This is a genomic window from Pseudomonas sp. D8002 (genome assembly GCF_013385695.1).
Taxonomy (GTDB): domain Bacteria; phylum Pseudomonadota; class Gammaproteobacteria; order Pseudomonadales; family Pseudomonadaceae; genus Aquipseudomonas.
This window is the reverse complement of record NZ_JACAPM010000013.1, coordinates 56,413-147,734: the sequence shown is the minus strand read 5'-3', so window position 1 is coordinate 147,734 and position 91,322 is coordinate 56,413. Positions and strand designations below refer to the sequence as shown.

At 61.5% G+C, this 91,322-nt stretch carries 82 protein-coding genes; 41 read left to right on the top strand and 41 right to left on the bottom strand.

Going from position 1 to position 91,322, the window contains the following annotated elements:
* Window positions 1-29 precede the first annotated feature (29 nt).
* From HX807_RS07925 to HX807_RS07910, 4 genes are all read right to left on the bottom strand, one after another.
* Complete coding sequence (locus HX807_RS07925) at window positions 30-1,640, bottom strand: argininosuccinate lyase (RefSeq protein ID WP_003207353.1); 1,611 nt, start codon at window positions 1,638-1,640, stop codon at window positions 30-32.
* Between the two features lie 20 nt (window positions 1,641-1,660).
* Window positions 1,661-2,908 carry an OprD family porin gene (locus HX807_RS07920; RefSeq protein ID WP_177049682.1) on the bottom strand — a complete coding sequence of 416 codons (1,248 nt, stop codon included), beginning with the start codon at window positions 2,906-2,908 and terminating at the stop codon, window positions 1,661-1,663.
* Between the two features lie 297 nt (window positions 2,909-3,205).
* The gene (locus HX807_RS07915; protein ID WP_003207356.1) at window positions 3,206-3,682 is read right to left on the bottom strand and encodes a copper chaperone PCu(A)C; all 477 of its coding nucleotides are present in this window, start codon (window positions 3,680-3,682) and stop codon (window positions 3,206-3,208) included.
* Window positions 3,682-4,287, bottom strand: coding sequence for an SCO family protein (locus tag HX807_RS07910; protein ID WP_003207358.1), 606 nt, complete (start codon window positions 4,285-4,287; stop codon window positions 3,682-3,684). Before HX807_RS07910 ends, HX807_RS07915 begins: the two co-directional genes overlap by 1 nt.
* 265 nt (window positions 4,288-4,552) lie before the next feature.
* Here HX807_RS07910 and HX807_RS07905 point away from each other — a divergent pair, with 265 nt between their 5' ends.
* The 3 genes from HX807_RS07905 to HX807_RS07895 all read left to right on the top strand — a co-directional run bounded on the left by HX807_RS07905 (window position 4,553) and on the right by HX807_RS07895 (window position 6,200).
* The gene (locus HX807_RS07905; protein ID WP_102606272.1) at window positions 4,553-4,936 is read left to right on the top strand and encodes a DUF2946 domain-containing protein; all 384 of its coding nucleotides are present in this window, start codon (window positions 4,553-4,555) and stop codon (window positions 4,934-4,936) included.
* A gap of 62 nt (window positions 4,937-4,998) precedes the next feature.
* Entirely contained in the window at window positions 4,999-5,553 is a 555-nt protein-coding gene (locus HX807_RS07900) for a putative natural product biosynthesis protein (RefSeq protein ID WP_177049680.1), read from the top strand.
* Between the two features lie 146 nt (window positions 5,554-5,699).
* On the top strand, window positions 5,700-6,200 hold the full coding sequence (locus HX807_RS07895) for a DUF2165 family protein (RefSeq protein ID WP_134326390.1): 501 nt from the start codon (window positions 5,700-5,702) through the stop codon (window positions 6,198-6,200).
* A 117-nt stretch (window positions 6,201-6,317) separates the two neighbouring features.
* Here the strand turns inward: HX807_RS07895 and HX807_RS07890 are convergent, their stop codons facing one another.
* Complete coding sequence (locus HX807_RS07890) at window positions 6,318-6,974, bottom strand: metalloregulator ArsR/SmtB family transcription factor (RefSeq protein WP_134326391.1); 657 nt, start codon at window positions 6,972-6,974, stop codon at window positions 6,318-6,320.
* 181 nt (window positions 6,975-7,155) lie between these two features.
* Between HX807_RS07890 and HX807_RS07885 the strand changes: the two genes are divergently transcribed.
* A complete protein-coding gene (locus HX807_RS07885) occupies window positions 7,156-8,214 on the top strand; it encodes a YhcG family protein (RefSeq protein WP_134326392.1) in 1,059 nt (352 codons plus the stop codon).
* A gap of 78 nt (window positions 8,215-8,292) precedes the next feature.
* Entirely contained in the window at window positions 8,293-9,492 is a 1,200-nt protein-coding gene (locus tag HX807_RS07880; protein WP_177049678.1) for a lysozyme inhibitor LprI family protein, read from the top strand.
* A 4-nt stretch (window positions 9,493-9,496) separates the two neighbouring features.
* Here the strand turns inward: HX807_RS07880 and HX807_RS07875 are convergent, their stop codons facing one another.
* From HX807_RS07875 to HX807_RS07865, 3 genes are all read right to left on the bottom strand, one after another.
* Entirely contained in the window at window positions 9,497-9,817 is a 321-nt protein-coding gene (locus HX807_RS07875; protein ID WP_102606266.1) for a hypothetical protein, read from the bottom strand.
* A gap of 347 nt (window positions 9,818-10,164) precedes the next feature.
* Window positions 10,165-10,641: a hemerythrin domain-containing protein gene (locus tag HX807_RS07870; protein WP_008435010.1), complete on the bottom strand. Its 477-nt coding sequence runs from the start codon at window positions 10,639-10,641 to the stop codon at window positions 10,165-10,167.
* Between the two features lie 190 nt (window positions 10,642-10,831).
* Complete coding sequence (locus tag HX807_RS07865; protein WP_102368860.1) at window positions 10,832-11,389, bottom strand: ATP-dependent Clp protease proteolytic subunit; 558 nt, start codon at window positions 11,387-11,389, stop codon at window positions 10,832-10,834.
* Between the two features lie 156 nt (window positions 11,390-11,545).
* Between HX807_RS07865 and HX807_RS07860 the strand changes: the two genes are divergently transcribed.
* Window positions 11,546-11,767 (top strand): PLD nuclease N-terminal domain-containing protein, encoded by a 222-nt coding sequence (locus HX807_RS07860; protein WP_003207401.1) that lies wholly within the window; start codon window positions 11,546-11,548, stop codon window positions 11,765-11,767.
* Window positions 11,768-11,821: 54 nt separating this feature from the next.
* Here the strand turns inward: HX807_RS07860 and HX807_RS07855 are convergent, their stop codons facing one another.
* Window positions 11,822-12,382 (bottom strand): type 1 glutamine amidotransferase domain-containing protein, encoded by a 561-nt coding sequence (locus HX807_RS07855; RefSeq protein ID WP_003207402.1) that lies wholly within the window; start codon window positions 12,380-12,382, stop codon window positions 11,822-11,824.
* Between the two features lie 29 nt (window positions 12,383-12,411).
* Window positions 12,412-12,915: a DUF4142 domain-containing protein gene (locus HX807_RS07850; protein ID WP_134326394.1), complete on the bottom strand. Its 504-nt coding sequence runs from the start codon at window positions 12,913-12,915 to the stop codon at window positions 12,412-12,414.
* 197 nt (window positions 12,916-13,112) lie between these two features.
* Between HX807_RS07850 and HX807_RS07845 the strand changes: the two genes are divergently transcribed.
* From HX807_RS07845 to HX807_RS07835, 3 genes are read left to right on the top strand one after another with little or no spacing between them, the layout of a single operon-like run.
* On the top strand, window positions 13,113-13,337 hold the full coding sequence (locus HX807_RS07845; RefSeq protein ID WP_134326395.1) for a hypothetical protein: 225 nt from the start codon (window positions 13,113-13,115) through the stop codon (window positions 13,335-13,337).
* Window positions 13,338-13,352: 15 nt separating this feature from the next.
* A complete protein-coding gene (locus HX807_RS07840) occupies window positions 13,353-13,784 on the top strand; it encodes a hypothetical protein (protein ID WP_003207407.1) in 432 nt (143 codons plus the stop codon).
* Complete coding sequence (locus HX807_RS07835) at window positions 13,784-14,542, top strand: DUF72 domain-containing protein (protein WP_134326396.1); 759 nt, start codon at window positions 13,784-13,786, stop codon at window positions 14,540-14,542. Before HX807_RS07840 ends, HX807_RS07835 begins: the two co-directional genes overlap by 1 nt.
* Here the strand turns inward: HX807_RS07835 and HX807_RS07830 are convergent.
* The 3 genes from HX807_RS07830 to HX807_RS07820 form a co-directional block, all read right to left on the bottom strand.
* Window positions 14,500-15,288 (bottom strand): DeoR/GlpR family DNA-binding transcription regulator, encoded by a 789-nt coding sequence (locus HX807_RS07830; protein ID WP_102368864.1) that lies wholly within the window; start codon window positions 15,286-15,288, stop codon window positions 14,500-14,502. The two genes, HX807_RS07835 and HX807_RS07830, sit on opposite strands and share 43 nt — an antisense overlap.
* Window positions 15,289-15,687: 399 nt before the next feature.
* Complete coding sequence (locus tag HX807_RS07825; RefSeq protein WP_003207412.1) at window positions 15,688-16,629, bottom strand: alpha/beta hydrolase; 942 nt, start codon at window positions 16,627-16,629, stop codon at window positions 15,688-15,690.
* A 98-nt stretch (window positions 16,630-16,727) separates the two neighbouring features.
* Entirely contained in the window at window positions 16,728-17,615 is an 888-nt protein-coding gene (locus HX807_RS07820; RefSeq protein WP_177049676.1) for a LysR family transcriptional regulator, read from the bottom strand.
* 131 nt (window positions 17,616-17,746) lie between these two features.
* Between HX807_RS07820 and HX807_RS07815 the strand changes: the two genes are divergently transcribed.
* Window positions 17,747-18,592 carry an SDR family NAD(P)-dependent oxidoreductase gene (locus HX807_RS07815; RefSeq protein WP_177049674.1) on the top strand — a complete coding sequence of 282 codons (846 nt, stop codon included), beginning with the start codon at window positions 17,747-17,749 and terminating at the stop codon, window positions 18,590-18,592.
* A gap of 3 nt (window positions 18,593-18,595) precedes the next feature.
* On the opposite strand, the gene HX807_RS07810 is transcribed toward HX807_RS07815, so the two are convergent.
* Window positions 18,596-19,351 (bottom strand): DeoR/GlpR family DNA-binding transcription regulator, encoded by a 756-nt coding sequence (locus tag HX807_RS07810; RefSeq protein ID WP_134326399.1) that lies wholly within the window; start codon window positions 19,349-19,351, stop codon window positions 18,596-18,598.
* Window positions 19,352-19,433: 82 nt separating this feature from the next.
* Between HX807_RS07810 and nudK the strand changes: the two genes are divergently transcribed.
* Window positions 19,434-20,021: a GDP-mannose pyrophosphatase NudK gene (nudK, locus tag HX807_RS07805; RefSeq protein ID WP_087692406.1), complete on the top strand. Its 588-nt coding sequence runs from the start codon at window positions 19,434-19,436 to the stop codon at window positions 20,019-20,021.
* A complete protein-coding gene (locus HX807_RS07800) occupies window positions 20,021-21,223 on the top strand; it encodes a lipase family protein (RefSeq protein ID WP_177021979.1) in 1,203 nt (400 codons plus the stop codon). Before nudK ends, HX807_RS07800 begins: the two co-directional genes overlap by 1 nt.
* Before the next feature lie 357 nt (window positions 21,224-21,580).
* Here the strand turns inward: HX807_RS07800 and HX807_RS07795 are convergent, their stop codons facing one another.
* A complete protein-coding gene (locus HX807_RS07795; RefSeq protein WP_008435232.1) occupies window positions 21,581-22,021 on the bottom strand; it encodes a hotdog fold domain-containing protein in 441 nt (146 codons plus the stop codon).
* 145 nt (window positions 22,022-22,166) lie between these two features.
* On the opposite strand from HX807_RS07795, the gene HX807_RS07790 reads away from it, so the two are divergent.
* Window positions 22,167-22,784 (top strand): TetR/AcrR family transcriptional regulator, encoded by a 618-nt coding sequence (locus tag HX807_RS07790; protein WP_032899370.1) that lies wholly within the window; start codon window positions 22,167-22,169, stop codon window positions 22,782-22,784.
* Window positions 22,785-22,797: 13 nt separating this feature from the next.
* Here HX807_RS07790 and HX807_RS07785 read toward each other — a convergent pair whose 3' ends face one another.
* Window positions 22,798-23,247, bottom strand: coding sequence for an Rrf2 family transcriptional regulator (locus tag HX807_RS07785; protein WP_008435227.1), 450 nt, complete (start codon window positions 23,245-23,247; stop codon window positions 22,798-22,800).
* A gap of 144 nt (window positions 23,248-23,391) precedes the next feature.
* Between HX807_RS07785 and HX807_RS07780 the strand changes: the two genes are divergently transcribed.
* The gene (locus HX807_RS07780; protein WP_134326402.1) at window positions 23,392-24,279 is read left to right on the top strand and encodes an NAD(P)/FAD-dependent oxidoreductase; all 888 of its coding nucleotides are present in this window, start codon (window positions 23,392-23,394) and stop codon (window positions 24,277-24,279) included.
* A 2-nt stretch (window positions 24,280-24,281) separates the two neighbouring features.
* On the opposite strand, the gene gudD is transcribed toward HX807_RS07780, so the two are convergent.
* Window positions 24,282-25,631 (bottom strand): glucarate dehydratase, encoded by a 1,350-nt coding sequence (gene gudD / locus HX807_RS07775; protein ID WP_177049672.1) that lies wholly within the window; start codon window positions 25,629-25,631, stop codon window positions 24,282-24,284.
* 10 nt (window positions 25,632-25,641) lie between these two features.
* Window positions 25,642-26,991, bottom strand: coding sequence for an MFS transporter (locus HX807_RS07770; protein WP_134326404.1), 1,350 nt, complete (start codon window positions 26,989-26,991; stop codon window positions 25,642-25,644).
* 287 nt (window positions 26,992-27,278) lie between these two features.
* On the opposite strand from HX807_RS07770, the gene HX807_RS07765 reads away from it, so the two are divergent.
* Window positions 27,279-27,989 carry a FadR/GntR family transcriptional regulator gene (locus HX807_RS07765; protein ID WP_008435219.1) on the top strand — a complete coding sequence of 237 codons (711 nt, stop codon included), beginning with the start codon at window positions 27,279-27,281 and terminating at the stop codon, window positions 27,987-27,989.
* A gap of 6 nt (window positions 27,990-27,995) precedes the next feature.
* Here HX807_RS07765 and HX807_RS07760 read toward each other — a convergent pair whose 3' ends face one another.
* Complete coding sequence (locus HX807_RS07760) at window positions 27,996-28,838, bottom strand: alpha/beta fold hydrolase (RefSeq protein WP_134326405.1); 843 nt, start codon at window positions 28,836-28,838, stop codon at window positions 27,996-27,998.
* A 288-nt stretch (window positions 28,839-29,126) separates the two neighbouring features.
* Here HX807_RS07760 and HX807_RS07755 point away from each other — a divergent pair, with 288 nt between their 5' ends.
* Window positions 29,127-29,714 (top strand): LysE family translocator, encoded by a 588-nt coding sequence (locus tag HX807_RS07755; protein WP_102605655.1) that lies wholly within the window; start codon window positions 29,127-29,129, stop codon window positions 29,712-29,714.
* A 1-nt stretch (window position 29,715) separates the two neighbouring features.
* Here HX807_RS07755 and HX807_RS07750 read toward each other — a convergent pair whose 3' ends face one another.
* The 6 genes from HX807_RS07750 to HX807_RS07725 form a co-directional block, all read right to left on the bottom strand.
* On the bottom strand, window positions 29,716-30,540 hold the full coding sequence (locus HX807_RS07750; protein ID WP_102605656.1) for an AraC family transcriptional regulator: 825 nt from the start codon (window positions 30,538-30,540) through the stop codon (window positions 29,716-29,718).
* 63 nt (window positions 30,541-30,603) lie between these two features.
* Window positions 30,604-30,765 (bottom strand): hypothetical protein, encoded by a 162-nt coding sequence (locus HX807_RS07745; protein WP_166742159.1) that lies wholly within the window; start codon window positions 30,763-30,765, stop codon window positions 30,604-30,606.
* 155 nt (window positions 30,766-30,920) lie between these two features.
* Entirely contained in the window at window positions 30,921-33,389 is a 2,469-nt protein-coding gene (locus HX807_RS07740; protein WP_166742160.1) for a TonB-dependent receptor, read from the bottom strand.
* Between the two features lie 96 nt (window positions 33,390-33,485).
* Complete coding sequence (locus HX807_RS07735) at window positions 33,486-34,445, bottom strand: FecR domain-containing protein (RefSeq protein ID WP_177049670.1); 960 nt, start codon at window positions 34,443-34,445, stop codon at window positions 33,486-33,488.
* Window positions 34,442-34,972 carry a sigma-70 family RNA polymerase sigma factor gene (locus HX807_RS07730; protein ID WP_134326409.1) on the bottom strand — a complete coding sequence of 177 codons (531 nt, stop codon included), beginning with the start codon at window positions 34,970-34,972 and terminating at the stop codon, window positions 34,442-34,444. Before HX807_RS07730 ends, HX807_RS07735 begins: the two co-directional genes overlap by 4 nt.
* Window positions 34,973-35,068: 96 nt before the next feature.
* Window positions 35,069-35,980, bottom strand: coding sequence for a LysR family transcriptional regulator (locus HX807_RS07725; RefSeq protein WP_134326410.1), 912 nt, complete (start codon window positions 35,978-35,980; stop codon window positions 35,069-35,071).
* Window positions 35,981-36,090: 110 nt separating this feature from the next.
* On the opposite strand from HX807_RS07725, the gene HX807_RS07720 reads away from it, so the two are divergent.
* Window positions 36,091-36,936 (top strand): oxidoreductase, encoded by an 846-nt coding sequence (locus HX807_RS07720; protein ID WP_134326411.1) that lies wholly within the window; start codon window positions 36,091-36,093, stop codon window positions 36,934-36,936.
* 71 nt (window positions 36,937-37,007) lie between these two features.
* Here HX807_RS07720 and HX807_RS07715 read toward each other — a convergent pair whose 3' ends face one another.
* The 7 genes from HX807_RS07715 to gloB form a co-directional block, all read right to left on the bottom strand.
* On the bottom strand, window positions 37,008-38,612 hold the full coding sequence (locus tag HX807_RS07715) for an ABC transporter ATP-binding protein (protein WP_134326412.1): 1,605 nt from the start codon (window positions 38,610-38,612) through the stop codon (window positions 37,008-37,010).
* 1 nt (window position 38,613) lies between these two features.
* Window positions 38,614-39,633, bottom strand: a complete 1,020-nt coding sequence (locus HX807_RS07710) for an ABC transporter permease (RefSeq protein WP_008435209.1) — start codon at window positions 39,631-39,633, stop codon at window positions 38,614-38,616.
* Between the two features lies 1 nt (window position 39,634).
* Complete coding sequence (locus tag HX807_RS07705; protein WP_008435207.1) at window positions 39,635-40,708, bottom strand: microcin C ABC transporter permease YejB; 1,074 nt, start codon at window positions 40,706-40,708, stop codon at window positions 39,635-39,637.
* Between the two features lies 1 nt (window position 40,709).
* The gene (locus tag HX807_RS07700) at window positions 40,710-42,548 is read right to left on the bottom strand and encodes an extracellular solute-binding protein (RefSeq protein WP_134326414.1); all 1,839 of its coding nucleotides are present in this window, start codon (window positions 42,546-42,548) and stop codon (window positions 40,710-40,712) included.
* Window positions 42,545-44,374: an extracellular solute-binding protein gene (locus tag HX807_RS07695; protein WP_008435204.1), complete on the bottom strand. Its 1,830-nt coding sequence runs from the start codon at window positions 44,372-44,374 to the stop codon at window positions 42,545-42,547. The genes HX807_RS07700 and HX807_RS07695 overlap by 4 nt, the downstream gene beginning before the upstream one ends.
* Before the next feature lie 168 nt (window positions 44,375-44,542).
* Window positions 44,543-45,955, bottom strand: coding sequence for a lytic transglycosylase domain-containing protein (locus HX807_RS07690; RefSeq protein ID WP_177049668.1), 1,413 nt, complete (start codon window positions 45,953-45,955; stop codon window positions 44,543-44,545).
* Window positions 45,956-46,053: 98 nt separating this feature from the next.
* Window positions 46,054-46,821, bottom strand: a complete 768-nt coding sequence (gloB, locus tag HX807_RS07685; protein ID WP_134326415.1) for a hydroxyacylglutathione hydrolase — start codon at window positions 46,819-46,821, stop codon at window positions 46,054-46,056.
* A 65-nt stretch (window positions 46,822-46,886) separates the two neighbouring features.
* Here gloB and HX807_RS07680 point away from each other — a divergent pair, with 65 nt between their 5' ends.
* From HX807_RS07680 to dnaQ, 3 genes are all read left to right on the top strand, one after another.
* Window positions 46,887-47,645 (top strand): class I SAM-dependent methyltransferase, encoded by a 759-nt coding sequence (locus tag HX807_RS07680; protein ID WP_008435200.1) that lies wholly within the window; start codon window positions 46,887-46,889, stop codon window positions 47,643-47,645.
* 101 nt (window positions 47,646-47,746) lie between these two features.
* Window positions 47,747-48,199, top strand: coding sequence for a ribonuclease HI (rnhA, locus tag HX807_RS07675; protein ID WP_003207474.1), 453 nt, complete (start codon window positions 47,747-47,749; stop codon window positions 48,197-48,199).
* A gap of 70 nt (window positions 48,200-48,269) precedes the next feature.
* Complete coding sequence (gene dnaQ / locus HX807_RS07670; protein WP_162835175.1) at window positions 48,270-49,010, top strand: DNA polymerase III subunit epsilon; 741 nt, start codon at window positions 48,270-48,272, stop codon at window positions 49,008-49,010.
* 3 nt (window positions 49,011-49,013) lie between these two features.
* On the opposite strand, the gene HX807_RS07665 is transcribed toward dnaQ, so the two are convergent.
* Complete coding sequence (locus tag HX807_RS07665; protein WP_003207477.1) at window positions 49,014-49,874, bottom strand: LysR substrate-binding domain-containing protein; 861 nt, start codon at window positions 49,872-49,874, stop codon at window positions 49,014-49,016.
* A gap of 239 nt (window positions 49,875-50,113) precedes the next feature.
* Between HX807_RS07665 and HX807_RS07660 the strand changes: the two genes are divergently transcribed.
* The 17 genes from HX807_RS07660 to HX807_RS07580 all read left to right on the top strand — a co-directional run bounded on the left by HX807_RS07660 (window position 50,114) and on the right by HX807_RS07580 (window position 73,756).
* Window positions 50,114-50,950, top strand: a complete 837-nt coding sequence (locus HX807_RS07660) for a transporter substrate-binding domain-containing protein (protein WP_134326417.1) — start codon at window positions 50,114-50,116, stop codon at window positions 50,948-50,950.
* A 3-nt stretch (window positions 50,951-50,953) separates the two neighbouring features.
* Window positions 50,954-51,760 (top strand): transporter substrate-binding domain-containing protein, encoded by an 807-nt coding sequence (locus HX807_RS07655; protein WP_102605662.1) that lies wholly within the window; start codon window positions 50,954-50,956, stop codon window positions 51,758-51,760.
* Entirely contained in the window at window positions 51,753-53,174 is a 1,422-nt protein-coding gene (locus HX807_RS07650) for an FAD-binding oxidoreductase (protein ID WP_134326418.1), read from the top strand. The genes HX807_RS07655 and HX807_RS07650 overlap by 8 nt, the downstream gene beginning before the upstream one ends.
* The gene (locus tag HX807_RS07645) at window positions 53,171-54,382 is read left to right on the top strand and encodes an aminotransferase class I/II-fold pyridoxal phosphate-dependent enzyme (RefSeq protein ID WP_134326419.1); all 1,212 of its coding nucleotides are present in this window, start codon (window positions 53,171-53,173) and stop codon (window positions 54,380-54,382) included. Before HX807_RS07650 ends, HX807_RS07645 begins: the two co-directional genes overlap by 4 nt.
* Window positions 54,379-55,113, top strand: a complete 735-nt coding sequence (locus tag HX807_RS07640; RefSeq protein ID WP_134326420.1) for an amino acid ABC transporter permease — start codon at window positions 54,379-54,381, stop codon at window positions 55,111-55,113. Before HX807_RS07645 ends, HX807_RS07640 begins: the two co-directional genes overlap by 4 nt.
* Window positions 55,103-55,795: an amino acid ABC transporter permease gene (locus tag HX807_RS07635; RefSeq protein WP_003207487.1), complete on the top strand. Its 693-nt coding sequence runs from the start codon at window positions 55,103-55,105 to the stop codon at window positions 55,793-55,795. The genes HX807_RS07640 and HX807_RS07635 overlap by 11 nt, the downstream gene beginning before the upstream one ends.
* On the top strand, window positions 55,782-56,606 hold the full coding sequence (locus HX807_RS07630; protein ID WP_003207489.1) for an amino acid ABC transporter ATP-binding protein: 825 nt from the start codon (window positions 55,782-55,784) through the stop codon (window positions 56,604-56,606). The genes HX807_RS07635 and HX807_RS07630 overlap by 14 nt, the downstream gene beginning before the upstream one ends.
* Window positions 56,607-56,622: 16 nt before the next feature.
* Window positions 56,623-57,219: a cysteine dioxygenase gene (locus HX807_RS07625; protein ID WP_134326421.1), complete on the top strand. Its 597-nt coding sequence runs from the start codon at window positions 56,623-56,625 to the stop codon at window positions 57,217-57,219.
* Window positions 57,220-57,354: 135 nt separating this feature from the next.
* Window positions 57,355-58,002, top strand: a complete 648-nt coding sequence (locus tag HX807_RS07620) for a glutathione S-transferase family protein (protein WP_177049666.1) — start codon at window positions 57,355-57,357, stop codon at window positions 58,000-58,002.
* A 25-nt stretch (window positions 58,003-58,027) separates the two neighbouring features.
* Complete coding sequence (gene metC / locus HX807_RS07615; protein WP_134326423.1) at window positions 58,028-60,742, top strand: cystathionine beta-lyase; 2,715 nt, start codon at window positions 58,028-58,030, stop codon at window positions 60,740-60,742.
* 108 nt (window positions 60,743-60,850) lie between these two features.
* On the top strand, window positions 60,851-61,351 hold the full coding sequence (gene tpx / locus HX807_RS07610; RefSeq protein ID WP_134326424.1) for a thiol peroxidase: 501 nt from the start codon (window positions 60,851-60,853) through the stop codon (window positions 61,349-61,351).
* Window positions 61,352-61,581: 230 nt separating this feature from the next.
* The gene (locus HX807_RS07605) at window positions 61,582-62,892 is read left to right on the top strand and encodes an MdtA/MuxA family multidrug efflux RND transporter periplasmic adaptor subunit (protein WP_003207498.1); all 1,311 of its coding nucleotides are present in this window, start codon (window positions 61,582-61,584) and stop codon (window positions 62,890-62,892) included.
* Window positions 62,889-65,990, top strand: a complete 3,102-nt coding sequence (locus tag HX807_RS07600; protein WP_087692387.1) for an MdtB/MuxB family multidrug efflux RND transporter permease subunit — start codon at window positions 62,889-62,891, stop codon at window positions 65,988-65,990. The genes HX807_RS07605 and HX807_RS07600 overlap by 4 nt, the downstream gene beginning before the upstream one ends.
* The gene (locus tag HX807_RS07595) at window positions 65,987-69,094 is read left to right on the top strand and encodes an efflux RND transporter permease subunit (RefSeq protein WP_003207502.1); all 3,108 of its coding nucleotides are present in this window, start codon (window positions 65,987-65,989) and stop codon (window positions 69,092-69,094) included. Before HX807_RS07600 ends, HX807_RS07595 begins: the two co-directional genes overlap by 4 nt.
* Window positions 69,091-70,569 (top strand): efflux transporter outer membrane subunit, encoded by a 1,479-nt coding sequence (locus HX807_RS07590; RefSeq protein WP_003207503.1) that lies wholly within the window; start codon window positions 69,091-69,093, stop codon window positions 70,567-70,569. Before HX807_RS07595 ends, HX807_RS07590 begins: the two co-directional genes overlap by 4 nt.
* Window positions 70,570-70,843: 274 nt before the next feature.
* Window positions 70,844-72,937 carry a bifunctional diguanylate cyclase/phosphodiesterase gene (locus HX807_RS07585; RefSeq protein ID WP_003207505.1) on the top strand — a complete coding sequence of 698 codons (2,094 nt, stop codon included), beginning with the start codon at window positions 70,844-70,846 and terminating at the stop codon, window positions 72,935-72,937.
* A 72-nt stretch (window positions 72,938-73,009) separates the two neighbouring features.
* Window positions 73,010-73,756: an SDR family oxidoreductase gene (locus HX807_RS07580; RefSeq protein ID WP_008435175.1), complete on the top strand. Its 747-nt coding sequence runs from the start codon at window positions 73,010-73,012 to the stop codon at window positions 73,754-73,756.
* A gap of 49 nt (window positions 73,757-73,805) precedes the next feature.
* Here the strand turns inward: HX807_RS07580 and HX807_RS07575 are convergent, their stop codons facing one another.
* From HX807_RS07575 to HX807_RS07560, 4 genes are all read right to left on the bottom strand, one after another.
* On the bottom strand, window positions 73,806-74,264 hold the full coding sequence (locus HX807_RS07575; protein ID WP_256349378.1) for a hypothetical protein: 459 nt from the start codon (window positions 74,262-74,264) through the stop codon (window positions 73,806-73,808).
* A gap of 101 nt (window positions 74,265-74,365) precedes the next feature.
* Entirely contained in the window at window positions 74,366-75,775 is a 1,410-nt protein-coding gene (gene mapR, locus HX807_RS07570; RefSeq protein WP_003207510.1) for a GntR family transcriptional regulator MpaR, read from the bottom strand.
* 170 nt (window positions 75,776-75,945) lie between these two features.
* Complete coding sequence (gene ccoG / locus HX807_RS07565; RefSeq protein ID WP_177049664.1) at window positions 75,946-77,361, bottom strand: cytochrome c oxidase accessory protein CcoG; 1,416 nt, start codon at window positions 77,359-77,361, stop codon at window positions 75,946-75,948.
* A gap of 184 nt (window positions 77,362-77,545) precedes the next feature.
* Window positions 77,546-77,785: a DUF3203 family protein gene (locus HX807_RS07560; RefSeq protein WP_003207514.1), complete on the bottom strand. Its 240-nt coding sequence runs from the start codon at window positions 77,783-77,785 to the stop codon at window positions 77,546-77,548.
* Window positions 77,786-77,905: 120 nt separating this feature from the next.
* On the opposite strand from HX807_RS07560, the gene HX807_RS07555 reads away from it, so the two are divergent.
* Window positions 77,906-78,400 (top strand): MgtC/SapB family protein, encoded by a 495-nt coding sequence (locus tag HX807_RS07555; RefSeq protein ID WP_087692384.1) that lies wholly within the window; start codon window positions 77,906-77,908, stop codon window positions 78,398-78,400.
* A gap of 86 nt (window positions 78,401-78,486) precedes the next feature.
* On the opposite strand, the gene HX807_RS07550 is transcribed toward HX807_RS07555, so the two are convergent.
* Window positions 78,487-79,323, bottom strand: coding sequence for a hypothetical protein (locus HX807_RS07550; RefSeq protein ID WP_177049662.1), 837 nt, complete (start codon window positions 79,321-79,323; stop codon window positions 78,487-78,489).
* A 195-nt stretch (window positions 79,324-79,518) separates the two neighbouring features.
* Window positions 79,519-79,677: a hypothetical protein gene (locus HX807_RS07545; RefSeq protein ID WP_166742161.1), complete on the bottom strand. Its 159-nt coding sequence runs from the start codon at window positions 79,675-79,677 to the stop codon at window positions 79,519-79,521.
* A 205-nt stretch (window positions 79,678-79,882) separates the two neighbouring features.
* Here HX807_RS07545 and HX807_RS07540 point away from each other — a divergent pair, with 205 nt between their 5' ends.
* The 3 genes from HX807_RS07540 to glgB all read left to right on the top strand — a co-directional run bounded on the left by HX807_RS07540 (window position 79,883) and on the right by glgB (window position 87,632).
* A complete protein-coding gene (locus HX807_RS07540; protein WP_008435162.1) occupies window positions 79,883-81,880 on the top strand; it encodes an alpha-1,4-glucan--maltose-1-phosphate maltosyltransferase in 1,998 nt (665 codons plus the stop codon).
* A 173-nt stretch (window positions 81,881-82,053) separates the two neighbouring features.
* A complete protein-coding gene (gene treS / locus HX807_RS07535; protein WP_177049659.1) occupies window positions 82,054-85,401 on the top strand; it encodes a maltose alpha-D-glucosyltransferase in 3,348 nt (1,115 codons plus the stop codon).
* Window positions 85,398-87,632, top strand: a complete 2,235-nt coding sequence (glgB, locus tag HX807_RS07530; RefSeq protein ID WP_008435158.1) for a 1,4-alpha-glucan branching protein GlgB — start codon at window positions 85,398-85,400, stop codon at window positions 87,630-87,632. The genes treS and glgB overlap by 4 nt, the downstream gene beginning before the upstream one ends.
* Before the next feature lie 129 nt (window positions 87,633-87,761).
* On the opposite strand, the gene HX807_RS07525 is transcribed toward glgB, so the two are convergent.
* Window positions 87,762-90,347 carry an autotransporter outer membrane beta-barrel domain-containing protein gene (locus HX807_RS07525; RefSeq protein WP_177049657.1) on the bottom strand — a complete coding sequence of 862 codons (2,586 nt, stop codon included), beginning with the start codon at window positions 90,345-90,347 and terminating at the stop codon, window positions 87,762-87,764.
* Between the two features lie 95 nt (window positions 90,348-90,442).
* A complete protein-coding gene (locus tag HX807_RS07520) occupies window positions 90,443-91,204 on the bottom strand; it encodes a PIG-L deacetylase family protein (protein ID WP_003207524.1) in 762 nt (253 codons plus the stop codon).
* Window positions 91,205-91,322: the final 118 nt, after the last annotated feature.

The following is a 91,322-nucleotide window of genomic DNA, read 5'->3' as shown; positions in this document are numbered from 1 at the left end:
CAAGCCCGCTCCCACATTCAGATCGCATTTCAGCCCTTGGCGTTGAGCAACTTGTCGAAGGCCTTGTCCAGGTTGCCTTCAGCACCTTTCAGCTTCTCACGACGCTCCTTCAACCAACTCTGGTCCGCGTCGAGATTCTTGCGCGCTTCCACCAGCATCCGCTTGACCTCTTCCGGCTGCGGCCCACCCGTACCCTTGCGAGTCTTGACCATCGTGGTCGGCGACAGTGCAGCACGGAAACCGGCCTCATCCAGCGGCAACGTATTCGGCGTCCATTTGTATTTGTCCGCGGCCTGCGTGTACAGCTTCTGCGCGTCCGCATACGCGAAGGTCTTCGGCGTGGTGCCATTGCTGCGCGCCTCGGTGACGATCAACGAGGCGAAGCTGTGGCCAATGCGGAACGGCACCTTGAACTGACGCTCCAGGGTGTCGGCCAACTCCATGGACGTGGTCCATTCCGACTCCAGCTCATCCAGCGCTCGCTGCGGGTTGATCTGCAGCGCATCCAGCACGGCATCCATGCTTTTGAACATGTCATCGGTGGACTGGAACAGCCCCAATGAATCGAACGCAAACTTGTAGTCGGTCATGCCGGTGGTGACGTTATGCGCGCGCAAGGTCACGGTTTGCGCCAGGCCCACCACGTCGGAGGCCGATTCCCGAGTGCGCATCAACAACCCCGGGTTGCGTTTTTGCGGCATCGCACTGCTGGTGTAGGTGGACTCTTCGTCCAGCAGCAACCAGGGGCGGATCTGATGGTACTGGGTATGGATATCGCCAATCATCGCGCCGATGCGGATCGCCGAAGACGCCGCGAGGTTGGCCGCCTCGATCGGGATGTCGTAGGTCGACACCTGGCTCGAATCCAGGGAGTTTTCCCGCACGCCGTCGAACCCCAGCAACTCGGCCAGGCGTTCGCGGTTCAGCGGGTAAGCGGAGTTCGCCAGTACCGCGGTGCCCATCGGGCTCAGGTTGAGGCGGGTGTAGAGTTCACGGATGCGTTGGCCGTCGCGATCAAATGCGGCTTCGAACGCCAGCAGGTAGTGCGCATAGCTGATGGGCATGGCCTGCACGCCGTTGGTGTAGGCGGGCACCAGGGTGTCGATGTTCTTGTCGGCGATGTTCAGGATACGTTGGCGGGTGGCGTTCAGTGCCTCGCTGTAGGCCAACACCTGGGAGCGCAGTTTGGCCAGGCGGTAGGTGGCGAGCATGTCCTGGCGGCTGCGGCCGGAGTGGATCAGCGACGCTTCCGGACCGATCTTGTCGGTCATGATTTTTTCCAGTTGCAGCACGTCTTCCGGGCGCTTGCCATCGGGCTGGTCGGCCTGGTCGATGGCAAAGCGCACGCCGCCGGCGATCTTGTGGCCCATGTCCGGCTTGACGATGCCTTCTTCGGTGAGCATCACGATCGAGGCTTTGTTGATGCGGTTCAACCAGGCGAACTGGGTTTGGGTCGGGTCGCCCTTGGCCTTGTGGGCGCTTTGCGAGGAGCCCGGCGTGGCGCCGACTTTGGCCGCCTGGGCGGCGCATTCTTCGGTGGTTTTGCAGGGCAACGCGCCGGTGTCGGCGGCGTAGGCGCCGTAACTGCTGAACAGGGCAAAGGCGACGGCCAGGTGGATCAGGCTTTTTCTGCTATTCATGTGCAACGCTCCGGGAAAAATCACAGCAAGGGCAAGGTGTAGCTGACGATAAAGCGGTTCTGGTCGATATCGCTGCCGCTGCCATTGCTGCGATACGTGCCATTGCGCCATTTCACTTCAAGGTTCTTCAGGGCACCGCTCTGGAACACGTAGCCGATATCGGTGTTGCGCTCCCACTCGGTACCTTCCAGGGTTCGGGTACGCACGAAGTTGTCACCCTTGAGGTAGCGGGTCATGAAGGTCAGGCCGGGGATGCCGAGGGCGGCGAAGTCATAGTCGTAGCGGGCCTGCCAGGACTTTTCCTCGGGGTTGGCGAAGTCCGGCGAGATCATCACGTAGTTGACGAGGTAGGAGTCGGTACCGTCCAGGTGGGGGAAGCCGGTGGTGCCTTTCATGCGCTGGTAGGCGGCGCCGAACGAGTGGCCGTGGAGGCTGTAGGTGAACTTGGCACCGAAGGCCTGGTTGTCGATGTTGCTGTTGCCTTCCTTGCTGGAGTCGGCGTAACGCAGGTCGGTCTTGAACGACTGCGCGTCACCCAGTGGCAGGGTATGGACCAGGTTGAAGATGTGTTGCTTGTAGTTGTTCTCGAGGTTGGCGTAGTGGTAGCCGGTGACCAGGGTTTTGGTCCAACTGTAGCTGGCACTGGCGAAGTCGAATTTATCGCTGGGCACGGCACCCTTGATGCCTTTGCCGTCGACTTCGATGTCTGCATGGCCGCTGTCGTTACGCAGGGTGTTGCTGGTCAGGCGCCCGGCATCGAAGGTCAGGCCGGCGATGTCCTGGCTGGTCAATTGAGTGCCGCGAAAGGTCTGGGGCAGCAGCCGGCCATCGTTGGGCAGTACGGTCGGCAGCTTGGGGATCAGCGTGCCGAATTTGAGCACGCTTTTGGAGATCCGCGCCTTGGCGGTGGCGCCCATTCGACTGTAGCTGTCCGGTGCGCCATCCTCGCCCACGGGAAGCAGGCCGGTGTTTTGGCGGTCGGGGCTTGAGTCCAGTTTCAAACCCTGCAGGCCAATGGCATCGAGGCCAAAGCCCACCAGGCCTTCGGTGTAACCCGACTGGTAATTGAGGATCAGCCCTTGGGCCCACTCATCGCGTTTGGAATGGCTCGCGTTGGGCTGGCGGTAATCGCTGTTGAAGTAGAAGTTGCGAAATTCGAGGTCGGCCTTGCTGTCTTTGAAAAAGTCAGCTTCGGCAAAGGTTGGGAAGGCGAGGGTCAAACCGAGGGTGGCCGAAGTCAAGCCCAGGGTAATGGGGGATTTGTTCATTGTTATTCCCGTTGTCTGCTGCTTATTTTTAGAATTATCTGGCCGGACGGCGACAGGGAGACGCGTCCGGCTTGCGCAGGCTAACGAGTTGTATTGCAGATTGAAAATATATAGAAAGTGTTGATGCGAGACGAAAAAAGTATGAAGCGGATGCCCGATTTTTCAGACACTGAAGGGCCAATGTGGGAGCGGGCTTGCTCGCGAAAGCGGTGGATCAGTCAATACATCCGGTGACTGTCACACCGCATTCGCGAGCAAGCCCGCTCCCACACAAGCCCCAACATTTTGATCTGCGCTTTAGTGCATCTTGCTGTGATCCATGGTTTCCGTCGCATTCAACGCACGGGCTTGGGCCTTCACTTCGATCGACTGCTTTTCACCCTTGGCATTTTCCACGGTGACGGTCAGCGGCACCTGGTCGCCTTCCTTGATCTGGGCGGTGAGGTCGATCAGCATCACGTGATAGCCATCCGGGTCGAGCTTGACCGCCTTGCCCGCGGGCAATGGCACCGAATCCACCGGGCCCATGCGCATCACGTCGTCCTTCATGGTCATCTCATGGATCTGCACGGTCTTGGCGACCGGCGACGCCACGCTGAGCAGTTTGCTGTCGCTGTCGGCGGTAACGGTCATGAACGCGCCGCTGGACGGCTGGCCCGGTACCGAGGCGCGTACCCAGGCGTCGGTGACCACTGCCTGTGCACTGGCGTGGGCGGCGAGGCCCAGCAGGGAGAGACCGAGGGCGAAGCGCTTGAGGTGTTGAACGGCAGTCATTAGCAGACCTCCATGACGGTGAGCAGGTCTTCTGCGCACTCTTTGGCGTTAAGCGAGGCAGACAAGCCCAGGCGCAGGGTGCCCCGGGTGTCGAACACAAAGCTGGTGGCGGTGTGGGAGAGGGTGTAGCTGTCGCCGGCGGGGATCTTTTCATAAAAGATCCCGAATTCCTTGGCGGCCACGGCGATTTCTTCCGGGGTGCCGTACAGCGCCTGGAAGCTGGGGTCGAAGGCCTTGACGTAGGCGTCGAGTATCTTGGGCGTGTCGCGTTCCGGATCCAGGGTGATAAACACCACCTGCATGATCTTGCCGTCGCGGCCCATCAGTTTTTTCGCCTGGGCCATGCGCGCCAGGGTGGTCGGGCACACGGCCGGGCACTGGGTGAAGCCGAAGAACACCACCGGCATCAAGCCACGGAAAGAGCTCAAGGTGACGGTCTCGCCGTCGGTGTTCTTGAGCTTGAAGGTACGGCCCATGATCTTGTCGCTCAGATCCTTGCCGTACTTGAAGTTCAGTTTCGGGCTGTTGTCACAGCCGGCCAGCAGGCCCAGGCCCAGCAATCCCATGCCGGAGAGGACTTTGCGGCGGGTGAATAACGTACTCATCAACTGTGCATCCTGTGAAGCGCCTGGGTACCACGAAGCGTTAAATCAGGCGAGGAGAGCGTGGCATTCTAACAACCCGGGCCTCTGGGCGTAATCTGCGACGTTCTGTCACAGGCCCTGCCGGGCAAGACCAAATGTGGGAGCTGTCGAGCTTGAGCGAGGCTGCGAAGGGATCGGCTCGGTATTCCTGCAAGACCGTGGCGCCTGCATCGCAGCCTCGCTAAAGCTCGACAGCTCCTACAGGGGGAATGGTAAAGTCGCCGCCATGAAACTCTCCCGCCCGGACCGTTCACTCATTGCCTGGACCCTGTATTTTTGCGTCCTGTTCAATGTGTTCGTCTGCGGTTTGGGCCATGGGCAGATGATGGGGCTTGAGCTCAATGGCCTGGGCGGTCAGTTCTGTTCAAGCCTGGGCACCAAGGCGCCGGCCTCGGATACCGGCCTGGGCAATCCGACGGCCAGCAGCTGGTCGAACTTCTTCGCCTGCCCGGTGTGCTCCGCCGTGACCCTGGGCATCGTCTTCCTGTTTTGCCTGGCCTGGCTGTTGGGCCTGGGGCAAAAGCCGCGCCCGGCCCATGAGCGGCGCAACAAGGCCCCTCCACGGTATTCCTGGCCTTCGGCCAACCCTCGCGCTTCCCCTGCATTCTGACGTGTGCCCCGGGCTTCCTGATACCAGGAGGCGTTCTATCGTCACGAGTGTGAGTGCGTTCCATGAGCTCTATCCTGCCTTCCGGCGCTGCCCGTCTGGTCAGCAAGGCGTCGCGCCGTCCGTCTCGCAGCGACGTGTTGCTACCGTCTGTCGAATACCCGAGTAACGCCCGCTGTTTCGTCCACCTGGATGCACGGTTGCTGCCGTACTGGCACACCTTGTTCGACATCTGCCCCGGTTTGCTCAAGCTCGACCCGCCGGAGGGCTTAAACCTGTTTCGCAGCTTCATGACCTGGGCTTACCGCAACCGTCCCTCCCTGGACTGGACCTACCATGTAAACGTGTGCCGTTGGCTGCTCGGTTCGGTGTATCGCACGCAGATCGATGAAGAGCCCATCGAAGCATTCATGACGGCGGCGGCAGCCCGTTGGGTCGGCGATGACACCAGCCAGGCCCGGGGCCTGGTCCTGGCCTGGCAAGGTTCATCCCTGCAAGTGGTGGACTGGAAGCAGGGCAGCGGCGTACCGCTGCAGAACTTGCCGCCGCTGCCCGGAGATTTCGCCTGGTGCGCGCTGGATAGCCAGGGAAGGTTCAGCGGGTGGTTGCCGGTGCCTTGAGGTTCCGCTCGATCCACTGGGCAACAACGGTTACCGGATCTAAAAGTTTGCCTTGTGTAAGTTAAAGCGCTCACCGTATTATCCAAGTGTATTCTTGGTTATATGCCAAGAGCCTGATTTGCCCTACAGCAGACAAGGAGGTTTGGATGAGCGTCGAGCTATGGTTGCCGGGAGGTACCGCAGGGCTGTTCCTTATCACTCAGGCCCTGGGTTTGAGTGTCTGGCTGACCCTCGCCGTGGTCAACAATTTGCAGGCCTTTCGCAGCTCGGTCGGTGCGGTGGGCGCGACCATGGCCATGGCGCCACTGCACCAGGCTCCGGCCATCGACATACTCCTGTTAAGGCGCGCTGTGCGTTCCCACCACCTGCATCAATTGGCACTGCTGATTGTGTTGGCGCTGCAGGTGATCGCGGCAGTGGCGGCATGGACCGGCAGCTACCAGTTGGTCCTCGGTGATGGCCTCTCGGCCGCGCGGCCATGGCTCAATCTCGCCCTCAGCGGCTTCTCGGCTTTCGTTTTCGCGATGCTGCTGGGTGGCTTGTGGTTTGGCTACTGGATTCGCCAGGAGGGCTTGCAACTGACGCACTTGGTGCTGGCGATCTGGGCGCTGTTGGCGTTCGCTCTGTTCAACCTGCAATGGGCCTGACTTCGGCCTGAGGCTGCGATGGACTGCGCAGCAATGGTGAGTCCTGAACCGTTGGTGTATCCGGGACACTGCGGCGCTGGAATTACGGTTGCTGCGCAGCCCATCGCAGCCTCTTTCTTACGGGTGGCGGGGCTGGATGCTGTAGGCGCAGCGTCGATCCCCAGAGATCAAATGCTCGCAGCGTTCCACCACATTCTCATCGCCCAGCGCAGCCTGGAAAATCTGCAACTCCGAGCGGCAGAAACCCTGGCATTTGCGGGCGGCCACGCAGATCGGGCAGTGGTTTTCCACCAGTAGCCAGCCTTCGTCCAGCGGCTCCATCTGCGCCATGTACCCGGCGCGCTCACGAATCTGCACCAGGATCGCGACTTTCTCCTGCAAGCTCGATGCGGCGGAGCAGGCCTGGATGTATTCGTGCTTGGCGGTCGCCTCCATGCTGGCGATGACTTTTTCCACGCCTTCACTGCCAAAAATCACTTCGATGGACTCGATCAGGTGCAAGGTCAGCACGCTATGGGAATCCGGGAATTTACTCTGTGCGGTCTCGGTCAGGGTCCACTTCAAGGATGGCCGGCCGGCACCCGAGATGGGGGCTGATACGCCGACGATCAACTCCGCGACCTGCAACTTCTGGATTTGCTGGCGGGCGGCTTCGGAGGTGATGTCCAGCAGCGCAGCCAGGTCCGTGGTTTTCAGTGGGCCACGGGTCTTGAGCAGGAACAGGATGCGGTCCCCGGTGGATGCCTGGCTGTCGTCGGTGGGTGTGGCGTTCATAGATCGGGAATAACCATGGAAGTGACTGGGCCATTTGACCACAGCACGCACGTTGGGGCACCCCTTGATCCGCGTGAAGGTACGGTTCCCGTTGATTTGTATCGAAAGCGTTCTGCTGGCCCATTCCGGATTGTCCCCTCGCTACCATCGACCGCCTGCCGAACCCATGAGGGAAAAAGGAATGCGTGAGACCCCCGAAAGCCTGACCACACCACCCGAGGGATACAGCGACTGGCTGACCGACCTCAAGGGGCGAATCCACTCCGCCCAGCAACGCGCCACCCTGGCGGTAAACCGCGAGCTGGTGTTGCTGTACTGGCAAATCGGCCAGGATATTCTGACCCGGCAAGCGCGGCAGGGCTGGGGGAGCAAGGTGATTGAGCGGCTGGCGCAGGATTTGCGTTCGGCGTTTCCGGAAATGAAGGGTTTCTCGCCGCGTAACCTGAAGTACATGCGCGCATTTGCGGAGGCGTGGCCGGACTCCGAATTTGTGCAACAGGCTGCTGCACAATTGCCCTGGGGCCATAACCTGGTGTTGCTGGACAGGCTGCCCGGGCCCGAAACCCGTCGCTGGTACATTGCCCAGGCCATCGAGCACAACTGGTCGCGCAACATCCTGGTGATGCAAATCGAGGGTCGCCTGCTGGAGCGCAGCGGCAATGCGGTCAGCAACTTTGACGGGCTGCTACCCAAGGCGCAATCCGACCTGGCTCGCGAATCGCTTAAGGATCCTTACCGTTTCGACTTCCTCGGCCTGACCCTTGACGCGCAGGAACGTGAAATCGAAAACGCCCTGGTCAAACATGTCACCGATTTTCTGCTGGAGCTGGGCGCCGGTTTTGCCTTCGTGGGTCGGCAGGTGTTGCTGGACGTGGGAGGCGAGGAGTTTTTCGTCGACCTGCTGTTTTATCACCTCAAGCTGAGGTGCTACGTGGTCATCGAACTCAAGGCCGGCAAATTCAAACCCGACCATCTGGGGCAGCTGGGCTTTTACCTCGCGGCGGTAGATGCCCAGCTCAAGCACCCACAGGACAGCCCCACCATCGGCCTGCTGCTGTGCAAGAGCAAGAACGAAGTAGTGGCCGAATACGCCCTGCGTGACAGTTCGCGCCCCATTGGTGTTGCCGAGTATCAACTGGTGGAATCTCTGCCTGCAGAGCTGCAAACCAGCTTGCCGAGCATCGAACAGATTGAGCGAGAGCTGGCAAGTGATCCCCCTTCCATGGCGAGTGCTTCGTAGGACAGTGCCGACAGACTGGACATTGGCAATCGCGTCGGCACAATAAGCGCCTTGAAAGGAACTCACCCTAGGAAAGCCATGGCCCGCCGTATTCATTCTGCCTATCCAATGTTGTTGCTCACTGGCGTGCTGATGGGCGCGGGGATGCCTGCCAGTGGCGCGTCCTTTGATTGTAAAAAGGCCTCCACCACGGTGGAAAAGGCTATTTGCGCCAGCCCTGAATTAAGCGAACTCGACACTACGCTGGGCCTGTACTACAGCCAGGCAATGGCCAAACTGGCACCCGACCAGCGCGACGAATTGCGCCGTGGCCAGCGCACGTGGTTGCAGACTCGCAACGCGTGTGCCGGTACCCCGGAACAATTGCCCGGCTGCCTGCAATCCCAACTGAGCCAGAGAGTGGTCGAGGTGGGAACCATCACCCACAAAGAAACCGCAGCCCTTGACGCAATCATTGCCAGTATTCCGTACCATCCGGCCCAGGCAGTTGAAGGGCTTCGGCGCTACCCGATGAACGATCTGGCCGCCGCCTGGCTGGTCTACCTGCAGCGTTTTGAACCTGACAGTGGCGTGACGGAGAATGAGGCCGAGGAGAATCGCAAGCAGGTTCTCATAGCACTCAAGGAAGACAGTTTTCCCTGGTCGATCTGGCAGGACCTGCAGAATGATCCTGCTGTCAGCCGTGACCGGGTGATGTTGACCTTGCTGCGCATGATGATCGAGCGCCAACAGTATGAGATGTACGCCGACCAACGCCCGTATGTGCACTGTTTCGTTTTCAGCCGGCAGGGTGAGGTCGCGTATGAGTCGTTCGGGTCGTTGTACGGCTCCACCCGCGACAGCTTTGCGCCGATTTGTGCCCCTCAGGGTGATCTGTTTGCACAGCCGGCCTGGAAGCGGCTGGACGATTCGTTTACCGAGCCTTTGTCCACTGCATCGCAGAACGAAGGCACCATCCGCTTTGCCAGCTACGCCGACTGGAACACGCTTTCCCTCAAGGCCACCGCGTCGCCTCGGCTGCTTCTCCAGCCAGGCGCCGCAGGCAAGACCCAGGATCCTGAATTAACGCTGCGCAACTGGGGCGCTGATAAACAATGGCCCGCCAAGCAACGCCAGCAGGCGCTGGCGGCCATTGAACCGGCGCGCCAAGTCACGAGCGAATGGTTGCAGCGCGAGCGGGGCTTCTCTGCTGTTGATGCCCGGCAAGCGTCCCGGGAAATCGTTCGGCAGTGGTTGAACTTGCGCCTGGACTTTATCGGTGGCCCAAGCGAGCTCTAATTTCTCAACTTCCCGATGCAGGAACGGTTTTCTTGCCGCTCTTGTTGGCGGGATGCTGGGTCGAGGTGCCTTTGTGGCGGATGCTCTTCACGCTTTTTGACGGCGCGGGTGCTTTGGTTTCAGCGCCCTTGTTGCCGCTGCTATCGGCCCCTGAAGGGCTGCTGGGATAGGTGCCGGGTGGCAGCGCCGAACCGGGTGGGCTGTTGCCGCTCAAGGCGGGTGCCTCGGGGGCGGTGTTGTCGCCGAAGGCTGCGTAGGCGGGGGCATACAGAACGAGCGTCAAGCTGGCGGCGAGTACGATCCTTTGGGAAATGCTGGTCTTCATGACTCAATCCCTCTTGGCGATTGGGACCGAAGCCCGGACCACATCCGGGCTTCGGCGACGCCTCAATCAAGACTTCTTGGAGCCTGGGGCGTGGCCATGAGCCCCGCCTTTTTTGCCCGCTTCAGAAGCCTTTGCGCGGTCATTGGCGACATTGCCGCCTGAACCCTGGCCGCCGCTTTTACGCGTGGTTTCTTGCTGATCCTTGTGACCAGCGCCTGAGGTGGTTTTTCCACTGTTAGCCATTTTCAAAACCCTCAATGATGAGCGAATCAATGGTGTTGCCTAATTGGGAATCCGCCAGCCAAATCAAAGTTTGAAAAAGTTTCCAGCCATGCGACGAATGGACATCACGCCGCCATTGGCTTGGCCCCAGGCGCCTTCTTGTGCGCGGCTTTCATCGCTTCCATCTCTGCTCCAAGCTCTTCGAGCAATGCCTTGCCCAGCAGCTTCCTGGCCTGCGGGAACATCTCGCTTTCTTCTTCCTCGATGTGGTGTTCCAACAGTTCCTTGACCACTTTGACTCGCCCGGAAAACTCGGTCGTGGAGGGTGAGGTCTGCTTCAGGTCTGGCAGTACGAGGGAGTCGACGGTGCGGTGTTCTTCCTTGGCTTCGTGGTACATGATTTCCTGATCCTTGCCCCCAGCCTTGCGAAAAGCCGGATAGAGGATTTCTTCCTCAAGGCGGGTGTGAAGGCTGATTTCCATTTCCAGTTTCGCCAGTAGCTCGGTGCGCTTTTTGACGCCGCGTTCAGTAGACTCACTCAGCTGGTTCAGGATGGCTTTGACGCGTTCGTGGTCGGCCTTGAGAAGATCAATGGCATTCATGGGTGACACCTCACGGGTAGCGAAAGGGCGGGTCGAATTGCCCGCCTGTGCAGACCTCTACAGCATGAGTTGTACCAAGTTGAACAAAATATTTATCTGCTTATAAAATAATAGGTTATGTGCGATAAAAAGCGGCTCTGGTCGTGCAGGTTGCACGGTCGAGTGGTGGCTTGCATGCATTAAACAATGCCTAGCCGCCGCTGACTTTCCAGTGCTTGATGTCGTCGGCAAACACGATCTGCTCGACCTCATGGGCAATCCCGTAAGCCAGTGACTCGTGAGCGGCGATGACTTTTTCCTCGGCCGAGAGGCACTTGAAAATATCCAGGTGGGTTTCGGCGCTGGCGGTTTCCAGTTCGTAGATTTTCACGTAGCGCGCCAGGTCGTTGTCCAGGCTCGACAGGTATTCCCGCAGGCGCTGGTGGTCTACCGAGTTCTGGTTGAAGTACCAGTTCATCGGATGGATCAGGAAGCGCGAGTGTGGCGTGGTGATCCGGCGGTTTGCCGCCAGGAACATGATGATGCCCATGGACTCGATATTGCCCGCATTGATCGCACACAACGGCACCGGCAGGGACTTGAGGAAGGTGTAGAGGGTAAAACCGAAATTGGTGCTGCCGCCGGTGGTCGACAGGTTCAACAGCAACGAACTGGCGCCTTGCTCGATGGCGTCCAGGCAGCAATCACGAAAGCGCTCGGTGGTGCCCTGATCGATCTGGCAGTGAAAGTGGATGATGTGCTCGGTCATCCCGGGCCTCCGAGGGGTAAAAGGTAGTGTCCATTTGAGTCTAGAAGGTTACGGCCCGTGTGCCGCAACCGTTGGGCGAGAGCCATCCGTTGCAATTTTAATGAACCCTCGGGCGCGTTGCTTGACCTAACGCATACGACCTCAGGAGGATGAATCATGCAAATCGAATATGTCTGGATTGGCTTGGCGGTGATTCTGGTGCTGCTGGAACTGTGGGCGATCAACAGCGTTCTGCGCAGTGGCAGTGGCTGGGAGACCAAGGGTTTATGGCTGGTGGTACTGATCTTCATGCCGCTGTTGGGGCTGATCCTCTGGGCGCTGTTTGGACCCAAGGGTGTGAACCGGGCGACACATGCCACTGAGCATGGCAAAGGCTAAGACAGAATCGAAAAAAAACAGGCGCCCGAGGGCGCCTGTTTGCATTGGCGGGCGTCAGGCCGCCAGTGTCTTGGCAATGGCCTCGTTGAACGCCGGCAAATCGTCGGGCGTGCGCGAGGTTATCAGGGTCCAGCCATTGGCCGGGCATTCCTTCACCTGCGTATCCACCCAGTTTGCTGCGCCGGCATTGACCAGGTCAGTGCGCACGCTTTTGTAGGAGGTGAGGGTCTTGCCGCCGATCACGCCGGCATCAATCAGGGCCCAAGGGCCATGGCAGATGGCGGCTACGGTTTTCCCGGCCTTGACGAAGTCGTTGATCAGCCGCAGTGCATCGGCGTCCTGGCGCAAGGTGTCGGCATTGACGGTGCCCCCGGGGATGACCAGTGCATCGAAGTCACTGCCGTGCAGGTCCGAGAGCTTGGCGTCGGACTCTACCGTCCTGTCTTTCTCGGTGTCCTTGAGAAAGGTCTGGGTGCTGCCACCTTTGCTGGAACCGTGGGTCACCGTGGCGCCGAAACCACGCAGGGCTTCCAGCGGCTTGAGCAACTCGTCGCGCTCGATACCGGTGTTGGAGGTGATGATCAGAATCTTCTTGCCGTGCAGTTGCGAACTCATGGTCGAGTGTCTCCTGAGTGGGTCAATGATTAATTGGCGTGCTGGGACTGCAACTCCTTGGCCATCTTCAGATGGGTTTCGAGAGTCGGCAGGGTCTTCTCGGCAAAAGCCTTCAGTTCGGCGTTATCCGAGGAGTCGGCTTCTTTTTTGAACAGGGCCACGGTGTCTTCGTGGGCCTTTACCTGGTTGTCGGCGTAAGCCTTGTCAAAGGACTCTTCACGGATTTCCAGGATCATTTTCTTGGCCTTGTCGGTGAGGCTGGCATCGTCGGGCACCTTGATGTCGAGCTTCGTCGCCAGGGCCGTCAGCTCCTGGTTGGCCTTGGTGTGGTCGGTGATCATGTGCTGGGCAAACGCCTTGATATCAGCGGCACCGCTCTTTTCCAGCGCCAGTTTGCCGGCTTCTACTTCGGTGATGCCGCCCTGGGCTGCGGCGTCAACGAAGTCATTGGAAGTGGCGGCCATGGCCACACCCATCGAGCCTGCGGCCAGCGCGAAGGTCAGTCCCATTTGTTTCATCAGCAAGTGCTTCATGATGCTTCTCCTGAAGAGTGGCGCGATGCCGTTACCTGACTGTTGAGCGGGTGCCTGAGCAAAAGGTTTAAATTAATTTGCGCTTATTTCTCCGGGCCGCAGCCCACGCAATTTCCTTGAACTATCAAAAAATCATGGGCTCTGCTGCATAACGGCTCCGCGCTGGAGCCTGATCTTTTAACAGCAGGAGAATCACCATGGGCACTGAAAAAACCACTGACAGAACCCCCAATGCAATCAGCTCCGAACAGGCGCAGAAAGGTCGCCAGCTTGACGAGAAGGACAGTTCCTTGCAGCGCCCAAACCCCAAGACTGAAACCGTTGATAAGGTGATCACGCCGACGTCCATCAAGGACACACAACGGCAAACCGACCAGATCAACGAGCAAGCCGCCAAGGCCGAGCGCAAGCTGGGTCAGTGAAGAACGGAGGCAGTCATGGGGCGATCCATCAGCGCCGGGGAACTGGGTATTGAGCTCAAGCCCGGTGATGACAACGCACTGTTCAAGTGGTTTGTCGCCAGCTTCCTGATGGGCAAGCGCATTCAGGCGCAGATCGCGGCGCAGGCCTATCAGGTGATTGTGGTGAAGCATGGCCGGGACACCCCGCGCAAACTGCAACACTGCACCTCTCGCGAACTGGTGGCCATGCTCGGTGAGGCGCATTACGTGCGTTACGACGAAAGCACCGCGCAACGCCTGCTCGACCTCAGCAGCAAGTTGAATGCGGAGTACGCGGGCAGGATCAGCCATATCCACGATGCCAGTGCCGACCGTGGGGAGTTTGAAAAACGCTTGAATGCGTTCGAGGGCGTCGGGCCGAAGACGGTGGAGATTTTCATGAGGGATGCGGCGTCGGTGTTGTTTTGATGCCGATTTTTCTCGGTTGTGCCGGTTGGAGCCTGCCTCGTGAGCAATGGCCAAGATTTCCCCGGCAGGGCACTCATCTGCAACGTTATGCCGCGTGCTTGAATGCGGTTGAAATCAACAGCTCCTTCTACCGTCCCCATCGCCCGCAGACCTACGCACGATGGGCGCAGTCAGTGCCGTCGGGCTTTGGTTTTTCGGTCAAGCTGCCACGGCACATCACCCATGAATTACGTCTGCGGGACTGCGATACGGCATTGGATGAGTTCCTTGCACAGTGCCTGCAATTGGGCGACCGCCTGGGCTGCCTGCTGGTGCAATTGCCGCCTTCTTTAAGCTACGACCCGATCATTGCCGGCGGCTTTTTCACAGCCTTGCGTCAACGCTTCGCTGGCCCTGTGGTGCTTGAGCCGCGGCACGCCAGCTGGGTGCAGGCCGACAGGCTTTTGCAGGATTACCAGATAGGACGGGTCGCCGCCGACCCGCCGGTGATCGCTGATGGGGATGCACCGAAAGGTTGGCAAGGCGTGCGTTATTGGCGCCTGCATGGTTCGCCGCGTATCTATCACAGCGCTTACGAAACCGAGCGTTTGTGCGCGCTGGCCGAGGTATTGAGAGCCTCCCTGGAGGAGGGCATTCCGACCTGGTGTATTTTCGATAATACGGCCAGCGGTCATGCGCTGGTCGATGCGCTTGCCCTTCAAGCGATGCTTGCCCCTCAGGCATCCACTTGCATCACCTCCAGCCCCAGGCATTCATAAGCCTCGACGCTGCCCGGCGGCACGTGCCACTCGGTAATCAGGGTATGAATGCGGCTGCACGGTGCCACTACGAATGGCTCCACGGCGCCCAGCTTGTCGGCCAGGGTGACTGCCACCACGTGGGAGGCGCTGTCGAGCATAGCCTGTTTCACCGCCACTTCCTCGAAGTGCAACGAGCTGATACCGACCTGTGGATGCAGTGCGCACACACCCGTGAACAGCAGGTCGGCCTTGATGCCCTGGATCAGCCGCAATGCTTCATGCCCGCTGGCGGCCATGGTCACCGGGTTGAGTTGGCCACCGGCAAGGATCACCGTCACATTGGGATGTTCGGACAACGCGATGGCAATCATCGGTGAGTGCGTGACGGCGGTCAGCTTGATGGAATGCGGTAGTGACTGGGCGATTTGCAGGGTGGTGGTACCGGAGTCGAACAGCACGATCTGGCCGTCCTCCACGCGATCGGCGGCGAGTTGCGCCAGGTGGCGTTTGGTCGCGGTGGTTTCGCCAAACCGGGTGAAGAAATCCTTGCCGGTGTCCTTGGGCCGTGGCAGCGCACCTCCATGCACGCGTTGCAGCAGACCGGCGGAGGCGAGTTCGCCAAGGTCGCGGCGAATGGTGTCCTGGGAAACGGCGAAATGCTCCACCAACTCCGAGGCAGTGACTTTACCGTCGCGCTCCAGCAGCAACAGGATTTTCTGTTTGCGCAGGGAGGGCAGGTCGATGGCAGCATGGCTGTTATGCATGTTTTTGCTCGTTGATGCGTGTTTATGCGAGATTAATCAGCATTAGGCGCAAACGCAATGGGTTGGGGTGTCGGTGATGCCCTGCCGAGTGAGCTGAGCACCATGGAAAAACCACACCCGGTCCGGTACCAAATCCCATGGTTTCGATTCGCGAGGTGATGCAGGAGATTTTGCTGCCGCCAAGCTTTCCAACAGGGCATTACTGAGCAAAAAAATCGTAAAAAAGTAAAAAGAGTTGTCCACGAAAACCGTGGGTATCTCTGTGGATAACTTCGCTTGAGCCCGGCGGGTATGGCGATTTAACCTGCGGTTAATATTTGATCAGTCACTGTTTATGGCCAGTATGGGCAGGCTTTGCGCCTTGACAGGCACCGGCGAAACCGGTGCCGAAATGCAGATTTACGAGTCGTTTGGGCGCCCGGTGGAGGGCCCGGCAACCTGAGTGGCGCGCTTCGATTGCATCAGGCTGTCCAACGCCTGGCGATAACTGCTGCCGGCCAGTCGCATGCTGTCGTTATGAGTGGCACCGGGTACCAGCAACAGGTGTTTCGGCTGTTGGGCGGCGTCAAACAGTTGCTGGCTGAAGCGCGGTGGCACGAAGGCATCGGCGAGCCCGTGAACCACCAGCAGCGGCATGTGGATATCAGCGATCTTGTCAATGGAATCGAACTTCTGCGACAGCAGCCAGCGCACCGGCAATGACGTATTGGCTACTGCTGTGGCCACATCTGCCAGGGAGGTAAAGGTGGACTCGATGACCAGTCCGCGCACTGGCGGCGGCACCTGATTGTTCGCTGCCTGCTTGCCCAGTTCCACCGCGAGGTCGATGGCCACCGCGCCACCCAGGGAGTGCCCGTAGATGAGGCGCTTGGCAGGATCGGGTTGCAGCACCTGGAAGCGTTCCCAGGCAATGCGCGCGTCTTCGTACACGCTGGTTTCCGACGGCAGGTCGCCTCGACTCTGGCCGAAGCCGCGGTAGTCGATGGCCAGTACGGAAAAGCCCAGGGCCCGCAGCTGTTCGATGCGAAACAGTTGGCCAGTGAGATTCCAGCGCACGCCGTGCAGGTAGAGAATTGCCGGCGCGTCCTTCTGTGCCGCTGGCCACCACCAGCCATGAATATTCTGCCCTGCCTTGAAACTCGCGGGTTTCAGGTCGAATTCCTGCACATCACGCGGCAACCCGCTGTACCAGCTGGCAGTGCCTGGCTCCACGCGAAACAGCAACTCGCGTTCCTTGTGTTGCAGCACGGCGCAACCCACGGGCAGGCCGATGATCAGGGCGGCCATGCACAGCAGGGGAAACCAGCGCAGGCCGAGACGGGACAGAAAACGTGAAGACATGAAGGTTCCAGGACACAGGCGAAGCACGGGTTTTAACAGATGCCCTGGCCGCGCAGGAAATATTCAGACGGTCGTCACCGGACATTGCTTGCAAAGTATTACATCGCCTCATCCAGCAGAGAAAAGAAGTGACCGGCCAAGGGGGAAGAATGGCTGGTGTTCCAGTTGAGGTAGAGCCCGATGCTGGAGGACGCGGCGGTGAGGGGCACAAACGCCACCTTGTCACGGGGCATCGAACGGGCAATGGACTGCGGCACCAGCGCCACACCAAACCCGCACGCCACCAGGCCAATCAGGGTGGGTAATTGATCGGCTTCCTGGACCACCCTTGGAGAGAAGCCCGCAGCCTCGCATAAAGCGATCAACTGGTGGTGATAGCCACTGCCCAATGCCTGGGGCGTGAACACAAAATCGGCGCCGGCAAAGTCCTTCAGCTCGATAGCGGCGTCATCCGCATTCGGATGGTCTGCGGGCAGCGCCAGCAGGATCGGTTCATCCAGCAGCAGCCGGGATTCGATGTTATCTGCCTGGCCTGGCAGGTAGCGCAAAAAAGCGATATCGGTATCACCACTCAACAAGGCCTTGGCCTGGTTGGCAGAGGGCATTTCCTTGATCACCAACTGAACCCTGGGGAACGCCAGGCGAAACTGCCTGAGGGTATCCAGCAACCACGGATAGCCGGTGATCGACACCGAGGTGATGGTGAGCGTGCCGGCGGTTCCCTGGGACACCTGCCGGGCTTGCTCAATGCCTTGCTGCAATTGCCCGAGGACGGTGTAGGCCGTCTGAAGAAACGCCGCCCCGGCTGGCAGCAGCTTCACGCCACGACGGTCACGCTGCAGCAGGGCAAACCCCAACTTTGCCTCCAGGCGATTGATCGCCTGGCTCAACGCTGGCTGCGCCATATGCAGGCGCTCCGCAGCCTGGTGAAAGTGCAGCGCTTCGGCAACGGCAACGAACTGGCGCAACAGGCGGGTTTCGATCATCTGGGCTGTTCCTTCAGGTAGATGGCGGTGTGGGGCTTGATACGACGCAGGTATCAATATCGCTGTTTTTCAGTATTAAACAGGACGGCCACGGGTTGTTAGGGTGGAGTGCCTATCAGGAGAACGCGACGATGGACTTTACAGGTAAAACCGCAATCGTGACCGGTGCCGCCCGTGGCTTGGGGTTCAGCTATGCGCGCGAGTTGGCGCGACTCGGCGCGCAGGTGGTAATCAGTGATATCGGTGCCGACACCCTCGGCGATGGGGCTGATCCCCAGGTGGTACAGGCGGCCGCGCTGGCGCTGCAGGGTGAAGGCCTGCGGGTGGTTGGCCACGCGGGTGACCTGTCCGGCGAAGCGGGGTGTCGAGCGCTGATCGAGTGCGCCATCACGCATTTCGGGCAGCTCGATATCCTGATCCACAATGCTGGCTGGGTCGGCTATCAGCCCATCGAGGCCGCCGACGAGGCTTTCATCCGACGGGCCATGGACGTCAATGTCTATGCACCGATCTGGCTGTGCAAACACGCGTGGCAGCACCTCACGCGATCTGCCGCACCCCGCATTGTGCTGACCACCTCCGACCGTGCGATGTACACGCGCTACGTCCAGCCCGGCCTGGCGGCCTACAGCGCGGGGAAGATGGCGCAACTGCGGATCATGAATGCCTTGAGCGGGGAAGGGGCGGAGGCCGGGATCCTGGTCAATGCCATCTCACCCGTGGCCAAGACCCGCATGTGGGGCGTGACCGGCGAGCCGCACAACCTCAAGCCGGAATGGGTCACGCCTGGGGTGATCTTCCTGGCTTCGGCTGCGTGCCAGGACAGCGGCTATATCCTGCGTGCCAGCAACGGCCAGTTCACCGCCACGCGGTTCGCTGAAAATCCGGGGGTCGAGTATCCGGTTGACCTGGCGCGGGTCAACGCCTCGGACGCTGCGCAAGTCGCCGCGTCATGGCAAGCCATCAAGGACTGTTGACGGTCACGCCAGGTAAAGCGTCAGGCCCTGAGCTTCGTAGGGTTGCAGCAGGGCACGCGGCGTACTGGCCAATGCGACGATCGCGCTGACGTGTGTAAGCTCCACCACCTGGTAGGGCGACGCGGTGTTGAGCTTTTCCGAGGTGGCCAGCACGATGGTTTCTGCGGCCGCGTGACACAACGCGCGCTTGACCACTGCCTCTTCATAATCGCCGGTAGACAGGCCGGCATTCGGGTGCACGCTGCACACCCCCATGAAATACAGGTCGGCATTGACCCGGCCGATAGCCTCCAGCGTGGCCGCCCCCACCCCCACCAGTGAGTGGCGAAACAGCCGCCCGCCGAGCATGATCACTTCAATCTGCGGATGATCCACCAGGGCCATGGCAATCGACGGGCTGTGGGTGACCACGGTGGCATTCAGGTCCGCCGGCAAGTGATGGGCCAGTTGCAGGCACGTAGTACCGCCATCGATAAACACCACTTGGCCGGGCTGCACAAGTTGTGCAGCCGTCCGGCCAATGGCGATTTTTTCCTCGGGTACCAAGTGTTCCCGTACCGAAAAATCAGCCATCGCGGGGGATGCCGGCAAGGCGCCGCCGTGCACCCGCAGCAGCAAACCTTCCTTGGCCATTTCCCGCAGGTCACGCCGAATCGTGTCCTCGGAAACCTCCAGTGCCTGGCTCAACTCCTTGGCAATCAGCCGGCCGTCGCGGCGCAGCGTATCCAGCAGGTGTTGTTTACGTTGTTGGGTCAGCATCGGAAGCTTCCTGCACGTTTTTTCTTGACTGTGCACGATTTTGCACGACATGCTGAATAACACAAGACAAAAAGGTCCTGCCATGGAAAACAGTCCCGTCCGCATCCACGCCGAAGAACTGCTCTCGGATAATTGGTATGTGCTGAAAAAGTACACCTTTGACCTGCGCCGCCGCGACGGCAGTTGGCAGTCCCAGACCCGGGAGATCTATGACCGGGGCAATGGCGCGACGATCCTGCTGTACAACCGCGAGCGGCGCACGGTGTTGCTGATTCGCCAGTTCCGCATGCCTACCTACGTTAACGGCTACCACGGTTACCTGATCGAGTCTGCCGCCGGCCTGCTGGACAACGCCAGCCCCGAGGAACGCATTCGCCTGGAGGCGGAAGAAGAGACGGGCTACCGTGTGGGCCATGTAGAAAAGATCTATTCGGCCTTCATGAGCCCGGGCTCGGTGACCGAGCGCATTCACTTTTTCATCGGCGAATATCAGCCTGGCGACCGAGTCAGTGATGGCGGCGGGCTGGAGGATGAAGGTGAGGATATCGAAGTGCTGGAGTTGGGATTCGAGGAGGCCCTGGCCATGGTGGACAGTGCCGAGATCGTCGACGGCAAGACCATCATGTTGTTGCAGTACCTTGAATTGCGGATGTTGAAAGAGGGCTGGTGATGTCGCGTCGGTTATCGCTTGCGCTGGCGGTATTGCTGGCGGGATGCAGTGGTGTGAGCGCTGCGCAAACACCCGTCGGTGATGGTGGTGTTCCCGCGTTCTATACCTGGGCGGACAAGGTGCCCGCGTCACCCGGGCGGATGCTGCGCAGCGAGCCGTTGACCGAACAGCAAAGCCTGGCCGAGGCGGGGCAGAATATTCGCATCCTGTACACGTCCACCGACGGTCTCGATACCCATAAACGGATTGTCGTTTCCGGTGCGCTGTTCCTGCCCAAGGGCACACCGCCGCCGGGTGGCTGGCCGCTGATGGCGTGGGCCCACGGCACGGTGGGGAGTGCCGATATCTGCGCGCCGTCGTTCGCCGGTCGCAGCCCTCGGGATACGCGCTATCTCAATTATTGGCTGGCTCAGGGCTACGCGATTGTCGCTACCGATTACCAGGGGCTTGGGACGCCTGGCCTGCATCCGTATGGGCTGACCAGTCCGCTGGCCTATGGGGTGCTCGACAGCATTCGCGCGGTAGGGGCGGGTGGTTTCGAACTCTCCAAACGTGTGGTGGTGTTCGGGCAGTCACAGGGTGGCCGTGCTGCGTTTGCTACGGCGGTCTATGCGAAAGACTATGCGCCCGAGTTGGATATCGTGGGGGTGGTGGCGACCGGTACGCCTTACGCGGCCACCCATAAAACGGGAGACAGTGCCGAGTTGGAAAAGGCCCGCAGTTCGGTGGTGCCGACCTTTGCCTATAACTTGCTGCGGCTGAGTACTGTCACGTTGTTTGATCCTGGGTTTGTGGCTGCGGATTACTTGAGCGAGCGTGCAGTGCCTGCGTTTGAGAGCAGCCGGCGGGATTGTTTGCATGCCATTGAGCAGCGGGTGATGGCTGATGGGCTCAGCTTCAATGACAGTTTCAAGCGGTCGCCGAAAGAGGCGCTCGACAAGGTTTATCGTGAGTCGGCGTATCCGACGTTGAAGACGGATATTCCGGTTTTTGTCGGTACGGGGGGGCGGGATCAGGATGTGTTTGTGCCTGGGCAAAAGGCGCTGGTCAGGGATGCGTGCAAGGTCGGGGACCGGATTGAATGGCATTTTTATCCTGAGCTGGATCACTCCGCTACGGTCAATGGTTCGCTCGTGGACTCGACGCCGTTTGTGCGTAAGGCGTTTGCGGGGGAGGTGATTGGTGGGAATTGTGGGGGGTAGCTTTTTGGAGGGGGTATATCCGTTATTTGGGTAACGGCGACTTATGGTTTCGCTCTTACAGCGAGTCACTTTGGAAAAGCCGGAATGCCGGCCCAGCCCAAAGTAAGTAAAGGGAGCTGCCTCCGCCGCTTTATGTGGGAGCGGGCTTGCTCGCGAAAAACCTGAGAGCGCCACGTTGAATCAGGATACCCACGTCATCGTTAACGACCTTCGCGAGCAAGCCCGCTCCCACATTTGGACCGTGTCCGCCTTTGATTTTGCGGTTGCTTCACCCCACTCAAGCCGGCTTGTAGGCCGCTGTGAGAGCGCAACCCAATAGCGGCCATAACCGCAGCAACGGATATGCCCCCAACCCCATCACCCCAATTTCACATTCATGATAATCCGCGCGGTAAACACCAATTTCCCCTCCGCATCCAGCATCTCCACCGGCACCACCTTGTCACCCGCCGTTTGCCAGTCGATACCTTCGCCATTGGCCGTCGCCGTCACGCTGCTCTTGGCCTTGGCCAGATACTCCACCGTCATCCCCTTGGGAATCCACCGCGCACCCGCCGGCACGGAAACGTCCGTCATGGTACCCGCCGCCAACTCCGCAGCGTTGCACATGGCAATGGCATGCACCGTGCCCAGGTGGTTGGTGATGGCCTTGCTGAACGGCACTTCCACCGAGGCAAACCCCGGACGCAACTGGGTCATCAACGGATTGATGGTGCTGAAGTAGGGCGCCATCTGGCACGCCAGTTTGCTGAACGCTTCGGGGCCAACGCTGTTGAACATGCTCAGGGCCTGACTCATGGTGCTGCCTCGCTGATTAAATGAATTTTACGGAATATTGTTCCGTTACAGAATAATGTTCTGTAGCGGAACAGTATTCTGCCCATGGGAAATCTGTCAAGCTGCCCGGGCTTGTTCTTCTTCACTGACCGAGTTCCTGTTCAGCATGCAAACCCCGGATCTGCTTCAGCGTTGCTTCCCTGGCCGAAGGGCCGAATTGAAGCGCGATATTTTCAAGGCAGCCCTGGACCTGTTCAACGAGCAGGGCCTTGAAGCCACCACCATCGAGATGATCCGCGCGCGCTGCGATACCAGCGTCGGCGCCATTTATCATCACTTCGGCAACAAGGAAGGCCTGGTCGCCGCGCTGTTTTTTACCGCGCTGGAGGATCAGGCCGAATTGCGTGGGCGCTACCTTGAATCGGCCAAAACAGCGAAGGAGGGGGTGTACGCACTGGTCCACAGCTATGTCGATTGGGTGGACAGCGAACCGCAGTGGGCGCGCTTCCAGTACCACGCGCATTTCGCGGTGACCAAGGGCCCGTTCGCCGCTGAACTGGAAAGCCGCAACCAGGCGCGCAACGCGTTGCTGAAGGAATGGATGGTGCTGCCTGGACGGGGTGATCAGCTCAGCCAGGTGCCCGCCGAACTCTTGCCATCACTGATCATCGGCCAGGCCGACAGCTACTGCCGTGCCTGGCTGGCCGGGCGCTCGGCCAGCAGCCCTCGGGTGTACCGGGAAACCCTGGCCGAGGCAGCGTGGCGCTCGGTAGGCGGCGCTTAGGGCGTCGCGTGCATCACGCACAGGGTGCGGGCGTTATCGCCACCCGATAGCGCTCGTCAAAATCATCCGCCAACTGTGCCAGCGTCACCTCTCCCAAACGCTGCAGCAGCAACGCCTGGGCATCGTCAAACGCCTGGTTCAGCGCCGCATTGACGGCCTGTTCCACCAGGCATTGCGGATGATCGGTGGACAGGCCGACGGCAAAGATCGACGACGTGCCAAGGGCATTGTGGATGTCCAGCAGGGTGATTTCACTCAGCGGCTTGCCCAGCATCCAGCCGCCCTGATGGCCTTTTTCCGAACGCACATAACCTTTCTCCTTGAGCAGGCCCAGGGTGCGGCGTACCACCACCGCGTTGGTACCAAGCATCTGCGCGATGGTCTCCGAGGTGGCGCGTTCCTCGTGGCGGCCCATGTGGATCAGCACATGGAGCATGCGCGAAAGCCGGGTGTCGTTTCTCATCTGCAAGCCTCTGGATTTCCTGCCCGAAAGTATCGTTCGTAACGATTGGAGTTGCGAGACGCTTGACGAGGTATTTTTATGTAACTTATGGTGTGTCGTGAGTGCCCGGCAACCGATGCAAGGGCCACCAGAGAGGTCATCTTCATGGTTTACGACGTTATTATCGTCGGCGGCAGCTACGCTGGAATGTCCGCCGGGCTGCAACTGGCGCGGGCTCGGCGCAAGGTGCTGGTGATTGACGCCGGGCAGCGGCGCAACCGGTTTGCGGCCACTTCCCACGGTTTCCTCAGCCAGGATGGCCAGCCGCCGGAGCTGATCGCTGCCGAAGGGCGAGGGCAGTTGATGGAATATCCGACGGTGACCTGGGTGCAGGACACCGCCGTTGAAGCGATTCGAAACCAGGATGGCTTCGTGGTGCAAACCCGTTGCAACGGTGAGTTCAACGCTAAACGCTTGATTCTCGCTGCCGGCGTGGTGGATGAGTTACCCGAGGTCGAGGGGTTGAAGGAGCGCTGGGGCAAGCATGTGTTCCATTGCCCGTATTGCCACGGCTATGAACTGGATCAAGGCCGCATCGGCGTGCTGGCGACGTCGCCACTGGCCATGCATCACGCGATGCTGCTGCCGGACTGGGGCACCACCACGCTCTTTACCAACGGCGCATTTGTGCCGGATGCCGAGCAGCAGGCGCAACTGGATCGGCGCGGGGTCAGCGTCGAAAGCTCGGCGGTGCGGCGGATTGTCGGTGAGCGGGCGGATGTGGAATTGGCAGACGGGCGGATGATCGCGCTGGACGGTATTTTCACCCTGTCCCGTACGCGCATGGCCAGCCCATTGGCCGAGCAGTTGGGCTGTGAGTTTGTCGAAGGGCCGACCGGGCCCTACCTGCTGACCAACGAGACGCGCCAGACCACCGTGCCCGGTGTGTTTGCCTGCGGCGATGCCAACCTGGCCGGCGGCTCGGTGGCGCTGGCGGTCGGCGAGGGTGTGCGCGCCGGGGTGGGCGCGCACTTTTCGATGATCTTCAACTGAGGTCAGCGCACCAGGCACGGCCGCTTGTTATCGAACGTCCAGCCCGGAATCATGAACTGCATCGCCACGCTGTCATTGCGCGCACCCAGGCCCATGCCTTTGTACAGTTCATGGGCGTGGGCCACGGCGTCCATGTCGATGTCCACGCCCAGGCCCGGTTTGGCCGGCACCTTGATGTGGCCGTCGACAATCTTCAGCGGAGCCTTGGTCAACCGCTGGCCGTCCTGCCAGATCCAGTGGGTGTCGATGGCCGTGATTTCCCCCGGCGCGGCGGCGGCCACCTGAGTGAACATCGCCAGGGAAATGTCGAAGTGATTATTGGAGTGCGAGCCCCAGGTCAGGCCCCATTCGTGGCACATCTGCGCCACGCGCACCGAGCCCTGCATGGTCCAGAAGTGCGGGTCGGCCAGGGGAATATCCACGGACTGCAACTGGATCGCATGCCCCATTTCCCGCCAGTCGGTGGCGATCATGTTGGTGGCGGTGGGCAGCCCGGTGGCACGGCGGAATTCGGCCATGACTTCGCGCCCGGAGTAACCGTTTTCCGCGCCGCAAGGGTCTTCAGCATAGGCCAGCACATGATGCTGGTCGCGGCACAGGGCGATGGCTTCTTTCAGTGACCAGGCGCCGTTGGGGTCCAGGGTGATGCGCGCATCGGGGAAGCGTTCGGCCAGTGCAGTCACCGCCTCGATTTCGTCGCCGCCGCGCAGTACGCCGCCTTTGAGCTTGAAGTCATTGAAGCCGTATTGCGCCTTGGCCGCCTCTGCCAGACGCACGATGGCTTCGGGCGTCATGGCCTTTTCATGACGCAGGCGGAACCAGTCTTCGGCATCGCCTTCGCTGCGATAGGCCAGGTCGGTTTGCTGGCGATCACCGATGTAGAACAGGTAGCCGAGCATCTTCACCGCGTCGCGCTGCTGGCCTTCGCCGAGAAGGGCCGCCACCGGGACTTCGAGGAATTGGCCGAGCAAATCCAGGAGTGCCGCTTCCATCGCCGTGACGGCATGGATGGTGATGCGCAGGTCAAACGTCTGCAAACCCCGGCCCGCCGAATCCCGCGCGGCGAAGGTCTGGCGCATGGCATTGAGAATGCTCTGGTACTGGCCGATGGGCTTGCCGATCACCAGGCTGCGGGCGTCTTCCAGGGTCTCGCGGATGCGTTCGCCGCCGGGTACCTCACCGACGCCGGTACTGCCGGCGCTGTCGGTAAGGATCACGATGTTGCGCGTGAAAAACGGCCCGTGGGCACCGCTGAGGTTGAGCAGCATGCTGTCGTGACCGGCCACCGGGATGACTTGCAGGCCGGTCACGACCGGGGCGCTGTTGGCGTGGTGCTGGTGTTCTGTGTTCATCGTGTAGTCCTTATTTGCTCAAGACGGGTGCGGGTTGCAGCACGCTGCTGGTGGTCGGGCCGGGCAGTGTCCTGGCGAAAAACACCAGGATGGCCGCAAGGATCGAAGTGCCCGCCAGGCCATACAAACCGCCCTGGATCGAGCCGGTGGTCTGTTCCAGGAAACCAAAGGTGGTGGGCGCGACAAACCCGCCGAGGTTGCCGATGGAGTTGATCAATGCGATCACCGCTGCGGCGATGCGTGCATCCAGGTAACCCTGGGGAATCGGCCAGAACAGCGAGGACGCCGACTTGAAGCCGATCGCCGCGAAGCAGATGGCGATAAAGGCAAAGATCGGCCCGCCGGTAGTGGAGAGGAACATGCCCACGGCGGCGATCAACAGTGCCGCAGCGACCCAGGCTTGCTGGAACTTGAATCTGCCCGCCAGTGCCGCGAAGGCGTACATCGCGATGATCGAGATCAACCACGGGATGGAGTTGTAGAAACCCACCTGGATGTCGCTCAGGTCGCCCATCTTTTTAATGATGCTCGGCAACCAGAAAGTGGCGGCATAGATCGTCAGTTGGATGCAGAAATACAGGGCGCAGAACAGCATGATCTGACGGTCCTTGAGCAGCTTGCCCAGGGTCGGCTTGACCGTGGTGGCGGCGTCACGCTCGCGCTGTTCGCGGTCGATCTCGCCCACCAGCGCATCCTTTTCTTCAAGGCTGAGCCACTTGGCGTCGTGGGGCTTGGAGTCCAGCCAGAACCACACGAAAAAGCACAGCAGCACCGACGCCATGCCTTCGATGATGTACATCCACTGCCAGCCATGCAGGCCCAGCCCGGTGATTTGCAGCAGCACGCCGGACAAGGGGCCGGAGATCAGCGAGGCGAGGGCCGAGCCGCTGAGGAAGATTGCAATCGCCTTGCCGCGTTCGACGCCGGGCAGCCAGCGGGTGAAGTAGTAGATCACCCCGGGAAAGAAGCCGGCTTCGGCCACGCCCAGCAGAAAGCGCAGGATGTAGAAGTGGGTTTCGTTCTGGATGAAGGCCATCAATGTGGCGGTGATGCCCCAGGTGAACATGATGCGGGTCAGCCAGATGCGCGCGCCGACTTTTTGCAGGAGCATGTTGGACGGCACTTCGAACAGCGCGTAGCCGATGAAAAACAACCCGGCGCCGAAGCCGTAGGCGGCCGCACCAATGCCCAGGTCGTGCTCCATATGGGTACGCACAAAGCCGATGTTGACGCGGTCGATGTAGTTGACGATGAACATGATCACGAACAGTGGGAGCACATGGCTCTTCACCTTCTTGATCGCGCGGGCCAGGACCGGGTCGGTGGCAGGCGCAGCTGTCGCAGGGCTGGAAGGGGTCACGGGTCAAACTCCCACTGATTATTGTTGTGCGGGGACGTATTTGGGTTGTCAGAGATGTCTGACAACTTGATAGACATCATACAACTGCAATTTCAGAGATGGCAACCCTCTGTAGGAGCGAGCTTGCTCGCGAAAATCGTCAACGATTACGAGGTTTGGTGCAATGTTTGCGCTGCGACGGGTTTTTTCGCGAGCAGGCTCGCTCCTACAGGTATTTGTTTGTTGTCATACAAGTAAGGGCTTGCAAGAATGCTAGTATTGCCAGGCGCCCCTGAACGGAATTCCTGATGCAAAACCCCAGCTCGGCACCTCATCGCAAGCGCTCCCCGGGCCTTGCCCACGACATCGTCACCGCGTTGACCCAGCAGATTCTCCTGGGACAGATGGCGCCGGGTGAGAAGCTGCCATCCGAGTCCGCTATCGTGGGCGAGTACGGCGTCAGTCGCACGGTGGTGCGCGAAGCGCTTTCCAAATTGCAGGCCGCCGGGCTGGTGGAAACCCGCCACGGTGTCGGCACCTTTGTGCTGGAGCGCGACGAGCGCCACGGCCTGCACCTGACCCACGACACCGCGGCCAGCGTGCGCGGCATTCTTGAACTGCGCATGGGCCTGGAAACCCAGGCAGCCGCCCTGGCAGCCTTGCGCCGTACCGATGAACAACTGCAGCAGATGCGCCAGGCACTGGATGATTACCAGGATTCACTGGCCAATAACGACAGTGCCGTTGAGCCTGACGTGCGCTTCCATCGCCTGATCGCCCAGGCCACCGGCAACACCTATTTCACCGACGTGATTTATCACCTGGGCCACTCGGTAATCCCACGCACCCGGATCAATGCCGAGGAACGCGGCGACGCGGACCTGATGGAGCTGGGGCGCCTGGCGAACCTTGAGCACGAGGCGATCCTGAAAGCCATCCGCCGCCAGGACCCGGACGCGGCCCGGGCCGCCATGCTGTTGCACTTGAGCAACAGCCTGGAGCGGATGACAGGAGAGTAGGCGGGGCTATTTGCTGTCCAGGAAGTCCAGCAGCGCGGCATTGAACAGCGTCGGGTCCTGCAGGAATGCGAAGTGGCTGGTGTTCGGCAGAATCAGCAGGCCCGCTCCCGGAATGGTCGCCGCGATGTATTCGGTGTGTTCTCGCTTGATCGCCTCATCGTGGTCGCCGTCGACAATCAGGATCGGAGTCTTGATGGACGCCAGTTGCGCGTCGGTCCAGTTGGGTTGGCTGGCCCACATATGGCTGATCTGCTCGACGAAGGCGTCGTACTCTTTTGGCGTCGGCGAGTGCCTGGCGTACTCCTGGCCGGCGCGCTCGATGAAGGCGGCGAAGGTCGGGTTTTTCTCTACGCCATCCTTGACCCCGGAGGTCTGGGTGTTGGCGGCAAAGGCAAACACCTTGCCAATACGGTCGGGATGGCGCAGGGCAAGATCGATACCGATGATTGCGCCGTCGCTCCAGCCGACGATATCGGCGCGGGGGATTTTCAGGCTGTCGAGTACGGCGACCACGTCATCGGCCATCAAGTCGTAACCGAAGGGGTTCTCGTCCCGGGAACTGCGCCCGTGGCCACGGCTGTCGAGGCTGATGACCGTGTGTTTGGCGGCCAGCGCCTTGACCTGGTTGCCCCAGTAATCGGAATTGGACAGGCCACCGTGCAGCAGGATCACCGGCGAACCATGCCCGGTCTTGGTGTAGTAGACCTTGATGCCATTGACGGCGGCATAGCCGGTCTTGGCCCCCGCAATCGGCGCCGGGGTGGGCGGAAGGGTTTCCCAGCGTTCCGCGGCCTGAACCCCGGAGAGGGACAGCAACAGGCAGGCAGCTGCCAATAAGCGACGTGACATGGCGATTCCTTTTTTGTGAGCAGGTTGAGGTCATCCGGCCAGATGTGCGCTCGACTCTAGCACCGTGTCTGCCTTGGGAAACACGCATTTTTTCCTATCAAAAACGCCCTTTGGAAAGAGAAAAATACAGTTATATCAATGGAATAAATTTGTCTTTTGCAGCGGGTGAGCTAAAGGTTTCAACTGGTGGTTTTTTCGGTCATTCCCGGCAGGGGCATTTTCTTCAATACCGTGATCCGTCTTCCCCTTAAGGTTCAGTCCGTACCCGCACAACAAAAAGGAACTGCAATGAGCTTGATCATTTCCATGGCCGCCTTCGCCCTGGCCACGTCCATCACCCCGGGACCGGTGAATGTGGTGGCCCTCAGTTCAGGCGCGCGCTTTGGGTTTGCCGCCAGCCAGAAGCATGTGGCCGGGGCCGCGTTGGGATTCACCTTGCTGCTGGTGCTGATTGGCCTGGGGCTGCATGAGGTGCTGGTGCGCTGGCCGCTGCTGACGCAGTTTATTCAATGGGGCGGGGTGGCCTTCCTGTTGTACATGGCCTGGAAACTGGCCGTGGACAATGGGCGCCTGGACGCTGAAGGCACGGCCACGGCGCCCTCGATGCTCTACGGCGCGATCATGCAGTGGCTCAACCCCAAGGCCTGGCTGGCGTGTGTGGCAGGCATGGGGCTGTTTGTCGCCGATGGCGATGCGCAGCAAGTCTGGCTGTTTGCGACGATCTACCTGGTGATTTGCTACTTGTCGGTGGCGTGCTGGGCGTACGCCGGGACGTTCCTGCGCCGCTACCTGAGCAATCCCCAGGGCATGCGCCTGTTCAATCGCTCGATGGCCGCCTTGTTGGTGGCCAGCGTGGGGTATCTGCTGCTGGCCTGAGTCAGCCGCGATATTGCCCGGGCGTTGCCGCCAGGTGCTGTTTGAACGTGCGCTGGAAATGCGCCTGATCAGAAAAGCCGGCCGCCAGTGCGACGTCGGCGATCAACTGGCCGCTGCGCAACTGGGTGCGGGCAAACTGAATACGGCGATTGACCAGAAACGCGTGGGGCGTCATGCCGTAATACTGCTTGAACGCACGAATCAGGTACGACGGCGACAGTTCAGCCGCCTGGCAAATGTCTTCGAGCTTCAGGGCCTCGGTGCAATGCTCGCGAATATAGTCGGCGGCGCGTTCCAGTTTGTGATTGACCTCACGCACCGGGGTTGTCGAAGGATTGAGGCGCTGCTGCACCTCGGTGAAAAAACTCACCACCGCACTCTGCTTGTGCAGGTGTTCGGCGTGCTTGTCCACCAGCACCTCATACAGCTCGTTCAGCCCGCTGTACAGCGCGATATCCGTGGTGTGGGTGGCGGTGAACGGTCGAAAGTCCTGGTCCTTGCTGAAACCCAGCTGGTGCTGCAGGTCGGTCAGCCAGGCCGTATCGATATACAGCATGTGATAGGACCAGGGCAGATCATCAATGGGGTTGCAGGCGTGGACATCCCCGGGGTTCATCAAGACCACGGTGCCGGCGCTGATCTTGAAGGTCGATGCCCCATGGATGTACAGGCTCTGCCCGGACGTGATCGCACCGATGGAAAAGTGCTCGTGGGCGTGGCGGGTGTAGCAGACCTTCCGCCCGTCGGCGATGGTGCGAGCCTCAATGAACGGCAGGCGTTCGTCGCGCCAGAAGGACGGGGCAGTCGGTTCGAGGGGCGATCGCATCACTACAAGTCTCACCGGGAAACAATGCAGTGAATGATTACACAGAAACCGGCCTGCAACGTTTCATTTCATGGTTTCGGGTTCCATTCTGCGCAGGAAACCGATCCGCGGATCTACGCCGTTGATGGTGTCTGCCAGGGAAAGGGGTTGCTTCGCCGCCGCTCGCGCCTCATCGGCGCCTGTCAGCAAGTTCAGCAAGTGCGAGAGAAAGGGCAGATCTTCCATGTCAGTCCGGCTCCGTGCGGGTCGCCCACGTTTTATGGGCAACCGGAGTCCTCATCCTCGGATGGCCCCGGAAGGAACAACATACGTACCTTCCTGACGGGAGGTAGCCCGAGTCGACTGCCGTTGCAAGCGCTACGGCAGTCTGGCGTTTGGGCTCAAAAATCCCAGCGGGTCGCCAATTGCAGGCTGCGCGGCTCGCCGTAGAAGCCGGTACCGAAGTTGCCCAGGCCGGTGTAGTACTTTTTGTCGAACAGGTTTTTCACGTTCAACGTGGTGCTCAGGTGCTCGTTGAAGCGGTAGCGCGCCATGACGTCCACCAGGAAGTAGCTGTCCTGGATAATGCGTGAGTTTTGTCCGAAATTCACCGAGTCGTTGGGATCGGGCTGGAACACATTGCCGAAGAACTCGCTCTGCCAATTCACGCCGCCACCCACGGTCAGGTTCTCCAGGGCGCCGGGCAGGCGATAGCTGTTGAACAACCGCACCACTTGCTGGGGCGTGGTGGTTTGCAGCACGGAGCCGTAGACGTAATCGCCGTTGGCGTCACGGCTGTGCTGGTAGGTGTAGCCCGCCGATACGTTCCAGCCGTCCAGCACTTCACCGGCCAGTTCGACTTCAAAGCCCTTGGTGGTGGCGCCGGCAATCGGGCGATACACCGAGTCGGTCTCAAACCCGGAAACGTACTGCGCAACGTTGTCCTGTTCGATGCGGAATGCGGCGAAGCTGGCGTTCAGGCGGCCGTCGAAGAAAGCGGCCTTGAGCCCGGCTTCGTAGGTGTCGCCTTCAATCGGATCGAGCAACTTGCGGTCGGCGTCCTTGCTGTTTTGCGGTTTGTAGATCTTGGTGTAGCTGGTGTACACCGACCAGATGTCATTCAGGTCGTAGACGATACCGGCATAGGGCGTGACGACGCCGGTCTGGCGGTAGGTGAAACGGTTGTCGGCCTTGGTCGGGTCGTAGAAGTCGGTGTTGTCGGTGCCGCTGAAGTTGCTGACGCGGGTGCCAAGGATCACCGACAGGTCATCGGTGGGTTTCAAGCGCGTGGCCAGGTACGCGCCGGTCTGGCGTTGCACGATGTCGTTCTGGCCGCTGCGGGGAATGTCAGGCTTCGGGTATTCGCCGCGCCAGTCGTAAATGCTGCCGCCCACGGGCGGGTAGATCGAGCCGTACACCGGCACGTCCTGTTTCGAGCGGGTGGCCATGAAGCCCATGATCAATTCATGCTCGCGCCCGAACAGGCTGAAGGGGCCATTGAGGTTGATGTCCAGGGTGTTTTGCACCTGGTCACCCTTGTATTTGCCCATGAACATGTACATCCCGTTGCCCGTGACCGGGTCCGGGTTGCCGCCGCTGGCGGAGGCGAGCAGGGTGTCGTGTTGGCTGCGCTTGCGGTCGAGGCTGACTTTCAGCGACCAGTCGTTCGCGAGCTTTTGTTGCACCGAGGCAAACAGGGTCTGGTTCTGGAAGTCGCGGCGGCTCCAGTCGGCGGCCGGGTTGAAGGACCGCGAGAAGTCGGTGCGTGAACCGTTGCTGAAGTACATCGGGAAGCCGGTCCAGCTGGCGCCACGGGAGCGGGTGTCCTGCTGGTCGACGCCGAAGGTCAGCAGGGTGTCCGGCGTCAGGTCGGCTTCGAGGATGCCGTAGGCGATATCCTTGGTGTTCTGGTAGTGGTCCAGGTACGACTGGCGATCCTGATACACGCCGACGAAGCGCCCGCGCACGTTGCCGGAGTCGGTCAAAGGCCCGGAAATATCGCCTTCGGTGCGGTAGTTGTCCCACGAGCCGAAGGTCTGGGTGACCGAGGCCTTGAAGTCCCGGGTGGGCTTTTTGCGAATCAGGTTGACCGTGGCCGAAGGATCGCCGGAGCCGGACATCAGGCCGGCTGAGCCCTTGATGATTTCCAGGCGGTCATACACCGCCATGTCGGTGCTGGTGGTGCCGTAGTCATACACGCCGTCGTAGGTGGAGTTGACCCCGTCGTACTGGAAGTTGGTGATCGGCAGGCCGCGGCTGGAAAACTCCCAGCGTTCGCTGTCGTAATTCTGCACGCTCACGCCCGGTGCACGGCGCAGGGTGTCGGCGATGCTGGTGGAGCCTTGGTCGTCCATTTGTTGGCGGGTGATCACTGTTACCGACTGCGGCGTCTCGCGCATCGACAACGCCAGGCCGGTGGCCGAGGCCATGGCGCCGGTAGTGTACGAGTGCGTGTCTTCGGTGGTGGCGCCCAGGCCTTCGCCGGAGATGGTGGTGGCGCCCAGTTCCAGGGCGCCGGTGTTGGCCGGGACCAACTCCAGCACGTAGCCGTTGTTGCCCTGGGGCACGGCCTGCAAGCCGCTGCCTTGCAACAGCCGTTGCAAACCGCTGGCTGGGGTGTAGCTGCCGTTGAGGCCGGGGCTGGTTTTGCCGCTGGCCAGGCTGTTGTGGCCGGCGAAAAAGATCCCGGACTGCTCGGCGAAGCTGTTCAGCACGTTGACCAACGAACCCGCGGCGATGGTGTAGTGGCGGGCCGTTTCCTGAGTCGACGGCGACTCGGCGGCTTGCGCGTCGAGCGCGCCCAGGCACAGCAAGGTAGCGGTAACGGCCAGCGCCAGCGGGCGCAAAGTGAAGCGAGCGGGTTGCGACATGAACATTCCCTTTGGATCAAATCGATCGGCGAATTGAAAGCATCTGCAGGGTTTACCGAACGAGTTTTGGAAAAGGGAACTGACGGCTGAAAGTTTTTATGCGCCTGGGTGTTTGGGCCTGACCGTGACCCACCAGGGCATGAGCGTGTCGACCTGAATCGGCAGCGCGGCCTGTAGCAGGCGCAGTGCGTGGTCGCTGTCTTTGAGGGGGAACGAACCCATTACCGGCAATTGCGCCACGGCTGGATCACAGCCCAGGTGGCCGGGGCGAAAACGATTGAGTTCGGCGACCAGTTGGCCAAGCGGCAGGTTGTCGGCCAGCAGTACGCCACGGCTCCAGGCCTCACGGGTGGCGGATGCGGGTGAATGGAGATTGAACCCATCGCGGGTGAAGGCCACTTGTTGCCCGGCCTCGATGATTCGTTGTTGCTGGCTGGCGGCGGTGCGCACTTCGACCCGACCTTCAAACACATTGAGCACGGTGCTGTCGCCGTCCTGCAACACGCTGAAGCGGGTGCCCAGGGCGCGCAGGCGGCCCTGTTGGGTCTCCACCAGGAACGGGCGGTTCGGGTCCTTGGCGGTCTCGATCAGCACTTCGCCGAAGCGCAGGAGCAGCAAGCGCTGGACCCGGTCAAAACGTACATCCAGGGCGCTCAAGGCGTTCAACCACAGGCGACTGCCATCGTCCAGCAGCGCTTCGCGGGTTTCACCGCCGGCGGTTGCGTAATCCGCACTCCAGCCTCCCACCAACCGGGGCAGGGCGGTGTTGCGCCAGGTGCCCCAGGCCAGCGTTGAACCGGCACACAGCACCAGCAGGGTCTTGAGCGTCTGGCGCCGAGAGCTGCGCAACGCACGGCTGGCGCTGTTGGATTGCTCGGCCAACGGCGCAAAGCGTTGGCTGACCCGCTCTACATAACCCCAGGCGGCCTGGTGTTCCGGACTTTGCCCGAGCCATGCCTGCCAGTGCTGGGCAGCCTCTGGCTGATCCTGCAGGCGTACGTACCATTGGGCCGCTTGCTCAAGGCTGGCATGGCTGAGCTTTCCGGGGCTGTTCACTCCACGAGCATCCCGTCCAGTTCGGCTTCCAGCACCGCACAATGCAGCAGCGCCTGGGCCAGGTATTTTTTCACCATCCGTTCGCCTACCCCGAGCTGTTCGCCGATCTGCTTGTAGGGCGTACCGTGCAACTGCGCCAGCAGGAACGCTTCGCGCACCTTGTGGGGCAGCCGCGCGAGCATGGCGTCCACTTCGTACAGGGTTTCGACAATGATTGCCCGCTGCTCCGGCGACGGTTGCAGGGCTTGCGGCCGGTCCGCGAGGCTTTGCAGCCACGCTTGTTCCAGTTGGCGCCGACGCCAGTGATCAATGCACAACCCCCGGGCGATGGTGGCCAGGTAGGAGCGCTCCCGCGTCTCATCGGCGCCGGCCGGCGGGCGCTTGAGTACCCGGATGAAGGTGTCATGGGCCAGGTCCGCCGCATCCCAGCGATTGCTCAGGCGCCGGCGCAGCAGCCCCAGCAGCCAGGAATGGTGATTGCCGTAGAGGTCGCTGAACGAGGTGGACGGGGTCGACACAGTATCCATGTGGCGCAGAAGCCTTGGCGTAAATAAGAATTGGTCGCGATTAAACCAAAGGGCCGGGCACTGCGCAAATGATATTGGTTTGCTTTTGCGGCGCTGTCAGCGCCCACGCTTTTCGGCAATCCATGCGGTGGCCAGGTCGATAAAGGCCCGCAGTTTCGGTTGGCTCTGGGTTCGGGCGGGGAAATACAGGTACAGCCCGCTGCTTGGCGGTACGAAAGATTGCAGCACGGGCTCCAGTGCGCCTGAAGCCAGGTCCTCCATGACCTCGAAATCACTCACGTACGCCAGGCCCTGGCCGGCCCGCGCGGCGGCGATCATCAGGTTGCGGTCATTGACGATCAACCCGCCTTGAACGCCGACCGTAAATTCCCGGCCCGCCCGCTCGAATTCCCAGCGGTGTGCCATGCCCGAGGTCAGGAAGCGATAACCGATGGTTTGATGGGTCGTGAGCGCTTCCGGCGTTGTCGGCTTGCCGGCCTTGGCAAAGTAGGCGGGAGAGCCCACCACCGACCAGTTCAGGTCCGGGGTCAGGCGCACGGCAACCATGTCTTTGTCGATGGATTCCCCCAGGCGAATACCGGCGTCGAAGCCCTCGGTCACCAGGTCCACCGTGGCATCGTCGAGGGAAATATCCAGCACCACATCGGGGAAGGCCTCGCGAAAACGCGGGATCAACGGCTCGATCAGCAACTTGCCCGACAACCTTGGCACCGTCAGCCGCAGGGTGCCCATGGGCCGGTCGCGGTAGCCACTGAGGGCCGCCAGCGCTTCGTCAATCTCCCCGGCGGCGGGGCGCAGGCGGCTGTAAAGCGTCATGCCGGCCTCGGTCAGCGCCACCCGGCGCGTGGTGCGCTGGAACAGCACCACACCCGTGCGCTTCTCCAGGGTCTTCACCGCATGGCTGACCGCCGTCGGTGTTACGCCGAGGCGTGCAGCGGCCTGGGTGAAGCTCTTCAGTTCGGCCACGGCGAGAAATTCGGTCAAGCCATTGAAGGGATCAAGGTTCATCAGTCAGCCATTATGAAATTCTGTTTCAGAGTGCTTGTAGCACGAGACGGTTTTTCAGGCTAATGCCTCAGCGTACTTTGGCTTCACATTCACTCCATCAGGTACGGATCATGACAACGGCACATTCCTTCAAGCGTGTTTGGCTGGTAACCGGGGCTTCCCGGGGCATCGGCGCGAAAATCGTCGCGGCAGCACTGGCCCACGGTGATGCGGTGGTGGCCACGGCCCGCAACGCCCATACCGTCACCCAACGCTTCGGCGAGCAACCCGGGCTGCTGGCGGTGCAGCTGGACGTGACCGACGAATCCCAGGCTGCCGACGTTGCCCGTGCCGCCATTGAGCACTTCGGGCGCATTGATGTGTTGGTCAACAATGCCGGTTTTGGCCTGCTGGGCGCGGTGGAGGAGGCGTCTGCCGATGAGGTTCGCCGCTTGTATGAAACCAACGTGTTCGGGCTGCTCAATGTCACTCGCGGTGTATTGCCGTTCATGCGCCAGGCGCGCAGCGGGCATGTGATCAATATTTCGTCGGTGGGCGGCTTCCGTTCGGGTGCGGGATTCGGCACGTACTGCTCGACCAAGTTTGCCGTTGAAGGGTTGAGCGAGGCGCTGCACGCAGAGCTGGCACCCTTGGGCGTCAAGGTGACGGTGGTGGAGCCGGGTTATTTCCGCACCGACTTCCTGGATGGCAACTCCCTGGTGGAGTCGCCCCTGATCATCGACGACTACGCCGCCACGTCCGGCGAGGTGCGCAAGCTGGCCAAGGTCTACAACCAGCAGCAACCGGGTAACCCGGAGCTGCTGGCAGTGGCCATGATCAAGCTGGTGGACGCGCCGCATCCGCCGATGCGCCTGGCCCTGGGCACCGACACGTTGCAGGCGATTGAGGACAAGCTGGCCTACGTCAAGGAAGAGACCGACACCTGGCGTGAATTGTCGGCCTCAACCGATTTCTGACACCCAATGGCGTAGCAGCTGTCGAGCCGCCGCTTCGCTGGGGCTCGACAGCTGCTACGGTGGTTCTACTGCTAGGGGCCGGGCACCAAAAACGCCGCCTCCAGCAGCTGCCGGGTGTAGGCATGCTGGGGGTTGGCGAAGATCGCGGGTGCATCTCCCTGTTCAACCGCCTGCCCGTGTTTTACCACCATCAGTTGGTGACTCAAGGCCTTGACCACCGCCAGGTCGTGGCTGATGAACAGGTAGGTCAGGTTGTACTTGGCCTGCAGGTTGCGCAGCAGTTCCACCACCTGGCGCTGCACGGTACGGTCGAGGGCCGAGGTCGGTTCATCCAGCAAAATCAGCCGGGGCTTGAGCACCAAAGCGCGGGCAATAGCGATGCGCTGGCGTTGGCCGCCGGAAAATTCGTGGGGGTAGCGATTGCGGGTTTCCGGGTCCAGGCCCACTTCCTTCAGCGCGGCGATAATCGCCGCTTCCTGCTCGGCGGCAGTGCCCATCTTGTGGATACGCAGGCCTTCGCCGACGATCTCGCTCACGCACATGCGCGGGCTCAGGCTGCCGAACGGATCCTGGAACACCACCTGCATTTCCCGGCGCAGCGGGCGCACTTGTTGCTGGCTGAGCTTGTCCATCTGATGGCCTTCGAAGCGAATGCCACCCTTGCTCGCAATCAGCCGCAAAATTGCCAGGCCCAGGGTGGATTTGCCCGAGCCGCTTTCACCGACGATGCCCAACGTCTGGCCCTGGGGCAGGCTGAAGTTGATGCCATCCACCGCCTTGACGTAATCGACGGTATTGCGCAGGAAGCCTTTCTTGATCGGGAACCAGACCTTCAGGTCATCGACTTCCAGCAACGGTGGGCCGACTTCATTGGTGGCGGGACCGCCGCTGGGTTCCGCTGCCAGCAGCTCCTGGGTGTATGAATGTCGGGGAGACTGGAACAGGGTTTCGCACTCGGCCTGTTCGACGATGCAGCCTTTTTGCATCACACATACCCGGTGGGCAATGCGCCTGACCAGGTTCAGGTCGTGGCTGATCAACAGCAAGGCCATGCCCAGGCGCGCCTGCAATTCCTTGAGCAGCTCCAGGATCTTCAGCTGCACGGTGACGTCGAGTGCCGTGGTCGGTTCGTCGGCGATCAGCAGTTCCGGCTCATTGGCCAGGGCCATGGCGATCATCACCCGCTGGCGCTGGCCGCCGGACAGCTCATGGGGCAGCGCCTTGAGGCGTTTGTGGGGCTCGGGGATGCCCACCAGTTCCAGCAACTCCAGGGTGCGTTTGGTGGCCACCTTGCCGGTAAGCCCCTTGTGCAGGCCGAGCACTTCGTTGATCTGCTTCTCGATGGAGTGCAGCGGGTTCAACGAGGTCATCGGCTCCTGGAAAATCATCGCAATCCGGTTGCCGCGGATATGCCGGATGGTCTTTTCCTTCAGGGTCAGCAAATCGTGGTTGGCGTACTGGATCGTGCCCGACGGGTGACGTGCCAGCGGGTAGGGCAGCAGGCGCAATATCGAGTGCGCCGTGACCGACTTGCCCGAGCCGCTTTCGCCCACCAGTGCCAGGGTTTCGCCGCGCTTGATATCGAAGCTGACGTTGTTCACCACCCGCTGGTGGCTGTTGCCTACGACGAACTCGACGGAGAGGTCGCGGACTTCGATCAGATTGTCCTGATTCATCTCATTTCCTCGGGTCGAAGGCATCGCGAGCGGACTCGCCGATAAACACCAGCAGACTCAACATGATCGCCAGTACGGCAAACGCACTCATGCCCAGCCACGGCGCCTGCAGGTTGGATTTGCCCTGGGCCACCAGTTCACCCAGGGACGGCGAGCCGGCCGGCAGGCCAAAACCCAGGAAGTCCAGCGCGGTGAGGGTGCCGATCGCCCCGGTCAGGATGAACGGCATGAAGGTCATGGTGGAGACCATGGCGTTGGGCAGGATATGGCGGAACATGATCGCGCCGTTCTGCATCCCCAGCGCCCGCGCCGCCCGCACATATTCCAGGTTACGCCCGCGCAGGAACTCGGCGCGCACCACGTCAACCAGGCTCATCCAGGAAAACAGCAGCATGATCCCCAGCAGCCACCAGAAGTTGGGTTGCACGAAGCTGGCGAGGATGATCAACAGGTACAGCACCGGCAAGCCGGACCAGATTTCCAGGAAACGCTGGCCGGCCAGGTCGACCCAACCACCGTAGAAGCCCTGCAACGCGCCGGCGATCACGCCGATGATCGAGCTGAGCACGGTGAGCGTCAGGGCAAACAGCACGGAAATCCTGAAGCCGTAGATCACCCGCGCCAGCACATCGCGGCCCTGGTCATCGGTGCCCAGCAGGTTGTCCCGTGACGGCGGGGCGGGGGCCGGAACTTTCAGGTCGTAGTTGATGCTCTGGTAGCTGTACGGAATCGGCGCCCACAACGTCCACGCGTCCTTGGCCTTGAGCAGCTCTTGGATATACGGGCTCTTGTAGTTGGCTTCCAGCGGGAATTCGCCGCCGAAGGTGGTCTCGGGGTAGCGCTTGAGCGCCGGGAAATACCAGTCGCCGTCGTAGTGCACCGCCAGCGGCTTGTCGTTGGCGATCAGCTCGGCGCCCAGGCTCAGGCCGAACAGGATCAAAAACAGCCACAGCGACCACCAGCCACGCTTGTTGGCCTTGAAACGCTCGAACCGGCGACGATTGAGGGGGGATAGATTCATCTCAATGCTCCCGGCTGGCGAAGTCGATGCGCGGATCGACCAGGGTGTAGGTGAGGTCGCCGATCAGCTTCACCACCAATCCCAGCAGGGTGAAGATAAACAGGGTGCCGAACACCACCGGGTAGTCGCGGTTGATCGCCGCTTCAAAGCTCATCAGGCCCAGGCCGTCGAGGGAGAAGATCACTTCCACCAGCAACGAGCCGGTGAAGAAGATGCCGATAAAGGCCGACGGGAAGCCGGCAATCACCAGCAGCATCGCGTTGCGAAACACATGGCCGTACAGCACGCGGTGGTTGGTCAGGCCCTTGGCCTTGGCGGTGACCACGTACTGCTTGTTGATCTCGTCGAGGAAGCTGTTTTTGGTCAGCAGCGTCATGGTGGCGAAGTTGCCGATCACCAGGGCGGTCACCGGCAGGGCAAGGTGCCAGAAGTAATCGAGGACCTTGCCGCCCCAGCTCAACTCATCAAAGTTGTTGGACGTGAGCCCGCGTAACGGAAACCAGTCGAAGTAACTGCCGCCGGCGAACACCACGATCAGCAGGATCGCAAACAGGAACGCCGGGATCGCGTAGCCGACGATAATCGCCGAGCTGGTCCACACGTCGAAGTGGCTGCCGTGCCGCGTAGCCTTGGCGATCCCCAGGGGGATCGACACCAGGTACATGATCAGGGTGCTCCACAACCCGAGGGAGATGGACACCGGCATCTTTTCCTTGATCAGGTCGATGACCTTCGCATCGCGAAAGAAGCTGTCGCCAAAATCCAGCCGGGCGTAGTTCTTGACCATGATCCACAAGCGTTCCGGCGCCGACTTGTCAAAGCCGTACATCTTCTCGATTTCCTTCACCAGCGCCGGGTCCAGGCCCTGGGCGCCGCGGTAGCTGGAACCGGCCACCGAGACTTCGGCACCGCCCCCGGCAATCCGGCTGGTGGCGCCTTCAAAGCCTTCGAGCTTGGCGATCATCTGCTCCACCGGGCCACCCGGGGCGGCCTGGATGATCACAAAGTTGATCAGCAAAATGCCGAACAGGGTCGGGATGATCAGCAGCAGTCGACGAAAAATATAGGCCAGCATCTCAGTCGCCCCCGCTCGCCGGATCGGCGCTCTGGTTGGTGTCCACGGTTATCGCAGGTTTCACGTCGGGTTTGCTCCACCAGGTGGCGGTGCCGACGTCATACCGTGGCGAGACCTTCGGATGGCCGAGGTGGTCCCAATACGCCACGCGGAAGGTCTTGATGTGCCAGTTGGGGATCACGTAGTAGCCGAACTGCAGCACGCGGTCCAGGGCCTTGGCGTGGGCCACCAGGCTCTTGCGCGAGTCGGAGTCGATGAGTTCTTCCACCAACTGGTCGATGGCCGGGTCTTTCAGGCCGATGTAGTTGCGGCTGCCGGGCTTGTCGGCGCTGGATGACTTCCAGTACTCGCGCTGCTCGTTACCGGGCGATGAGGATTGCGGGAAGCTGCCCACCACCATGTCGAAGTCCCGGGAACGGATGCGGTTGATGTACTGCGAGATGTCGACCCGGCGAATCACCAGGTCGATCCCCAGGTCTGCCAGGTTACGCTTGAACGGCAACAGGATGCGTTCGAACTCGGTCTGTGCCAGCAGGAACTCGATGGTCACTGGCTTGCCGGTGGTGTCGACCATCTTGTCGTCGACGATCTTCCAGCCGGCCTCTTGCAGCAGTTGATAGGCCTCGCGCTGCTGGGTGCGGATCATGCCGCTGGCGTCGGTCTTCGATGGCTCGAAGGCTTCGGTAAACACCTGGGGCGGGATCTTGTCCCGCAGCGGTTCAAGAATCGCCAGCTCATCCGGGCCGGGCAGGCCGGTGGCGGCCATCTCGGAGTTTTCGAAATAACTGCGGCTGCGGGTGTAGGCGCCGTTGAACAGTTGCTTGTTGCTCCATTCAAAGTCCAGCAACAGGCTGATGGCCTTGCGCACTCGCACGTCCTGGAACATCGGCTTGCGGGTGTTGAACACGAAGCCCTGCATGCCGGTGGGGTTGCCGTTGGGAATTTCTTCCTTGATCAGGCGGCCCTGGGTGACGGCGGGGGTGTTGTAGGCATTGGCCCAGTTTTTCGCGCTGATTTCCAGCCAGTAATCGAACTGCCCGGCCTTGAGGGCTTCGAGGGCCACGGTGTTGTCGCGGTAGTAATCGGTGACCCGGTTATCGAAGTTGTAGAAGCCCTTGTTGATCGGCAGGTCCTTGGCCCAGTAGTCCTTGACCCGCTCGTAGCGGATCGAACGCCCGGCCTTGACCTCGGCCACCTTGTACGGGCCGCTGCCCAGCGGAATCTCCAGGTTGCCCTTGGAGAAGTCGCGGCCCTCCCAGTAATGCTTGGGCAACACTGTCAGTTGCCCAAGGATCAGCGGCAGTTCGCGGTTGTTGGTGCGCTTGAACTTGAACAGCACCCGCAGCGGGTCTTCGGCGATCACTTCGTCGACATCGGCGTAGTAGGTCTTGAAGATCGGCGAGCCGTCCTTCATCAGCGTCTGGAAGCTGAACACCACGTCTTCGGCACGGATCGGGTGGCCGTCGTGGAAGCGCGCTTCGGGGCGAATGTAGAAGCGCACCCAGCTGTTGTCCGGGGCCTTTTCGATCTTGCCGGCCACCAGCCCGTATTCGGTGATGGGTTCGTCCAGGCTTTGCTGGGCGAGGGTGTCGTAGATCAGGCCGATATCATCTGCCGGCACGCCCTTGCTGATGAATGGGTTGAGGCTGTCGAAGCTGCCCATGCTGGATACGCGGAAGGTACCACCCTTGGGGGCATCCGGATTTACGTAGTCGACGTGTTTGAAATCGGCGGGGTACTTGGGCGGTTCGTTGTAGAGGGTCAGGGCATGTTGCGGGGCCGCATTGGCCGCGGCGCAAAACAGCAGGCTGCCAAGGATCGCAGTACGCAAAGGTATCATTGGGCTTTCTCCGAAGCTTTCAGCCACCATGCGCTCAGGCCCAGGCTGTAGGGCGGCGTGGTGACGAAGGCGAACCGGTTGCGGTACGCCAGGCGATGATAGTTGAGGTACCAGTTGGGAATACTGTAGTGCTGCCACAGCAGGACGCGGTCCAGCGCCCGGCCGGCGGCCAACTGTTCTTCACGGGTTTGCGCCGCCAGCAGTTGGTCCAGCAGGTGGTCGACCACCGGGTTGGCGATGCCTGCGTAATTCTTGCTGCCCTTGATCCCCGCCTGGCTGGAGTGGAAATACTGCCACTGCTCAAGGCCGGGGCTGAGGGTCTGGTTGAGGGTCATCAGAATCATGTCGAAGTCGAACTGATCGAGGCGTTGTTTGTACTGTGCGCGGTCTACCGTGCGCAAGCGGGCATCGACGCCGATGCTTGTCAGATTCTCGACATAGGGCTGCAGGATGCGCTCCAGGTTCGGGTTCACCAGCAGAATCTCCAGCCTCAGCGGCTGCCCGTCACTGTTGAGCAAGCGTTGCCCGGACAGCTTCCAGCCGGCGTCCGCCAACAATGCGAGGGCGCGGCGCATCGTGTCGCGAGGAATGCCGCGACCGTCGGTCTGGGGCAGGCTGAAGGGCTGGGTAAACAGGTTGGCCGGCAGTTGGTCGCGATAGGGCGACAGCATCAGCCACTCATGACCGGTCGGCACGCCGGTGGCGGAGAATTCGCTGTTGGGGTAATAGCTGAGGCTGCGTTTATAGGCGCCGCTGAACAGGGTGCGGTTGGTCCACTCGAAATCGAACATCAGCCCCAAGGCTTCGCGGACCTTGGCCTGGCTGAAGGCCGGGCGCCGGCTGTTCATGAACAGTCCCTGGCTCTGGGTCGGTATCTGGTGGGCGATCTGCGCCTTGATCACATCGCCGCGGTTGACCGCCGGGAAGTTGTAGCCGTTGGCCCAGTTCTTCGCCTGGTGCTCGATATAGATATCGAACTCGCCGGCCTTGAACGCTTCGAAGGCCACGTCGCTGTCGCGGTAGAACTCCACCTCGACCTTGTCGTAGTTATACAAACCACGGTTGACCGCCAGGTCCTTGCCCCAGTAATCCTTGACCCGCTCGAACACCAGTTGTCGCCCGGGGCTGACCTTGCTGATGCGGTAAGGCCCACTGCCCAGCGGCGGCTCGAAGGTGGTGGCCTTGAAATCGCGGTTTTTCCAGTAATGCTGGGGCAATACCGGTAGCTCGCCCAGGCGCAGGATCAGCAACGGGTTGCCGGCGCGCTTGAACACAAAACGAATGCGATGCCGGTTAAGAATGTCGACCCGGGCCACTTCCTGCAGGTTGGTGCGGTACTGCGGGTGGCCTTCGGTCAGCAGCGTGCGATAGGAAAACGCCACGTCGTAGGCGGTGATCGGCTTGCCATCGTGAAACCGCGCTTCAGGGCGCAGGTTGAACACCACCCAGCTGCGGTCCTCGCTGTATTCCACCGATTGGGCAATCAGGCCGTAGCTGGAGGTGGGTTCATCGCCGGAAGGGGCATATTGGCCGGTGCCGACCATCAACGGCTCATTGAGCTCGTTGACGCCATATTGCAGGAAATTGGCGGTGGAAACCGGGCTGGAACCCTTGAAGGTGTACGGGTTGAGGGTGTCGAACGTGCCAAACGCCATGACCCGCAAGGTGCCGCCCTTGGGCGCTGCGGGGTTTACCCAGTCGAAGTGGGTGAATTTGGCCGGGTACTTGAGCGTGCCGAACTGCGCATAACCGTGGCTCTCGGTAATGGTCGCGTTCGCGGAAAAGCTCAAGGCCAGACTTATTAGTAGAAGGAGGGGACGCTTCAAGTCAGGGATCCGATCCAGGCGGCTTGGGCTTTATGAACCGTACAGTAACAGCTTGTTCCGATTGGAAAAAGGCTGGCGCCGTAGGAGGGAGGCTACAGGCTTGGGTGGGGGTTGGCAGGGTGAAGAACAAAGGGGGAGCTGTTGCCAGTTCCCCCTCGTGTTTGCTGCTTAGCGCGGCCCGGAAACCACCAGCATCTGCCCAGGTTTCAGCGCCTGGCCAGTGCGTGGGTTCCAGCGCTTGAGATGTTGCATCTCGACGTTGAAGCGCTTGGCGACGATGTACAGCGAATCGCCTTTCTTGACCTTGTACTGCACCGGCTTCTTGCTGTCGGCCTTGGCCACCAGCTTGCGGGTGTCCTGCATCACCAGGGTCTGGCCGACCTTGAGCGCCTGCCCATTGAGCTTGTTCCAGCGCTGCAGGTCATGTACATCGACCTTGTTGGCCTTGGCGATCAGCGTCAGGTTGTCGCCGCTGCGCACCTTGTAGTTGCGGGTGCGACCGGCAATGGCCTTGTGCTCAACGTCGTCGAACACCGGCTTTTTCGGGCGCATGCTCAGCAATTCTTCGGGCTTCATCGCCGAAAGGCTGCTGGCCAGCAACTGCGCCTTGGACGTCGGCACCAGCAAATGCTGCGGGCCGTCCAGGGTGGTGCGCTGTTTCAAGGCCGGGTTGAGCTGGAACAGTTCGTCTTCGTCGATCTCGGCCAGCGCGGCGACCCGTGACAGGTCCATGCTGGTCTTGATTTCTACCACTTCGAAGTACGGCGTGTTGGCGATCGGGTTCAGGTTGACGCCATACGCCTCGGGGGCCAGCACTACCTGGGACAGCGCCAGGAACTTGGGCACGTAGTCCTTGGTTTCCTGGGGCAGTGGCAGGTTCCAGTAGTCCGTCGGCAAACCGAGCTTCTCGTTACGCTCGATGGCCCGGCTGACCGTGCCCTCACCGGCGTTGTAAGCCGCCAGGGCCAGCAACCAGTCGCCGTTGAACATGTCATGCAGGCGAGTCAGGTAGTCGAGGGCGGCGGTGGTGGAGGCGGTGATGTCGCGGCGGCCGTCGTAGGCGCGGGTCTGACGCAGGTTGAAATAGCGCCCGGTGGCGGGAACGAACTGCCACAGGCCGACCGCATCGCTGCGGGAATAGGCCATTGGGTTGTAGGCACTTTCAATCACTGGCAGCAGCGCCAGCTCCAGCGGCATGTTGCGTTCTTCAAGGCGTTCGACGATGTAATGAATGTAGAGGCTGCCGCGTTCGCCGGCGTTCTCGAGGAAGGAAGGGTTGCTGGCAAACCACAATCGTTGCTGTTCAATGCGCGGGTTGACGCCTAACCCGTCCTGCAATTGAAAGCCCCGGCGCATGCGTTCCCAGACATCCTGGGGCACTTCCGGGCTTGGCTTCTCTGATAGCCAAAGGGGTTTATGCTTGATCTTGGCGGTAAGGTTTGGCTTGGGTTGCACGGTGGATTGTGCGGCAAAATGGGTCGATTGGCAGCCCGCCAGAGTAGCGGACACAGCCACCGCCACGGCTTGAGCCAGGCGGGTCAATGCGTCTGAATGGTTGGTTTTACGAATAGATGACGACATTGGCTGGAAGTAAGTTCCGGGCAAAAATGTCGGGCGATTCTAGAAAGCGCGTGGGTTGCGGTCAACCATTCAGAAATTACGTACTAAATTCCGCGCGCTTAGAACGTATCTTTCCACGACCTCAAGCTAGCAAACACCTCACTCCCGGACCGGTTATCGCGGCCATTCCGTTCGTCCGCTTTTTCTTTAACGGATGTTTCAGAGGTCCGCAGAAAAGGGTTGGTGCGTTTTTCCAGGGCCAAAGTCGAAGGCAATGTTATCTGGCCGTTCGCCCGCAGTTGCCGCACGTTCTCCACCCGTTCGGCGATATCCGCGTTATGCGGTTCCACGGCCTGGGCGAATTTCAGGTTACTTTGTGTGTATTCGTGGGTGCAGTACACCAGCGTGTTGGCCGGCAAGGCCGCCAGGCGCTCCAGTGAGGTGTGCATTTGCTGCGGGGTGCCTTCGAACAGGCGGCCACAACCGGCGGCGAAGAGGGTGTCGCCACAGAACAGCACGCCCTCGTGATAAAAGGCGATGTGCCCCAGGGTATGGCCGGGTACGGCAAACACCTCGAAGTCCCAACCCAGCACGTTGATGCGGTCGTTATCCTGGAGTGCCACGTCCCGCGCCGGGATCTTTTCATTTGCCGGGCCGTAGACCGTGGCGCCTGAAACACTTTTAAGTTGCTCGACGCCGCCGACATGATCATGGTGATGGTGAGTCACCAGGATGTCGCTGAGGGTCCACTCGGGATGCTGCTGGAGCCAGGCCAGCACGGGCGCGGCATCACCGGGATCGACCACCGCGCAGCGCTTGTTCGGCTGATCCTGTAACAACCAGATGTAGTTATCGGTGAAGGCGGGCAGGGCACTGATCTGTATCATTCTTTGATTCGCCAAGCTGAACACATTGGTGCATCTTAGAGCTTCTTGGCGCGTTGGAGAATGCAATGACTGATAAAGCGTTCGCCCAGGCCGATCCCGAGTGGCTGGCACTGATCGGTGCCGCCCGTGAATGGCTGTCCGGGCCTGTCGGGCAATTTTTACTGGATGAAGAACGGCGCATGCTCGAAGACGAGCTGGGTCGGTTCTTTGGTGGTTACCTGGTGCATTACGGGCCGTCGGCACAAACCCCGCCGTCGGCACCCCAGGTGCAACGCAATGTGCGCCTGGGGGCGCCGCTGCCGGGGGTTGAAATCGTCTGCGAGGAGCAGGCCTGGCCGTTGAGCGAGCATGCGGCCGATGTGGTGGTGATGCAGCATGGCCTGGATTTCTGCCTGTCGCCCCACGGTTTGCTGCGCGAAGCGGCCAGCAGCGTGCGCCCTGGTGGCCATTTGCTGATCATTGGCATCAACCCCTGGAGCAGTTGGGGCTTGCGCCATGTGTTCGCCCATGACGGGCTGCGCCAGGCGCGCTGCATCTCGCCGTCGCGAGTCGGCGACTGGTTGAACCTGCTGGGCTTTGCGCTGGAGAAACGCCGCTTCGGGTGCTATCGTCCGCCGCTTGCGTCTGCCAAGTGGCAAGGCCGGCTGGCCGGCTGGGAACGCAGGGCCGGTGCCTGGCAATTGTCCGGCGGGGGTTTCTACCTGTTGGTGGCGCGCAAGATCGTCGTTGGCCTGCGCCCGGTGCGCCAGGTGCGTCGCGAGCCGATGGGCAAGCTGGTGCCGATGCCGATGGCCAAGGTCAATCGCAAGCAGAGCGAACAGTAAACATACCTTTTTGATTTCAGGTCGAGCCTCTCGACCTCGGGCACTTGTCGGTCGATTATCGGCAACCCGCTTTGATGGATCCCGCTTTAATGGACAGTGAAATGACCGATACCGTAGAACTCTTCACCGATGGCGCCTGCAAGGGTAACCCCGGCCCCGGCGGATGGGGCGCCTTGCTGGTGTGCAAGGGCGTGGAGAAGGAACTGTGGGGCGGCGAAGCCAACACCACCAACAACCGTATGGAACTGATGGGCGCGATCCGTGGCCTGGAAGAGCTCAAGCGCCGTTGCGACGTATTGCTGGTGACCGACTCCCAGTACGTGATGAAGGGCATCAACGAGTGGATGGTCAACTGGAAGAAGCGCGGCTGGAAGACTGCGGCCAAGGAGCCGGTGAAAAACGCCGACCTGTGGCAATTGCTCGATGAGCAATGCAATCGCCACAACATTACCTGGAAATGGGTGCGCGGGCACATCGGCCATCCCGGCAACGAGCGGGCCGACCAACTGGCCAACCGCGGTGTGGATGAAGTGCGCGGCTACAAACAGAGCTGATGCCGGCTGACGTGTTAAGATCCCGCCCCTTGAAATGTACCAAACCGTTGAGAGCTGAACCCTGATGGCCATCCGATCTGTTGTACTCGATACCGAAACCACCGGCATGCCGGTGACCGACGGCCACCGGATCATTGAAATCGGCTGTGTCGAACTGATGGGCCGCCGCCTCACCGGCCGGCACTTCCACGTCTACCTGCAACCGGATCGGGAAAGTGACGAAGGCGCCATCGGCGTCCACGGCATCACCAACGAATTCCTGGTGGGCAAGCCACGGTTTGCCGAAGTGGCGGATGAGTTCTTTGAGTTCATCAACGGCGCGCAACTGATCATCCATAACGCGGCGTTCGACGTTGGCTTCATCAACAACGAATTCGCGCTGATGGGGCAGACCGACCGGGCTGATATTACCCGGCACTGCTCGATCCTCGACACCTTGATGATGGCGCGTGAGCGTCACCCGGGCCAGCGCAACAGCCTCGATGCGTTGTGCAAACGCTATGGCGTCGACAACTCCGGCCGTGAACTCCACGGCGCGTTGCTCGACTCCGAGATTCTCGCTGACGTCTACCTGACCATGACCGGTGGCCAGACCAGCCTGTCCCTGGCCGGTAATGCCTCGGACGGCAATGGTTCGGCGGAAGGCTCGGGCAATCGTCCTTCGGAAATCCGCCGCCTGCCAGCGGATCGCCAGCCCACTACGATTATTCGCGCCAGCGAGCAGGACATGGCCGAACACGCGGCGCGCCTTGAGGCGATCGCCAAGTCTGCTGGCGCACCCGCGCTGTGGACCCAATTGACCCAGCAATAACCTTTAGCCCAGCGCCAGCCCCTGGCTGGCCCTGATCAGGTCATATGCCTTGCGCGCAATCGGGTTCGCCGTGTTCGGACGGATCCACAGGTAGTACGTGACCTCCGGCATCCTCGGCAATCCATCGTTTTCCCCCAATACCCGCATATCCGGCCCTAGCATCTCCATGCTCCGTGGGGTCACGCCGAGCCCTGCGCGGGTTGCCGCCTTGATACCGATCAGGTTCGATGCCAGGTACGCCTGGCGCCACGGGATATTCGCCCGTTCCAGCGCCTCAAGGGCGTAGCGCCGATAAATGCTCGGCTCATCCACCAGAATCAATGGCAGCGGCTCGCTTGGCGAGTGAATGTATTGCGCCGAACAAATCCACCACACCGGCGAGGTGCGCAGCGCAAAGCCTTCGAGGTTGGCATCGGCGCGGGTGGAAATCACCATGTCGACCTTGCCCCGGTGCAGGTCATCCATCAGGAACGGGCTGCGCCCGACGTCGATCTCCAGGCGCAGGCGCGGTGCCGAGCGGGCGATGTGGCTGAGGATCGGCGGCAGGATGGTGTCGGCGATGTCGTGGGGCGAGCCGATACGCAGTACGCCGCTGAGGCTGCTTTCCCGCAGGGAATTGAGTGCATCGTCATTCAGCGAGAGCATCTGCCGCGCATGCCGCAACAGTTGCATCCCGGGTTCTGTCAGTTGTTTTTGCCGGCCACGTTTTTCAAACAGGCTGACGCCCACTTGTTGTTCCAGACGCTGCATATGCTGGGTGACGGAAGATTGTGTGCGTGCCAGGTGAGTGCCGGCTTCGGCAAAGCTGTGGTGGTCGACCACGGCGATAAAGGTGCGGAGCAGTTCAAGATCGAGGGTCGACATGGCCATTCCAGGGCGTTTTTATATCAAGGGTGCGAAGATAAACATTACAGATGTTTATGTTTTGTCGCGCCGGGTTTTTACGAGGGCTAATGAATTCGAGTATATGGCCAAAAGTAAGCGCGTCCATATACGGGAAGTTATAACGATATTAGATATTTGAATTTCCGTTAGCCCGGCACTCTCCCTAGCATGCCCCCACATCAGGTCGGGGTACGCCGATCGCTAATGAGGGGAGTTCCATGGGGTTTGTGCGCGCGGCGGTAAAACGAAGGTTGCCTGTGGTCCTGGGCGCGTTGATCGCCCTGGGCGGCAGCGCAGTGGCTCAGGCCGATGCGACCCTGGACAAGATCCAGCAGCGCCATGTGCTGGTGGTCGGCGTGCTGCTGTCTGGCGGGCCGTTTGGCGGCATCGACCCCACCACCCAGAAGCCCAGGGGCTTGAACGTCGACCTGGCCAACGAGCTGGGCCGTCAGTTGGGCGCCGAGGTGCAGCTGGTGCCGGTATTGCCGGCCAACCGTGTGCAGTTCCTGCAACAGGGCAAGGTCGACCTGCTGATCGCCAATATGGAATGGACCGCCGAGCGTGGCGAGATCCTCGGGTTCGTGCCGACGCCGTTCTACAAGATCGGCGGCACTGCTGCCGTACTCAAGGACAGCAAGATCACCCGCTGGGAAGATCTCAAGGACCAGCCGGTGTGCACCTCCCAGGGCAGCAGCTACATCAAGCCGCTGACCGAACTGGGCGCGCAGATCAAGGCCTTCAAGAGCTCTTCGGAATCCCTGCTGGCCCTGCGCGGCAACAACTGCGTCGCCGCGGTGCATGACTCCACCCTGGTCAACCCGCTGATCAACGACAGCGCCGAATGGAAGGATTACCGCACCCTCAGTCCCGAGCTGAACCCGGCGCCATCGGTAATCTGGACCCGCCGTGGCGAGAGCGACACCCAGGCCAAACTCGACCCGATCGTCAAGGACCTGCACCGCAGCGGCTGGCTGATCGAAGCCCAGACCCGCAACCACATCACCCCGGCGTCCCCGGCGCTGGTGGAGTTGCAAAAACAGTTCAAGGGCGCCTGACACATGACATTGAGAACCCTGACCGCCTTGGGCCTGGCACTGTGCGCCAGCCTGGTCCACGCCGACGCCACCCTCGACAAGATCCAGCAACGCCACGCCATCAGCGTCGGCGTGATCCTCAGCGGTCCGCCGTTTGGCACCATCGACCCCAAGACCGGCGAACACCTGGGCTACAACGTCGAACTGGCCAAGGGCCTGGGCCAGGCGCTGGGTGTGGAGACCAGGACCGTTTCGGTACTGGCGCCCAACCGCGTGCAGTTCCTGCAACAGGGCAAGGTCGACGTGCTGATCGCCAACATGCAGTACACCGACGAACGCGCCGAGATTCTCGACTACGTGCCCACGCCCTATGAAGAGGTCGGCGGCGCGGCGTTGATCCGCAAAGGCGCCGGCATCACCCAGTGGGCCGACCTCAAGGGCAAGCCGGTGTGCGTGTCCCAGGGCAGCAACTTCATCAAGCCGTTGCAGGAAACCTACGGCGCGCAGATCAAGGCGTTCCGCAGCCAGTCCGAATCTTTGCTGTCGTTGCGCGGCAATGGCTGTGTGGCGGCGGTGCACGTCAGCCCGACCATGCACGCGCTGCTCGGCGATGCCGAATGGTCCGGCTACGAGATCCCGTTGCCGGGGGATTTGATCCCGTCCAAATCCGTGATCTGGATCCGCAAAGGCGAACACGACACCCAGGCCAGGCTCGACGCCATCGTGCGCGACTGGCATCGCAGCGGCTGGTTGATCGCCCTCGGCGAACGTACCGGCATGGCTCCGTCCCAAGCCCTGCGTGATCTGCACGAGCAGTACAGCCATGAGTGAAGCGCTATTCGCCACCCTGCAACAACTGCTCGGCGCCGCCCATGTGCAGCGCAGCGAAGACGCCGCCCAGTACCTGACCGACAAACAGGGCCGCTACACCGGCCAGGTGATCGCCGTGGTGCACCCGGCCAACACCGAGGAAGTGGCCGCCGTGGTGCGTGCGTGTGTCGCCCTGGAAGCGCCCATCGTGGTCCAGGGCGGCAACACCGGCCTGATGGCGGGTGCCACACCGGATGCCAGCGGCCGCGCGGTATTGTTGCTGCTCGACCGCATGAACCGGGTGCGTGTGATCGATACCGACAACGACACCCTGACCGTCGAAGCCGGCTGCATCCTGCAAAACATCCAGGACGTGGCCCGTGAAGCCGATCGCCTGTTTCCATTGAGTCTGGGCGCCGAAGGCAGTTGCACCATCGGCGGCAACCTTGGCACCAATGCAGGCGGCACCGCCGTGCTGCGTTATGGCAACACCCGCGAGTTGACCCTGGGCCTGGAAGTGGTGACCGCCGAAGGCGAAATCTGGAATGGCCTGCGAGGGTTGCGCAAGGACAACACCGGCTACGACCTGCGGGATTTGTACGTGGGCAGCGAAGGTACCCTCGGGATTATCACCGCCGCGACCCTGAAGCTGTTCCCGCTGCCCAAGGCCCAGGCGACAGCGCTGCTGGCGTTTGACGAGTTGGCCCAGGCGGTGGCGTTCCTGTCCCATGCCCGCGCCGGTTTTGGTGCAAACCTCACTGCATTCGAATTGCTCAGCGCCGATTGCCTGGCGTTGTTGCGCGAGCAATTTCCCGAGGGCCCGCAACCATTTCTCAACGCCAGTCAACCCTGGTTTGCCTTGCTGGAGCTGTCGGATAACCACGGTGAAACCCACGCCCGCGAAGCCTTCGAAACGGTCCTCGGTGAAGCCTTCGAACAGGCACTGCTGGCCGACGCACTGATCGCCGAAAGCCTGGCGCAAAGCGAAGCGCTATGGCTGCTGCGGGAGAACATGAGCGAAGCGCAGAAGCGTGCCGGACGCAATATGAAGCACGATATCTCGGTGCCCATTTCGCAAATCGTCGCCTTCGTCGCCCATACCGATGCGCTGTTGCAGACGCATTTCCCCGGTGTTCGCAACTTCACGTTCGGGCACCTGGGGGACGGCAACCTGCATTACAACGTGGCCCATCCGCTGGATTCAACGGTTGACGAGCACATGCGCAACTACGCCGAATTGAGCTTGCTGGTACACGACAGCGCCCATGCCCACGGCGGCTCCATCAGCGCCGAACACGGGATTGGCCAGCGCAAGGTCGGCCTGCTGGGCCGCTACAAAAGCCCGGTGGAACTGGACCTGATGCGCCGCATCAAGCGGGCCCTCGACCCGAAAAACCTGCTCAATCCCGGCAAAGTCATTGAGGTGCAGCCATGACCGTTCGCTTGTCCAAGCGGGTGCAGCGCGTGTCGCTGTCGGCCAATGCGGCGGCCAAATCCCGCGCCACGGAACTGCGTGACGCCGGCCGCGACATTCTGGACCTGACCACCGGCGAGCCGGATTTCGATACCCCGGAGCACATCAAGCAAGCCGCCTGCGCAGCCATTGCTGCGGGCGCCACCAAGTACACGCCGACACCCGGGGTAAAAGCCTTGCGCATGGCCGTGCAGCGAAAACTGGCCGAAGAAAACCACCTGGACTATTCGCTGCCGAATATCGTGATCGCCAACGGCGCGAAACAGATCATCTTCAACGCCTTCGCCGCAACCCTCGACGACGGCGATCAAGTGCTGGTGCCGACGCCTTACTGGCCGTCGTTCCCCGACAGCGTGCGCTTCAACGGTGGCGAGCCGGTGTTTATCGAGTGCGGGCTGGAGCAGGGCTGCAAACTGCTGCCCGCCCAGCTGGAGCAACACATCAATCAACGCACCCGCTGGCTGATCCTTAACGGCCCGGGCAACCCGAGCGGTGCGGTGTATAGCGAGGCTGAACTGCATGCGCTGGCCGAGGTGCTGCGTCGCCATCCCCAGGTGCTGGTGCTGCTGGATGAACTCTACGAACACATCCGCTTCGACGGGCGCCCGGCCCAGAGCCTGCTGAACGTTGCGCCGGATTTGCAGGACCGTTGCCTGCTGGTGGGCGGCGTGTCCAAGACCTACGCCATGACGGGCTGGCGCATCGGTTTCGGCGCCGGGCCGCAGGCCTTGACCCATGCAATGGCGGTTGTTCAGTCGCAATCCACCTCCGGTGCTTCCTCCGTGGGCCAGGCTGCTGCATTGGCGGCATTCACCGGCGGACTGGGCTTTTTGGCCGAGCAGGTAGCGGCCTATCAGCTGCGCCGGGACCTGTTGATGATGGCCCTCGGCACCGTCGTGGGCCTGGAAGTACTCGAACCCCAGGGCGGCTTTTTCGTGTTCGTGCGTTGCGCCGGTTTGCTTGGCCGCTATCGCCCGGACGGTCAGTGCCTGAACGATGACGGCGATGTCGTCGCGTACTTGCTGGAGGAGGGCGTCGCCGGAGTAGCGGGCAGTGCCTACGGCCTGTCGCCGTGGTTTCGCCTGTCCATCGCCACGGCGACCGACAGCGTGGCCGAGGCCGGCCGCCGTATCGCTGTCGCCTGCGGCAAGCTGCGGGGCGTCGAATGAGTCATTGGCTGGAGCTTTTTGTGCACTGGGCCGCCGGTATCGGCCTCAACTACAGCTTCCTGCTGGATGCCTATCAGCGCGGCACCCTGGAGCAGGGCGCGTTGACCACCGTGCTGTTGTGCCTGTTCACCGTCGTTGGCAGCCTGCTGGCCGGGATCAGCCTGGCAACGCTGCTGACTTCCGGCAACCCGTGGCTGGCCAAACCGGCGCGGGTGTTTATCGAAGTCACCCGCAACACGCCGACCCTGGTGCAGCTGTACTGCGCATTCCTGGTGTTGAACATGCTGCTGACCCAGGCCGTCGGCGCGGCCAACCCGCTGACGCCGTTTGCCTGGGTGGTGATCGTGATTTCGCTGCACAAGGGCGCGTTCCACGCCGAAGCCCTGCGCGCCGGCATCGAAGCGGTGCCCGCCGTGACCCTGGAAGCCGCCAGCTCCCTGGCGTTCAGCAGTCGGCAATTGCTGTGGAATGTGCAGTTGCCGTTGGCCCTGCGCTTCGCGCTGCCGTCGCTGATCAACAACCTGATCGACCTGGTGAAAATGACCGCCGTGGCCTCGGCCATCGCCGTGGGCGACATCACTTACGCCTCGATCATGATCTGGACCCAGAGCGATAACGTGCTGGAGCTGATGATTCTGATCCTGAGCTTTTTCGGCTTGCTGAGTTTTACCGTCAATTGTGTGGGGCGCTGGCTGGAAGCGCGCCTGAGGATGCCCGGCTATGGCCATTGATTCATTCCCGGTGCTGTCGGCGTTGCTGCAATGGTCGCCGGCGCTGGTGACTGGTTTCGGCCAGAACATCCTGATCAGCCTGGTGGCGATTGGTCTTGGTTCGCTGCTGGGCCTGATGGTGGGCGCGTTGGCCCTGTCACCCCTTCGCCTGCTTCGGTTGCCCGCGCGGATCTGGGTGCAGGTTTTCCGCAATGCACCGTGGCTGGTGCTGATCTATTTCACCACCTACGTGTTCCCGTTCGAGATCCATATCGGCAGCAGCTACGTGTCGTTCCCGGACTGGGTCAAGGTGACGATTGGCCTGGCATTGCCGGCCAGCGCCAACGTGGCGGAGATCTTTCGCGGCGCCATCGGCTCGATCCCCAGCACCCAGTGGGAGGCGGCGCGCTCACTGGCATTTACCCGCGGCCAGATATTCAGCTCGATCATTCTGCCCCAGTGCTTCAAGCGCATGTTGCCGCCGTGGATGAACCTCTACGCGGTGGTCACCATGGGCACTGCCCTGGCGTCGCTGGTGGGCGTGCACGACGTGATCGACACCGCACAGATCGCCAGCAACACCGTGAACATGACCGGCTTTACCGTGGTGATCTACCTGAGTTTGCTGGTGCTGTTCTTTGCCTACTGCTACCCGATTTCCCGTTTGACCCAACGCCTGGAGCGCCGTTATGCCTTCTATTGAACCCCTGGTCAGCCTGCGGGATTTGCAGCTGTCGTTCGGTGACAACCGGGTGCTCAAGGGCATCGACCTCGATGTGCATCGCGGCCAGGCGGTGTCGATCATCGGCCCGTCGGGCTCGGGCAAGTCGACCATCCTGCGTTGCATCACCGGCCTGTTGCAGCCCCAGCGCGGCACCATTCGCGTGGGCGAAACCCGGGTCGATACGCTGACCCAGGAAGCGCAGCGTATCGAGTTGCGCAAGCGTGTGGGTTTTGTGTTCCAGCAATACAACCTGTTCCCGCATTTGTCCGTGCTGGAAAACCTGGTGATCGCCCCGCGCAAAGTGCTCGGTCGCAACCGTGCCGATGCCGAGAAAGATGCCCGGGCGCTGTTGGCCAAAGTGCGCATGGAGCACAAGGCCGATGCCTATCCGGGCCAATTGTCCGGCGGCCAACAGCAGCGGGTGGCGATTGCCCGGGCGTTGGCGATGCGCCCCGAGCTGATCCTGTTCGATGAAGTGACCTCGGCCCTGGACCCGGAAACCGTCGGTGAAGTACTGACGGTGATTCGCGAGCTGACCGAAGAAGGCATGACCTGCGTGCTGGTGACCCACGAAATGCGCTTTGCCGAAGAGATCAGCGACATCGTCTATTTCACCGAAAACGGCGTGATCGTCGAGCACGGCAGCGCCGAGCAGATCTTCCAGCGCCCCACCAGTGAACGGACCCAGGAATTCCTGCGCCATGCCTTGGGCGATCCCGGCCGTCGGCCGCCGATCGCCAACGATCCGTACCTGTTGACCAACCTGAGCCGCTACACCCTGTCCGTCTAACAAGAGGAACCTCGTCATGAGTACCGCAAACCGTGCCGCCGTTATCGAAGACTTCCTGCAGCAGATCCGCGTCATCAACCAGCGTGGCGTAGACCGCGCGGCCCTGGTGGAAATCGTCGGGCTGCTGGAAACCCTGGCCGAGCGCCGGGACCTGTTCAACTTCAGCGAATTCCCCGCGCCGGTGCCGGGCCAGGGCAGTACCGCGTTCCGCTATCGCCTGAACGACGACGGCGACACGCCCACCCTGTACCTGAACTCGTTGCTGCCGGGCAAAAGCACCCTCCCGCACAACCACGAAACCTGGGCGATCATCAGTGCCGTTGAAGGCCAGGAAATCAACTACGTGTATGGCCGCAACGATGAAGGGCGTGAGGAAGGCTTCACCACCCTGACCCTTGAGAAAGAAGTCGTCGTGCAGCCGGGCACCTCTATCTCGTTCCTCGGTGAAGACCTGCACGGGATTCGCGTTGAGGGTGAGCAGCCGACCTTGCATTTCCACCTGTACGGCTTGCCGCTGGAATCCCTCAATGGCCGTTACGGCGTTGAAGCAGACGGCCGGATCCTCAACTACAACGCATCGCAGATGGCGCCTTCAATCCGGGCCTATTCCTGAGCACAACACACATCAAATGTGGGAGCGGGCTTGCTCGCGAATGGGGTGTGTCAGCCAATGAATGCGTTTCTGGCCCACCGCATTCGCGAGCAAGCCCGCTCCCACAATTGGATCCGCGTTCATCCAGGGTTTTTTATGATTGATCTGTATTACTGGCCTACGGGCAACGGCCTGAAAGTCGGCATCCTGCTGGAAGAGCTGGAGGCGGAGTACCGCCTGATTCCGGTCAACATCCGCGAAGGCGCGCAGAAGCAGGAAAGCTTCCAGCGCATCAGTGCGAATGGGCGGATTCCGGCGATTGTCGACCACCGCCTTGAAGCACCCCTGAGCCTGTTCGAGTCCGGGGCGATCCTGAACTACCTGGCGGACAAGGCCGGGCGCTTCCTGCCGCCCGCCGGCAGCGCCGAGCGCCAGAAGGTCCAGGAGTGGCTGTTCTGGCAGGTAGGGCATATCACCCCGTACCTGAGCCAGTTGCAGCTGTTCAAGGAGAAGGCCCCGGAACCGATTCCCTTTGCCCTGGACCTGCTGAACGCCGAAGCCACGCGCCTGTATCGGGTGCTGGAGCAGCGCCTGGCCGAGGTGCCGTATGTGGCGGGCGAATATTCGGTGGCCGACATGGCGATCTTCCCGTGGATCCAGCCCCTGCGCCAAGGCCAGGACCTGGCGGACTACCCGAACATCCAGGCCTGGCGTCTGCGCATCAAGGCGCGCCCGGCAGTCCAGCGGGCCTATGCCAAGGGCCGTGAAGTGGCCGCCGGCGAGCGTTCGCTGGCCTTGCAGTAACCCATCTATTTTTTGCGGGACTTCCATGAGCCAGACCATCACACCCGGGCAATTGCAACAATGGCTGTTTGACGGCCAGGAAATCGCCCTGTTCGACGTACGCGAGCACGGCCAATACGGCGAGGCCCACCTGTTTCACGGGGTGAACCTGCCCTATAGCCGCCTGGAACTGGAGGTGCAGCGCCTGGCACCGAATCCCCGGGTGCGCCTGGTGATCTACGACCAGGACGGCGGCGATGTGGCTGCGCGCACGGCACTGCGTTTGCAAGCGCTGGGCTACCGCCATGTGCATGTACTGGAAGGTGGTGCGAACGCTTGGCAGGCGGCGGGTCTGCAGTTGTTCGCCGGGGTGCATGTGCCGTCGAAAGCCTTTGGCGAATTGGTGGAAGAGGCCAGCCACACACCCCACGTCACCGCGCAGCAACTGGCGGACTGGCAGGCCACGGGCGAGCCGCTGGTGGTGCTGGACGGTCGGCCGTTCGATGAATACCGCAAGATGACCATTCCCGGTTCGATCTGCTGCCCCAATGGTGAGCTGGGCTACCGCGTGCACGACCTGGTGCCGGATGAAACCACGCCGATCGTGGTCAATTGCGCCGGGCGTACCCGCAGCATTATCGGTGCCCAGACGTTGATCAATCTGGGTGTGAAGAACCCGGTTTATGCATTGGAAAACGGTACCCAGGGTTGGTACCTGGCGAATTTCAAACTGGAGCATGGCAGTACCCGGCGTTATGCCGATCAGGTCTCGACGGATCTGGCCCGACAGCGCGCGGCTGCCCGGCAATTGGCGGAGCGGGCAGGGGTAGTCAGTGTCAAGGCGGAGCAGGTTCGCCAATGGGCAACGGACCCGGCCCGTAGCCTGTTCCTGTGCGATGTGCGTACCGCTGAAGAATTTGCCGCCGGCAGTTTGCCGGGGGCGCAACACACGCCGGGCGGGCAATTGATCCAGTCCACCGACCTGTACATCGGCGTGCGTCAGGCACGGGTGGTGCTGCTGGACAGTGATGGTGTGCGTGCGCCGATTGTCGCCAGTTGGCTGCGGCAGTTGGGACATGAGGCGTATGTGCTGGAGGGTGGCGTCCACAGTGGATTGGCGCTGGAGGTCAAGGAGGCCGTGCCCTTTGACGCGCTGCCGCTGATCTCGGTGCAGGCGCTGGCCGAGGCGCTGAAGGACGACACCGTGGACCTGGTGGACCTGCGCCCGAGCATGATCCATCGCAAGGGCCGGATTGTCGGTTCGCGCTGGTCGATTCGTTCGCGGTTGACCGCTGGTGGGCGTCCACTGGTGCTGCTGGCTGATGATCCGGCACTGGCCGCTTTTGCTGCGTTGGGCTTGGGCGGCGATGTGCGTTTGCTCGACGGCGGCTATGCCGCGTGGGTTGCGGCCGGTTTGCCGGTGATCGAGGATGCGCAAACGCCTCCGGACAACCAGTGCATCGACTTCCTGTTCTTCACCCACGACCGCCACAGCGGCAACAAGGACGCTGCCCGCCAATATCTCGCCTGGGAAATTGGCCTGTTGGCACAGATGAGCGAAGCGGAAATCGCCAGTCTCAAGCCGTTGTTGCCCGCGTCACGGGTGCGTACCCGGCTGATTCACGCGGCGCGTACCGAAGGCGGCAATGGTGGTCGGGCGGTGAACGTACCGATCACCCGCCTGAGCACCGTGCTGTTCGACAACCTGGCCCAGATGCGTGACGCCCGCTCCCGACGCGACAGTGAGCGGGTCCTGAGTTACGGCGCACGCGGCAATCCCACTGCTTTTGCCCTTGAAGACCTGGTCACCGAACTTGAGGGTGGCTATCGCACACGGCTGTATGGCACCGGGCTCGCCGCCGCGGCGCAGACGTTCCTGGCCTACCTGCGGCCCGGCGACCATGTGTTGATCACCGACGCCGTCTATTCGCCGGTGCGCAAACTGGCCCGGGAGTTCCTCCAGCCATTCGGCATCGAAGTCAGCTATTTCGCCCCGGACGGCAGCGGCCTGGAAGCGCAACTGCAGGCCAACACCAAAATGGTCTACGCCGAAGTGCCGGGTTCGCTGCTGTATGAGCTGTGTGACCTGCCCGCGCTAGCCGCACTGTGCAAGCCGCGGGGCATTCTGTTGGCGGTGGACAACACCTGGGGCTCGGCGTACCTGTACCGCCCGCTGGCGCTGGGTGCCGACATCTCGATCATGGCCTTGACCAAGTACCTTGGCGGCCACAGTGACGTGATGATGGGCAGCGTCTGCACCACCGAAGCGGCATGGCCGGCCCTGGCGAAAATGAGCGATACCTTTGGCAATGCGGTGAGTGCCGACGATGCCTACCTGATCCTGCGTGGCGCACGCACCCTGGCCTCTCGGCTGGACGTGCACGAGCGCCAGGCGTTGAAGATTGCCCAGTGGTTGCAGGCGCAGCCGCAGGTCAAGCGGGTGTTTCATCCGGCACTGGCGGAGCATCCTGGCCACGCGCTGTGGAAGCGTGACTTCAGCGGGAGCAACGGTTTGCTGTCCTTCGAACTCGACCGCGCGGATGCCGGCTACGTCGAACGGTTTATCGACGGCCTGCAGCTGTTTGGCCTGGGCGCATCCTGGGGCGGCTTTGAAAGCCTGGTGACCCTGGCCGATACACAGGATCGCCAGAGCGCCGCCGACCGTGGATTGAACCCGGTGGTGCGCCTGCATGTGGGGCTGGAGGATGTGGAGGCGTTGATCGAGGATCTGCAGCGCGGGTTCGTGGCGGCGGGGCGTTGAGCCTCGCACCATGACAATTTGCGTCCGCCCATAGGTGCCAATCGAACTTTGTGTTTAACTTCGGCACCTGAAATTCGTTTCACTACCACCACTAGAAGGATTCCGTTCATGGCTCAAGTTACCCTCCGAGGCAACCCTGTCCAGGTCGAAGGCGATTTGCCGAAAGTCGGCGCCAAGGCGCCAGACTTCACCCTGACTGCCGGCGACCTGTCTGACGCGACCCTGGCGACTTTCGCCGGCAAGCGCAAAGTGCTGAACATTTTCCCAAGCGTTGATACCCCGACCTGCGCCACTTCGGTTCGCAAGTTCAACGCTCAGGTCAACGACGTGAACAACACCGTAGTGTTGTGCATCTCCACCGACCTGCCATTTGCCCAGGCGCGTTTCTGCGGTGCCGAAGGCCTGGAAAACGTGAAGAACCTGTCGGACTTCCGTGAGGCAGCCTTTGCTGTCGACTACGGTGTAGCGCTTGCTGATGGCCCGCTCCGCGGCCTGACCGCCCGTGCCGTCGTGGTACTGGACGAGAACGACAACGTACTGCACAGCGAACTGGTCAGCGAAATTGGCCAAGAGCCGAACTACGAGGCAGCCCTGGCTGTTTTGAAGTAACTGTTACTACGCATTACTGTCGTTTTGCAGTAACACGCGTGATGCAGTATTACGGCCTGGCCTAGTCCAGGCCGTTTTTATTTGTGCTTCAGAGGCTTAGCCAGATAGCGAATGGACTAAGCACAGAAGTTAAAAGTTGTAATCCAAGGTAAATAGCCGGTAAAGGCGCTTTTCTTAACGCGCCCCAGTGCTTATCTTTCAGCCTCCCGAAGAAGAAGCTCTCGCACCCAATGGTTGATCACTCCATGCAATCCACCCCTCGTCACTCCCGCCGCTGGCTGTTCGGCCTCCTTGTGCTGCTGGTCATTGCCGGCCTGTGCTGGAAGTTCTGGCCTGGCACCAGCCACAAGGACAGCGCCGAGAAGAAGCCCGCCGGGCATGCCGGCAAGTCGGGGATGATGCGCCCGGGCTTTGGGGGTTCTACCGGCCCGGTGCCGGTGCGTGTGGCGCCGGCGGTGCTGGGCGAATTCCCGGTGTACTACAAGGCGCTGGGTACGGTGACGGCACTCAACACCATCAATGTGCGCAGCCGGGTTGGCGGAGAGCTGGTCAAGATCGCCTTTGAAGAGGGGCAGATGGTCAAGGCCGGTGACCTGCTGGCGGAAATCGACCCGCGCAGTTACCAGAATGCCTTGCTCCAGGCCCAGGGCACGTTGCTGCAGAACCAGGCCCAGCTGAAAAACGCCCAGGTCGACGTGCAGCGTTATCGCGACCTGTATGCCCAGGACAGTATCGCCAAGCAGACCCTGGACACCGCCGAAGCGCTGGTGTTGCAGTACCAGGGCACGGTCAAGACCAACCAGGGCGCGGTGGATGACGCCAAGCTCAACCTCGAATTCACCAAGATCCGCGCACCGATTACCGGGCGTGTCGGCCTGCGCCAGGTGGACGTGGGCAACCTCGTCGCCGCCAACGACACCACCTTCCTGGCGGTGATCACCCAGACCCAACCCATCAGCGTGGTCTTCACGTTGCCGGAAAACACTCTGGAAACCGTGCTGGCGCGTTATCACGCCGGCAACAAGCTGCCGGTGGAAGCCTGGGACCGTGGCGATGTCGCAGTGAAAGCCACGGGCGTGCTGCAGAGCCTCGATAACCAGATCGACGTCACCACCGGCACCCTGAAATTCAAGGCGCGGTTCGATAACAAGGACCAGGCGCTGTTCCCCAACCAGTTCGTGAACGTGCACTTGCTGGCCGACACCCTGCACAACGTGGTGCTGGCGCCGTCGGCGGCGATTCAGTTCGGCAATACTGGCACCTTCGTCTACGTGCTCGATGGCGACAAGAAGGTCAAGGTGCGTCCGCTGGTGATCGGTGATTCCGACGGCGACAACACCGTGGTCAAGCAAGGCCTGGCCGCCGGCGACCGCGTGGTGCTGGAAGGCACCGACCGCCTGAAGGACGGCAGTGACATTGAAGTGGTCAACGACAGCACTGAAGTGCCGACCACGCCGACCGAACACCTCCAGGGTCAACCGGCAGCCAAGACGCAACAAGGCCCGGCTGATGCCGCCAAGGCGCAAAAGGGCGGCGCATGAACCTCTCGCGGCTGTTCATCCTTCGCCCGGTAGCCACTACCCTGAGCATGCTGGCCATTGTCCTGGCTGGCGTGATCGCTTATCGCCTGCTGCCGGTCTCGGCCTTGCCCCAGGTGGATTACCCGACCATCCGGGTGATGACCCTGTACCCCGGCGCCAGTCCGGACGTAATGACCAGCGCGGTCACGGCGCCCCTTGAGCGTCAGTTCGGGCAGATGCCCGGCCTGACCCAGATGGCGTCCACCAGCTCCGGCGGCGCCTCGGTGCTGACCCTGCGTTTCAACCTCGACATCAACATGGATGTCGCCGAGCAACAGGTGCAGGCCGCTATCAACGCCGCCACCAACCTGCTGCCCAAGGACCTGCCGGCGCCGCCGGTGTACAACAAGGTCAACCCGGCGGATACCCCGGTGCTGACCCTGGCCATCACCTCCAAGACCATGTTGCTGCCCAAGCTCAATGACCTGGTCGACACGCGCATGGCGCAGAAGATCGCGCAGATCAGCGGCGTCGGCATGGTCAGCATCGCCGGCGGCCAGCGCCAGGCGGTGCGGATCAAGGTCAACCCCGAGGCCCTGGCGGCCAACGGCCTGAACCTGTCGGATGTGCGCACCCTGATCGCCGCCTCCAACGTCAACCAGCCCAAGGGTAACTTTGACGGCCCCACGCGGGTGTCGATGCTCGACGCCAACGACCAGTTGGTCTCGCCCAAGGAATACGCCGAACTGATCCTCGCCTACAACAACGGCGCGCCGTTGCGGCTCAAGGATGTGGCGCAGATCGTCGACGGCGCCGAGAACGAACGCCTCGCGGCCTGGGCCAACGAAAACCAGGCGGTCCTGCTGAACATCCAGCGCCAGCCCGGGGCCAACGTCATCGAGGTGGTGGACCGCATCAAGGCGCTGTTGCCAAGCATCACCGACAACCTGCCGGCGGGCCTGGACGTGACGGTGCTTACCGACCGTACCCAGACCATCCGGGCCTCGGTCAAGGATGTACAGCACGAATTGCTGATCGCCATTGCCCTGGTGGTGATGGTGACGTTCCTGTTCCTGCGCCGCTTCAGCGCGACCATTATTCCGTCCATCGCCGTGCCGCTGTCCCTGGTGGGCACCTTCGGCGTGATGTACCTCGCCGGTTTCTCCATCAACAACCTGACGCTGATGGCGCTGACCATCGCCACCGGTTTTGTGGTGGACGACGCCATCGTGATGCTGGAGAACATTTCCCGCTACATCGAGGAAGGCGATACACCGCTCAATGCGGCGCTCAAGGGCGCCAAGCAGATCGGCTTCACCCTGATTTCCCTGACCCTGTCGCTGATCGCGGTATTGATCCCGCTGCTGTTCATGGCGGACGTGGTGGGGCGCTTGTTCCGTGAATTCGCGATCACCCTGGCGGTGGCGATCCTGATTTCCCTGGTGGTGTCCCTGACCCTGACGCCGATGATGTGCGCGCGGTTGCTCAAGCGTGAGCCGAAAGAGGACGAGCAGGGCCGTTTCTACAAGGCCAGCGGCGCCTGGATCGACTGGCTGATCGAGGCCTACGGGCGCAAGTTGCAGTGGGTGCTCAGGCATCAGCCGCTGACCCTGCTGGTGGCCATCGCCACCCTGGGCCTGACCGTGGTGTTGTACATGGTGGTGCCCAAGGGCTTCTTCCCGGTGCAGGACACCGGTGTGATCCAGGGCATTTCCGAAGCGCCACAGTCGATTTCCTTTGCGGCGATGAGCCAGCGCCAGCAGGAACTGGCGAAGATCATCCTCGAAGACCCGGCGGTGGAGAGCCTGTCGTCCTATATCGGGGTAGACGGTGATAACGCCACCCTCAACAGTGGTCGCCTGCTGATCAACCTCAAGCCCCACGGCGAACGGGACCTGAGCGCGGCGCAGATCATCACGCGCCTGCAGCCGCAACTGGACAAGCTGGTGGGGATTCGCCTGTTCATGCAGCCGGTGCAGGACCTGACCATCGAAGACCGCGTCAGCCGTACCCAGTACCAGTTCAGCATGTCCTCGCCGGACGCCGAGCTGCTGGCCTTGTGGAGTGAAAAGCTGGTACACGCCCTCAGCCAGTTGCCGGAACTCTCCGACGTCGCCAGCGACCTGCAGGACAAGGGCTTGCAGGTGTACCTGGTGATCGACCGTGACGCCGCATCGCGCCTTGGTGTGTCGGTGTCGACCATCACCGACGCGCTGTACGACGCGTTCGGCCAGCGGCAGATATCCACCATCTACACCCAGGCCAGCCAGTACCGCGTGGTATTGCAGGCCCAGTCCGGTGAAACCCTCGGCCCGGACGCCCTGAACCAGATCCATGTGAAAACCACCGACGGTGGCCAGGTGCGGCTGTCGAGCCTGGCCCATGTGGAACAGCGCCAGGCCCAGTTGGCAATCGCGCATATCGGTCAGTTCCCGGCGGTGATGATGTCGTTCAACCTGGCCCCCGGCGTGGCGCTGGGCAAGGGCGTCGACCTGATCAACCAGACCCAGAAAGACATCGGCATGCCGGTGGGCGTGCAGACCCAGTTCCAGGGCGCGGCCCAGGCATTCGAGGCTTCGCTGTCGAGTACCTTGCTGCTGATCCTGGCGGCGGTGGTGACCATGTACATCGTGCTCGGGGTGCTCTACGAGAGCTACATCCACCCGATCACCATCCTCTCGACCCTGCCGTCGGCAGCGGTGGGCGCCTTGCTGGCCTTGCTGCTCAGTGGCAACGACCTGGGGATGATCGCGATCATCGGCATCATCCTGCTGATCGGCATCGTGAAGAAGAACGCGATCATGATGATCGACTTTGCCCTCGACGCTGAGCGCAACCAGGGTCTGGACCCGCAAACCGCGATCTACCAGGCGGCGCTGTTGCGCTTCCGGCCGATCCTGATGACCACCCTGGCGGCGCTGTTCGGTGCCGTGCCGTTGATGCTCGCCACCGGCTCCGGCGCCGAGTTGCGCCAGCCGCTTGGCTTGGTGATGGTGGGCGGGTTGCTGGTGAGCCAGGTGTTGACCCTGTTTACCACCCCGGTGATCTACCTGTATTTCGACCGCCTCGGCCGTCGCTGGCGCAAAGAGCCGGTGCGCCTGGAGCCGGTTGAGTCATGAACCTGTCCGGACCTTTCATTCGCCGGCCGGTAGCCACCATGCTGCTGAGCCTGGCGATCATGCTGCTGGGCGGCGTCAGCTTCAACCTGTTGCCGGTGTCGCCATTGCCGCAGATCGATTTCCCGGTGATCGTGGTGTCGGCCAGCTTGCCGGGGGCCAGCCCCGAGGTGATGGCGTCTACGGTGGCCACGCCGCTGGAGCGTTCCTTCGGCGCGATTGCCGGCATTACCACCATGAGCAGTTCGTCGAGCCAGGGTTCGACCCGGGTGATCCTGGCGTTCGACTCCAATCGCGACATCAACGGCGCGGCGCGGGAAGTGCAGGCGGCGATCAACGCCTCGCGTAACCTGCTGCCCAGTGGCATGCGCAGCATGCCCACCTACAAGAAGATCAACCCGTCCCAGGCGCCCATCATGGTGCTGTCCCTGACCTCGGACGTGTTGCCCAAGGGCCAGCTGTACGACCTGGCCTCGACCATCCTGTCCCAGAGCCTGTCCCAGGTGCCGGGCGTGGGTGAAGTGCAGATCGGCGGCAGCTCGTTGCCCGCCGTGCGTATCGAACTGGAACCCAAGGCCCTCGACCAGTACGGCGTGGCCCTGGACGATGTGCGCAATACCATCGCCAATGCCAACGTGCGCCGGCCCAAGGGTTCGCTGGAGGACAGCCAGCGCAACTGGCAGATCCAGGCCAACGACCAGCTGGAAAAGGCCAAGGACTATGAACCGCTGCTGATCCGCTACCAGAATGGCGCGGCCTTGCGCCTGGGGGATGTGGCGAAGATCAGCGACGGCGTCGAGGACCGCTACAACAGCGGCTTCTTCAACAATGACTCGGCGGTGCTGCTGGTGATCAACCGCCAGTCCGGCGCCAACATCATCGAGACGGTGAAGCAGATCAAGGCACAACTGCCGGCCTTGCAGGCGGTGTTGCCGTCCAGCGTCAAGCTGAACCTGGCCATGGACCGTTCGCCGGTGATCACCGCCACCTTGCACGAAGCCGAGATGACCCTGCTGATTGCCGTGGCCCTGGTGATCCTGGTGGTGTACCTGTTCCTCGGCAACTTCCGCGCCTCGCTGATTCCCACCCTGGCGGTGCCGGTGTCGCTGGTGGGTACGTTTGCAGTGATGTACCTGTTCGGCTTTTCCCTGAACAACCTGTCGCTGATGGCGCTGATCCTCGCCACCGGCCTGGTGGTGGACGATGCCATCGTGGTGCTGGAGAACATTTCCCGGCACATCGACGAGGGTGTGCCGCCGATGAAGGCGGCTTACCTGGGGGCCCAGGAAGTCGGCTTCACCTTGCTGTCGATGAACGTCTCGCTGGTGGCGGTGTTCCTCTCGATCCTGTTTATGGGCGGTATCGTTACCAGCCTGTTCCGCGAGTTTTCCATCACCCTGGCAGCGGCGATCATCGTCTCGCTGGTGGTGTCGCTGACCCTGACCCCGATGCTCTGCGCCCGCTGGCTCAAGCCCCATGTCAAAGGCCAGGAAACAGGCTTGCAGCGCTGGAGCCAGAAGATCAACGATCGCATGGTGGCCGGCTACGCCCGCAGCCTGGACTGGGTGCTGCGCCACAAGCGCCTGACGCTGCTCAGCCTGTTGGTGACCATCGGAGTCAACGTCGCGCTGTATGTGGTGGTGCCGAAAACCTTCATGCCCCAGCAGGACACCGGGCAACTGATCGGCTTTGTGCGTGGCGACGACGGGCTGTCATTCAGTGTGATGCAGCCGAAGATGGAAATCTTCCGCAAGGCGGTCCTGCAGGACCCCGCGGTGTTGAGCGTGGCAGGCTTTATCGGCGGCAACAGCGGCACCAACAACGCGGTGATGCTGGTGCGGCTCAAGCCCATCAGCGAACGCAAGATTTCTGCCCAGGCGGTGATCGAGCGCATGCGCAAGAATGTGCCACTGGTGCCCGGCGGGCGCCTGATGCTGATGGCTGACCAGGACCTGCAATTCGGCGGCGGCCGCGACCAGACCACCTCGCAGTATTCCTACATCCTGCAGAGCGGCGACCTGGCGGCCTTGCGCCTGTGGTACCCGAAAGTGGTTGCCGCGTTGCGTGAGCTGCCGGAGCTGACCGCCATCGATGCCCGTGAAGGGCGCGGCGCGGCCCAGGTGACGCTGATTGTCGACCGCGACCAGGCCAAGCGCCTGGGCATTGACATGGACATGGTCACTGCCGTGCTCAACAACGCCTACAGCCAGCGGCAGATTTCCACCATCTACGACAGCCTCAACCAGTACCAGGTGGTGATGGAGGTCAATCCGAAGTACGCCCAGGACCCGATCACCCTCAATCAGATGCAGGTGATCACGTCCACCGGTGCGCGCGTGCCGCTGTCGGCCATCGCTCACTATGAGAACAGCCTGGCGGACGACCGGGTCAGCCATGAAGGCCAGTTCGCCTCGGAAAACATTGCCTTTGATATGTCGCCCGGCGTCACGGTGGAGCAGGGCACGGCAGCCATTGAGCGGGCGATTGCCAAGGTCGGCCTGCCGGAAGAGGTGATCGCGAAGATGGCCGGTACGGCCGACGCCTTCGCTGCCACCCAGAAAGGCCAGCCGTTCATGATCCTCGGTGCACTGGTGGCGGTGTACCTGGTATTGGGGATTCTGTATGAGAGCTATATCCACCCGCTGACCATTCTGTCGACCTTGCCGTCGGCGGGGGTGGGCGCCTTGCTTTCGATTTACCTGCTGGGGGGCGAGTTCAGCCTGATCTCGCTGCTGGGGCTGTTCCTGCTGATCGGGGTGGTGAAGAAAAACGCGATCCTGATGATCGACCTTGCGCTGCAACTGGAACGCAAGGACGGCATGAGCCCGCTGGAATCGATCCGCGCCGCCTGCCTGGTGCGGCTGCGTCCGATCCTGATGACCACGCTGGCGGCGATTCTTGGCGCCGTGCCGCTGCTGCTCAGCACGGCCGAAGGCGCGGAAATGCGCCAGCCCCTGGGCCTGACGATTATCGGCGGGCTGGTGTTCAGCCAGATCCTGACCCTCTACACCACGCCTGTGGTTTACCTTTATCTCGACCGCCTGCGCCACCGTTTCAACGGTTGGCGCGGAGTGCGTACCGATGCTGCCCTGGACACTGCGCTATGACCGATTCAACGTTTCCCACCGTGCAACGTCTGGCGATGACTCGCGGCTCAAAGCTGCTGAGCCTGGCCCTGTGCGGCGTGATGCTCAGCGCCTGCGCCGTCGGCCCGGACTACAAACGCCCCGAATTGACCGAGCCTGCCCAGTACAAAGAGGCCCAGGGCTGGCGCCAGGCCGCGCCCAGCGACTCGCTGGCCCGGGGCGCCTGGTGGGAGCTGTACGGCGACAAACAACTGAATGAGCTGGTAGAAAAACTCAACAGCTCCAACCAGACCGTGGCCCAGGCCGAGGCGCGTTATCGCCAGGCCGCCTCGCAGGTGCGCAGTGCCCGTGGGGCGTTCTTCCCCACGGTTGACCTGAGTGCCTCGAAAAGCCGGGCCAGCCAGGGTACCGGCAGCAGTAACGCCAGCCTCAGCAGCTCCAGCAGCGGTATTCGCGACACCCTCAACACCCAGTTGGGCGTGAGCTGGGAAGCCGATATCTGGGGCAAACTGCGCCGGGGCCTGGAAGCCAATGAAGCCAGCGCCGAAGCCAGCGCGGCGGATCTTGCGGCGATGCGCCTGAGCCAGCAATCGGAACTGGTGCAGGATTACCTGCAACTGCGGGTCATGGACGAACAGACCCGTTTGCTGCAAGCCACGGTGGACACCTACCAGCGCTCCCTGCAGATGACCCAGAACCAATACCGCGCCGGTGTCTCGGGCAAGGACGCCATCGCCCAGGCCCAGACCCAGCTGAAAAGCACCCAGGCCAGCATGATCGACCTGATCTGGCAGCGGGCGCAGCTGGAAAACGCAATTGCCGTGCTGATCGGTGTGCCGCCGGCCAACTTCAACCTGGCGGTGAGCAAGGACATTCCGGCGCTGCCGCAGATTCCGGTGAGCCTGCCGTCGCAACTGCTGGAGCGCCGCCCGGATATCGCCCAGGCGGAGCGCTCGGTGATCGCGGCCAATGCCAACATCGGCGTGGCCAAGACCGCTTACTACCCGGACCTGACCCTGAGCCTGGCCGGCGGCTACTCCAGCAGCACCTACGCCGACTGGATCAGCCTGCCGAACCGCTTCTGGTCGGTGGGGCCGAAACTCGCCATGACCCTGTTCGACGGGGGCCAGCGTTCGGCCGAAGTTGACCGCGCCGAGGCGTCCTACGATGAGACCGTTGCCAAGTACCGCCAGACCGTACTCGATGGGTTCCGCGAGGTGGAAAACTACATGGTCCAGCTCAAGGTCCTGGAAGACGAGGCGGTCGTGAGTAACGAGGCCCTCGAAGCGGCCCGGGAATCCCTGCGCCTGACCCAGAACCAGTACAAGGCCGGGTTGATCGCCTATCTCGATGTGGTCACCGTGCAAGCCACCGCCCTGAGCAACGAGCGTACGGTGCTGACCCTGCTGCAAACCCGGCTGGTTGCCAGTGTGCAACTGATCGCTGCACTGGGCGGTGGCTGGGATGGCCAAATGCAGCTGAGCGACAAGAAGTAAACCTCGCTCTGGCTTGTGTACGGGCTTGTGTGGGCGCGGGCTTGCTCGCGAAAACGGTGGGTCAGTCAACTGTGTATGAACTGACCCGCCGCTTTCGCGAGCAAGCCCGCTCACACAAGGGTTCTGCGGTGTTTTTGAGCCAGCGGATTGGCGTCAAATTTTGAATGATGGCTATACGACAATATTTCAGGTGTACAAGATTTATTCTCGCTACAATCCCTGACTTTTCAGCCCGGCACGGATGCCGTTCGGCCCATAGGTCACGAGAAGTCCCATGCTCACCGGTAGTTATTCCCCCGCCCTGGTCCTGATTTCCCTGTTCGTCGCGATCCTCGCATCCTATACGGCGTTGGACCTGACCGGCCGCATCGCCACTGCCAGGGGCCGCGCGGTGTACCTGTGGATGGGCGGCGGCGCGCTGGCGATGGGCGTGGGCATCTGGTCGATGCACTTTATCGGCATGCTCGCCTTCCGCCTGCCCATCAGCCTCGGCTATGACGTCGGCATCACGGCGCTGTCGTTGTTGATCGCGATCCTGTCCAGCGGTTTTGCCTTGTGGCTGGTGAGCCAGCCGCGTTTGCCGGCGTGGCAACTGGCATTTGGCGCATTGATCATGGGCGCCGGCATCAGCGCCATGCACTACACCGGCATGGCCGCCATGCGCATGACCCCCGGCATCGACTACGACCCCACGCTGTTCACCGCCTCGTTGCTGATTGCCGTGGGTGCGTCGGCGGCGGCGTTGTGGATTGCCTTCAACCTGCGGCGCAACACGCCGTATGTGCGGTTGGCCCGAGGCGGGGCGGCGATGGTGATGGGCGTGGCGATTGTCGGCATGCACTACACCGGCATGGCCGCCGCGCGTTTCGCCGATGGCAGCTTCTGCGGCGCGGCCCTGGACGGCTTGAGTGGCAAGGGCCTGGATAACCTGGTGCTGGTTACCACCCTGGCAGTGTTGATCATCGCGCTGCTGACCTCCCTGGCCGATGCCCGCCTGGAAGCCCGCACCGCGGTGTTGGCCGACTCCCTGACCCAGGCCAACCAGGAACTCACCCACCTGGCCCTGCACGACATGCTCACCGGCTTGCCCAACCGCACCCTGCTCGCCGACCGGATCCAGCAGGCGATACAGCGGGTGAACGAAGAGGGCGGCTGCTTCGCGCTGATGTTTATCGACCTGGACGGCTTCAAGCCGGTGAATGACGCTTTTGGTCACCACATGGGCGACCAGCTGTTGCAGCAAGTCGGCCTGCGCCTGCGCGAAGACTTGCGCAGCCAGGACACCCTGGCCCGCATCGGCGGTGACGAGTTTGTATTGCTGGTGCAATTGGGCCAGCCCGACGATGCGTTGCGCCTGGCCGAGCGCCAGGTGGGCATGATCAACCAGGCCTTCCACGTCGCCGAGCATGAGCTGAAAATCTCCGCCAGCATCGGCATCGCACTGTTCCCCGGCAACGGCGCCACGCCCCAGGAACTGCTGATGAACGCCGACGCGGCGATGTATCACGCCAAGGGCATGGGCAAGAACGGCTACAGCTTTTTCGACGTGTCGATGAACACCAATGCGCGCAAGCAACTGCAACTGCTGCAGGACTTGCGCAATGCCGTGGAGCACGAGCAGTTCCGGCTTTATTACCAGCCCAAGTTCGACGCCATCAGCGGCCGCCCGGTCGGTGCCGAGGCGCTGCTGCGCTGGGAGCACCCGCAACAAGGCCTGTTGTTGCCGGACAAGTTTATCGAGCTGGCGGAAAAGACCGGGCTGATCATCCCCATCGGCGAATGGGTACTCAACGAAGCCTGCCGCCAGATGCAGGTGTGGTATGCCCAGGGCTATCACGACTGGCGCATTGCCGTGAACCTGTCGGCGTTGCAGTTCTGCCACGCCGGGCTGGTCAAGAGTGTCGCCGCTGCCCTGGAACGCCACCGCTTGCCAGCCAACAGCCTGACCCTGGAAATCACCGAAACCACCGCCATGAGCGATGCCGACGCGAGCATGACGGTGTTGCAGAAGCTTTCGGACATGGGCGTCGACCTGTCCATCGACGACTTCGGTACCGGCTATTCGAGCCTGATGTACCTCAAGCGTCTGCCGGCCAATGAGCTGAAGATCGACCGGGGCTTCGTGCGTGACCTGGAGCACGACAGCGACGACGCCGCTATCGTCTCGGCCATCGTCGCCCTCGGTCAGGCCCTGGGCCTGCGCATTGTGGCCGAGGGTGTAGAGACCGACTCACAGCAGAGCTTCCTCACCCGGCTGGGCTGCGATTCGCTTCAGGGGTATCTGCTGGGGCATCCGTTGCCGGCCGAGGGTTTCATGGCCGACATCCAGCGCGCCGAGCAGGTGGTGAGTGTGCATTCGGTGATGTGAGCCCATGCAAAACCTGCAGGGCGCAGGTAGTATTGGATCCATCAGCTCACGTTGAACCAGGAGACCTTACACATGGACAAAGTCGTCGTCATCACCGGTGGCAGTCGTGGGATCGGCGCCGCCACGGCGCTGCTGGCCGCCGCCCAGGGCTATCGCATCTGTATCAATTACCAGGCCGATGAAGACGCCGCCCACCGCGTACTTGAGCAAGTGCGTGCCCTCGGCGCCCAAGCGATTGCCGTGCGGGCTGATGTCAGCATCGAAGACGAAGTGATTGGCCTGTTCCACCGGGTCGATACCGAACTGGGCCGGGTGACGGCACTGGTCAACAACGCAGGTACCGTCGGGCACAAGTCGCGGGTCGATGAGATGTCCGAGTTCCGCATTCTGAAGACCCTCAGGACCAATGTGTTGGGGCCGATCCTGTGTGCCAAGCATGCGCTGCTGCGCATGTCGCCCAAGCATGGCGGGCAGGGCGGCAGCATCGTCAACGTTTCATCGGCCGCCGCGCGGTTGGGCTCGCCGGGGGAGTATGTGGATTACGCCGCGTCCAAGGGCGCGCTGGATACCTTCACTCTCGGGCTCTCCAAGGAAGTGGCGGGCGAGGGGATCCGGGTCAATGGCGTGCGTCCCGGGTTTATTTTCACCGACTTCCACGCCCTGAGCGGCGACCCGGATCGGGTCAGCAAGCTTGAACCGGGCATCCCCATGGCCCGTGGCGGGCGTGCAGAGGAAGTCGCGGAAGGGATTATCTGGCTGCTCTCGGACAAGGCGTCCTATGCGACGGGAACCTTTCTTGACCTGGCGGGCGGTCGGTAGTTTTGTACCGCCTGTGGCGAGGGGCACGCCGCTCGCCACAGCCCAGGTATCAAGCGCCGCGCAGCGCTTCATAGCCCCTGAGGGAAAACGCCTTGAGCAGGCTGGCCTCCGAGTCTGGATGAATGGCGTAGCCGTGATTCGAAAAACCGTCCAGGACACCGTTGCGGCTATGGCTGGCGCTTAATTTGAGATCGTCCACGTTGTCGATAAATCGCAGTACCTTATCCAGGTTGTAGGTGGCGTCGGCGCGAGAGTCCGGGTCTTGGTTGGCCGCGCTCCAGTCACCCACCTGGCGCTTCAGGTCATCGCTCACTTCGTAATGGTCGCGGTTATCCAAGAAGTTCTTCAGCACAGGGCTTTGTTCGGTAATCTGGTCACTTGATCGATGATCTCCCGCGGGGCGCCCGGTAGCGCCTGTCATTTCGCGCACCTGTTGCTGCTCTGCGGCACGCATATAGTGGGGAGGAACGGGAAGGGGTCGCAGGCCGGCAGCTGAAGAAATAGTCATAAGGCATCTCTGATGTGAACCAAGTGAATGCGCTCTTTCTATCGTAAGAAATAGCGCACTCCTGTGTGGTTCTTAGCCCGGCTACGGTTCCCATCCGTAGGTTAAAACGACCGCACAATCTTCCCCAGCGTCTCCATCGCCTTCTCACACGACTCATCCCACGGGCTGCCGTAGTTCAAGCGAATGCAGTTCCTGAAGCGCTGTGTCGGCGAGAAGATCGGTCCCGGTGCGATGCTGATGCCCTGGGCCAGCGCCATCTGGAACAACTTCAACGAGTCGGTTTGTTCCGGCAATTCCAGCCACAGGAAGTACCCGCCGGCAGGCTGGCTGACCCGTGTCTGCGCCGGGAAATAGCGCGCGATGGCGGCGAGCATGGCGCTTTGCTGTTCTTCCAGCGCGTAACGCAATTTACGCAGGTGCCGGTCGTACCCGCCGTGTTGCAGGTAATCGGCAATCGCCGCCTGGGCGGGCATCGAGGCACACAGCGACGTCATCAACTTCAGCCGCTCGATCTTCTGCGCATAACGTCCGGCGGCGACCCAGCCGATGCGGTAGCCCGGAGCCAGGCTCTTGGCGAACGAGCCGCAATGCATCACCAGGCCTTCGGTGTCGAACGCCTTCGCCGGTTTGGGCGCCTGTTGACCGTAGTACAACTCGGCGTACACGTCGTCTTCGATCAGCGGCACCTGGTGGCTGCGCAGTAACTCCACCAGTTCCTGTTTCCGGGCCTCGGGCATGGTTGCGCCCATCGGGTTCTGGAAACTGGTCATGCACCAGCAGGCCTTGATCGGGTAGCGCTCCAGGCTTTGCGCCAGCACCTTGAGGTCGATGCCATCGCGTGGGTGTACGGGGATTTCCACCGCCTTGAGTTTCAGGCGCTCGAGGATTTGCAGGCTGGCGTAGAACGCCGGTGCTTCGATGGCCACCAGGTCGCCCGGCTCGGTCACGGCTTGCAGGCACAGGTTCAGTGCTTCAAGGGCGCCGTTGGTGATCAACAGTTCTTCCATGGGCAGCATCAGCCCGCCCACCATGTAGCGCAAGGCAATTTGCCGGCGCAGTTGCGGGTTGCCCGGCGACATGTCGGTGACCACCATGCGCGGGTCCATTTCCCGGCTGGCGCTGGCCAGGGAACGGGCCAGGCGTTGCAGCGGGAACAGCGTCGGGCTGGGGAAGGCCGAGCCGAAGGGCACGGTTTGCGGGTCCTTGATGGAATCGAGCACCGAGAACACCAATTCGCTGACGTCCACCTCGGTGGACTCGTGCACATGGGCACTCACCACCGGCTCGGAAAACGGGCTGGGCGCATGGGTGTTGACGAAGTACCCGGAGCGCGGGCGGGCGCGGATCAGCCCGCGTCGCTCCAGCAGGTAGTACGCCTGGAACACCGTGGACGGGCTGACACCGTATGTCTGGCTGGCATAACGCACCGAAGGCACGCGCTGGCCGGGCCCGAGCACGCCGGAGCGGATCAGTTCTGCGATGTCGTCGGCGAATTTTTCGTAGCGTTTCATTGGGGCTCAGTGCTTTGAACAGATTTTGCTGATTGAACACAGATCAAACGGTGGGAGCGGGCTTGCTCGCGAAAGCAATCTTTCAGTTGATGTATCCATTGACTGGCACACCGCTTTCGCGAGCAAGCCCGCTCCCACATTTTGATCTCCAGTGTTGCTGAAAGCTGGGCTCAGCGATTCAATGGCGCCACAAACCGGCTGTCCGCCGCGCTGTAAATCCACGGCTCATCCACGTCCGAGACCTTGAAGCGGATCCTCTGCGAACTGCTGGCGGGCTTCTCTGCGGTCATCGCCACCGACACCGGCACATCGGTAATCTCACCTGGTGCCAGGCTGATCTCGGTCTTGCCCTGCAGCTGGAAGCCGTCGCCGTCCATCAGCTCCAGGCGGTAATCCTGGCGCTGCTGGGTCTTGTTGATGACCTTGAGGCTGTAGATGTTCTCGATCAAGCCGTCACTGTTCTCGCGGAACATCCCCCGGTCCTTGGTCACGTCCAGCGACACCATCGGGCGTTCTACCAGCGCCACCACCAGCGCGCCGATCATCACCAGCAGCACGGCACTGTAGCCGATCAGGCGTGGCCTGAGCAGATGGGTCTTGCCACCTTGCAACTGATGCTCCGAGGTGTAGCTGACCAGGCCGCGGGCATAGCCCATTTTATCCATGATCGAATCACAGGCATCGATACACGCGGCGCAGCCGATGCATTCCATTTGCAGGCCGTCACGGATGTCGATGCCGGTGGGGCATACCTGCACGCACAGCTGGCAGTCGATGCAATCACCCAGGCCGACGTCCGCCGGTTGCACGTCTCGTTTGCGCGGGCCACGGTTCTCGCCGCGGGCTACGTCGTAGGAAATGGTCAGGGTGTCCTTGTCGAACATCACACTCTGGAACCGCGCATACGGGCACATGTGCATGCACACCGCTTCACGCAGCCAGCCGGCGTTGATGTAGGTGGCGCCGGTAAAGAACAGCACCCAGAACAGGCTTACGCCGCCCATTTGCCAGGTCAGCAGCTCCTCGGCCAGCGGCCGGATCGGCGTGAAGTAGCCGACAAATGTCAGCCCGGTCAGCACGCTGATCCCCAGCCACAGCGTGTGCTTGGCCGAGCGCCGCGCCAGCTTGTCCAGGCTCCAGGGCGCAGCTTGCAGCTTGATGCGTTGGTTTCGCTCGCCTTCAGTGACCTTTTCGCACCACATGAACAACCAGGTAAACGAGCTTTGCGGGCAGGTATAGCCACACCACACACGCCCTGCGAATACGGTGATGGCGAACAGGCCGAACGCGCAGATGATCAACAGCGCCGACAGCAGGATGAAATCCTGGGGCCAGAACGTGGCACCGAAGATGTGGAATTTGCTTTCAGCCAGGTCCCATAACACCGCCTGCCGTCCGCCCCAGTTCAGCCACACGGTGCCGAAAAATGCCAGGAACAGAAAGCCTGCGCCTGCCACGCGCAAGGTACGGAACAGGCCGGTAAAACTGCGGGTGTGAATCAGGTTGTCGCTGGATTTGGCCTTCATCTTCTTTGGATGTGCAGGCTCAAACACTTCTACGGTTCGGACGGGGATTCTATCGCTCATGGTCTTTCGCTCATCAGCCTCCATCAGGCAGATGAACTATGACCGGCGCTCTGTTTGCATAACAGACTCAGGTATGGCGATAAAAAGCGGATCAGATGGGCCGCCCGTGCATGCCTGCGACAATGTGCTGCACCCGGTGGTGCGCGGGGTGCAGCGCTTTTGAGGCGGGGCTGATCCAGGTCAATCAAATCACCGAATCACCGTCGGTAGCTTTCAAGTGCTTACGGCCGTCTTTGGCACCCGCTACGGTCAATGCGTCGGCTTCGGCTTCGGTGATATAGGTGCGGTCACCGTTCAGCTTCACGAACGACATGGATTTTTCGCTGTCGGTTTCGACCGTGACATGGGTGGCTTCCAGTTGTTTCTCGTGGCCGTCCACATCGACGGTGAAGAAACATTGCTGACCTTCGATACGTACGGGCATATCGATCTCCTTTTTGTGGGCTGTTACTGATTAGGGTGGGATGCGCAGGCAATGGTTCTGCGCAACTGACTGACGGTCGATGCTGTCCATGTTCTATCGACCCCCAACAAGGAAACGTCCATGGACGCCTGGTGGCATGAAGTCTGGGTAACCCTGCAAGCGGAATTTGCCGATATCGGCGATGCCCGGCAGCTCACGCAAATCACCGTTCGGCTGCTGATTGCGGCGATATTGGGCGGGATCCTGGGTTACGAGCGCGAACAGAAAGGCAAGGCCGCCGGGGTACGCACCCACATGCTCGTGGCCCTGGGCGCCGCGCTGTTCGTGTTGGTGCCGAGCATGTCCGGCTCCCAGGCAGACGCCATGAGCCGTGTGCTGCAGGGCGTGATCGCGGGCATCGGCTTTCTTGGCGCCGGCACCATCCTAAAGGGCAAGGAAGACGAGGAGGGTCAGCACGTCAAAGGGCTGACCACCGCCGCCGGCTTGTGGATGACCGCCGCCATTGGGGTGGCGGCGGGAATGGGGCGGGAATCCACGGCGGTACTCAGCACGTTGTTGGCCTTGGCGGTGTTCAGTGTGATGCCAAGAATCGTCAGGCTATTGGAAAAGAATTAGTCGCCGTATGTTTCATCAGGTCGCGCGTGAATGGGCTGACAGCGTGATATCGAGGCGTGTGCAACTTCACGCTCCTGCTGGACTGATCACCGTACCGGAATGGTGATTTGATCTTCTTTGTGATACGCGAATATGCGTTGGTCTTGAGCGAGCAAGTCAACACGAACCACCGGAAGCAGGCGCTGCGTATAGCCGTAATACTCGCGCTGAAGTTTCTTGGCCGCATCTCTTCCTGGCAAGTTGGCAGCGTTATAGAAGAAAGCCTGGAAGGGGACTTTATCAATCTCGGACACTGTCCAGGCTGAGGTGACGACTTCATTCCAATCTTCAATATAGTTTGCCGGCATCAGTTTTCTGACAGTGATGCTTAGAGAAAACTGCTGCACCGATCCACGAAACGCACACATAAAAAAATAAGCCGGTTTGACTTTGTTGAAGTGGGCCAGCCAGGTGGGGCCATCCACCACGCCTTGCTCATCGCAGTGCCGGCTCCATTCACGCTGGTAGCCTGGCAGCTCCCTGGAAGTTTCGCCGCATCCATCCGGGCGGTCACCTGTCGCACCATTGGTGGGAAAAGAGCAGCGCACGCTGATTGGGCCCGCTGCGGTGGAGGGCAATGCCGACATTATTACGCCAGCGTCCCGTGCAAACAGCTTCCTGATACCCAGGTCGGCTCGCAGGTAAGAGAATGCGGCGGCATTGCGCTCAAGCTCGCCGGGCGATGCTATGAGGCTGTCAGTGACGCGAATAAGCACCCCATTGCAGTGATACAGGGCCAGGCCATCGGCACACTGAGCAGCGGTGTCCTGGTAGCGGTTGTTTAATTTGCTTGCGATTTCCGTATCGAGCGGGCCGGAGGGTTCGGTGGTGCAGGCGGTCAAGGTGCAAAGGGAAAGCAGCAGGTAGGCGGCTGTTCTTTTCATGAGGTATCTCCGAGAGGTTTTATTGTTCTGTTCTTCGCGCGTCGCACACTTTGATCATGGGCGGCGTTCGTCTCGGTTGATACTGTCGGTTTTGACAGTTCTTTATAATTTTTTGTGAATGAAGTTGCAGCTTATAGATTCAAGTAAACGCGGAAGCCTGAAGCTTCCGCTTTTTACTTCCTGTGATCGGTCTCTTCAGACAATCACCGGCGGCATCGTCGTCGGTGGTTCCTCCACCGGTGGTGGCTGTGTGCCTGGCGGTTCCTGCTCGGGAACCGGGTCGGGTTCGGTCGGCGGTAATGTGGGCTTATCTATATTGGGATCAGGCGTTTCAGCCGGAATAGGGATATTCATCGGTATGGCCTCCTTTGTGCTTTGCTCTATCGGTGGACAATCGCGTGGTGGATTTGATTCCCCGCCCGATGGCGGGATATCCGCCTGAACTTTTCACTCGTCGGCATGCTCGGAACCTAGACGGCCCTGCTCAGGGAGAGTGGCGTCGTTTCAGAATTTGAATCAAGCACAAGAGCGTCCACTGGGCGTTAAGGGGAGATGCTCGATGACTGCTGAAACACTGACTCAAGACGATTCAACCTCCACATTACCGCTGTCCCAGGCACTGTTGCTGCCAAGGATCGCGATTGAAAGCACGACCCCGGTGATCGGTGGCGGCGAGTTCGCCGTCAAGGCTGTGGTTGGCCAGCGCGTGCAGGTTGCCAGCAAGGTGTTCGCTGATGGCCACGACAAGCTTGCGGTGATGATCCGCTGGCGCCCGCGCAGTGAAGAAAGCTGGCACAGCGTGGTGATGACCGATGTCGGCAACAACGGCTGGGAAGGCGCATTCACCGTGACCGCCCAGGGCCCGCATGAGTATTGCATCGAAGCCTGGATCGACACGTTTGCCAGCTTTCGCTACGAACTGAGCAAGAAACACGAGGCCGGGGTGCCGGTCAGCCTGGAGTTGCAGGAAGGCCGCAGCCAGGTCCTGCAAGCCGCCGAGCGCAGTGACAATGAGTTGCGTGACCGGCTGATGTTGCTGCACCACGAACTCTCCGGTTTGCTGGAAACCGAGCAGGTTGCGTTGTTCCTGCACGAAGACAGTGCACACCTGATGACCCAGGCCGATCACCGCGCCTATTTGAGCATCAGCCCGGTGTATCCGATTGATGTAGAGCGCGAGGCTGCGCAATTTGCCAGCTGGTACGAGTTGTTTCCCCGCTCGATCACCGACGATCCCGCCCGCCATGGCACATTCAACGATGTGCACTCACGGCTGTCGATGATCCACGACATGGGCTTTGACGTGCTGTACTTCCCGCCGATCCATCCGATCGGTCGCAGCCACCGCAAGGGCAAGAACAATTCCCTGACCGCCGGGCCGGACGACCCGGGCAGCCCGTATGCCATCGGCAGCGAAGAGGGCGGCCACGAGGCGATCCATTCGCAGTTGGGCACCCGTGAGGATTTCCGCAACCTGGTCAAGGCCGCCGCCGACCATGGCCTGGAAATCGCCCTGGATTTTGCCATCCAGTGCTCCCAGGACCACCCGTGGCTCAAACAGCATCCGGGCTGGTTCAACTGGCGGCCCGACGGCACGATCAAATACGCCGAGAACCCGCCGAAGAAATACCAGGACATCGTCAACGTCGACTTCTATGCGGCCGACGCGATTCCCAGCCTGTGGGTCGAGTTGCGCGACATCGTGGTCGGTTGGGTGGAAGAGGGCGTGAAGACCTTTCGCGTCGACAACCCCCACACCAAGCCGCTGCCGTTCTGGCAATGGCTGATCAGCGATGTGCGTTCTAAATACCCCGAAGTGATCTTCCTCGCCGAAGCCTTCACCACCCCGGCGATGATGGCGCGCCTGGGCAAGGTTGGTTACTCCCAGAGCTACACCTACTTCACCTGGCGCAACACCAAGGCCGAGTTGAGCGAGTACCTGAGCGAACTGAACGAGTCGCCGTGGCGCGAGTGCTTCCGGCCGAACTTCTTCGTCAACACCCCGGACATCAACCCCGGCTTCCTGCATGAATCCGGCCGCGCCGGCTTCTTGATCCGCGCCGCGTTGGCCACCATGGGCTCAGGCCTGTGGGGCATGTACTCGGGTTTTGAACTGTGCGAAGCGGCCCCGGTGCCGGGCAAGGAAGAGTACCTGGACTCGGAGAAGTACGAGATCCGCCCGCGAGACTTCACGGCGCCGGGCAACATCATTGCCGAGATCGCCCAGCTCAACCGCATCCGCCGGCAGAACCCGGCCTTGCAGACGCACCTGGGGCTCAAACTCTACAACGCGTGGAACGACAACATCCTGTACTTCGGCAAACGCAGCGAGGATGGCAGCAACTTTATCCTGGTGGCCGTGAGTCTCGACCCGTTCAACGCCCAGGAGGCCAATTTCGAGTTGCCGCTGTGGGAGCTGGGCTTGCCGGACGATGCCCAGACCCAGGGCGAAGACCTGATGACCGGCCACCGCTGGACCTGGTACGGCAAGACCCAGTGGATGCGCATCGAACCGTGGCATCAGCCGTTTGGCATCTGGCGCATTACCGTTTCCTGAATCGACACCGATCTCCAAACCACTGGAGATCAAAGGTGGGAGCGGGCTTGCTCGCGAAAGCGGAGTGTCAGTCTCCGAATCGGTCCACTGATATACCGCTTTCGCGAGCAAGCCCGCTCCCACATTGACCGAGTTCCTTCAGGCAGAATTTTTCGAATTCCCAGGAGTTTCCAATGGCGAAGAAACCCAAGGCTGCCACCTTTATCAAAGATCCGCTCTGGTACAAAGACGCGGTGATTTATCAGGTTCACGTCAAATCCTATTTCGACTCCAACAACGACGGCATCGGTGATTTTCCCGGGCTGATCGCCAAGCTCGACTACATCGCCGACCTTGGTGTGAACACCATTTGGCTATTACCGTTCTACCCCTCGCCACGCCGTGACGATGGCTACGACATCGCCGAATACCGCGGCGTGCACAGCGACTACGGGACCATGGCCGACGCCAAGCGCTTTATCGCCGAAGCCCATAAACGCGGGCTGCGGGTGATCACCGAGCTGGTGATCAACCACACCTCCGACCAGCACCCCTGGTTCCAGCGGGCCCGCAAGGCCAAGCCCGGCTCGGCGGCGCGGGATTTCTACGTATGGTCCGATGACGATCAGAAATACGACGGCACCCGGATCATTTTCCTCGACACCGAAAAGTCCAACTGGACCTGGGACCCGGTCGCCGGCCAATACTTCTGGCACCGCTTTTACTCCCACCAGCCGGACCTCAACTTCGACAACCCGCAGGTCATGAAAGCCGTCCTGTCGGTGATGCGCTACTGGCTCGACATGGGCATCGACGGCCTGCGCCTGGACGCGATTCCGTACCTGATCGAGCGCGACGGCACCAACAATGAAAACCTCCCCGAAACCCACGACGTGCTCAAGCAGATCCGCGCCGAGATCGACGCCAACTACCCCGACCGCATGCTCCTGGCCGAAGCCAACCAATGGCCGGAAGACACCCAGTTGTACTTCGGGGACAAAAAGGGCGACGACGGCGATGAGTGCCATATGGCGTTCCACTTCCCGCTGATGCCGCGCATGTACATGGCGCTGGCCCAGGAAGACCGTTTCCCGATCACCGACATCCTGCGCCAGACCCCGGAGATCCCGGCCAATTGCCAATGGGCAATCTTCCTGCGCAACCACGATGAACTGACCCTGGAAATGGTCACCGACAAAGAGCGCGACTACCTCTGGAACTATTACGCTGCCGACCGCCGTGCACGTATCAACCTGGGAATTCGCCGCCGCCTGGCGCCGCTGATGGAACGCGACCGCCGGCGCATCGAGCTGCTCAACAGCCTGCTGCTGTCGATGCCGGGCACGCCGACCCTGTACTACGGCGATGAGATCGGCATGGGCGACAACATCTACCTAGGTGACCGCGACGGCGTGCGTACGCCGATGCAATGGTCCATCGACCGCAACGGTGGCTTCTCCCGCGCCGACCCGGCCAGCTTGGTATTGCCGCCAATCATGGACCCGCAATACGGCTACCAGTCGGTCAACGTCGAAACCCAGACCCAGGACCCGCACTCGTTGCTGAACTGGACGCGGCGCATGCTCGCGGTGCGTAAACAGTCCAAGGCGTTCGGTCGCGGCAGCCTGAAAATGCTCTCGCCCAGCAACCGCCGCATCCTGGCGTATACCCGCGAATACGCAGGCGCCGATGGCAAGAATGAAATCATCCTGTGCGTGGCCAACGTGTCCCGCAGTGCCCAGGCCGCAGAACTGGACCTCTCGGCGTTTGCCGGCATGGTTCCGGTGGAGATGCTCGGTGGCAATGCCTTCCCACCGATTGGCCAGCTGAATTTCCTGCTGACCCTGGCGCCGTATGGCTTCTACTGGTTCGTGCTGGCGGCGGAAAACCAGATGCCAAGCTGGCACGTGGAACCGGCACAAAGCATCCCGGACTTCACCACCCTGGTGCTGAAGAAACGCATGGAAGAATTGCTCGAAGCACCGTGCCGCACCACCCTGGAACAGAATGCGTTGCCGGCGTGGCTGCCCAAGCGCCGCTGGTTTGCCAGCAAGGATACGGCAATCGACGGCGTGCACATCGCTTATGGCGTGCGCTTCGGCGACCCGCAGCATCCGGTGCTGCTCAGTGAAATCGAAGTCACCAGCGCCGGCCAGGTCAGCCGCTATCAGCTGCCGTTCGGCTTCCTTGGCGAAGACCAGTTCACCAGCGCCTTGCCGCAACAACTCGCGCTTGCGCGTGTACGGCGAGTGCGTCAGGTAGGTTTGGTGACCGATGCCTTCAGCCTCGACACTTATATCCGCGGCGTGATCCAAGGCCTGCAGGCCAAAACCGTCCTCGACTCCACCGATGGCGAGATTCGCTTCGAGCCCACGGCGCAGTTGGCCAAACTGGAATTGAACGACGAGTCGGAAGTGCGCTACCTCGCGGCGGAGCAGTCCAACAGTTCCGTGGTGGTGGGCGGCAGCCTGGTGCTCAAGCTGATCCGTAAAGTCAGCGCCGGGGTTCACCCCGAGCTGGAAATGGGCGCCTACCTGACCGAGGCCGGCTACGAGCATATCTCGCCGCTGCTGGGCTCGGTGATCCGCCACGACGCCGATGGCCAGGACAACCTGCTGATGATCGCCCAGGGTTACCTGAGCAACCAGGGCGACGCTTGGGGCTGGACCCAGAATAACCTGGAGCGAGCGATTCGCGACGAACTGGCCGAAGCCATGTCCGAGCAGGAACAGCACTACAACGCCCTTGGCGAGCTGGCGGATTTCGCCGGCTTGCTCGGCCAGCGCCTCGGTGAAATGCACCAGGTGCTGGCAGCACCTACCACCAACAAGGCCTTCAAGCCCGAGGTCACAACCCTCAAGGACAGCCAGGGCTGGGCCAGGCACGTAGGCGCACAAATCGACCACGCCTTGCAGTTGCTCAAACAGCATCAAACCAAGTTGAACCCTGCCGATCAGGCGTTGGTCAGTGCTTTACTGGAGCAGAAAAAGGCCATCGCCAGTCACGTTCAGGACCTGGCGAAAGCCACGGTGGGCGGGTTGCGCATTCGCGTGCACGGCGACCTGCACCTGGGCCAGGTACTGGTGGTCAAGGGCGATGCCTACCTCATCGACTTCGAGGGCGAACCGGCGCGGCCGTTGCCTGAGCGTCGCGGCAAACACAGCCCGTACAAGGATGTGAGCGGGGTGCTGCGCTCGTTTGATTACGCGGCGGCCATGGCGGTGAATGTGCAGGGCGTCGACCAGTCGCCCGAGGCCAATGCGTCCCGGCAACGTGTGGCGGATCGCTACTTGCATGAGGCCAGGCAGGCATTTATCCAGGCCTATCACGCTGCCACGACTACACTGGCCCATGACTGGCAGGATGCCAAAGGCCAGGACGCAGCGCTGGCGTTGTTCAGCCTGGAGAAGGCCGCGTACGAAGTGGCCTACGAAGCAGAGAATCGCCCGAGCTGGTTGCCGGTGCCGTTGCAAGGTTTGCACGGGCTGCTCAGCGGGTTGAAACCAATATCGAAAACTGCACGCGGTGGGGAAACGTCATGAGTTTTACAAGCAAAGAACCGCTGCAGGAAAAGTTGAGTGTGATGCCCAAACCTGCTGATATCGAAGCCCTGGTGCGGGCCGAGCACCATGATCCATTCTCGATCCTGGGTCCCCATGACGACGAGCAGGGCGGCCAGTTCATTCGCGCCTTCCTGCCGGAAGCACTGAGTGTCCAGGTCCTGGCCCGCGACAGCGGCGACCACATCGGCAGCCTCGATGCGACCCAGGTGCCGGGCTTGTTTGTCGGGCATTTCGGCAGCCGTCAGGCGTACTTGCTGAAGATCCAGTGGGCCGGTGGCGAACAGATCACCGAAGACCCTTACAGCTTCCAGCAACTGCTGCTGGGGGAGATGGACCTGTACCTGTTTGCCGAAGGCAATCACCGCGACCTGAGCAGTTGCCTCGGGGCACAAGTGACCAGCGTCGACGGGGTCCAGGGCGTGCGTTTTGCGGTATGGGCACCGAATGCCCGCCGGGTCTCGGTGGTAGGCGACTTCAATATCTGGGACGGGCGCCGTCATCCGATGCGCCTGCGCCATCCGTCCGGTGTGTGGGAGATTTTCATCCCGCGCCTGCAACCCGGCGCGGCCTACAAGTATGAAATCCTCGGTGCCCACGGGATTCTGCCGCTCAAGGCCGACCCCATGGCCCTGGCCACGCAGTTGCCGCCGGATACTGCGTCCAAGGTCGCTTCGCCGCTGCAGGTCGACTGGCAGGACCACGACTGGATGCAATCGCGCAGCGAGCGACAAAAGCCCAGCGCACCCTTGTCGATCTACGAGTTGCATGCCGGTTCCTGGCAGTGCGAGCTGGATGAAGTCGGCGAGGTGTCCCGCCAGTACAGTTGGCGCGAGCTGACCGAGCGGTTGATCCCTTATGTACAGCAGTTGGGCTTCACCCATATCGAACTGATGCCGATCATGGAGCACCCGTTCGGCGGCTCATGGGGTTATCAGGCGCTGTCGCAATTTGCCCCGACGGCACGTTTCGGCTCGCCGGAGGATTTCGCATTTTTCGTCAACGCCTGCCATCAGGCCGACATCGGCGTGATCCTGGATTGGGTGCCGGCGCATTTCCCCACCGATACCCACGGCCTGGCGCAATTCGACGGCACCGCGCTGTACGAATACGCCAACCCGCTGGAAGGCTTCCACCAGGATTGGGACACCCTGATCTACAACCTCGGCCGCACCGAAGTCCACGGCTTCATGCTGGCGTCGGCGTTGCACTGGCTCAAGCATTTCCATATCGATGGCCTGCGGGTGGATGCGGTGGCCTCGATGCTGTACCGCGACTATTCGCGCAAGGCCGGTGAATGGGTACCCAACCGCCACGGCGGGCGGGAAAACCTTGAGGCCATCGACTTCCTGCGCCACCTCAACGATGTCGTTGCCCTTGAGGCTCCCGGCGCGCTGGTGATCGCCGAGGAGTCCACCGCATGGCCGGGCGTAAGCCAGCCGACCCAACAGGGCGGCCTGGGCTTCAACTACAAGTGGAACATGGGCTGGATGCACGATTCGCTGCACTACATCCAGCAGGACCCGGTGTACCGTGCCCATCACCACAACGAGCTGAGTTTCGGCCTGGTGTATGCCTGGTCCGAGCGTTTTATCCTGCCGATTTCCCACGATGAAGTGGTGCACGGCAAACACTCGTTGATCGACAAGATGCCCGGCGACCGCTGGCAGAAATTTGCCAACCTGCGGGCGTACCTGAGCTTCATGTGGATGCACCCGGGCAAGAAGCTGCTGTTCATGGGCTGCGAGTTCGGCCAATGGCGCGAGTGGAACCACGATCAGCAACTGGACTGGTACCTGCTGCAATACCCCGAACACCGGGGCGTGCAGAAACTGGTGGGCGACCTCAACCGTCTGTACCGCGAAGAGCCGGCGCTGCATGACCAGGACGACGCACCACAGGGCTTCCAGTGGTTGATTGGGGATGACGCGATCAACAGCGTCTACGCCTGGTTGCGCTGGAGCAAGGATGGCAGGCCGGTGCTGGTGGTGGCCAACTTCACGCCGGTGCCGCGTGAGGCCTACAAGGTCGGCGTGCCGTTTGCCGGGCGCTGGAGCGAGGTGATCAACAGCGATGCCGACACCTATGCCGGTTCCAACTTCGGCAACGGTGGCGGGGCGTTTACGGAGGAGGAGCCCAGGCATGGGCAGCCGTTGTCGCTGTCGTTGAACCTGCCGCCATTGGGCGTGCTGATCCTGCGACCGGACGCCTGACTTCCAGACGATGAAGACCCCATGTGGGAGCGGGCTTGCTCGCGAATGCGCAGTACCAGTGCCAGATTTTTTGGCTGACACACTGCATTCGCGAGCAAGCCCGCTCCCACAGTGGGGATGTGTTGTGGCTTAGAAGTCGACCCTTATGCCAATCGTGCCTTTGCGCCCATTCAGCTGATTACCGTCCAGATTGCTGTTGTACCCCACCTCGCCATACACACTGACCGTGCTCGATACCTGCAGCGTTGCCCCGGTGCTGACGTCCAGCGTGGTGGACTTCTGTTCGGTGCTGATGTCCGTGCTGTCATTGAACCTGACAGTGTTATTCCCGGCGCTGGCGTGCCACACGTTGGTACGCACATAAGGCAGCAGGGGCATGCCGCTCACGCTGTAGCTGCCCTTGAGGCGGACACCGAGACGGGTAACGACGTTAGTGTCGGCGTGGAATGAGACATCCGAGATTCCGTCATTCTGGCTGTCCACATAGCTTCGATCGACAATCACCTGGGCCTGCGGCTCGACCTCCCACTGTTCAGACACCGCAAACGGCATTCCCACCTCCACAGACCCCAGCACGTTGTGGCCCTTGGTTGGGAGTTTGACGCCCCGGTCGGATTCACTGTGGCCATCGAACCGCGTGCCCATCAGCACGACATCGATATAGGCGCGGTTGGCGCCGATGAGCGTCCAATACGCGCCCAGGCTGTCACCGCGCAGGGTGGTGTTGCCGGCGTCCTTGCCCTGAAAACCGCCATTGAAACCCGCCACATTGCCGGTCAGGCGGCTGTGGCCGACAAAGAAGCCGAAGCGTTGGGTCAGGCCAGCGTCGTTGGTCCAGGCATACAGGTCAGTGCCAACCTGGAAACCGGACAGGGAGCTGTCCAGCGACGGGCTGACGGTGCCGGCGAATGATTGCCGCGTACTGCTGCCATACACCCGGCCCCAACCGGCCGCTAGTGCACCAGGTTGGCGTTGCAGGCTTTGGTCGCCCATGCGTTCGTGGTAGGTGCCCAGCATGCCCTGGACCATCTGCTGCACGGCGGGAAACAACACGGCATACACCGGGACTTCCGGGCGATAGATGGGTATGGGTTCTTCTCCCGGGAAAATCCCCGGGAGGTCCGGCGTGCCATCGGCGGGGACGGGGGGGAGAATGCCCACTGGGTCGTCAGGATCCTCAGGGTTGGGCAGCGGCGGCGCCACCACCGAGGACCGCAGGAACCAGTTTTGCCCGGTGCCCGGCGTTACGCCTCCTTTGAACAGGTAGTACTCATAGGCGCCTGCGGAAACGGATCCACCGCGCAGGGTAAACGCCAGGTCGCTGCTCGTGGCACCGTTAAGCGCTTCAACCACCTGGATGCCGTTCTGCAGCGTCATGGCGCCGGGGCCGGCAAGGTTGGTGACGGTGATGGTAGTGCCGCCTTGCAGCGTGCCCTGGCTGACTACCAGCTTGTCACTGGCCGAGCCGTCGGCGCCGAGTACCGATTGCAGCGCGAGTTCGCCACCATTGCCGGTGTAGTTGCCGTTGACGGTCAGGCTGTCGGTGGCGCTGGAACTGCCGGTGGTCATGTCGATCAGGCCGCCGTTGTTCAGGTTGGCTTGTTGCCCGGCCGCGAAGGGGCTGATGCTGCCCTGTGTTACCTGCAGGGCGGCACTGCCAAAAATATTCAGGGTACCGGTGGCTGTAGCGCTGTCACCGAGCTTGAAGTCGCCGCCCAGGGTCAGGCGCGAATTGTTGTCCAGGTTGACGGTTTCCCAGTTGACATAGCGGGTTGGCGTGGCGGATCGGGTGTTGTCGAAGGTCAGGGTGTCGTTACCCAAACCACCGTCCAGAAGTGGTGTGGAGGCCAGGGTGGTTTCGGTCAGGTTGAGCAGGAAACCCCTGTCAGCGCCATCACCCATGAGGATTTCCTTATGGATCAGACCGCCGCCTTCCCAAGTGAACTCATCGTTGCCAAAGCTGGCGAGGATCTGCCCACTTATTTCCCCTCCGCTGACGTTGATGATGTCGTCGCCGCCGCTGACGCTGATGTTGCCACCAACCGTTCCTCCGGAAACCAGGATGGTGTCGTTTCCGAAGCCAGTAACGAGGTTGCCGATGATCGCTCCACCCCGCAGGTCAAACAGGTTGTTGTCGAGCTTCATGTCGACCCGCCCGATGCTGCCACCGGTCATCAGCGCTACATCTCCATCTTCAAAAGCACCGACAATCCTGCCACTGCTCATGGTGAACTCGTCACGGCCGTCGCCCTGAGCCAGTGAGGCGACGGTGCCACCGCTCTGGAAGTACTGGTCTACCCCGTCACCCTGGGAGATTGCACCGGAGCTGCCGCCGCTGATTTGCGCAATATCACCGCCCGCGCCTTGCGTCACCGTGCCGGAGATATTGCCATTGAACAGCTGGAAAATATTTCTTCCGTCACCTTGATTGATCGCACCGTTGATCGCGCCGGAATCCATCGTGACCCGATCATCTCCCGCTCCATAAGTCACGTTGCCGACGATGATGCCGGTGCCGCCGACGGGGAACTCAAGGATGTTGCTTCCTTGTAAATCCGTCAGCGCGCCAGCACTGTCATCGCTGCACAGGGTGGTGTCGTTGCCTGCGGTTATGACCAGCGTACAGGCGGCGTGCGCGGGGAGGGGCCAATTGAGCAACAGCGTCGTCACGCTGCAGACGCTCAGATACGTCACTGATGAAAACCGCGTGCTCATGATTCGCCCTCCCTGCAAGCCGGTGTTCCAAGCTAGCCACACAGAGAGAGCGTTCGCTACTGTCAGAAGTTACAGGTATAGACGAGTGGGTGCGCCTACAAAAATACAATCTCATAGGGCTCGCGCATGCGCTCCAGCAGCACCTGCGCCAGGATCGGCGCCAGGCCGATTTCCGGGTCGCCTGCCAGTTGGCTGGCATAGGCGTGGGCGGCGTGCAGCTTGCGGGCGACGCTCCAGGTGTCGAGCCGCACCTTGCGCGCGCGCTGCCAGGGGATGGCGGCGGTTTCCCGAAGCGGCCAGTGCCACGCCCAGATCGGCAGTTCGTGCAAGCGCACGCCCTTGACTGCGCAGGCTTTGGCAGCGGCACGGCCGACGGCGTCGTGGTCGTCATTGCCGTCGTTGCGCCAGGTGGTGAACACCACGTCGCCGGGTTGCAGGTAGCGCGCAATGAACTGGCTCATTTGCTGTTCCCGCGCGGCCAGGGCGTTGTCGGCGAAACCGCCGCGTATCCATTTCAGGCTGTGCAGGGGCACGCCCAGGCGGCGCAGGGCTTCGACACTTTCCTGGGGCCGCACCACGCTCAAGCGTTTGGCCGGCCACACGGCAGACCCCGGATGGCTGGCGCTGCCGTCGGTGATGGAGATCAGTTGCAGGGAGTATTCAAGGGTGCTGAGCAATTGCAGCAGACCGCCGCAGGCGATCACTTCATCGCCGGGATGCGGGGCGATGATCACCACGCGGGCGCCCTTGGGCACCAGGGTTGCGGGGTTGATGGCAGGGATTTGCGCGAGTTGCGGGGCGCTGTTCCAGATTTGCGCGGGGCCCCGGCGGTTGTCACTTAACAGTGCAGGCTTCATGGGTGTCACGTCCTTGTTTATCGGTGGTGCAGGCCGTACCCCGTTGACGGGACGGCTCTTGTGGTACGCGAGCGTCAGGTACTGCACGCTCGCGGCGCGACGGCGTTCCAACCCTGGA

What these genes read in the sequence shown, in the direction of transcription:
- HX807_RS07560 (WP_003207514.1), bottom strand. Translation starts at nt 77,785, where the DNA reads ATGCCCGTACGTATCGAAGGTCAGCAATGTTTCTTCACCGTCGATGTG.
- HX807_RS07910 (WP_003207358.1), bottom strand. Translation starts at nt 4,287, where the DNA reads ATGAGTACGTTATTCACCCGCCGCAAAGTCCTCTCCGGCATGGGATTG.
- HX807_RS07895 (WP_134326390.1), top strand. Translation starts at nt 5,700, where the DNA reads ATGAGCGTCGAGCTATGGTTGCCGGGAGGTACCGCAGGGCTGTTCCTT.
- treS (WP_177049659.1), top strand. Translation starts at nt 82,054, where the DNA reads ATGGCGAAGAAACCCAAGGCTGCCACCTTTATCAAAGATCCGCTCTGG.
- HX807_RS07520 (WP_003207524.1), bottom strand. Translation starts at nt 91,204, where the DNA reads ATGAAGCCTGCACTGTTAAGTGACAACCGCCGGGGCCCCGCGCAAATC.
- HX807_RS07890 (WP_134326391.1), bottom strand. Translation starts at nt 6,974, where the DNA reads ATGAACGCCACACCCACCGACGACAGCCAGGCATCCACCGGGGACCGC.
- HX807_RS07645 (WP_134326419.1), top strand. Translation starts at nt 53,171, where the DNA reads ATGACCGTTCGCTTGTCCAAGCGGGTGCAGCGCGTGTCGCTGTCGGCC.
- HX807_RS07800 (WP_177021979.1), top strand. Translation starts at nt 20,021, where the DNA reads ATGTCGCGTCGGTTATCGCTTGCGCTGGCGGTATTGCTGGCGGGATGC.
- HX807_RS07545 (WP_166742161.1), bottom strand. Translation starts at nt 79,677, where the DNA reads ATGAATATCCCTATTCCGGCTGAAACGCCTGATCCCAATATAGATAAG.
- HX807_RS07875 (WP_102606266.1), bottom strand. Translation starts at nt 9,817, where the DNA reads ATGAAGACCAGCATTTCCCAAAGGATCGTACTCGCCGCCAGCTTGACG.
- HX807_RS07725 (WP_134326410.1), bottom strand. Translation starts at nt 35,980, where the DNA reads ATGAACCTTGATCCCTTCAATGGCTTGACCGAATTTCTCGCCGTGGCC.
- mapR (WP_003207510.1), bottom strand. Translation starts at nt 75,775, where the DNA reads ATGAAACGCTACGAAAAATTCGCCGACGACATCGCAGAACTGATCCGC.
- HX807_RS07880 (WP_177049678.1), top strand. Translation starts at nt 8,293, where the DNA reads ATGGCCCGCCGTATTCATTCTGCCTATCCAATGTTGTTGCTCACTGGC.
- HX807_RS07730 (WP_134326409.1), bottom strand. Translation starts at nt 34,972, where the DNA reads ATGGATACTGTGTCGACCCCGTCCACCTCGTTCAGCGACCTCTACGGC.
- HX807_RS07635 (WP_003207487.1), top strand. Translation starts at nt 55,103, where the DNA reads ATGGCCATTGATTCATTCCCGGTGCTGTCGGCGTTGCTGCAATGGTCG.
- HX807_RS07740 (WP_166742160.1), bottom strand. Translation starts at nt 33,389, where the DNA reads ATGTCGCAACCCGCTCGCTTCACTTTGCGCCCGCTGGCGCTGGCCGTT.
- HX807_RS07860 (WP_003207401.1), top strand. Translation starts at nt 11,546, where the DNA reads ATGCAAATCGAATATGTCTGGATTGGCTTGGCGGTGATTCTGGTGCTG.
- HX807_RS07665 (WP_003207477.1), bottom strand. Translation starts at nt 49,874, where the DNA reads ATGTCGACCCTCGATCTTGAACTGCTCCGCACCTTTATCGCCGTGGTC.
- metC (WP_134326423.1), top strand. Translation starts at nt 58,028, where the DNA reads ATGAGCCAGACCATCACACCCGGGCAATTGCAACAATGGCTGTTTGAC.
- HX807_RS07585 (WP_003207505.1), top strand. Translation starts at nt 70,844, where the DNA reads ATGCTCACCGGTAGTTATTCCCCCGCCCTGGTCCTGATTTCCCTGTTC.
- HX807_RS07905 (WP_102606272.1), top strand. Translation starts at nt 4,553, where the DNA reads ATGAAACTCTCCCGCCCGGACCGTTCACTCATTGCCTGGACCCTGTAT.
- HX807_RS07590 (WP_003207503.1), top strand. Translation starts at nt 69,091, where the DNA reads ATGACCGATTCAACGTTTCCCACCGTGCAACGTCTGGCGATGACTCGC.
- HX807_RS07765 (WP_008435219.1), top strand. Translation starts at nt 27,279, where the DNA reads ATGCAAAACCCCAGCTCGGCACCTCATCGCAAGCGCTCCCCGGGCCTT.
- HX807_RS07525 (WP_177049657.1), bottom strand. Translation starts at nt 90,347, where the DNA reads ATGAGCACGCGGTTTTCATCAGTGACGTATCTGAGCGTCTGCAGCGTG.
- gudD (WP_177049672.1), bottom strand. Translation starts at nt 25,631, where the DNA reads ATGAACACAGAACACCAGCACCACGCCAACAGCGCCCCGGTCGTGACC.
- HX807_RS07760 (WP_134326405.1), bottom strand. Translation starts at nt 28,838, where the DNA reads ATGTCACGTCGCTTATTGGCAGCTGCCTGCCTGTTGCTGTCCCTCTCC.
- HX807_RS07575 (WP_256349378.1), bottom strand. Translation starts at nt 74,264, where the DNA reads ATGACTATTTCTTCAGCTGCCGGCCTGCGACCCCTTCCCGTTCCTCCC.
- HX807_RS07780 (WP_134326402.1), top strand. Translation starts at nt 23,392, where the DNA reads ATGGTTTACGACGTTATTATCGTCGGCGGCAGCTACGCTGGAATGTCC.
- HX807_RS07835 (WP_134326396.1), top strand. Translation starts at nt 13,784, where the DNA reads ATGCCGATTTTTCTCGGTTGTGCCGGTTGGAGCCTGCCTCGTGAGCAA.
- rnhA (WP_003207474.1), top strand. Translation starts at nt 47,747, where the DNA reads ATGACCGATACCGTAGAACTCTTCACCGATGGCGCCTGCAAGGGTAAC.
- gloB (WP_134326415.1), bottom strand. Translation starts at nt 46,821, where the DNA reads ATGATACAGATCAGTGCCCTGCCCGCCTTCACCGATAACTACATCTGG.
- HX807_RS07925 (WP_003207353.1), bottom strand. Translation starts at nt 1,640, where the DNA reads ATGAATAGCAGAAAAAGCCTGATCCACCTGGCCGTCGCCTTTGCCCTG.
- HX807_RS07595 (WP_003207502.1), top strand. Translation starts at nt 65,987, where the DNA reads ATGAACCTGTCCGGACCTTTCATTCGCCGGCCGGTAGCCACCATGCTG.
- HX807_RS07650 (WP_134326418.1), top strand. Translation starts at nt 51,753, where the DNA reads ATGAGTGAAGCGCTATTCGCCACCCTGCAACAACTGCTCGGCGCCGCC.
- HX807_RS07750 (WP_102605656.1), bottom strand. Translation starts at nt 30,540, where the DNA reads ATGCGATCGCCCCTCGAACCGACTGCCCCGTCCTTCTGGCGCGACGAA.
- HX807_RS07915 (WP_003207356.1), bottom strand. Translation starts at nt 3,682, where the DNA reads ATGACTGCCGTTCAACACCTCAAGCGCTTCGCCCTCGGTCTCTCCCTG.
- HX807_RS07690 (WP_177049668.1), bottom strand. Translation starts at nt 45,955, where the DNA reads ATGTCGTCATCTATTCGTAAAACCAACCATTCAGACGCATTGACCCGC.
- HX807_RS07850 (WP_134326394.1), bottom strand. Translation starts at nt 12,915, where the DNA reads ATGAAGCACTTGCTGATGAAACAAATGGGACTGACCTTCGCGCTGGCC.
- HX807_RS07540 (WP_008435162.1), top strand. Translation starts at nt 79,883, where the DNA reads ATGACTGCTGAAACACTGACTCAAGACGATTCAACCTCCACATTACCG.
- HX807_RS07755 (WP_102605655.1), top strand. Translation starts at nt 29,127, where the DNA reads ATGAGCTTGATCATTTCCATGGCCGCCTTCGCCCTGGCCACGTCCATC.
- HX807_RS07870 (WP_008435010.1), bottom strand. Translation starts at nt 10,641, where the DNA reads ATGAATGCCATTGATCTTCTCAAGGCCGACCACGAACGCGTCAAAGCC.
- HX807_RS07680 (WP_008435200.1), top strand. Translation starts at nt 46,887, where the DNA reads ATGACTGATAAAGCGTTCGCCCAGGCCGATCCCGAGTGGCTGGCACTG.
- HX807_RS07705 (WP_008435207.1), bottom strand. Translation starts at nt 40,708, where the DNA reads ATGCTGGCCTATATTTTTCGTCGACTGCTGCTGATCATCCCGACCCTG.
- nudK (WP_087692406.1), top strand. Translation starts at nt 19,434, where the DNA reads ATGGAAAACAGTCCCGTCCGCATCCACGCCGAAGAACTGCTCTCGGAT.
- HX807_RS07720 (WP_134326411.1), top strand. Translation starts at nt 36,091, where the DNA reads ATGACAACGGCACATTCCTTCAAGCGTGTTTGGCTGGTAACCGGGGCT.
- HX807_RS07795 (WP_008435232.1), bottom strand. Translation starts at nt 22,021, where the DNA reads ATGAGTCAGGCCCTGAGCATGTTCAACAGCGTTGGCCCCGAAGCGTTC.
- glgB (WP_008435158.1), top strand. Translation starts at nt 85,398, where the DNA reads ATGAGTTTTACAAGCAAAGAACCGCTGCAGGAAAAGTTGAGTGTGATG.
- HX807_RS07885 (WP_134326392.1), top strand. Translation starts at nt 7,156, where the DNA reads ATGCGTGAGACCCCCGAAAGCCTGACCACACCACCCGAGGGATACAGC.
- ccoG (WP_177049664.1), bottom strand. Translation starts at nt 77,361, where the DNA reads ATGAGCGATAGAATCCCCGTCCGAACCGTAGAAGTGTTTGAGCCTGCA.
- HX807_RS07785 (WP_008435227.1), bottom strand. Translation starts at nt 23,247, where the DNA reads ATGAGAAACGACACCCGGCTTTCGCGCATGCTCCATGTGCTGATCCAC.
- HX807_RS07660 (WP_134326417.1), top strand. Translation starts at nt 50,114, where the DNA reads ATGGGGTTTGTGCGCGCGGCGGTAAAACGAAGGTTGCCTGTGGTCCTG.
- HX807_RS07855 (WP_003207402.1), bottom strand. Translation starts at nt 12,382, where the DNA reads ATGAGTTCGCAACTGCACGGCAAGAAGATTCTGATCATCACCTCCAAC.
- HX807_RS07620 (WP_177049666.1), top strand. Translation starts at nt 57,355, where the DNA reads ATGATTGATCTGTATTACTGGCCTACGGGCAACGGCCTGAAAGTCGGC.
- HX807_RS07710 (WP_008435209.1), bottom strand. Translation starts at nt 39,633, where the DNA reads ATGAATCTATCCCCCCTCAATCGTCGCCGGTTCGAGCGTTTCAAGGCC.
- HX807_RS07655 (WP_102605662.1), top strand. Translation starts at nt 50,954, where the DNA reads ATGACATTGAGAACCCTGACCGCCTTGGGCCTGGCACTGTGCGCCAGC.
- HX807_RS07900 (WP_177049680.1), top strand. Translation starts at nt 4,999, where the DNA reads ATGAGCTCTATCCTGCCTTCCGGCGCTGCCCGTCTGGTCAGCAAGGCG.
- HX807_RS07625 (WP_134326421.1), top strand. Translation starts at nt 56,623, where the DNA reads ATGAGTACCGCAAACCGTGCCGCCGTTATCGAAGACTTCCTGCAGCAG.
- HX807_RS07840 (WP_003207407.1), top strand. Translation starts at nt 13,353, where the DNA reads ATGGGGCGATCCATCAGCGCCGGGGAACTGGGTATTGAGCTCAAGCCC.
- HX807_RS07865 (WP_102368860.1), bottom strand. Translation starts at nt 11,389, where the DNA reads ATGACCGAGCACATCATCCACTTTCACTGCCAGATCGATCAGGGCACC.
- HX807_RS07825 (WP_003207412.1), bottom strand. Translation starts at nt 16,629, where the DNA reads ATGTCTTCACGTTTTCTGTCCCGTCTCGGCCTGCGCTGGTTTCCCCTG.
- HX807_RS07550 (WP_177049662.1), bottom strand. Translation starts at nt 79,323, where the DNA reads ATGAAAAGAACAGCCGCCTACCTGCTGCTTTCCCTTTGCACCTTGACC.
- HX807_RS07790 (WP_032899370.1), top strand. Translation starts at nt 22,167, where the DNA reads ATGCAAACCCCGGATCTGCTTCAGCGTTGCTTCCCTGGCCGAAGGGCC.
- HX807_RS07580 (WP_008435175.1), top strand. Translation starts at nt 73,010, where the DNA reads ATGGACAAAGTCGTCGTCATCACCGGTGGCAGTCGTGGGATCGGCGCC.
- HX807_RS07630 (WP_003207489.1), top strand. Translation starts at nt 55,782, where the DNA reads ATGCCTTCTATTGAACCCCTGGTCAGCCTGCGGGATTTGCAGCTGTCG.
- HX807_RS07845 (WP_134326395.1), top strand. Translation starts at nt 13,113, where the DNA reads ATGGGCACTGAAAAAACCACTGACAGAACCCCCAATGCAATCAGCTCC.
- HX807_RS07820 (WP_177049676.1), bottom strand. Translation starts at nt 17,615, where the DNA reads ATGATCGAAACCCGCCTGTTGCGCCAGTTCGTTGCCGTTGCCGAAGCG.
- HX807_RS07555 (WP_087692384.1), top strand. Translation starts at nt 77,906, where the DNA reads ATGGACGCCTGGTGGCATGAAGTCTGGGTAACCCTGCAAGCGGAATTT.
- HX807_RS07600 (WP_087692387.1), top strand. Translation starts at nt 62,889, where the DNA reads ATGAACCTCTCGCGGCTGTTCATCCTTCGCCCGGTAGCCACTACCCTG.
- HX807_RS07715 (WP_134326412.1), bottom strand. Translation starts at nt 38,612, where the DNA reads ATGAATCAGGACAATCTGATCGAAGTCCGCGACCTCTCCGTCGAGTTC.
- HX807_RS07920 (WP_177049682.1), bottom strand. Translation starts at nt 2,908, where the DNA reads ATGAACAAATCCCCCATTACCCTGGGCTTGACTTCGGCCACCCTCGGT.
- HX807_RS07700 (WP_134326414.1), bottom strand. Translation starts at nt 42,548, where the DNA reads ATGATACCTTTGCGTACTGCGATCCTTGGCAGCCTGCTGTTTTGCGCC.
- tpx (WP_134326424.1), top strand. Translation starts at nt 60,851, where the DNA reads ATGGCTCAAGTTACCCTCCGAGGCAACCCTGTCCAGGTCGAAGGCGAT.
- HX807_RS07810 (WP_134326399.1), bottom strand. Translation starts at nt 19,351, where the DNA reads ATGCTGACCCAACAACGTAAACAACACCTGCTGGATACGCTGCGCCGC.
- HX807_RS07605 (WP_003207498.1), top strand. Translation starts at nt 61,582, where the DNA reads ATGGTTGATCACTCCATGCAATCCACCCCTCGTCACTCCCGCCGCTGG.
- HX807_RS07815 (WP_177049674.1), top strand. Translation starts at nt 17,747, where the DNA reads ATGGACTTTACAGGTAAAACCGCAATCGTGACCGGTGCCGCCCGTGGC.
- HX807_RS07640 (WP_134326420.1), top strand. Translation starts at nt 54,379, where the DNA reads ATGAGTCATTGGCTGGAGCTTTTTGTGCACTGGGCCGCCGGTATCGGC.
- HX807_RS07745 (WP_166742159.1), bottom strand. Translation starts at nt 30,765, where the DNA reads ATGGAAGATCTGCCCTTTCTCTCGCACTTGCTGAACTTGCTGACAGGC.
- HX807_RS07830 (WP_102368864.1), bottom strand. Translation starts at nt 15,288, where the DNA reads ATGCATAACAGCCATGCTGCCATCGACCTGCCCTCCCTGCGCAAACAG.